The organism is Nocardiopsis lambiniae, assembly GCF_031845465.1.
Taxonomy (GTDB): domain Bacteria; phylum Actinomycetota; class Actinomycetes; order Streptosporangiales; family Streptosporangiaceae; genus Nocardiopsis; species Nocardiopsis lambiniae.
In genome coordinates, this window is the sequence record NZ_JAVREP010000008.1 from 1 (window position 1) to 115,343 (window position 115,343).

The window sequence follows — 115,343 nt, forward strand, 5'->3', positions numbered from 1 at the left end:
CCGTGTGGAAGGCAACGTGTGCCGGATCAAGGTGCTCAAGAGGGCCGGGTACGGCCGTGCCGGGTTCGAGCTGCTGCGCCGCCGCATCCTCGATGCGCCATGACAGAGCGTGGCGGCTTCACAGAGATTGGATCAGAGCCGTATCTACTGTCCGCTGTCAGTCCATTCATCTGGTGCACCCGTGAGGGTGCACCAGGGCGGCCAAGGTGGTGCACCCGGAGGATGGACGGGGCTCGGCAGAACCCAGGGCAACTGGGGGCAACGGGGTGACGGGCAGCGGCGCGGCCTGCGGATTCTCGGGTTCTCGCAGGTCGGCGGGCTGGCGCTGGGTGGTTCGAGTCCCGTCACTCACCCCAGTAGGGCAAGCCCCTGAACTGGCGAAACCCGAATCAACCGAGAAGGCCTCCGCGCCCGGGGCGCATCGGTGCCCCGGGCGAAGGCAGTCGTTCGCCCACGGGTTTCAGCGGTGCAGGGCCGCGCGGGCGAACGCCACGCCCCGCTTCGTGGGCGAGGAGCCCCGGCCGAACGAACCCCTCTTCCACCCTCCCAGGGTGTCCAACGCCGTCCACGCCTCGTAGGCGGCGTCACGAGCCGCCATGGGATCCACCGGCGCGCCATCGCCGACACGCCACCCCATCGCGGTCAGGATTTCCGCGGCCTCGCCGGGCACGTCCCGGCTCCCGGCGGCGGCGAGCAGGAACATCAACAGGCACCCCCACCGCTCGACCTCTGCGCGGGGCGCGGGCGGCATGCGCCCGGCGAGGTGGTCCCAGAGCGCCCGCGGGTCGTCGCGCACCGCCCGGCCCGCTCCGGTGAGCAGGAGCCGCCCCTTGGACTTGCGCAGCAGGCCCGCCCTCTGCGCGGATTCGCGCAGGTTCAGGACCGGGAGGGTCTGGCTCTCACGGTTGGCACTGCCGATCCACTTCCCCTCCAGCCCGAGGGCTTCTGCGGCTTCCCGCACGCTGTCGGGAGGCAGATAGCCGGCGCCGGTGAGCTTGATCCCGTCGTCACCGACGTGCCGCAGGAGCCAGGAGTAGGGGCCCACAGCCTCTTTCACGGTGGCTGGATCCGGATCGTCCCCACCCGGGGCGAGGGCCTTGGCCGCCAAGTCCAGCAGGCGTGTCCTCGACATCCGGTCGGTCACGGACTCCAGCAGGTCGGCGATCGGACCGGGAAGGTGCTCGGGAGGCGGCCCCAACACCGCGGCCAAAGCGGCGTTGACCTAGTCGATGTCGAACGGGACCGGCGCTCGGTCGGGGTCGGGGGCCTCGCCGTAAACCTCCCGGTACTCGGCGAGTGCCTCGGTGTGGTGCGGGTGTCCGGGATCGGTGGCGGCGCTGAGGAACTCGTACCCGGGCACACTTCCGCAGTCCTCGGGCGGAGCGGCCCGTTTGCCCGCGGTGCACCTCGCCCGTGGCGCCTCCTCTTCGCGGGGAAGGACGGCCTGGAGCGTGAGCAGGTGCTCCCAGCCGTCGCCGAAGTCGTACAGGTAGGACAGCCTGTCCCCCTCCTCGGCCAAGACCTCGTCCAGTCGCACCTGTTCCTCGGGAAGGCCGGGTTTGCCCTCCTGGGCCTCGAACGGGCACAGGTACAGTTCGGCCTCCCTGCTGTAGTAGGAGCCACCACTGGCGAACCCGTGCAAGTGGTAGTCCTCCCAGCCGAACGCGGCCTGGAGGATCGTGTGCACCTCGTTCAGGAACAGTTCCGAGTCAAGCTCCAGCCTGCGCCACACCGGTGGCTTCGTGCCCGTGATCTCCACCCGCACCCGGTAGGTCGCCGCCTCCTCCCGGCGGGGGCGGCGCCGGGACGGTCGCGGGTTCTCCTCGAAGTAGCCGAACCCGAACGGGGCGCCGTTTCCGACACCGGCGGCGGCAATGCGCGGCAGGTCCTCGAAGCCTTCCGGAAAGGGCGGGTCCCCGTGATCGCTCATGGTGGCAAACTACCGCCTCCCCGCACGCGGCGGGCCGCGAACGGGGCCGTCCTGGGACCGAGCGGTTCACCTCTCCAGTCCGGCCTCGTCCATACGGCGCTGGAGCCCGCTCTTGCGGCGGTGCCGTTCCCGTATATCCCGGAGAGGTCGTGTGAAGGAGTCCTGTTCGCCTTCCCGTTCAGCGAGGGCGTACAGGTCCGCCAGCAGTGACACGGCCCGGTCGTACTCTTCGGGGACCCTGGTGTTGATGCGGTCCTCGACCTCCTGCCACACCGATTCGCCTCTACCGGCCAGGTGGTCGAGGCGCGTCTCACGGGCCGCGGCGGCCTCCTCCCTGTTCCGCCGTTCCCGTTCGGCCTCCAGCGCGGCCTCCTCTCGCGCCCTCCTGGCCTTGAGCTCCCCGGCAGCGCTCCACAGCTCGCGAACGGTCCGTGTGCCCCCTGCGGCGGCCGGGCCTCCACCTGCTTCGGCTTGGAAGGACCGGAGCATGCGGGAACGCGCCCGGGCGGCCTCCCCTTCGAAGAGGAGCCCCAGAAGGCGGTTTTTCTCCTTCACGGGCAGGGCCTCGATCCATCCCCTCATCTCCCCTCGCCGGTCATCTCCGGTAGGCAGGGGCGGGGAGGCCTGGGCGGCCACCGCCAGCAGGTCCGAGTCGATGCGCAGGAATTCCGCCACCGCGCGCAAGGGGGCACTCAGGTCTCCCAGCCCGGCGGGGAGCGGGGGTTCCAGCTCCCCGTCGTCGAGTTCGTCGTCGGCCTGCACCGACAGCAGCCACGCGAGGTACAGCAGACGCCGATCTCCCCCCAGCAGCTCCGCTCGCACCGGGGCGATGCCCGCCAGGCCCGCCGGGTGCTCCACGAAATCGGCTTCCTCGTCCTGGGACGTCAGGGATATGACGGTACGGCCCTTCGCGGTCGTGAAATACGCGGCCTCGGTGAGCAGGTAGGGCTCGATGTCCGGGGGGCTGAGGAGCGTGCTGGGGGCGGAGACCATGATCCAGCGGGTCCCCCACTCGGCGAAGTAGGCGAACGCGTCGAAGTGGGTGCGCATCAGCCGTACCGGATCACCGCGGAAGTCACCCCAGTGGTACTCGTTGGTGAACGAGGTCGCCGTGATGCTCGCTCTGGTGGAAAGGTTCCGCAGCTCGGCACGCCGGCTCTCGTCCAGAGGCCGGTCCAGGGCGATGAATTCATAGTGCTGGTAGGCACCCATGGCAGGACGGTCCTTCCCCAAGGTCGGTATCGGTGCCCGCTCCTCCATCGGCGTACGGGCCGGGGAGGGTCCGCCTCTGCCCGGAGCCCTCTGCCGACCACCCCGGGCGTCGCGCTGTTCCCGGTCACGGTTCGACCGGGTCCCCGTGGACCTTCCCGGGGCACAGCACTCTCACCCGCCGGTGGACCTTCGTGCCTTCCCCGGCACCGTTGGCATGGGGGTACGGAAGCGGAGCACGCTGACATTGTTCCTCCTCCGATCCGGCCGTGGGTGCCGAATCCACCCGCTCCCGCTCGTTGCGGTGCACCCGCACGGGTGCACCGATCGGGCCGAATGCGTGCACCCGGAGGGTGCACACTCCCCCGCAGAACCCGGGGCAACAGGGCACAACCGGGTAAGCGGCACCGCCGCTGACTGCGGGTTCTCGGATCCGAGCAGGTCAGAGGGCTTGCGGACCCCAGTTCAAGTCCCGCCACTCACCCCAGAGGCTCAAGCCCCTGACCAGTGGAAACGCAATGTGGTCAGGGGCTTTCGCGTTCCCGGGGGTGCACCGGCGGGTGCACGGCCTCGAAGTGGCGGCCGTGACGGGGTTCGCCCCCGATTCGGGTGAGAGGCGCCTCAGCGGCCGTACTGACGGCACGCGCCGGTGAAGACGGTGGCGATCTCGGCGCGCAGGGCCGCCGTGGTCCGCGCGGTCTCCTCGGGGGCGCGGTACAGGGCGGCGCCCAGCCCCTCGGTGACGGCGGCCAGGCGGGCGGCGGCCAGGGCGGGGTCGGCGGCGGGGGCGACCTCTCCGCACTCGAACCCGTTGGTCACCGCGCGGGCGATCTCGGCGCGCAGGGCGGTGGAGCTCCGGGCGTCCACCTCGGCCAGGCGGGGGTTGTCCAGGGCGCGCCCGGCGAAGGTGCGGGTGACGCGGAACTCGGCACGGCGGCCCTCGTCCAGCGGCAGGTTCTCGGCGAGGGCCGCGGTGAGGACGTCGGCGATGGAGCGCTCGTGCCGGGCGCCCTCCTCGATGAGGCGGGCGACCCGCGCGGCGACGGTGGCGCCGACCCGCTCGAAGGCGTGCAGCAGCATGTCGTCCTTGGTCGGGAAGTAGTGCTGGACCAGGCCGACGGAGATGCCCGCGCGGGCGGCGGTGCGGGCGACGGTGACCGCTCCCAGGCCGTCCCGGGCGATGAGTTCGCACACGGCGTCGGCGATCTGGGCTCGGCGCTGATCGTGGTCTGCGGTTCGTGGCACGAGTTGACCGTATCAGGATACGGTTATAACAATATGTTCATACGGTTATCGAAGGGAACCCGATGCGCCTCCCACTCGCCCTGCTGCTCGCCCTCGCCCCTCCCCCGCCGGTCGACGCCATGGACGCCCACGCCGAAGCCCACGCGGCGGCGCTGGACGTCCCCGGCCTGGCCTACGCCGTGGTCGGCCCCGACGGTGTGGAGCACGCCTTCCGCACCGGGGTCGACGGCGCCGGGGACCCGGTGGACGCCGACACCGCCTTCCTGTGGGGGTCGGTGGCCAAGCCGGTCACCGCCACCGCCGCCGTCGTCCTGGCCGAGGAGGGCCGACTGGACCTCGACGCGCCGGTGGGCGATCACCTGCCCGCCTTCGCCGGGCGCGACATCACCGTCCGCCACCTGATGACGCACACCTCCGGGATCCCCGAGCGCGCCGCCTTCGCGGTGACCGACCGGTACGGGGAGGACGCGATGGACCTCGACGGGCGGGTCGCCCTGCTGGCCGACGTGCCGACCGGGGAACCCGGAACGCACGAGTACTCCAGCGCGAACCACGTGCTGCTCGGCGCCGTGATCGAGGACGTCACCGGGGACCCGCACGGCCACCTGCGGGAGTCGGTCCTGGAACCGGCGGGGATGGCAGGCGCGTTCACCGACGCCCGCGAGGCCCGGGCCGCCGGGCTCGCCCCCGGACACCGGTTCCTGTGGGGTCGGCCGGTCGCCGACGCCGACGGGGTGGACGATGAGGGCGTCACCTACGGCTACCTCGGCGGGACCCTCGACGACCTGGCCGCCTTCGCCCGCCTCCAGCTCGCCCCGGAGCCGCCGCTCCTGGACGCCGACACCCTGGCCGCCATGCGCGAGGGCGTGGTCCCGGTGCCGGGGTCGACACAGACCTACGGCCTGAGCTGGCGGGAGACCGTGCTGTCCGGCACGGAGGAGCCCGTCGTGTTCCACGGCGGCGCCACCCCCGGGCACGCCGCGATGGTGGTGGTGCTCCCCGAACGCGCGCGGGCGGTCGTGGTACTCCAGAACGCCTACGCGGTGGCCGCCGACGGGGACCTCCAGCGGATCGCCTTCGACCTGGCCCGGCTGCTCGTGGACGTCCCCGTGGAGGAACCCGCCGCCGGATGGATCGCCCCCGCCGTCGTGTGGGGCGCCACGGGGACCGCGCTGGCCCTGGGCGCGGCGGCCCTACGGCCGGGGCGGGGGCGCACCCGGTCCGCCCTGGGCGTTCTCGGGGTGCTCGCCGTGGTCGCGGCCGTCGGGACGCTGTCGTTCCTCGGGCCGCGGGCGTCCCTGCTGTGGTTCCCCGACGTCACCGTGGCCGTGACGGCCGGTGGGGTCCTGGGCGCGGTCGCGGCGGTACGGGGCCTGTCGCCCCTGGTCCGGCGCGGCCGTGTCGGCGCCCCGTAGGAGGCCGGGGCACGGAGCCCCGGCCTGGACGCCGCCGGGCGGACCGCCGCCGCGCGTGGAGGACGGGCGGGCCGCCGCGCGCCGGGGTCAGACCCGGTCGAGGAACCCGCCGTCGACGACGAGGTTCTGGCCGGTGACGAAGGTCGCCGCCGGGGAGGCCAGGAAGGCGACCGCGCGGGCGACCTCCTCCGGGCGACCGAGTCGGCCGGTGGGGACGCGCGAGCGGATGCCCTCGTAGAAGTCGGGGTCGTTCTCGCGGCGTCGGGCCCAGCCACCGCCCGGGAACTCGATCGGCCCCGGCGAGACGGTGTTGACCCGCACCCCCTCCGGCGCCCAGGCGCGCGCCAGGGAGGAGGCGTGGTGGTTCAGGGCCGCCTTGATCGCGCCGTAGGCGTGGGCGCCGGCGGGCCGGGTGACGTGCAGGGCCGAGGTGGTGGAGATCAGCACCACCGAACCGCCCAGGGCGGAGGCCTTGAGGTGGGGTTCGGCCGCCTCGGTCAGCCGCAGGAACGGGACCAGGTCGGTGGCGTGGGCGCGGTCCCACTGTTCGGGGGTGGGGGCGCTGCCGCCGGACACGTTGGAGACCAGGACGTCCAGACCGCCCAGGGCGGTGACCGCGTCGTCGACGAAGCCCGGCAGCGCGTCGTGGTCGGTGACGTCCAACGGACGGGCGAACACCGTGGCGCCCGTGGCGCCCAGCTCCTCGGCCGCCTCGGCCAGGGGCTCGGCCCCCCGGGCGCACAGGGCCAGGTCGGCGCCCTCGCGGGCGAACACTTCGGCGATGGCCCGGCCGATCCCCCGGCTTGCGCCCGTCACCATGACCCTGGCCCCCGACAGCCCCAGATCCATACCCCGTCCCTTCGCCGGCTTCGCGTCCGCGCGACCGACCCGAAGACGACGCGCGGCCGGCCCCGGGAAGGGGCCGACCGCGTCAACCTAGCAGTGTCGTCAGGCGCCGGTGGAGTGGAAACCGCCGTCGACGTGGACGACCTCACCGGTGGTGGCCGGGAACCAGTCCGACAGCAGGGCCACGACGGCCTTCGCGGCCGGCTCGGGGTCGGAGACGTCCCAGCCCAGGGGGGCGCGCTCGGGCCAGTGCTTGGCCAGCTCCTCGAAGCCGGGGATGCTGCGCGCGGCCATGGTGCTCAGCGGCCCGGCCGAGACCAGGTTCACCCGGATGTCCTGCTCGCCGACGTAGCGGGCCAGGTAACGGGCGGTGGAGGTGAGCGCGGACTTGGCCACGCCCATCCAGTCGTAGATGGGGTAGGAGACGCTGTTGTCGAAGTCCAACGCCACGACCGAGCCGCCGTTCTTCATGAGCGGCGTCAGCGAGGTGGTGAGCGACTTCAGCGAGAAGGTCGAGGTGTGCATGGCGGTGGCCACGTCCGACCACTCGGTGTTGAGGAAGTTGCCGCCCAGGGCGTCCTGCGGGGTGAAACCGATGGAGTGGACGATGCCGTCGAGGCCGTCGACGTGCTCGCTCACCCGCGCGGCCAGGGTCGAGAGCTGTTCGTCGTCGGTGACGTCCAGTTCCAGGACCGGGGGCGGCTCGGGCAGACGCTTGGCGATGCGCTCCACCAGGCTGAGCCGGCCGTAGCCGGTGAGTACGACCGTGGCGCCCTGTTCCTGGGCCAGGCGGGCCACGTGGAAGGCGATGGAGGAGTCGGTGAGCACCCCGGTGACGAGGATGCGCTTACCTTCGAGAAGTCCCATGGTGTCGGGTTGTCCGTCCTGTGTCTGCGCTGCTGGGAGAGGCGGTGGGAGGGGCCGGCTCAGTGGCCCATGCCCAGGCCGCCGTCGACGGGGATGACCGCGCCGCTGATGTAGGCGCCGCCGGGCCCGGCGAGGAAGGACACCGTGCGGGCGATGTCGTCCGTGGTGCCGTAGCGGCCCAGGGGGATGTTCTTCTTGATCTCGGTCTGTCGGTCCTCGGGCAGGGCCGCCGTCATGTCGGTCTCGATGAACCCGGGGGCCACCACGTTGACCGTGATGTTGCGCGAGCCCAGCTCACGGGCGAGGGAACGACCGAAGCCGACGAGACCGGCCTTGGAGGCGGCGTAGTTGGCCTGACCGCCGGAGCCGAGCAGGCCCACCACCGAGGAGATGAGGACGATACGGCCGGAGCGCTTGCGCATCATGCCGCGCACGGCGCGCTTGGCGACCCGGAAGGAGCCGGTGAGGTTGGTGTCCAGCACGGACGAGAAGTCGTCCTCGCTCATGAGGGCGAGCAGTTGGTCCTTGGTGATCCCGGCGTTGGCGACGAGGACCTCGACGGGCCCCTGCGCCTCCTCGACCTCCTTGAAGGCGGCGTCGACCTGGGCGGAGTCGGTGATGTCGCAGCGCACCCCGAGCAGGCCCTCCGGGGGCTCGCCGGACCGGTAGGTCACGGCCACGTCATCGCCGCCGGCCGCCAGTTCACGGGCGATGGCCAGGCCGATACCGCGGTTGCCGCCGGTGACCAGTACCGAGCGGGACATAAGGGCTCCTGTTCTACCCGCGGCCGCGCGTGAGCGGCCACGGCACGTGACGAGGTCGGGGATCGCATTGCAGCGTATCGAGGCCACCCGGGGTGGGCGCAATCGCGACCGGGTACAGGACTCCTCCCCGGCTTCCTGTGGGGTTCCGACATGAGCGTGTTCGTCCGGGTGACGGGGGTCACCCGGTCAGGCCCAGCCGGCGTCGTGGGCGAGGATGGCGGCCTGGACCCGGTTGGACATGCCCAGCTTGGCCAGGACACGGCTGACGTGGGCCTTGACGGTGGCCTCGCGCATGCCGAGGGCGCGGCCCGCCTCGGCGTTGGACATGCCCTGGGCGACGGCGATCAGCACGGCCCGTTCGCGCTCGCTCAACACCTCCAGGCGCCGTTCGGCGGTGGCCCGCCCCTCGGCCGAGTCGGCGGGGGCGGGCACGGCGAAGCGCTCCAGCATGCGTTTGGTGACGCTGGGCGAGAGCATGGCGTTGCCCTCGTGCACGGTGCGCACCGCCGAGATGAGGTCGCGCGGCGGGGTGTCCTTGAGCAGGAAGCCGACGGCTCCGGCGCGCAGCGCCGCGTGCACGTACTCGTCCAGGTCGAAGGTGGTCAGCAGCACCACGCGCGGCGGATCGGGCAGGGCGGACAGACGGCCGGCGGCGGTGAGGCCGTCCACACCGGGCATGCGGATGTCGAGCAGCACGACGTCCGGCGCGAGTTCCTCGGCGAGGCGGACCGCCTCGGCTCCGTCGCCGCCCTCGCCCACCACCTCGATGTCGGGGGCGGAGTCCAGGATCATCCGCAACCCCGATCGGACCAGTTGTTCGTCGTCGATCAGGACGGTACGGATCACGGGGCGGCCTCCTCGTCGCCTGCGGGTGTGTCGGTCGGCACGATAGCGCGCAACCGCCAGCCGCCGTCGGGGCACGCCCCGGCGGTGAGGTCGCCGCCCGCCAGCACGACCCGTTCGCGCAGACCGGTGAGGCCGAATCCGCTGCGCGGCGCGGGTGACCCGTCGGGGACCGGAGCCGGCCCGTTGGAGACCTCCACCTCCACGCGGTCCGGGGCCCGGTGCACGAGCACGGTGACCGGGGCGCCCTGGGCGTGCTTGGCGGCGTTGGTGAGCCCCTCCTGGACGATGCGGTAGGCGGTGCGCTGCACGGCCCCGGGCAGGGGACGCGCGTCACCGGTCTCGTGACGCTCGATGACCATCCCCGCCGCCCGCCACTCGGCCAGCAGCCGGTCCAGGTCGGACAGGACGGGTTGGGGAGCGGTGGGCGCGACCGCGCCGTCGTCGCGCAGGACGCCGAGGATGCCGCGCAGTTCGGCCAGGGCCTCGCGGCCGGTGGTGCGGATGAGCCCGGCGGTCTCGACGGTGCGGGGGTCGTCGGTGGAGACCTCCAGGCCGCCGGCGTGCAGCACCATGAGGCTGACCCGGTGGGCGACCACGTCGTGCATCTCCCGGGCGATGCGGGTGCGCTCGGCGGTGATGGCCTGGTCCGCCATCAGATGCTGCTCGCGTTCCAGGCGTTCGGCCCGCTCGTGGAGTCGGTCGATGAGCTGGCGCCGGGTGCCCACCCACAGTCCCAGCACCAACGGCATCACGAGGAACCCGATGATGAGGAAGAAGTGGCCGAGGAAGGTCGCCTGGTAGGCGGCGACCATGGCCAGGCTCTGGGCCGCGAGCCAGCCGACGAGGATCCTGCGGTTCGAGAAGTAGACGGCGTAGGAGTACAGGGCGATGGCCGCCGGGACGAAGTTGCCGAACAGCGCCAGGAGCCCGAACGCGGTGATCATCGGCCAGCGCGGGTCGACACGGCGCAGCAGCACCGTCGCCGCGGCCCAGAAGGCCGGGAGCACGTAGATCACGAAGGCGCCGATGAGGCCCGCCAGGACGTTCGTCGCGCCCAGCGCGGTCAGGGCCGTGGCGGGCAGTCCACGGAGGAGTCCCACCTCGTGGGAGGCGCCGGCGGCGAGCTGGAGGAGTCCGATGAAGGGCAGGGGGAGCACCGCGTAGAGCCAGTCGGCGATGACCAGTCTGCGTTCCCACCACCAACGGCCGTTGCGCGTCCACAGGGAGCCGAACGCCCGCCCTCGCTCGTCCAACCAGGTCCACATGGTGCGGAGTCTACGGCGGCCCCGGCTCCGCGCCGGTGCACCGACCGGCACCGGGGAGCCCTTCGACCTTCGTCGCCCTCGCAGGTCAACGCACACGCTCGGGGGCGTCCGCCACGTTCGGTACCGACCCGGACCCCGACGAAAGTAGGGGGGCACCCCTGACGAAGGAGTCGCCGGACCGCCCGGCCTCATTCCTTTGGACGAGGGTGGGAACCGTCCTGTGGGCCGAGGCGGAGGGGCTTTTCCGGACCTAGCGTGAAGGACATCGGTGACGAGGCCGGGCGTCGCGCCCGGATCGGCACCCGATCCTTCCGTGTTCCCGCACATCGTCTGGAGTCGTCCATCGTGAACGCACCCGCATCGGACCCCCGTTCCCCGGTCGCACCGCCGCCGGTGGTGGTGGCCCGGGGGCTGACCAAGATCTACGACACCGGGGGGACCCGGGTCCACGCCCTGGACGGGGTGGACGTGGAGTTCCACCGAGGGGCGTTCACCGCGATCATGGGCCCTTCCGGTTCGGGCAAGTCGACGCTCATGCACTGCCTGGCCGGGCTGGACGTGCCCTCCTCCGGGACCGTGCACCTCGGTCGGACGCAGATCACCGGTCTGCGCGACGCCGAGCTGACCCTGCTGCGCCGCGACCGCATCGGGTTCATCTTCCAGTCGTTCAACCTGCTGCCGATGCTCACCGCCGAACAGAACATCCTGCTGCCCTCCCAGATCGCCAAGCGCAAGGTGGACAGGGAGCGGTTCGACCGCGTCGTCGAGGTCGTGGGGCTGCGCGAGCGGCTGCACCACCTGCCCGCCAAGCTCTCCGGCGGCCAGCAGCAGCGCGTGGCCGTGGCCCGCGCCCTGCTCAGCGCCCCGGAGGTGGTCTACGCCGACGAACCCACCGGAAACCTGGACTCGCGGTCGGGCTCCGAGGTGCTGGAGTTCCTGCGCACCTCCGCCGAGGAGATGCACCAGACCATCGTCATGGTCACCCACGACCCGATCGCCGCCTCCTACGCCGACCGGGTGGTGTTCCTGCGCGACGGGCGTCTGGTGGACGAGGTCTCCGAGCCCACGGCGGAACTCGTCTCCGCCCGACTGCTCAAGCTGGAAGAGGCCTGAGATGTTGCGCACCACACTGGCCGGGCTGCGCCTGCACAAGTCCCGGTACGTCACCACCGTGCTCGCGATCATGCTCGGCGTCATGTTCACCACGGGCACCATGGTCTTCGCCGACACCCTCAAGGCGGGCTATGAGAAGACCGTCATGGGGTCGGCCACCAGCGTCGACGCCATCGCCGTCGACGGCCACACCGAACCCGAGGGCCTCGACGAGCCGTGGGAGACGGTCCCCCTCACCGAGGAACAGCTGACGGCGATCCGAGGGCTGCCCGAGGTCTCCGGTGCCAGCGGGATGGCCCAGGGCCAGGCGGTCCTGCTGGACGGCGAGGGGCGCGCCTTCGGCTTCGCCCCTCCGGCCGCGGTCTCCATCGAGGAGCACAGCCGGTTCTCCGCCGACGAGGGGCGCCTGCCCGTCGGCGACGGCGAGATCGCCCTGGCCACCTCCACCGCCGAACAGATCGGTTTCGAGATCGGTGACACCGTCACCGTGCTCGACCGGGAACAGGAGAAACGGGACTTCGAGCTCACCGGCCTGGTGGACTTCGGCGCCGACCGGACCTACAGCCAGCTCGGCACGGTCGTGTTCGACACCGCCACCCTGCGCGAGATGACCGGGGCGGAGGGCTACTCCGAGATCGACGTGATCGCTTCGGAGGGCCACACCGACGATCAGGTCGTCGAGGCGGTCTCCACCGTGCTCGGGCCGGACTTCGAGGTGTCGACCGGCGAGGAGTTCGGCCTGGCCATGGCCGAGGGGTCGGGCGCCGACACCGAGATGCTGCGGGTCGTCCTGCTGCTGTTCTCGTTCATCGCGATGTTCGTGGCCGGGATCGTCATCTACAACACCTTCGCGATCCTCATCGCCCAGCGTCAGCGCGAGCTGGCCCTGCTGCGGTGCGTGGGAGCCAAGCGTTCCCAGGTGTTCCGGTCGGTGCTGGCCGAGTCGGTGGTCGTGGGTCTGGTCGCGTCGGCGTTGGGCGTGTTGGCGGGCATCGGCATCGGACTGGCCGGAGCGACCTTCGGCGGCCCGCTGTTGGGCATGGAGGGCTCCACGCTGGTGATCACACCTCTGGCGGTGGCCGTCGGCCTGGTCCTGGGCACCACCGTGACCGTGTTCTCCGCGCTGGTACCCGCCACCCGGGCGACCCGGGTGGCCCCGCTGGCGGCGCTGCGCACCAGCGCGACCGCCGCCGGGCTGGAGGAGGGCACCGGCTGGATCCGCGTGGTCCTCGGTGTGGCCGCCTTCGCCGTCTCGGCCGCCCTGGTCGGCTTCAGCCAGGCCACCGGGCCCGACCAGCTCGGTCCGGTCGTCGTGACCGCCGCCGCGCTGGTCGCGTTCGTCGGTGTGGTGGTGCTGGGTCCGCTGCTGGTGCGCGGGATCGTGCGCGTGGTGGGCGCGCCCCTGCGCAGGGTGGGCGTGCCGAGCATGCTGGCGGTGGACAACTCCGTGCGCAGTCCGCGCCGGGCCGCCACCGCGATGATCGCCCTGACCGTGGGCGCCACGCTCATCACCGGCTACTCGGTGGTCAGCGCCTCCACCGAGGCGACCCTGACCGAGGAGCTCGAAGACCGGTTCCCGGTGGACTACCAGATCATGGCCCAGTACGGTGCCGAGGCCATCCCCGGCGAGGAGACCGAGGAGATCCCCGAGGACGGGGGCGCCGCCGAGGGGACCGAGGACGCCCTCGGCGAGGAGACCGGGACCGACGACGTCGAGGGCATGGCCTGGCCGTTGGACCCGGGCATCCCGACCGAGGTGCGCGCCCTGCTCCAAGAACAGGACGTGCTGGAGCGCGTCATGGCCGACCGCGGGGTGGCCCTGGCGACGGAGGGGGACGATCTCCTGCCGGTCACCACCTACGTCAACGGTCGGCTGGGCGTCGACCTGACGGCCGACACCGTCGAGGGCGAACTCACCGACCTGGGCCCCGGGAAGGTCGTGCTGTCGGAGGGCTACGCCGACGGCGCGAAGGTGGGGGACACCTTCAACGTGCCGGGCCTGTGGGACGGCCGCGACCTCGACCTGGAGGTCGTCGCGATCACCGAGGACGCGCAGAGGCTGCACGGCGCCGTCATCGACCCGGAGGACTTCGGCGCCGCGTTCCCTGAGATCACCGAGGACCGCGCGCTGTTCGTGATCGCGAAGGACGAGGCCGATCCGGCCCTGGTGCGCGAGACGGTCATGGGTGCCGTCGACGGGTACCCGACCCTCCAGGTCGTGTCGGTCGCCGAGATGAAGAACCAGTTCTCCGAGGTCCTGGACATCGCCTTCTACACGGTGGCGGCGATGCTGGGCCTGGCGATCATCATCGCGGTGTTCGGCATCTCCAACACCATGGCGCTGTCGGTCCTGGAGCGCACCCGTGAGTCCGCCCTGCTGCGGGCCCTGGGACTGACCAGGGCGCAGCTCCGGCGGATGCTCAGCGTCGAGGCGGTGCTGCTGTGCCTCATCGGCGCCGGTATCGGCACCGTGCTCGGCGTGGTGTTCGGCTGGGCCGCCGCGGACTCGGTCCTGCCGGGGATGGTGTTCTCCGCCCCGGTCGACCAGATCGCGGTGTTCATCGCCCTGGCGGTGCTGGCCGGGCTGATCGCGGCGGTGCTGCCCGCCCGCCGGGCCGCGGGCACCTCGATCACCGGGGCGCTGGCCAGCGAGTAGGCCCCTCCCGCCGAGCACCTCGACACACGGGACGGAACATGTGAGGACCCCCGCCGGAGCGGGGGTCCTCACCGTACGGTGGGGCGAGGAGGTGGGTCCGGTGAGCGATTCGACGTCGGTTCCGGTCGCGGCGGGGGGCGTGGCCTGGGGTTCGCCCGAGGCGAGGTGGATGCTGACCGCCACGGTGCTCGGTTCGGGGATGGCGTTCCTGGACTCGACCGTGGTGACGGTCGCGTTGCCGGCCATTCGGGAGGACCTGGACACCGGCCTGGCCGGGCTCCAGTGGATCGTCAACGGGTACATGGTGACGTTGTCCGCGCTCATCCTGCTCAGCGGCTCGTTGTCGGACCGGTTCGGTCGGGTGCGGCTGTTCATGTGGGGCGTGGCCGTGTTCGCTCTGGCGTCGGCGCTGTGCACGTTCGCGCCGACCCTGGAGTGGCTGGTGGCGGGCCGGGTCGCCCAGGGGGTGGGCGGGGCGCTGTTGACCCCCGGCAGCCTGGCGATCCTCCAGGCGGGTTTCCGGGAGGAGGACCGGGCGCGGGCCATCGGCGCCTGGTCGGGGCTGACCGGGGTGGCCTCGGCGATCGGCCCGTTCGTCGGCGGGTGGCTGGTCCAGATCGGCGACTGGCGGCTGATCTTCCTCATCAACGTGCCGTTGGCGCTCGCGGTGCTGGCCATCGCGTGGTTCAAGGTGCCCGAGTCGCGCGACCCCGAGGCGGCACGCCGGCTGGATCTTCCGGGAGCGCTGCTGGGCGTCACGGCCCTGGGCGGCATCACCTACGCCCTCATCCAGTGGGGTGCGGTCGGCGCCGCTCCGGCGGTGTGGGTCGGCACGGCCGTCGGCGTGCTCGCGCTGGTGCTGTTCCTGGTGGTGGAGACGCGGGTGGCCGATCCCATGCTCCCCCTGGGGATGTTCTCCTCCCGAGGGTTCGGCGTGACGAACGCGGCGACCGTGCTCATCTACGGTTCGCTGGGGACGCTGTTCTTCCTGCTGGTGATCTACCTCCAGGAAGTGGCGGGGTACTCCCCCGTCGCGGCCGGGGCGGCGTCGTTGCCGATCACCCTGCTCATGTTGGCGCTGTCGGCGCGGTCCGGGAGGTTGGCGTCCCGGATCGGTCCCCGGCCCCAGCTGATCGCGGGTCCGCTGTCGGTGGCGGCGGGGTTGTGGCTGTTGTCCCGGATCGGCCGTGAGGCGCCCTACCTCACCGAGGTCCTGCCGGGAGTGCTGCTGGTGGCGTTGGGGTTGGCCACCACGGTGGCGCCGTTGACCGCGACCGTGCTGGCGTCGGTCACGGAACGGCACGCGGGGGTGGCGTCGGGGGTGAACAACACCTTCGCCCGTGGCGCCCAGCTCATCGGGGTGGCGGCCATTCCGGCGCTGGCGGGGATCGTCGGGGGCGGAGAGACGGGGGGCGGCGTCGAGGCGGGTTCGCTGATCGCGGGGTTCGGCCCGGCGATGCTCGTTCTGGCGGGGATGTGCGCGGCGGCCTCCCTGTGCGCCCTCCTGCTCCCCCGGGGGCGGATGCCGGGGGCCGGCGAGGCCTCCGGGCGGGGCTCCCCTCCGCGGGAGGTCGGCGCGGTACCGCCGCGCGGCCGGGAACGGCCCCTGCGGTTCTGCGGGGTGTCGGGGCCGCCGCTGCGCTCCTGCCCGGGGTCGACCGCCGGGGACGTTCCCGGCGATCCCCGCTCGGGCCGGAACGGCTGACGGGCGGCGGCCCCGCCGCGCGGACCGCCGGATCAGACGTCCGGCGCCCCCGTGTCCCTGGGGTCCTCGGCGCCGGGAACGTACGCGTCGGGGTCCGGATCCCGGGTACGGTCGCTCCGTCCACGGGGCGCATCCGCCCGGTGGCCCCTCGTACGGCCCCGTCCCGGGTCGCGGACCGCGGCGTCCTCGGCGACCGAGCCGTCGCCCTCGACCCGCAGGGCCTCCTCCTCTGCGGAGGGGGCCTCCACGTCCCAGCTCTGGCGGGGAAGGACGTCACCGCGCTCGTCGGCCACGGCGCGATCGATCCCGCGTTCTCCGCGGCTGTCGTCGTCCTCGAAGGCGTAGCCTTCGATTCCGTGGTCGTTCTCGACCCACCGTTCGCGCTCCTCGATCAGGCTGCGCTCCGGATCGTCCCCCATGTCGGTGTCCACATCGTAGGGCTCGGTCATCGGGTCCCCCCGTCTCAGGCGTCATCCTCGTGGAGTGCGCCGGCCCGGGTACCCGGGCCGTCCGGGTCCCGCTCCCCGCGCTCCGGGACGGGGGCGTTCTCCTCCCGTGCCTCCTCGGGAACACCCGCCCGGTCCCGGTCCTCGTCGTCCTCGAACACGCGGCCCCGGACCGGGTCCGCGCGGATCCCGGTCCCGGCGATCGCGTTCTCCCGGGGGTCCTTCCCCGGGACGTCGGCGTCGTGGGACCGTTCGGTCACGACACCCCTCCCCTTCCCCGTCGTCCTCCGATCATCGCGGTTCGACGATGGTTTTCGCCGGGGGCGGCCCGGGACGGCGGTCAGCGGCGGAGGTTCTCGGCGCGGCGCAGGCGCAACGGACGCAGGGCCGCTTCGAGGGCGACGGCGCCGTCGAGTTTGCTCTGACCGATGACACGGTCCTCGAAGTGGATGGGGATCTCCATGATCTTCTGGCCGCGACGGAAGGCCCGGTAGTGCATCTCCACCTGGAAGGCGTACCCGGTGCTCTCGATGCTCGCCAGGTCCAGCACCTCCAGGGCGGAGGCCCGCCAGACCTTGAAGCCGGCCGTGACGTCGCGGACGGGGATCGACAGCACCGTCTTGACGTAGGTGTTGGCCCAGCCGCTGAGCAGTCGGCGTTTGAGACCCCACTGCTCGGACAGACTGCCGCCGGGCACGTACCGGCTGCCGATGACGACCCCCGCGCCGGTCGACAGCAGGGTGCCGAGCAGTTGGGGGACGTACCCGACCGGGTGGCTGAGGTCGGCGTCCATCTGCGCGACGTACTCCGCGCCGTCCTCCAGGGCCCGGGTCATGCCGGCCACGTAGGCGCGGCCCAGTCCGTCCTTGGTGGTGCGGTGCAGCACCGACACCCGTCCGGGGAACTCCACGGCGAGCTTGTCGGCGACCTCGCCGGTGCCGTCGGGGGAGTTGTCGTCGACGACCACGACCCTGAGACCGGACAGGTCCAGGGACATGAGCCGCCGGACCAGCACCGGCAGGTTCTCCGCCTCGTCGTAGGTGGGCACGACCACCGTCAGCCGCGCCGACGACCAGGGCTCGGGCAGTGCCACGGGCTCGGGGGTGACGCGCACCGGCGCGGACGGGGAGTGCTCCGGGGGCGTCGATGGAGAGGGCATGCTCGGCGGCTCCTGCCGGTGGATGAAGGGGTCGGGGTGCGGAGTGCGTTCGGGATCACCCATCGGGCTCTGACGGCACAAGGGGCGTGAACGGTAGGGTACGCGCTCTCAAGGGGCGAACGGGTGGAAACTCACTGCCCTCGCTCCTGCGCGACGACGGCGACGTGGACCAGGGCTCCGGTCTCCTCCAGGGTCATGAGGACCTCCGGGTCTGCGCTGCTGTCGGTGATGAGGTGGGCGATCTCCTCGGGCGGGACGGTGGCGACCATCGTGTCGGCGCCGATCTTGGTGTGGTCCGCCAGGACCACGGTCTCCTCGGCGCAGGCGGCCAGTGCGGCGTCCACACCGGCGACGGCGGGGTTGGGGGTGCTCAGTCCGCGTTCGGCGCTGACCCCGTTGCCCGAGAGGAAGGCGCGGGTGACGCGCAGGCCGGTGAGGCTCTGTTCGGCGGCGGCGCCGACCAGGGCACGGGCGGGCCCGTACAGGGTGCCGCCGGTGACCACCACTTCGACCCCGACGGCTGAGGCCAGGGCCTCGGCGACCCGCAGCGAGTTGGTGACGACGGTGATGTCGGTGCGCGCGGCCAGTTCCCTGGCCAGGGCCTCGGTGGTGGTGCCGGGACCGATGGTGACGGCATCGCCGGGCCGGACGAGGCGGGCGGCGGAGACGGCGATCGCGGCCTTCTCCGCGGCGCACTGTCCGCTGCGGCCGATGTAGCTCTGCTCGTGCCCGATCCGTCCGGGCAGGGCCACTCCCCCGCGACGGCGGTCGACGAGCCCCTCCGTCTCCAGGGCGCGCACGTCACGGCGGACGGTGACCTCGGAGGCGTGCACCTTGACGGCGATGTCCCGCAGGGACATGGTGCCGTTGGCGCGCACGAGTTCGAGAATGCGCTCTCGGCGTTCGGCGGCGAACGCCGGACGGTTCTCCTCGACCATGGATCTGACCTTCCGTACTCCGAGGGGGGCACGGGTGGGTCCCGCACCGCGTCTAGAGTACGGACCGGTCGATGACCGGGCGTTCCTCCTCCGGCTCCTCCGTGTCGAGGGCGTCGATGTGGTCGGGGTCCTCGGTCAGGAGGGTCACCAGGATGACCGCTGTGAGGGCCACCAGCCCGACGAGTGCTCCGGCTCCGAACAACATCACAACGGACATCTCCGGCCTCCCCAGGGGACGGGCTGACCTGTCCTTTACCGGATTCCCGATTCCGCGCCCTCTCACACCCCGATCGCGCCGCTACACGGTCCACAATTGAGAACATGACTCTCCCTCGCTTGACGCCCGAGGTCTGGTGGGCGCACACGTCCTCGGCCATGGATCGACTGTCGGACCTGTTGGACGAGCGGGAGCGGGCCCGAGGCGACCGGTTCCTGCACAAGGCCGACCGGGACCGCCATCTGTTGGGCCGGGCGATGGCCCGGTCGGTGCTGGCCGAACGCGTGGGATGCGATCCCCGGGAGGTGACCTTCGAGCTTCGGTGCCGTTCGTGCGACGACAAGGAGCTGGCCGGTGCCGAACGCGACTCCGAACCGCACGGCAAACCGCATCCGACGGGCGCGGCGGCGGGGTGGGAGATCTCGGTGAGCCACTCGGGCGACTGGGTGGTCCTGGTCCTCGCCGAGGGGGTCCCGGTGGGTGTGGACGTCGAACGGGTGGCGGAGTCGCGGGACCTTGAGGGACTGGCGGCCTACACCCTGTCCGACACCGAGCACGAGACGTGGAAGACGCTGTCATCGGACGCGCGGGTGGGCGCGTTCTTCGGTTACTGGGCGCGCAAGGAGGCCCTTCTCAAGGCCACGGGGCTCGGGCTCTCGGGAGGGCTGCGCCGGGTGACGGTGAGCCCGCCGCACGCCGACGCGCGGCTGGTGTCGTGGACCGGCGGGGGCGTCCCCGAGGCGTCCTGGCTGACGGATCTGGAACGGGGCGAGGGGTACCGGGCGGCGTTCGCGGCGCTGACCGACCGACCGGTGACCCCGGTGCTGCACCCCCCGTCGGCCACCCTGGACCTCTTGCGCCGCTGAGGTCCGGGGCGGCCCTCCCCGCGAGGAGGCCCCGGAGACCTCACGGTCGCCCGCCCGGTCGTGTGCGGCGGCCTCCCCGAACAGGCCGACGGATCCCGCGGAGGACAGCCGGTGGGCGTCGGGTCGGGCCGTGGGTCGGACCCGTCGGAGGAGCCACCGCGCATCCTCACGGTCAGGCCTGGGCGCCGCGGGCGAGATGGCGACTGATGACCAGGCGCTGGACCTGGTTGGTGCCCTCGACGATCTGGAGGACCTTGGCCTCGCGCATGTGGCGCTCGACCGGGAAGTCGCGCGTATAGCCGTAGCCGCCGAAGACCTGGACGGCGTCGGTGGTGACCCTCATGGCGGTGTCGGTGGCCATGAGCTTGGCCATGGCGGCCTGCCGGGAGAAGGGTCGACCGGCGTCGCGCAGGCGGGCGGCGGCCAGGTACAGCTCGCGGGAGGCGGCGATCTGGGTGGCCATGTCGGCGAGCATGAAGCCCACCCCTTGGAGGTCACCGATGGCCGAACCGAACTGCCGGCGCTCGCGGGAGTAGGCGAGGGCGGCGTCGAAGGCGGCCTGGGCGAGGCCGACGGCGCAGGCGGCGATACCGAGCCGGCCGGAGTCCAGGGCGGACAGGGCGATGCCGAACCCCTTGCCCTCCTCACCGATGAGGGCGTCGGCGTCGAGACGGACGTCGTCGAAGAGCACCCCGGCGGTGGTGGAGGAGCACATGCCCATCTTGCGTTCGGGCGGGGCCGCCGACAGGCCCGGGGCGTCGGCCGGGACGTGGAGGCAGCCGATCCCGTGCGCTCCGGAGTCGGGGCCGCCGGTGCGGGCGAACAGGGTGTAGTGGTCGGCCTCGCCCCCGTGGGTGATCCACGCCTTGGCGCCGTTGATCCGGTAGCCGTCGCCGTCGCGCTCGGCGCGGGTGGTGAGGGCGGCGGCGTCGGAGCCCGAGGCCGCCTCCGACAGGCAGTAGGCGCCCAGTCGGTCGCCGCCGAGCATGGCGGGGAGGTGCTCGGCCTTCTGGGCGTCGGAGCCGAAGGCCGCCATGGGGTAGCAGGACAGGGTGTGGACACTGACGCCGAGTCCGACCGCGAGCCAGCCCCGGGCGAGTTCCTCCACGACCTGGAGGTAGACCTCGTAGGGTTGGCCGCCCCCTCCGTACTCCTCGTCGTAGGGCAGGCCGAGCAGCCCGGCCGCGCCGAGGGTGCGGAACAGATCGCGGGGGAAGGCCCCCGCCTCCTCGTCCCGGGCCGCGCGCGGGGCGAGCTCCTTGTCCACGAGTTCGCGGGTCAGTTCCAAGAGCTGCTCCGCCTCGGGTGTGCGCAGCATGCGTTCGACCGCCATGAGTTCTCCCACCGGTTCCGCGCCACTCCCGCGGGATCGCCGCGAGAATGTAGTAGGACGTCCAACTATAAGGTGACGAAGGGCACTTTACCCCACACGGGACCGGGCGTCGGCGCGTGACCTCGACATCGGCGCCCGTTCGCCCCCGAGGGCTGTACGTCGCGTTCCCTCCCATCGCTTCGCCCAACACATCTGTACACCGACGCTCGGAGCGCCTAGATTCCACGCTGTGACCCCTCTCAGCGCTCCGAAGGAAGAATCCGACGACACGACTCCGCTCCCACGGAGGACGGCCTCCCCCGAGTGGTGTGCACGGGAGTCACATCCGCCCCACCGAACCGCGTTGTACAGTCGACAGGGGCCACCGGGCGCCCCCGGAGAGTGCCGTCCCCTGTCCGGTGACCGGCACAGGAGGATGTGATGGACCTCGAACTCCGCCATCTGCGCACCATCTGCCTCCTGGCCGACACCGGAAGCGTGACCAAGGCGGCCGCCGCGCTCTCCACGTCGCAGCCGGCCCTGACCACCCAGCTCCAACGGATCGAGCGGGAGGTGGGCGGTGCCCTGTTCCACCGCGGACGTTCGGGGGTGCGCCCGACGGAGCTGGGTGATTTCGTCCTGGTGCGCGCCCGCGCGGTCCTGCTGTCCATGGACGACCTGTTGCACGACATCACCGCGCGCGGGGCCTCGCCCACGACGCTGCGGGTGGGCGGGGTCGGACCGCTGGCGATAGAGCTGTCGGCGCGGCTGCCGGAGATCTTCCCCAACGTGCCGGTCCACGTGCGCACCGAGTACTCGCCCAAACTGGTCACGGACCTGGTCCGGGCGGGGCGGTTGGACCTGGGCACCACCATCGACTACGTGGACCGCGACCTGTCCACGGACGGACCGCTGTCCTGGGCGATGCTCGCGGTGGAACCGCTGCACGTGGCCCTGTGGGCCGACCATCCCCTGGCGGACAAACCGTCGGTCGCCCTGAGCGACCTGGCGGACTGCCCGTGGGCGCTGACCCCGCCCGACGGCACCGGCTGGCCGGAGTGCTTCTACCTGGCCTGCCAGCGGGCCGGGTTCACCCCCCAGGTGCCCTACCGGCTCTACGAGCGCTCGGAGATCCGTGACCTGATCGCCCGGCGTCGGGCGATCGCACCGTGCCAATCGGACTTCGACACCGGCGGTGAGGTGGTGATCCGCCGGCTGGAGGGCGAGCCGATACAGCTGCGGCACCTGCTGGTCTGGCGACGCGACAGCGCGGTCAACGGCTCCTCCGACGACCTCGCCCGCCTGGCCCGCGAGGTCCTGGGGCGGGTACCGCATCCGACCGGGCCCCGGACGTCCTTCACCGCGCCGCGGAACGAACACCCCCTCGGTTCGATAGAGGGATGACGGACCACAGGGCCAGCCCCGTCCCCGCCGCCAGGATCAGGGCGGTGACGACCCACTCGCCGGAACCGCCGGGGTCGACGACACGGGTCCCGACACCGATGTCGACCGCCGCCCTGACCGTGCCCGCGGTGCAGTCGTCACCGCCCCCGACCAGCGGCACCCCGGTGAGCCGGACCGAGCCGTCGTCCGCCGCGTAGTCGCCCAGGCAGGTACAGGAACTGTGGCCCAGGTGGCTGACGCAGTCGGAGGAGGTGACGGCGAAGCGACCGGGGGCACCGTCCGCGCGCGCCGCGCGGACGGCCTGGTCGAACCCGCTCGCCCCCACCGCGATCAGACACAGTGCGGCGAGCAGGATCACCACCTCGAAGGGCCCGAAACGACGACGTCTCACCTCACGCGCTCCGGTTCGTCCTCGTGATCGGCGCACCCGCAGGCCATGGCCGCGCGCTCGTCCGCGCGGGGTCTGCGGTGCAGCAGCATGGCCACCACCATGGGTGCGAAGACCAGGGCGTTGTAGAGCAGGTGCAACTCCACCCGCGGAACGAGCAACTGGACGAGGCTGGTCGGGGCATCGCCACCGCCGATGTTCATCCCCGACAGCGCTTGGAGGAGCAGGAGCAGGTGCTCGAAGTGGTGCCAGATCTGGATGCCCAGGGAGATCTTCCACCAGGTGCGGGAACGCCCGGTGAACCCCGGCAGCAGGAGCAGCAGGCCCACCAGCATGAGCAGCGCGTATCCGTAGTGCATCCACTCGGAGGTGACCAGCCAGGGGAAGGGCAGGCCCAGTACGCCCCGGGCCTCCGGGATCGGCCAGTTGAAGATGTAGATCTGGGCGGCCTGGGCCAGGTGCTCCGCCCAGTGGGCCACGACGATGACCATGAACAGGGCGAGCCCGCTCCGGTGACCACGGGTGTTGAGGAGGTCCAGGGATCGGGGGCGGTGGGTTCGGATCATGATCGTCCTTCCTGACGTGGAACGGCGGTGGGGCGGACCGGGAGGGGGAGCAGGAGGATCACACCGCGCAGCGCGCAGACGATCACCAGGGCGAAGAAGAGGCCGAAGACGATGTGCCAGGTGACCAGCAGCCCGTAGACGGCCGCCACGGCGACCCCGAAGATCACCTGGTTCCGGGGCCGCGTCGGGGTCGTGCCGGGGTCGGTGATCATGTAGTTGGTGAACAGGATGAACGCCAGACCGCTCATCGGCAGCAGGGCCGCGACCAGGGCGTGGTCCAGCACCAGCCACCGGATCACCGCCTGGCCGGCGAAGCCTCCGACCCAGCCGAGGATGAGCGGCCACCGGCCGCTCAACCGGATGTTGAGCATGGTCCCGGCCATGAGGACGCCGAGCGGCAGCAACCAGTCCAGCGCCCCCGAGATGTTGTTGGTGAAGTGGTAGGGCGGCGCGATGCCCACCCAGGGAAAGAGCAGAAGGGTGACGACGATCCCGAAGTTCGACGGGTTGAGCACGTGCCGGCGGCGACCGTTCACCGGGATGCGGATGAGGTGCTTGCCGACGACCGCGACGGTGACGGCGAACAGGTAGGGCCACAGCGACTCGTTGCCCCACAGGAGCATCGCGCAGGCCAGACCGGCGATGTGGGTGGGCAGCAGATAGGTGACCAGGGCGCCGGGTCCGCCGGCGTACCCGGGACGCCGGCCCTCGGCCCGGGCGCCCAGGGTCTCCATGAGCAGGTCCACGGCGTAGCCCACCAGCACGACCGCGATCGGGGTCACGGCGGACTGCTCGAAGCCGAGGAACAGGTGACCGAGCACGGTGAACGCGGTGATGCTGGTGGCGAACATGCGCAGGGCCTTGACCCTGGTGTCCGTCGCGGGCGGAGGCGGGGCGACCGGCTCCCCCGCCGGGGCGATGGTCTGCGGGCTCGAAGGTCTCGTCGTCGTCATCTCACCGTTCCGTCGTCGTCGAGGTGGAGGGTGCGGGTGCCCGGCGACAGGTCCAGGTCGACGGAGTGGAGGGTCCCCGTGGTGGACCGCCAGGTGACGGTGACCGGGAGCGATCCGGTCTCGGGCGCGGCCAGGTGCAGTTCCTCGGCGGAGACACCGGTGTGGCCGTTGGAGGGGAAGAGCTGACGGGTCTGGGCGGGAGAGCCGCCGTCGCGGACGGTCACCGTCGCGCCGATCGCGGGCCGCCAGCGGTCCTCGGCCGCCGTGGCCGGGACGAGGGGGCGCAGCACGATTCCCGGCGCCGTCTCGGTGGAGTCGTTGAGCAGAACCGCGGAATCCTCCCACTGGTTGGCGACGACGGCGTCGAGCAGGCCATCGCCGTTGACGTCGCCCAGGGCGATGGCACGGGAGACATCGGTGGTGTCCGGGCCCAACGGGGCGGCGAGGTCGGCGTAACGGCCGTCGGCACCGCGGACCCAGAAGGGGTTGTGCTCGTGCCCGGACAGGTCGTCACCCTCGCGGAAGACGGGCCAGGCCCACGGGTACCGCAGCAGTTCGTCGTTGCCCATGGCCAGTTCCTGGAGCTGGGGCCAGCGGTCGACGTCCCCCTTGAGGAAGCCGGTCGCCTGCATCAGCTCGTCGACACCGTCGTTGTCGAAGTCCCCGGCCTTGACGTCCCAGGCCCAACCGCCCCGGGACAGTCCCAGACTCTCGCTGTCCTGACGGTAGGGAACGCGCCCTTCCAGCAGATCGGCGCCGTCGCCGTCGGGAACGAACGCGAAGTTGCTCTCGTGCAGCGCGTAGGGGGTGGTGATGTTGCTGACCACGATGGTGGGCAGGGCGGCGCCGTCGGTGTAGGTGAAGGTCACCCCCATGCCCTTGTAGGAATCGTTGCCGAGCACGCCGGACTTGGGGGTGACGAGGTCGCGATCGCCTCGGACCACTTCCAACGACACGTCACCGGGGGTGGAGCGGTTGACCAGGAGGTGATCGTTGCCGAAGTCGTTGGCGATGTAGACGTCGGGCGACCCGTTCCCGGTCAGATCCTGAAGGCCGGTCGCCAGGGTCCACCCCGTGACCGCCTCCTCCGGCAGGGCGGTACCGGCGTCGATGATCCGCGGCGGGGTGTCCGGGGTGCCCGTGGGTTCGGTGAGCAGGAGCCGGTTGCGGCCCGCGTTGCTCGCCAGCCCCATGCCGTCCTGCATCTGCATGCGGGTCTCGTCGTCGGCCTCGGGGTCCAGGACACGGGCTCCGTCGGGGAAGTAGTTGCCGACCAGGAGGTCCAGATGACCGGACCCGTCGATGTCGGCCGCGTTGAGGGTGGTGGTGTTCCACACCTGCATCGGCTGCACGAGTTCGTGGGCGGTGAACCAGGAGGCGGTGGGCGCGGAACCGTCGCCCGGCCCCGCGGTGTTGAGGAACAGGACCGGCGACCGCCCCCAGTAGTGGACGATGAGGTCCATGTCGCCGTCCTCGTCGAGGTCGGCCGGGGTGCATCCCATGGGCGCCATCGTCCGGTCGTAGGGCAGGTCCACGGGCCGGAGTTCGACCGGCGGGTACTCCTCGGTGTCCGAGCCGGGGACGGCCCTGATGGTGACGCCGTCGTCGCGCGGATCCACCAGACAGGCGTCGGCGGACCGGCCGTTCCCGCGCAGGTCGGTGAGGGAGACCGCCGCGCCGACCGCCGATATCCATCCCGCGAAGTGCTCCAGGGCGGGTGCCACCTCACGGCGGTGCGCGGCGTCGGACGGCTCCTCGTTGAGGCTGAGCCGTGAGAAGGAGAACGCGGCGGCGCGGTCCGCGGCCTCCGCTTCGTCGGGGGTCGGCCGCAGTGTGAGGACGGCGAGGGTACCGAGGAGGACGAGGGCCACGACGACCCTCAGCGCGTGGAACGGTGACCGCATCGGCGCTCCTTTCGAGAACGGGCTCCGAACATCGCCCCATCGTGTGTCGTGGATGAGACCCCGTCCTCTTCCGTCTTGCTGTTCGATCGGGGTTGAGCACGAATGGAGAAGGGCGATCGAGGAGAAGGAGGAGAGCAACCCGGGAGAAGAGGCACCGGTCTAGGCTGGTGCGGCGGACAGCGAACGCGAGGTGGAGGGACGCCCATGGCGGAGCCGATCGACCGTTCCCGGAACGCGCCCCCCGACCTGCTGCGGGTCCGCGGCGCGCGCGTGCACAACCTGCGCGACCTGGACGTCGACCTGCCGCACCGCGCGTTGGTGGTGGTGACCGGGGTTTCGGGCTCGGGCAAGAGCTCGTTGGTCCACGGGACGGTGTACGCCGAGGCCCAGCGACGGCACCTGCAACCACTGTCGGCCTTCACCCGCCGGTTGGTGGGCGGCTCGATGCGCCCGGACGTGGACTCGATCGCGGGGGTGTGCGCCGCGGTCGCGGTCGCCCAGACGCGGGCGGCGACCAACCCGCGGTCGACGGTGGGGACCGCCACGAACACGCACGACCATCTGCGGTCGCTGTTCGCGGTGTCGGGCTCCCCGGACGGCTCGGCGGGTGTTCCGGAAATGACGGCCCGCGCGTTCTCGTTCAACTCGTCGGCGCACGCCTGCCCGACCTGTGAAGGGCTGGGCACCTCCCTTCACGGAGATCCCGCGCTGGTCGTGGACGATCCGTCCCGCTCCCTGCGGGACGGGGTCCTGCGACCCTGGCGGGACCGGCGGACGACGGTGGAACACGAACTGTCGCTGCGGTTCGCCGAGTCGTTGGGGGCGGATCCGGACCGCCCCTGGTCGTCGTTGGACCCCGGGGTACGACACCGGATGCTGCACGAGAAGGGCGCCGAACTGCGGGCGGAACTCACCATTCGCGGCCAGGCGCGTGTGCGCGACACCCGGTACGTGGGAGTGCTGCCGTGGTTGGCCCTGTCCCTGCGCGACGCCTCGGGCGAGGCCGCTCGGGCGCGCGCCACCGCGTTCATGAGCGTCTCGGTGTGCCCGGACTGCCGTGGCGGCCGTCTCTCGCCCGCGCAGTTGTCGGTGCTGGTGGCCGGCCGGAACATCGCCGACGTGTGCCGGATGGAGATCGCCGACGCGCTGGCGTGGACCGACGAGGTGGCGGCGGCGACGGCGGGAGACCCGCGCGCCGCGCTGGGCGTCGCCGAGATCCGCGGGCGACTGGACGACCTGGTACGGGTGGGCGTGGGGTACCTGACCCTGGACCGTCCCGTGCCGACCCTGTCCGGCGGCGAGGCCCAACGGGTACGGCTGGCCACCCATCTGGGCATGGAGATGTTCGGTCTCATGTACGTGTTCGACGAGCCCTCCGCGGGTCTGCACCCGCGCGACACCGGCCGCCTGTTGGACGCCCTGTGCTCCCTGCGGGACCAGGGCAACACCGTGCTGGTGGTGGAGCACGACCTGGACGTGATCGCCGCGGCGGACTGGGTGATCGAGATCGGCCCCGGTCCGGGCGTCCACGGGGGGAGGTTGATCCACTCGGGTCCGGCGGCGGAGTTGGCGTCGGTCGCGGAATCGGTGACGGCACCGTACCTGTCCGCCCCGAACGGCGCGGGAGCACGACCGCGGTCCACGGAGGATCCGGGGTGGACCTTCGCCGGGTTCACCGGGGCGGAGGGCAACAACCTGCGCTCGGTGTCGGTGCGTTTCCCCATGAACGCCATGACCTGTGTGACCGGGGTGTCGGGAGCCGGCAAGAGCTCGTTGGTGACCCACGTGCTGGAACCGGCGCTGGCCGCCGCCGCCGGCGCCGACGACCGGCCCGCGCCACGATGCTCCTCGGTGTCGGGCCTGGAGGGTGTGACCGGCCTGGTGACCGTCGGTCAGGCGCCCATCGGCAGGACCCCCCGTTCCAACGCGGTCACCTATCTGGGGGTGTTCGACCGGCTGCGGAAGATGTTCGCGGCGACCCCGGAGGCCGCCGAGGCCGGGCTCGGCCCGGGGGACTTCTCGTTCAACAACGCCGGGGGGCGTTGTCCCGCGTGCGAGGGGGCGGGGGTCGTGCAGGTGGAGATGTTCTTCCTGCCCGACGTGGAATTGCCCTGTGAGACCTGTGACGGGGCCCGGTTCTCACGGGAACCGCTGCGCGCCCGCGTGCGCGGGTTGGACATCTCCGAGGTGCTGGGGTTGACCGCCGAGCGCGCGGCCGAGGTGTTCTCCGACGTCAAGGGCGTGAGCGGACCGCTCCGGTCACTGGTCGACGTGGGTTTGGGCTATCTCCTGCTGGGCCAACCGGCCACGACCCTGTCCGGTGGGGAGGCGCAGCGGCTCAAACTCGCCCGGGAGTTGTCCGGTGACACGGTCCCCGGGACGGTCTACCTGCTGGACGAGCCCACCTACGGGTTGCACGCGGCCGACGTCGCCCGTCTGAACACCGTGCTGCGCAGGCTCGTGGAGCGCGGCGGGACGGTCGTGGCGGTCACCCATCACGCGGCCGTCATGGTCGCCGCCGACTGGATCGTGGAACTCGGTGACGAGGGCGGGGCCGGGGGCGGCAAGGTGGTCTCCCAGGGTGTGCCGGCCCGGGTCGCCCGCCAGGACACGCACACCGGCCGTGTCCTGGCCCGGTGGCTGTGACGTCTTCGACCCCCGGGCACGGCGTCGTCCCGCCCCCGGCGGTGGGGGGCGGGACGACGGCCGGCGGTCACACCGGTGACCTGCGTATGGAGCGCACACCGACGAAGAGCCCGAGGGCCGCCACGAGCACGGCCGCCACGACGCCCCATCCCACCTCGGCGGTGAGGATGTGCCCGGCGAACAGCGCCCGCTCCGCGTCGACCACGTAGGTGAGCGGGTTGAACGAGGCGACCGTCGCCAGCCAGCCGGGGCCGGCGTCGACCGGCAGCAGGATGCCGGAGAGGATGAGCACGGGGAACAGCAGGGTCTGCTGGATGCCCCAGAAGGCCCACTCCTGGTGGCGCACGGCGATGGCCAGCGCGTAGGACAGCGCGCCCAGGCCGATGCCGAGCACGCCGAGCAGGAGGACCCCCAGGACGGTGCCGAGCGGGTCGGACGAGAATCCGAACGGCATGGCCACCAGGACGATCACCAGGGCCTGGATCACCAGTGGCGCGAACTCCTTCAGGGCGCGGCCGATGAGCATGGATCCACGGGTCAACGGGGTGACCAGGAGGCGTTCGTGGGCACCGGTCTGGATCTCGGTGAGCAGGTTGGAGCCCATGGTCGAGGTGCCGACGAGGCTGATCATCACCATGATGCCGGGCACGAACCACTGGAGCGCGTTCCCGCCGCCGAAGGCGGACTCGTCGACGGCTCCGGCGAGCAGCGGGCCGAACAGGCCCAGGAACACCAACGGTTGGATGAGACTGACCACGAGGAAGAGCGGGCCGCGGATGATGGGGCGCAGCTCGCGGACCGTGACGGTCGCGATGTCGGAGAGGGATTTCATGGATCGGTCGCCTTCGGCCGTCACACCGTCACCTCCGGTTCGCCGTGGTACCGGTCGCCTTCGCGCAGGGAGCGGCCGGTCAGTTCGAGGAACACATCGTTGAGCGTGGGTTCGGTCAGGACGAGACGGCGCACGGTCGTCCCCTCGGCGTCCAGGGAGCGCAGCAACAAGGGGACGACGGTGTCGCCGCCGTCGACGCGCAGGTGCACGGTGGCGCCGTCGACGCCCACATCGCGGGCGGTCGTCGTGTCCTCGACGGTCTTGGCGGCGCGCACGGCCTCGTCGGCGGCGTCGAAGTCCAGGGTCACGCGGTGTCCGACGTGATCGCGCTTGAGGCGGGCCGCGGTGTCGTCGGCGATGACGCGTCCGTGGTCGATGACCAGGACCCGTTCGGCGTGCTCGTCGGCCTCCTCCAGGTAGTGGGTGGTGAGCAGGATCGTGGTGTTGAAGGTCCGGCGCAGGCCGTCGACGTGCTCCCAGAGGTGGGCGCGATGGTGGGGGTCCAGCCCTGTCGTGGGTTCGTCGAGGAAGAGCAGCGGCGGGCGCGGTACCAGGCCCAGGGCGATGTCGACCCGGCGGCGCTGACCGCCGGACAGTGAGCGGACGGGGCGGGTGAGGAGGTCGCCCAGTTCGAGGAGTTCCACCAGTTCGGCGACGTTGGCGCGGATGTCGGCCCGGGGCAGCCCGTAGGCGCGTCCCTGCGCGTGCAGTTCGTCGTCCACCCGCTGTTCGTGGGCCGCGCCGTTGCCCTGACCGACGAAACCGATCCTGCGGCGGACCCCCGTGGGGTCGGCGACCACGTCGATCCCGGCGACGGAGGCGCTGCCGGAGGTGGGTGGGACCAGCCCGGTCAGGACGCGCAGAGCGGTCGATTTACCCGCACCGTTGGGTCCGAGCAGGGCCACCAACTCCCCCTCCGCGACCGAGAAGGAGACGTCCTTCAGGGCGTCGACATGCTCGTTCCGGCGTACCCGGAACCGGCATCCCAGTTCCTTGACGCTGATCATGGTCCTCCAAACAATCGTGGGCGCGACACGTCGGTACCGCGCACGGCGGAAAGGTCAGGCTCGCTTGATGCGGTTGGCCGACCAACCGTCGTCGAGGGACACGCCGTAGACCGCCTTCCAGCCGACCTCGACCGCCTCGTCCATGACGATGGTCCTGTTGAGCTCCCGTTTCGTACCACCCTTGGGGTAGGAGAGCCAGACCACCGTCGTGTCGGGGACGTCGGGCAGCCGTTCGGTGAGGTTCTTGCGCAGTTCCTCCAAAGTGGTCGAGAAGAGGTGGAGCAGATCGGGTGCGGCCTCGGGCTCGTCGGTGACGGTCGCCGCGGCCGGTAGTTCACCCAGGATGTCGAGGTAGTCCTCCGGCGCGTTGTGCGCGACGACGACGAATCCCGGTTTGATCCCCAGTTTCGCGGCTCCGCTTTTCTCCGCCATGAATTCCTCCCATGTTTCGTTCCCCATATTGGTGCGCGAGTGCGCGCGATAAGGGGCGGCACCCGCACAGTACCCGGTGACCGACACGATACGCGGCGTACGTCTTCTCATGGATTGCTGACTTTCCTCCAAGCCTTTAGATAAGGCCCTGAGCAGGCTTTTCTTCACCTCCCCCAGCCCCGCAAGTTGAGAGAAGGAGCGTTCGACGACCCGGGCTTAATGTCAAGAAGAATCCCGGCTTGTCCCGAACGAGGCAGGGAAAGGAGCACCATGAGCGAGACGACCAGACCAGAAGTGGTGGACGGTATCCGGCGGTGGGTGAGGGAGGTCTTCAACGAGCACCGTGTCGATCGCGTCGAAACGTTGAAGGTCGCCGACTACGTCGACTGGAACCCCTACCCGGGGCAGGACGTCGCCCTGAACGGGTTCAAAGGCGTGCTGGAGGAATTCCTGGAGTCGTTCCCGGACTTCCGCTACGACGTCGACGAGGAGCTGTTCGAGGGCGACAGCGTGGTGTGCGTCGGCAAGTGGTACGGCACCATGCAGAACGAGTTCATGGGGCTGCCGGCCTCGGGCGAACTCATCACCGCGCGGCGCACCGACGCGGTACGGTTCCACGGCGACAAGATGACCGAGCGCTGGGGCGTGGGCAACGAGCTGCGGATGCTGCGCTTCCTCGGCGTCATCGGCACCGGCCCCGAGGTCACGGCGGTCGAGACCTTCGAGGAGACGGCGCGGGCGTACCTGGACGCCGTGCTGGGCCGGTTCGACCTGGCGGCCCTGGACGCCCTGGTGGACATCGACGCGGTGTCGGACGCGGCGGGCTCCCTGGTCCACCTGTGCGTCGTCGGCGCCTTGGACGGATACGCGGTCGACGTGGAGCGGCTGGGCATCGACGGCGACACGGCGACGGCCGAGGTGACCGTGCGCGGCACGTTCGCCAGGCCGATGTGGCGGACCGCGCCCACGGGCGCCGAGGTGGCGCTGCCGTTGACCGTCACGCTGCACGGTTCGGGCACGACCATCACATCCGTGACCCTGGCCTACGACCTGGAGGCGATGGCCTCGGCTCTGGGCGCTCCTGAGGGCGAGGGCGTCGTCGAGGTCACCACTCCGACCGGTACCACCGGTGACGGCAAGTTCGTGCTGCGCGCGTTCGTCAACGAGGTCCTCAACGGACGCGACGTGTCGGCGGTGGGGCGGTTGATCTCCCCGGAAGCCACCGACCTGCACCAGGAGACCGTCACCACGGCGGCGTTCCTGCACGCCTTCCCGGACTACCGGTTCAGCGTGGAGCGCGTGATCATCGACGGTGACCGGGCGTCGCTGCTGGCCGCCTTCGCCGGCACGCACCGGAGGGCCCTGATGGGTCACGACGCGACGGGCACCGCCGCGATCACCCGATCCATCGACGTCTTCACCGTCACCGACGGGCGCCTGTCGGACATCATCTACGGGTTCGACATGTACTCGTTGCTGACACGCCTGGAGATCTTCCCCGAGAAGGGCCGCTACCCCGGCGTCGCGGCCGGTTGACCCGACCAGGGGAACATGTGGACGCGAAGATCGCGGACGGCCGCAGGACGGCCCGGGAACCCCTCCTGGACCTGAACGAGATCCAGGGCAACATCCTGGTGCCGTTCGGCGGCCCCGTCCAACACCACCTCTACCTGCGGCTGACCGGGGACCCTCACCGGTGGCTGGCGCGTGTCGTCCCCCGGGTCACCTCCACCAGGGCCCTCATGGACCTGCGGGCGGGGGGCGGTGGGGGGACCGCCGTCGGAGTGTCGTTCTCCGCCTCCGGGCTGCGGATGTCGGGGCTGCGCCCCGACACCCTGTTGGACGTGCCCTTCCAGGACGGCCTGGCCGCTCGTTCGTCGTTGCTGGGCGACCCCGTGGACCCGGCCGACCCCGGACACGCGGGGAACTGGCCGGTGGGCGGACCCGGAACGACGGCGGACGCGCTCCTGGTGGTGCGCGCCGCCGACGACGGGGCCGCCGCCGCGCTGGCGGACCGGCTGACGGCCGGCCCGGGGGGACCGCGCGTCCTGCATCGGGACCGGTGCGCGTCCCTGACCGGCGAGGGGAACCGGTACGAACGGGAGCACTTCGGCTACCGGGACCCGGTGTCCCAGCCCGCCGTGCGGGGGGTGGCCGCAGACACGGGGGAACCGTTGTCGCCGGTCACCGACCCCGAGCGGCCCGAGGAGGCCCTGCCGGGACAGCGACGGTTGTGGCCGGGCGAGTTCGTCTTCGGACACCCCGGGCAGGATCCGCTGCTGTCGGACACGCCCGGACCGGTGGTCTCGGGAGGACCGGATTGGACCGTCAACGGTTCCCTGTTGGTGACGCGGCGCTACCGCCAGGACGTCGAATCCTTCCTCGCCTTCGCCGAGCGTGCCGCGGCCGAGCTGGCCCGCAGGGGATTCCCGGGGTGGTCGCCGGACGCGATCTCGTCCCGGTTGTTCGGACGCTGGCGCGACGGGACCCCGGTGAGCCTGCGGCCGAACGGCCCCGACCCGCGGGTGTCGTCCTGTCCGTTGTCGGACAACGACTTCGGGTTCACCGCCGAACGCGGCCCCGTGGACGACACCCGGGGCTGGCGCGTCCCGGTCGGCGCGCACATCCGCAAGGCCTACCCCCGTGACCACGAGACCGACCTGGAGACCACGGCCGCGATCGAGACGCACCGGCTGCTGCGCCGCGGCATGCCCTACGCCGATCGGGGGGAGCGGGGGATGGCGTTCGCCTGCTACCAGACATCGCTGGAACGGCAATTCGAGTTCGTCGTGCGCTCCTGGCTGAACAACCCCTACCAGCAGCACGAAGGCGACAACCACGACCCGATCGTCGGACGGCCCCACCGCCCCCTGGGCGATCGGGTCCCGCGCGAGTTCGTCCTGCGCATGCCCTCCGGGGACTCCGAGGGGACCCTGGTGCGCCTGCCGATGCCGGAGCCCTTCACCGCCCCCCGCGGCGGTGGCTACTTCTTCACCCCCTCGCTGTCCACCCTGCGGGCTCTGACCCGTTGACCCACCCAGGGAGAACACGATGACCGTCCCCCTGTCCCCCGTCTCCATGGACGTCGACGTCCCGGCCCGCACACTGACCCTCTCCTTCCCCTTCGACACGGCGCCGGAGCGGGTCTGGTCCGCGCTGACCGACCTCGCGTCGGTCGGTGCCTGGCTCGCCCCGGCCGTCGCCGAGGGGACCGACAGGTACGTCCTGACCTTCGACCACGAGGGGCACGTCCACGACAAGGTCTTCGAGGTGGCCGAGTGCGTCCCGGGACGGACGCTGACCGGTGTGCTGCACGATCCGGGCCACGCCGACTCGGTGCTGAGCGCCCGGATCGGGAAGGGAACGTTCACGCTCACCCACACCGACGTGTCCGAGGCCCTCGTCGAGGGGTACAGCGCCGGCTGGCCGTACTACCTGGGCAGGCTGGCGGGCCTCGTGGCGGAGGACGACGGGGCGACGGGATCCGCGTCGTGAGGGGCACCGCCGCGCGCACGGTCGTCATCCTGGGCCGCTCGCTGTACGCCGGCGCCCGGTGCCTGCCCCATCTGGTGCGTCGGCGCTCGTCCCCCGAGACCGCGGAACGCTCCGACGAACGGGTGGGGAGGCTGGTCTCCGACCTGTGCGCGGACCTGGGACCGGCGTTCGTGAAACTGGGTCAGCTGGTGTCGACCCGGGAGGACCTGCTCCCCCGGGGGCTGTGCCGCGTCATGCGCGACCGCCTGGCACTGGGATACGGGCTCGAAGGCGCCCGCCGCGGCGGGCCCCGGCGCTCGGGCAGCATCGCCGTGGTGGAACGACGCACCGGCCCTTCGGGGGACCTCGCCGTGAAGACCTGCCGTCCCGGCGTCCGCCAACGGCTGGAGACGGATCTGGCCGTGGTGGAGGCGACGGCGCGTGCCGTGGCACGGTTGCCCTTCTGCCGGGGGATGCCCGTGGTGGCCTTGACCGAGGACTTCTGCGCCGTGGTGCGTCGGCAGACCGACCTGGCGGCCGAGCGCGCGGCGCTGGAACGGTTCGCCTCCCTGGAGGACCGTTATCCGGTGGTCTTCCCCCGCCCCGTGGGCGTCCCCGGGGACCGCGACACCCTGCTCATGGAGTGGATCCCCGGGCAGGAGGAGGGGGGCCGGCACCACCCGGGGCCCCAGGGTGGCCGACTGCTGTTGACGCTGGTCTTCGAGATGCTCTTCACCACGGGCGAGATCCACTGCGACCTGCACCCCGGGAACTGGTGGTTCCTGGAGGACGGCCGGCTGGCCGTGGTCGACGGCGGTTTCACGTACACGCTGGACCGGGCGACCCAGGAGCACTTCACGGAGTTCTTCCTGGGCATGGCGGCGGGCAACGCCGAGGTCTGCGCCGACCACGCCCTGGCCGTGAGCATGGGACCGGTGTCGGCCGAGGACGAGAAGGGGTTCCGTCGTGAACTGGAGCGGCTCATCACGGAGGTCCACGGGATGACGGCCGGGGCGTTCAGTCTGACCGCGTTCATCGCCGACTTCTTCATGATCCAGCGCCGGTACAACGCCTACTCGCGCACCTCGTTCGTCTTCCCGCTGGTGGCCCTGCTCGCGGTGGAGGGACAGGTCAAACGGATGTGCCCGGACCTCAACTTCCAGGCGGTGGCGCACCCGGTCATCCTGCGCGGCCTCCTGGCCCGCAACCGCAAGCCCGTCTGGTGAGCGGCGGAGCGCACAGGTGGCGACCTCCCTTCGGACGGGCCCCGCACTCCAGGGCGGCGGCTCCCACACCGCCGACCTGGTGTTCCGTGAACGCGCCTCCGGCGAGCGCGCGTTCCGTCGCGTCCCCGCGCGCACCGAGTTCGACGTCGGCCCCCGGTACGTCCGCGTGCGCCCCGGACGGCGGTGGTCCCCCGGCGACGGCGACCGGCTCCTGGCCGCGCTGGCGTGGGCCGAACGGTGGCGCGCGCCGGTGGAGGTGGTCGGGGACGGTCTGCCCCTGGGCGGTGTCCTGGCCGCGGCCGTCGCCGAACGGCCGTGGCTCCGGGTGAGGGTGAGATCGAACGGTGACCGTCCGCACGGCCCGGTCGACACCACCTCCTGGGAGCCGGTCACGGCGCCCCGGTGGCGACCACCCGTTCCCGGGCCGGTGGTGATCACCGGTGGTCTGGGCGGCATCGGCCTGCGGTCGGCACGGGAGTTCGCGGTGCTCGGGCACCCGGTGGTCCTGGTGGACCGGACGGACGAGAGGGGACTGCCTCCGGAACGGGCCGAGGCCCTGGCCGCGGTGCGCGCGACGGCGCCCACGACGGTGGTGCGCGCGGATCTGGACGGGATCGACGCCCACGCCGTGCTGCGGACCCTGTCCGCGCCCGCCGTCCACCTGGTGCACGCGGCGGGTGAACTGGGGTTGCGACGGTGGGACCGATGGTCGGGAACGATGCTGGACCGGGCCGCCCGACGGCGTGGGGAACAGCTGGGACGGTGGGTGCGGGCGGCGGCCCGGGGTCCGCTGGCGAGCGTGCTCGTGCCGGGGTCCACGGAGAGTCGGGCGGCGCACCGGGGGTTCGGCGCCTACGCCCTGTCCCACGCCTGCTCTCGGGCTGCCGTCCGAGAGTTGGCGGAGGCTTTCCCCCGGGTGACGTTCACCGTGGCGGAGTGGACGCTGTGGAGCGAGGTGGGCATGGCCGCGGGTGTGGCCGGCCCCGGTCTTCGCGCCGCCGGTTTCGCGGTCGTCCCGCCGGCGTGGGGGGCGCGCACGCTCGTCCGACTCCTGGGGCGTCCGGGGACCGAGGGAGAGGCGGGGGTGTACGCGCTGGGCGGGCCGCGCCTGTCGAGGTCCTCGGGGGCGGTCGCGGTGGTGGGAGGTGTCGGGGGCGCGGCCAACCTCGACCCCGCGGACCCGGGGTCCACGCTGAACCGTGTGCTCCGGGGATGTCTTCCCGGCATCGGACACGCGCGGGTGGAGGCTCCGACCGGGCACGGCGGCCCTCGCACGGTGCGGGCCCTGGTCGGCCCGGATGGTGTGCGGCTGTGGTCGTCGGATCCGCAGGACTGGCGGCCCGACGGAGGGTACGAGGCCCTGGTGCCGTTCTAGGAACCGGTGGCGACGCGAGAGCGGAGAGGAGGTCGGTGTGGAGGCGATCGAACGCGCGGTGCCGATGCCCGCGCCCCCGGAGCGGTTGTGGCGGGCGATGAGCACCCCCGCCGCGGTCGGCGACTGGTTGGGCGGGCTGGGCCCGGACGGCGTGCCGCACGGGTCCGACGGCACGCACGGTACGTGGATTCTGACCACGCCCTCGGTGGAGTACGTCCGTCTCCGGATCCGTGAGGTCGGTCCGGGGCGGTCCATCACCCTGGACTGGTCCGAGTTCGGTGTCGAGGCCCCGAGTCGGATCCGGGTGGCGGTGGAGACGGGACCGGCCGGTTCGCTCCTGCGGATCAGGGAGGAGTTCCCCCATGCGCGTTCTGTGCCCCGTGTGGCACGGGAGGTCTTCTGGGACGACTGTGTCGAACGGCTCCGTTTCTACCTGGTCGCGGAGGAAGGAGGCCAGACGCCACCGGGAATCCGCTCCATCTCCCTCGGGGTGCGCGTTCCCGTGGGGACCTGGTTGCCCCTGCACCGGCGGAACCTCTTCCGATGGTTGCCCGTGAGCGGACCGGGCTATCCGCCGACGGCGTTCTACGTGGTCGATGACGCGGGCCCCTGGCGTTTCCCCATCCGCCGGGTCGAGGACTACTTCGACGAACGGCTCAGTCTGTTCGTCGACGTGGGCGACGGGGTGACGCGCGCCGTGGTGCGGACCCACCACGACGGCACCGGGGTGGTGTTGTCGATCCATCACTCTCGGTGGCCGATCGTATCGGGGGCCGAGAGTAGGATGACCCGGCTGCGCGACGTCTTCGAGATCACCTGGCGAGCGAGTCTGGAACAGGCCGTGAGAGCGGCCGGCTCTGAAGGAGGACGACATGGCCGCTGACGGGACCGGCAAGGACAACCCCGCCCAGCGCGAGGCGGTGCTGACGGCCGTGGGCGCCATCCGCGAGGACCCGGCCGCCCCGCACCTGCTGGCCGATCTCGCGTCCTCGGGTTTCTACAGTCAGTTCCACTTCCATCGGATCTTCGCCAGGCACACGGGGACCACCCCGGGACGTTTTCTGACGGCGTTGCGGATGCAGGAGGCCAAACGCCTGTTGGCGGAGACCTCCGAGACGGTGATGAGCATCAGCGATCGGATCGGTTACCAGAGCATCGGTTCCTTCACCACGCAGTTCACCCGCCTCGTGGGGGTCTCCCCGGGAAGGTTCCGGGAACTGGTGGACGTCCTGGCGGGATACCGCGTCACCGAGCCCGACCTGGAGCGGGCCAGGGCCACGGGGAGCCGCACGGTGGACTGCCGACTGACGCTGTCCGGCACGGCCGGGACGCCGCTCACCGATCGGATCTCGTTCGTGGGCCTGTTCGACTCGGGTCTGCCCCAGGGCGGGCTGTCGGGGTTCGGGATCGTGCAGGGGGCCGCGGGCACGCTGTTGGAACAGCGGCCGGCGGCGGGACGGTCGGAGATGTTCCTGATGTCGCTGTCCGCCCACTCCCCCCTGGTCGACCTGGCCGTGGGCGGCGATGAGGACATGCTGGTCAGCCGGGGACGCACGGCGGCCGGGAGCGGGACCGCCGCGCTGACCCTGAGAGCGCTCGACCCCTTGGACCCCCCGGTGGTGTCGGCCGCCCCGGCCGTCCACCTGCGCTCGTTCCTGGGCGGGCCCTCCCGTGGCCGGTGAACGAGGCGGGAACGGTCAGAACCCGTCCTGGATCTCCACGGTGGGCATGAGGGAGCGCAGCGTTCCCTCGGCGACCATCAGCGCGGACAGCGGGAACACGAACTCCGCCCGCGAATGCACGCCGTAGCGGGTCTGCAACTCGAAGATCCCGTTGCCGAACTCCGCCATGGTGAACACACCTCCGTCACCGCCGTGCGCCCGGACGTGGCGTTCCATCGCCTCGACGAACTCGCCCCGGCGCCGTTCGTCGGCGTCCGGCGCGCTGTCGAAGACGATCTCCCCGCAGGTACGCCCGTCGCCGATGGCGATGGCGCGGAAGAAGCGGTCCAGGTTCTCCCTGGTGTGCTCCGAGACCCGTACCGCGTACCCGGCGTCCAAGAGCACGACCCGGCCGTTCCCGTGGACGTAGAGGTTGCCCGGATGCAGGTCGCAGTGGACGAAACCGTCCTCGAACACCATGCGCCGCACGGCGCGCAGGGCACGGCGCGCCGCGACCGCCTGCGCGGTGGGCGGGACCCGGGCGCCCAGACCGGGGACGTACCGGGTGACCAGTACGCTCGATCCGCACAGATCCGGGTACAGGGCGGGGACGTCGACCCCGGGCAGGCGGGCCAGGTTCGCGGCCAGAACCCGGTGGTTCTCCGCCTCGGCGATGTAGTCGGTCTGGGCCATGATCACGTCGGCGACGTAGTCGACCAGGTCCGCCAGTGGCCGGCCACCGGTGCGGTCCCAACGGACCGCCAACGACGCGGCGGCCCGCAGCAGCCTCAGGTCGGCCGCCATGAGCCGGTCCACGCCCGGACGGCGCAGTTTGACCGCGACCCGTTCGGAGCCGACGGCCCCCCGGTAGACGCAACCGACGGTGCCCGAACCGAGCAGGATCCCGGTGACCTCGACGTCGGCCAGAGCCGGCACCTCGTCCCGCGCCCTCCGGAGGGCGACCGCGCGTTCGGCGGCGGACATGGGGCGGGCCCGATCGTGCAGCACGCCCAGGGCGTCCGCCCAGATCGGGCCGATCATGTCGCGCCGGGATCCGATGAGCTGCCCGGCCTTGGCCGCCGTCGGCCCCAAGCGCTGGAGGCCGACGGCCACGGAGGTCGCCACGCCGCGCCGGGCGCCCGCGGCGCCTCCACCCGGCAGACCGGCGACGGCCGCGACCGCGGCGGTGACGACCGTGCCCGCCCCGATCAGACCGAGCGCGCCCAGGCGGCGGGCCGTCTCGAAGCGCGTCGGGGCGGGGCGCGCGACGCGGCCGGGGGTCACCTGCTCCACGCGTGCGGTCCCGGTCCGTCGGTCCCCGATCCCGGCGCCTCACCCGGGGGGCCGCCCATCAGCAGGACCAGCCGTCCGAAGGCCGACGCCCAGAAGGCGGTGAGCAACGCCCGGTCCACCGGGGCCTCGGCGAGCTGCCCGAACCGTTCCCACCCGGAGTGGAACACCTGGAGGACGCTGCGTCCCAGGCCCGCCGGTTCGATCCACAGGTGCCCGTCGAGCGGGCCGGGCCACCCGAGGCGGTGGAGGGTGAACTCCAAGCGGGGCTGGAAGGAGGGGAAGCTCTGGTTGGCCTCGACGTGTCGGGTCACGGCCAGCGAGGCCGTACCGCTGGCGTCGCCGATGGTGAAGTCGACCCGGTCACCTTCGACGAGGGTGCCCGAACTGCGCCCGAGCCAGAACTGGAGGGCCGGTATCGAGGTCAGCGTCGACCAGGCCTCGAAGGTGCCGAGGGGCAGCTCGGTCTGGACGTAGGGTCCCATGCGCCGCCAGGGCCACCGCTGCCGGCGGCCGGTGCGCAGGTGTTCGGCGAGCTGGTCCAGGATGCCGGGCCAGCCCATGCCGTTCCAGGACCGCCAGTCCGAGGGCGGGTTGGTGGCGCGCTCGACGACGCGGACACGGACCACCCCGCCGGTCGGTTCGGAGAGTTCCCAGCGCACGGTGGTCGCGGGCCCCACCCCGACCCAGCGCCACAGGTGTTCCAACAGCGCACGGCCCTCGTGGGGGGGTTCGGCGGCGACGGTACGGCACCAGAAGAACTCGCCGTCGTTGAAGTCCAGCGCGCTCTCCCGCCCCGGGGCGGCCCAGAACTCGTCCGCGTCGGCGAACCACTGGGCGATGGCGTAGGGATCGGTGAGGGCGTTCCACACGTCGTCGAGGCCGTGGCCCCGGATGTGGATGTCGCTGACGAGTTCCTCCCAGCGGCGGTGGGCCACCGGGTGTCCCCCCGACGAGCCGAGGGGAGGGAATTCGAGGATCTCGTGGGCGAACTCGGGGCCGCCCGGCGGACCGGATTCCGGGCGGGGCCGCTCTTCGGGGGGTGCGACGGGTTCGACGGACACGGGGCTCTCCACTCTCGATGCGGGTCGGGGCGCGCGACGGTGGGTGGACGGGCCCCGCCCGTCCACCCACCGCGGTCGATCAGCTGAAGCGCTCGGGGGGCAGGTAGCCGCCCATGTTGAACTTCAGGCTGGTCAGGTAGGCCGTCGGCTCGTCCCAGGGGGTGCGGACGTCGTAGAGCGGGAGCATCCGGTAGATCTGCCCCTTGCCGGGGGCGCCGGCCGGTGGGATGGAACGGACGTCGTCGATGGTGAGGATGACGGGCTCGCGGTTGAACAACCGGGTGCCCAGTTTGGGGATGTCGAACATGCAGCCGACGGCCATCCGGCAGGCCTTGGCGGCCGGCCCCTCCCCCGCGTAGGGGTCGAAGGGGGTGCGGATCTGGCCGGCGGAGAGGTACTCGGGGTTGAGGGTGACCGTGATGGTGCCCAGCTCCTCGGAGACACCGGTCATGTGCATCTCGATGAGGTTGGTGTAGACCTCGGCGTCGGCCCACTCCTCGTCGGTGGCCGGGGAGCGCACGACGCGCACGTAACCGTCGAACTCGACGTCGAACTCACCGACGCCGGGGATCGCGAAGGTGTCCCACGAGTGCAGGCCCAGGTTGTCGATACCGGGCTCGGGCGCCTTCCACTTGACGACGGGGGATCCCTCGTACAGATTCGGCACCCCCTCGGTCTCCACCGGGCGGCCGAGCAGGGTCTTCTTTTCGGACATGGACTTTCCTCACCTTTCCTGTGCAGGGAACCCGAAGGGCCCGACGGGCCCCGCGGGGTTCGTCAGACGCGGCCGGGGCGGTGGTCGGAGCAGGTGCGACCGGGCTCGTCGGGGATGCCGTCCTGGTCGCTGTCGAGCTCACCGTCCACGGTGCTGTACACATCGCGGGAGTTGAGGTCGATCTTCCCGTCGCCGTCCCAGTCGTTGAGCTTCCCCTTGAAGGTGCCGAGGATGAACACGTTGGTCTTCGGCCCGACCTCGGGGTCGTGGAGGGTGGACAGGATTCCGTTGCCCGGGGCCAGCATCTCGGTGATGTCCTTGCCGACCATGTTCTCGACGTCGGTGTAGCCCCACCCCTGGAAGCGACCGCGGACGTAGCGGATGGCCGATTCCCCGCGCACCTGGATGTCGGGGTCGAGGAACCAGGTGCCGAAGCGGGCGAAACCGATGTCGGTCTGGCGGGTGCCCCGGCTCGGGTCCGCCGCGCGCCCCGAGTGGTAGAAGGTCCGGGGCACCTGGGACTCGAAGTAGAAGTTGCCCCGGTCGGCCCTGGTCCGGTCGGTGAACCCGCGGAACAGGTAGTTGTCCATGTGCCGGGTGCCGTCCTCGTACAGCCCGTCGATGGTCTTGGCCATCAGGAGCTGGCGTTCGCGCGTGGCGACGTTGGGGCAGGCGTGCGCCTGGCCGTAGACCCGGGCGAGGCCGCGCGGCCCGAGGGAGAGCTTGCCCCAGTGCCGGTTGGTGTCGTCCAGGCGGATGTACAGGTCGCAGTGGATGAGCAGGTAGATCGTCTCGTCGAAGGTGCGACCCTCGGTGAAGACGGCCTCACGCGCGTCGAAGGCCGGGTCTCCGGTCCGCAGTTCACTGAGGAAGAGCTTGGCCCACTCGGCGATCTCGGGGTCCGGGTCGTCCAGGAACCGGGACAGGGTGCTCATGGCGTGGGGGCCGCCGAGCTTCTCGATGGCCCACAGGGTGTCCCACCGGATCTCGCGGTCCTTCTCGGTGCGCACGACCTGTTCCAGCACCTCGAAGACGTCCGCGGGGTCGCGGTCGGCGTACTCGAAGACGGCCTGCTCACGGGCCACCGGGTCGGGGTGGGAGAGGGCGTCGCGGGCGAGTTCCTCGTCGGTGCGCGTGTCCAGGCGGACGGCGGCCTTGTTGAGGGCGTAGCCGAAGTCGCTCTGCCAGGCGGCGGGGTCGCCGGCGACGAGGCGGGGGTCCATGCTGAGCGTCGTGCGGTAGGAGAAGTTGAGCGCGTCGCGCTGCTCACTGGCCAACTCGGTCAGGGGCGGCTGACCGGCCAGGCCCGCCTGGAGTTCGGCGTCCGCGGGGTCCGGCGGCGGTTGTTTGTGCGCCAGGTCGATCGCCATCTGTTCTCTCCTTTAACCAGCTAATGGGCACCGGGATTATGTTCACCACGATAGGTTCACCGGCCAACGAATTCCTTCTCGTGCATTGCTGGCCGTCCCGATAACACAATCTTCAATTGGCCGCAACACCCGAACACCGATCAATGCCCCGAGAATGCGACCGCCAGGACCAAACCACTGGGCGTGACTAATGAAACACAGAGAAGAGTCACCCTCGGAGCGAGGAGACCCCAAACGCAACAAGAGACCCATGCGTACACACAAGAACAGTGGGAAGCACTCTGAACAGCGAGGAACCCAGAACCTCGCGCGGATGACGCCCCTCAGGGGCCGTTTTCGGACGTGACCCATCCGTGCGCACGACCCTCCCCATACCGGGGATTCAACGCTTGGTCACATTATCGCCGGCACCGAAAAGAGCAATACGGAAGACGTCGCCGGGTCAATCTTCGTACAAGATGATCGGATACACGGGAACATGCAGCACCCCGGTGAACACCACGACATCCCCACATGCCGTAGAGTCACGAGGAGCCATGGTGCGAGAATCGGTTTGTCAAGCAGTTTCTTTCATACACAGACGCTATGCCGAGCCGATCACCTTGGCCGATATCGCAGCCGAGGTCTTTGTAAGCCCCTTCCACTTCTCCAGGCTGTTCACCCAGGAGGTCGGGATCTCTCCGGGCAGGTACCTCGGCGCGGTCCGCATGTTCGAGGCCAAGAGACGCCTGGTCGCCTCCTCGATGAACATCTGCGACATCGTGCACAGCGTCGGCTACAACAGTGTGGGCACCTTCACCAGCAGGTTCACCCGTCTCGTGGGCATGTCGCCCAGGGAGTACCGCAAACCCGAGGTGGGGCGGTCGATGGTCGCGGTCTCCAAGGACTTCAACCGCATGCCCTCACCGGTCGAACTGGCCGGTTCCCCCGGGCCCGCGAGCCTCGACGGAGAACGGCACACCGGCAGCGTCCGCGGCATGATCGAACTGCCTCGCGCGATCCCCGACGGCCGGCTGCTGGTGGGCGTCTACGACACGATCGTGCCCCAGAACCGCCCCGTGGCCTACAGGTTCCTTCCCGCCACCGAGCGCGTCACCTTCACCCTCGGCAACGTCCCGGGCGGGGAGTGGAGCCTCATGGCCCTGGCCATGAGAACGGGCGCCCCGGCCAACGCCGACGTACTGGTCGGCACCCTCCCCCACCGGCTCACGGTACGGAGGGGGATGGACACCTGGACCCGGATGTCGATGCGCCGTTTGGCGTCGACCGACGTGCCCATGGCCATCACCCTCGCCGACACCTCCTCCGACCACGTCCACGTGACGGCCCCCCTGGCCTGCGGCCGATGATCGCTCCAGGAGTCCTCGTGCACACCACCCTCGGGACACTGCGCCGCCGCGTCCTCACGCCGAACACGACCCAGACCCTCGTCGAGACGCGCGGCTTCCACCAGGGGACCGCGACGGCCCGGGGCCTCGTCGAGACCGTCGGCCGGTTCTTCCTGGTGGGCTACGGACACGCGGCGGAGACCGGCAGCCCCGAGGACACCGACCGTCGGCTGGCGGACGTTCCCGTGCGCTTCCGCGGATTCGCCCACGAGGGGGCGGCGATGGCGTTCACCGTCCTGGACGCCCTGACCCCGCGCGGGCGACGCGCCGCGGAGTACATGGCGGGACCGGGAGATCCCCACCTGTACATGGCCCATGTCGGCGTCGGCTGGGCCCTGGCCCGGCTTCCCCGGCCGCTCTGGCCGTCCGCGCACACCCTCGATCCGCTGCTCCGCTGGCTGGTCCTGGACGGCTACGGTTTCCACCAGGCCTACTTCCACACGGACCGGTTCGTGCGCCGGAGGGAGCACGACACCCGGCCGGCGCACTGGTCCGGCGCCCCCGACTACGCCGCACGGGCCATGGACCAGGGGATCGGGCGGGCGCTGTGGTTCGTCGCCTGCGCCGACCCCGGGCGCGTCGCCGACCTGGTGGAGTCCTTCCCCGAGCGGCGCCGGGCCGACCTGTACAGCGGTGTGGGGCTGGCCGCCGTCTACGCCGGGGGCGCGGATCGCGAGGCTCTGGAACGTCTGCGCGACCGGGCCGGGGCCCATCGGCGTTGGCTGGCCCAGGGCGCGGCCTTCGCCGCGGAGGCACGACTGCGCGCCGACCTCTCCGTGCCGCACGTGGGAGTCGCCGTCACCGCGCTGTGCGGTGCCTCCCCGGAATCGGCGGCGTGGTCGGCCCGGGAGACCCGGCCCGCCGAGGGCCGGGGCCGCGCAGGCGTGCCGGGCTACGAGGTGTGGCGAACACGGTTGGCCGAACGGTGGGCCGTGTGAGCCCCAGACGCGCCGACCCCCGGACCCCGTCGGCCCTGGTCCACGCGGCCGCGCGAGTGCTCGCCTCCGAGGGCCCGTCGGCGCTGACCACCCGTCGACTCGCCCGGGAGGCCGGGTGTTCGACGATGGCCGTCTACACGAACTTCGACGGCATGACGGGGCTGGTCCGGGCGATGGTCCACGAGGGCTTCGCCCGGCTGTACGCGCGGTTCTCCCGTGTGCGGGCGACCGCGGACCCCGTGGCCGACCTGGCGCTGTACGGGCGGATCTACCGGGCGAGCGCGGTGGCCGACCCGCACCTGTACTCCGTGATGTTCGGTTCCTCCTCCTTGGCGGGGTTCTCCCTCTCGGACGACGATCGACAGCACGGCAGGTACACGATGGCCGGTGTGGTCGCCTGTACCGAACGGTGCATGCGGGCGGGGCGGTTCGACGACGGCGATCCGTTCCTGGTCGCCCACCACATGTGGACGACCGTGCACGGGGTGACCTCGCTGGAACTGGGCTCCTACCTGGTCGAACCCTATGGGGCCGACGACTGCTTCGAGTCCCTGTTGCCCGCCCTCATGGTGGGTGCCGGTGACGTCCGCGAGCGGGCCGTGGACTCGGTGGCGCTGTCGCGTTCCAGGTTCCAGCGGCCCGCCCCGGGCCCCCTCAGCTCGCCGTCCACGAAGAACAGGGGGGCGCTGTCGGCCCCCGCCGCGGCGGTGAGCACCCTCCCGACCACGATGGAGTGATCCCCGGCGTGATGGACGGCCTCCACCGCGCACTCCAGCCACCCCCGCGCACCCGACAGAAGCGGAGCGCCCGTACGGGTCCCGCGGTACCAGGCCCACCGGTCGAACTGGACGGCGCCCGTGGGGCGGGAGCCGTCGGCGAAGTACCGGGCCAGAGCCGTCTGGTCCGCCCCCAGCAGGGACACGCCGAACATCCCCCGGTCGTGGACCGTGGTGTGCAGACGCGCGCTGAGGGCGACGCAGCACAGGATCAGCGGGGGGTCCAGGGAGACCGACGTGAAGGCGTTGGCGGTCATCCCGTGCGGGGTGCCCCCTCCGGTCGTGAGCACGGTCACCCCGGTGGGGAAGCGCGCCATGACCGTGCGCAGGTCCACCATCAGACCACCGCCCGGGCCGGGGCGAAGGGCGCCAGGGCGGACCGCAGGACCTCGGGCACCCGGACCGGCACGACCGCGTCACCGTGACCGCGCATGCACACCACCCGCTGGTTCCCCCGGGCGACGGGGGTCTCCACGGCCCCGTTCACCCGCACGTAGTCGAAGGAGAAACCGATCTGCGTCTGCGTCAGCTCCTCCAGACGCATACGGACCGACAGGACGTCGAAGGCGGTGGTCTCGGCCAGGAAGTCGCAATCGACGCGGAGCGTGAAGAGCTTGAGGTCACCACGGAGGTCGTCCAGCACGGAAGGGGCGTGGTCGCGCAGGAACATCTCCCGGCAGCGCCCCTGCCAACGCAGGTAGTGCGCGTAGTACACGTTGCCGACCAGGTTGGTCTCCTCAAGGCTGACGATGTGCCGCATCTCGTAGTGGTCGGTCACGGGTTCGACTCCTTCGGCGAGGGGACTTCGGGGACACGGCCGATGGCGACCACCACGGGGGCCGCGCGGCCCGCCAGGGTGGTGACACCGGTGGCGATCGCGGTCGCACCCGAGGTGAACACGACCCATCCGTCGGGATGGACGCGGTCCAGAACCACGGCACGCGTCGCGGTTCCGAGTTTGCGCAGACATTCCAGGGCCGCCCAGAGGCGGGTGGCCGACGTGTCCGCGTCCTCACCCGTCTCGGTCACCAGCAGGTCGGCCACGGCCAGGGCGTCGGGGCCGAGCAGGTCGGCCCGAGCGGTGCGGTCCCGCCCGACCACCTCCTCGATGTCGCAGCCCACGGGTGCGTCCGCGGCCACGGCCAGGGTCACTCCGGCTCCGTGGGAGACGGAGACGTGCGCTCCGTCGACCTCGGGCCGACCGTCCGGCCGGTGGCGCACGCGCACGGGTCGATCGAGACAACGTCGCAGGGCCGCGGTGGTCGCCTCCCCCCGGTCGGGGCCGGCGTCGGGCTCGACGGCGATCGACACCCCCTCCCCCAGGAACCGGGAGGCGCATCGTTCCATGTGCGGGCCGAGCAGCGGCACGGGCCAGGGGCCGGCACCGCCGCGGGCGCGCACCGCCTTCAGGCGCAGACCCTCCCACCGTTCGACGACCCGGCCCTCCGGGTCCGACAGCTCCACGTCGTAGACGTGCGCGTCCCCGTCCCTGGACCGTTCCGACGCCGCCAGCACGAACGGGCCCTCGTCGTCGGTCCGGGCCGGCAGGAGGCGATCGACCCGCTCGGGCAGCAGGACCGCGTCGGGCACGCCGCTCTGGAGCGCGTGCATCGCGGTGTCGCGGACCCCGGGGTCCGCCAGGACCAGGTCCTGCGGCAGGTAGGGGGCGAACCACGGGACACCGGCGCCTCCGGAGACCTCGGCCACGGTGTGCCGCGCGCTCACGCGGCGATAGGCCGACAACCGTTGGAACCGCTTCCCCTGGAAGAGCAGGGAGCCGTAGAGTTCCGCGCCGGGGTCGATACGGACCCGTGGTGCGTCGGTACCGGGGACCAGGGGCCCCCGCTCGGGGCGATCGGCCGGGGACCACCGCAGGACCGACCGGAAGTGGTCGACGGCGAAGCCCGTGTCCTCGCTGCGCACGACCACGTCCACCGTGCGGGTGTCACGGACCAGGGCGGCCACACGGATCACGCATCTTCCGGAGGCGGACACGACGATCGGCCGTAGGAACTCCATGTCCTCGAAGACGGGGACACCGGTGTGTCCGCCGATCGCCGCTCCGACCTGGGCCATGGCCTCCATGCCGATGACCGCGGGCACCAGCGCGTCGCCGTCGAGCCGGTGATCGTCCAGATAGGGGTCGGTCGCGGTGGACGACTCCGTTTCGGTGACCAGTTCGGTGCCGGGGTGGTGGACCAGGATGCGCTCCAGGAAACGTCCCAGGGGGAGGGTCGCCGGGGCGGGCAGGGTCGGTGGGGCGCCCAGCCGTCCGCAGACCACGATGACCGGTCCGGCGGAGGTATCGGAGAGCAGATCGCGCAACACCTCCAACCCCTCGTCGACGGAAATCGGTGTCACCCCCTCACGGGCGAGGGATTCGACGACCCCCATGCGCTCGCCCATACCGGAACCGGACCACACCGACCACTCGATCGCCAGGACCCTGGTGCGCGGATGGAGACGTCCGTACTCCTCCGCCAGCGCGCTCATCCGGTCGTTGGCGGCGGCGTAGTGGGCCTCTCCGCGCAGCCCCACCCGTCCGATGACGCTGCCGAAGGTGACCAGGAGACGGAGCCGGCCGGGGTCGATCGCCGCGAGCGCCGCCCGCAACCCGTCGACCTTGGGCGCCGAGGCGGCGGCCAGGTCCTCGGGGGTGAGCGAGCCGATCGGGGCGGGCTCGTTGCGTCCGGCCCCGTGCAACAGGGCCGTGACGGTACCGAACGCGGCGGCGCGCTCGACCGCGGCGCGGACCTGGTCGGGGTCGGTCACGTCCGCGCGTTCGTAGCGGTGGCGGACACCGGCGGCGGCCATCCGGTCCAGGTTCGCGGCCAACTCGGGATCGGCCGCGGGGTCCGAACGCCCGAGCAGGAGCAGACCGGCCCCATGGCGCAGAGCCAGGTCACGCGCGCACTCCGCGGTGATGCCCTTCCCTCCTCCGGTGACCAGGACCACGTCGTCGAAGCCGAGGGGAGGACCGGCCTCGGGGCGTTCCCGTCCGGGAAGGAGGGGGATCAGGTCGGGGACGGTGCGCCCCTCCTGCGCGTACCGGACCTCGGTGTAGGCGGTGGTGGCGACCGTGTCGGCGAGCACCGTCGCCGTCAGGCGATCGTGTGCGCCGGAATCGGTCCCGTCCGTATCGGCTTCGATGACCGTGACCGGCACCCGTGCCTCCAGGTGCAGGGTGCGGGCCAGACCGGAGACGATCGGTCCGGGTTGGACCACGACCAACCGGACTCCACGACCGGCCGCCTCCTGGGCCGCCGCCAGCGAGGCGGCCGGGTGGTCGGGGTCGGGGACCAGGAGGACGCCCTCCCCCACGCCGGCCCCGGCCAACGCCGCGCGCAGGGTCTCGGCGATCCGGTGCCCGCCGGGCGCGTACGACGACCAGTGGGCCGTGGTGGTGGACCGGGGGACGGGGACGGGAGCGGGGTCGGGTGCGGTTCGCCGTCCGAGCCGGAAGGCCCGGACCCAGGGTCCGACGCCGGCCGCTTCGGACGTGGCTCCCGGATCGTCGCCCTTCCCCGTCGAGGCGTCGATGACGGCGGCCAGGTCCGCGAGGCTGGAGGTGGCGTGACCGCTGGTCGCCTCCAGCGGGGGTCGGCCCAGCATGCGGGCGACCTCGTTGGCGATCTGGCCGACGGTGATGGAACTCAGGTGGAGTTCGTCCAGCGGTCGGGTGTGCGCGGTGACGGTCTCCAGGGGCAGTTCGACCCGGGCCGCGACCTGCCGACGGAGCAACAGGAGGGTATCGACGTCCTCCGTCTCGGAAACGTCGAGGGCCGGTGCGGGTTCGGGGGTCCGGGACGGGGAGGTGCGCCCCGTCGAGCTGTCGGCCACCGTCTCACAAGGGTTGACGAGGAAATCGCGGGACTCGCGGAGAGGACGGATCAGGCGGCCTTCGAAGAGCCGACGGACGGCCAGCGGGGCGCCGAGGGCGAAGGCCGCGCCCAGGGCCTTCAACGTGGGCGAGAGCGTGGGGGCGTCGGTGTCCACCGTCAGGGCGGGGACGTCGGGGGCGATGCGCTCCGCCGTCCGGGCCAGCACCCGTCCCGGACCGACCTCCAGGAAGAGGTCGGTGTCCGGCGCGATACGCGCGACGGCCTCACCGAACAGGACCGGGCGGGTCACCTGCTCGGACAGCAGGTCCGGGAGCGAGGTGCCCGGCCGGAGGTCGGTACCGACCACGGTGGAGACCACGCGACGCGTCGGTGGGGTGAAGGGGATCCCGTCGAGCACGCTCCGCAGTCCGGGAACGGCCGGGGCGACCAGGGGGGAGTGGAAGGCGTGGGAGACCCGGAGGGGAGCGACGTCCAGGCCGCGGGCGCGGGCCCGGTCCCGTACGCGTCCGATGGCGGCGGCGGTGCCCGAGACCACGGTCTGCCCGGGTCCGTTGTGCGCGGCGACCACGGCTTCGGACTCCGGTTCGTCGGTCAGGAGGCGGGCCACCTGTTCGGTGTCCGCGGCGACGTGGAGCATGGCGCCGCCGGACCTCGCGGTCTCCGCCATGATCCGCCCCCGCGCGCGGGCCAGGGCCGACAGGCTCTCGGCGTCCATGGCACCCGCCCAGTACAGGGCGGTGAGTTCGCCCAGGCTGTGGCCGACCGCCGCCCGGGCGGTCACCCCGAGGTCCTCCATCAGCCCCAAGGCCGCCATCGAGCCGGCGACGATCCTGGGCTGGGCGATCTCCGTGGCGACCGGGTCCCCCTGGGGGAGCCGGGCCACGTCCAGCGTGTCCTCGACGCTCGGGAACCGACGGCACAGGGCCCCCTGGCTCCCGTCGCCCGATCCCTGACCCGGCATCAGGAAGGTGATCCGGGGCGGTCCGGTCCGCTGGGAGAGGAAGACGCCCTCCCCGGGGGAGACGACCTCCTCCTCGCCCGCGTCGATCCGGGAGATCAGTGCCGTCACGGCGCGGGCTGCCGCGTGCGGCTCGGCGGCGACGACGGCGCAGCGCACCGGACCGCCGCGGAGCCCGTCGGCGGCCTCGGCGGCCAGGTCGGTGAACTCCGCGTAGGAGAGGTGCGGGAGAAGGTCGGCCCAGGCGGTGAGTCGGGTGCGCAGGGCGGCCCGGTCCGGGGCGTCCGCGAGGAGCAGTTCGGCGTCCTGGCGGCCCGCCACCAGGGCGCGGGTCCGGGCGTCGGGGGCGCTCGGGGCGGGGTCTCCGACCGGGTCGGCGGCCTGGAGCGCGATGTGGGTGTTGATACCGCCGAACCCCATGGCGGAGACACCGGCGCGCAGCGGACGCCCTTGCGGCCAGGGTTCGGCCCGGACCGGCACGCGCAGGCGGGCGCCCTCCACGGTGAGCAGGGGATGCGGGGTGTGCTGGGCGGTACCGGGTGGGACGACCCGGTGGTGAACGGCCAGGGCAGCCTTGATGAGCCCGGCGACACCGGCGGCGGCCTTCGTGTGGCCGATGTTGGCCTTGACGCTGCCCAGGGCCGCCGGGGCTCCCGGGCCACGCGCCGCGGACAGGGCGGCGATCTCCGTGGCGTCGCCGAGCGCGGTGCCCGTGCCGTGACCTTCGAAGTAACCGACCGTGGCCGGGGGGTATCCGGCCCGCGCGTAGGCGCGTTCCAGGGCGACACGATGGCCCTCCTCCTCCGGCCGGGTGATACCCCCGGCCCCGTCGGAGGAGATCGCCCAACCGGTGATGAGGGCGTAGACACGGGCGTCGGCGGCGAGCGCGTCCTCCTCGCGCATCACCACGAGGACGCCCGCGCCCTCCCCCGGCCAGAAACCATTGGAGTCGCGGTCGTAGACGCGCATGTCGCCCGTGGCCAGGGCTCCGGTACGGGCGAAGCCCACCAGTTCGAAGGGGTCCAAGGACAGGTCGACCCCCCCGACGAGAGCCACGTCCAGGTCTCCGTCGGTCAGTGCCCGGGCGGCGGTGACGACCGACAGCAGGGAGGAGGCACAGGCACCGTCGACGGTATGGCCGCCGCCGCGGAGGTCGAAGTGGTTGCACACCCTTCCGGCGATGGTGTTGGACAGTCCACCGGCCAGGGTGTCCTCGTCCATCTCGGGGAAGGGCGCCTTGTAGGCCTCCTCCGCCTCGGTCAGCAGACGGGCCGTCTCGTCGTCGTCCCAGCCCCGTCGGCGAAGGACCTCGGCCAAGGTCCGGCGGACATAGGGCCAGCGCAGACGGAGGGAGTTGGCCCGGGAGAACTCACCGGTGAGGCTGTTGCCCAGGACGACTCCGGTGGTGCCCCGCGGCAGTCCTCGCCCTTCGGGGAACCCGGCGTCCGCCAGGGCACGGGCCGCGGTGTCCAAGGCGAGCCAATGGGTCATGTCCGTGGAACGGAAAGTGCTGCCCGCCACCCGGTAGGCGGCCCGGTCGAAATCGAATCCGCGCAGCAGGGCCGCCTTGTCGGAATGGAATCGATCGGAATCCGTCGGATCCGCGGACCGGTAATCCGCGAGGGAGAGCCGTTCGGGTGGGATGCGACGAAACGAGCGGCGCCCGGCCAGGACGTTCTCCCAGAGCTCGTCCGGGGTGTCGGCGTCCGGGTAACGGCAGGCCATACCGACGATGGCGATCCTGTCCATGCTGCCTCCGATGCATCGGGACGACTGTCACCCAGGATGACCAAAAGCGGAGAGGACATTCTTCTTTGTTTTTGCTCATGGCAATTTCATAACGCTGATATTTTTCACGGGAGTTTCCCGTGTCCCGCCTTCATGGAAGAGCGACGCCAACGGCCGGCCCGGCGCGGCCGGCCCGCCCTCCGAGGTGAAGACACCGGAGACGCCACGCGAGACCCCCGGCGAACACGAAGAGCCTTCGTTCGATGACCTTCGGCCACTGGGCCCCGTCGTTCATCCGGTGGCCGGCTGTGGACAGTGACAACATCACGAATTCACTCGAACACCATCCGCAACATTTTGCCCCCCTCCCGCTGGTGCGGGTCGGGCGCATGGTGTTTACTCGCTAGTAACGTACCGGCCAGTAGGTTTCTTTTCGATGCCCTGTCCGGTCGCGGCCCCCTACCCCACCGGGCCGTTCGCGCCCGCTCCGTGAAGGTCACAACGAAGTCCAGGACAGCATCATGCGACCACTGAGATCGATCGCCTCGGCACTGGCCGTCGCGGTACTCGTCACATCCTGCTCCAACGGAGGAGACACGGACCAGGCGGCGGAGGAACGAGCCGCCGACGTCCGGGGGGTCACCGCCGACGCCATCGTCATCGGCACGCACCAGCCGCTGACCGGTCCCGCCTCCCCCGGCTTCCGGCACGTGTCCACCGGTGCCAGGGCCGTGTTCAACTACATCAACGACAACGGCGGCATCCACGGGCGTCGGATCGAATACCAGGTCCAGGACGACGGCTTCGATCCGGCCCAGACCGTCGAGGTGACCCGCAGTCTGATCCACGATCAGGAGATCTTCGCGATGCTCGGCGGCCTGGGCACCCCCACCCACGAGGCCGTCATCGCCGAGATCAACGAGGCCGGCGTGCCCGACCTCTTCGTCTCCTCCGGCGCCCTGTCCTGGGACCAGCCGGACGTCTACCCCTACAGCTACGGCTTCCAGGTGGACTACTCCAAGGAGGCCAAGATCCAGGGGAGGTTCATCGCCGAGAACTTCCCCGACGACAAGGTCGGCCTCCTCTACCAGAACGACGACGTCGGCCCCTCCTCCCAGGCCGGGCTGGAGCAGTACCTCACCGACGAGATCGTCACCTGGGAGTCCTACGACCCCGGAGTCCCCGAACTCGCCGGCCAGGTGGCCTCGCTCAAGAAGCAGAACGCCGACGTCGTGGTGTGCCACTGCATCCCCGCGTTCCTGGGGATGGCCATCCTCGAAGCGACCGCGATCGGCTACACGCCGCAGTGGATCGCCCCCAGTTTCGGCGGCGACGTGGAGATCGTCACCGGACTCATCCAGGAGTACTCCGAGGGCACGGCGGCCGAGAACGTCCCGCCGGAGGCGTTCCTGGACGGTCTCATCGTCACCGCGTTCCTGCCGATGGCGGCCCAGCGCGACGATCCGTGGACCGAGTTCTTCCTGGAGATCCACGAGGAGTACAACGCCGACACCCCGTTCACCGACACCACCGTCTACGGCATGGTGCAGGCCGTCCTGCTCGCGCAGGTCCTCATGGAGACGGGCCCGGACCTGACCCGTTCGGGCCTGATCGAGACCCTCGGTTCGAGGGAGTGGACCGGACCGGGGCTGGTGCCCTTCGCCGCCACCGCGACCGACCACAGCGGTTACGGCGGCGTCATGGTGGTGCGGCATCACGCCGGTGAGAAGCCCGAGGTCCTCCAGGAGCCCATGGTCACCGACAGCGACGGCGGAGAGATCCTGCCGTTCGAGATGGAACGCCCCTCCCCCGACGAGGTGGCGATCTTCGGCGGCGGCGGGTCCTGACCCGACACGGCGGGCGGGGGGATCACTCCCCCTCCGCCCGCCGTCCGCCGGCGCGCCGGCGGGAACGGACCCACCACAGCAGGGCCGGCAGGGCCGCCAGTACGGCACCGGCCACCGCGACCGGCAACCCCAGGTCCGTCCCCCCGGCTCCCAGCAGCACCATCGCGCCGGTCGCCGGGACACCGCCCGCGAACGTGCCCAGGGCGAAGGGCGCGACCCGCATCCGGGTGAGACCGCACCCGTAGTTGACCGCCTGGTACGGGACGATCGGCAGCAGCCGCAGTTGCAGCACCGCGACGAACGCGTGCCGTTCGGCCACCGCGTCCAACCGCGACCGCACACCCTCGGGGAGCAGACGGGCCACCGTTCCCCCGGCCGCGTAGCGGGCGACGGCGAACTGGGCCAGCGCCGCACCCACCCCTCCCGTCAGCGCCAACGGCATCCCCGCGCCGAGTCCGAAGAGCAGCCCCGCGGCGAGGTTCAGCGCGGGCCGGGGTACGAGCGCGAACACCGCGATCACGTACAGGACCAGGTAGGCGACGGGGGCGGCCGGTCCGGCCGCCTCGATCCAGGCCCGCACCATCGCGAGGTCGGGCCCGTACAGCAGGGCGGCGATCAGCACCGCGGCCCACACCGCCACGACCGCCGCCCGCACCCACCCCGCTCGTTCGTTCACCGAGGCGGCCCAGGAACGGTACGGGCCGGCCGGACCCGCCCCGAACACGGGAAGGGCACCCTGTCGGGAATGACCGTCGACGACGCCGCGGACACCGGCCGACGCGTGAAGGGGCGGCCGGACGACGAGCGCGCCGAGGCCCCGACGACGCACCCGGTCCGGAAGTCTGCGGTCCGGTGGTCCTCCGACACCTCGCAGGGGGTCGTTCCCTCGTGTCGGGGCATCAGCCCTTCGCCCCGGGGTCGGCGGGGATCCGAAGAACGAACAGGGCGCCGCCGAGCAGATCGCTGTGCCCGGCGACGAGCGTGCCCCCGTAGGCCCGCACGATCTCCCGGGAGATGGGCAGGCCCAGGCCGCTGCCCCCCGGATCGAGTTCGCGCGATTCGCGCAATCGGGCGAACCGTTCGAAGACGCGCTCGCGATCGGCCTCGGGGATGCCCGACCCGTCGTCGTGCACCTCCACCACCGCGTCCTCCCCGTCGCGATCCACGACTATGTCGATCCGCGAGTGGGCGTGCCGCTCGGCGTTGGCGACCAGGTTGGTCAGCACCCGGGTCATCCGCAGCCGATCCACGCGCACCGGGGCCGCGCGCTGTGCGTGGACGTGCAGGTCGACGACCTCGTTGCGGTCGCCGAACTCCCTGCCCACGAGATCGGAGAGGTCGACGCGTTGACGCACGGCCGCGACGTCGCTGTCCAGCCGGGCGAGTTCGAGCAGGTCCGCGACGATGTTCTCCAGGCGCTCGGTGTCCGTGAGCAGACCGGTGAGCAGACGCTCACGGGCCCGGGGGTCGGGCTCGGGTTCGGAGAGCTCGACCTCCAGTTTGGCACGCATCCCGGCGATGGGGTTGCGCAGTTCGTGGGAGGCGTCGGAGATGAACCGCCGCTGCCGGGTGACGGCCTCTTCCAGTCGGTCGAGGCTGGCGTTGGCGGTACGCGCCAGATGGGCGATCTCGTCGTGGGTGCGGGGGACCCGGAGCCGGCGGTGCAGGTCGGTGACCGAGATCTGCTCCATCTCGTGACTGATCGTCTCCACGGGGCGCAGGGCGCGACCGACGCCGAACCAGATGACGAAACCGGTGAAGGAGAGCAGCGCGACGGAGGTCCCGAACATCACCGCCTCCAGGGTGCCGCTGGTCAGGATGTGGGGCGGGGGTGACGCCGCCAGCACCACGACGTCGCCATAGGCGGAATCGGCCATGGAGTACCCGACCACCAGGTAGCAGTCGTCGGGGCTCTCCCCCACGAAATCCGCGCAGGTGGTGGTGTCGAGGCGGAAGTCACCGCCCGCGGGGTGGTCACGGGACAGCGCCGGCAGGCCGCGCAGCGCGTCGCTGGCGGCGAGCACCTCGCCGGAGTACCAGTCGACGATCTGTAGGCGCAGGATGGGCTCGGTTGCCGGGATGTCGCCGGGGAAGCGTTCGTCGGTGATCTGATCGGCGATGTGGCGGGCGGCCATGGCCGTTCGATCGCGGGCCTGGGTGTCGATGAGATCGCGCAGTACGAGGATGGACGTGATCAGGACGGTGGCGACCACCAGCACGAGCACGACCATCGCCCCCGCGGTGACCCTTCCCCGGAGGGACCGGGGACGCGCGCGGTTCCACATCCGTCTGAGGCGACCGCTGCTGTCCGACACCCGCCCATTGTCACCCGGGCCGATCGTGAATCGCCGAATCCGGACCGGTGTGGCGTAGCGGAAGACACGCCGTGGCCTGGGCGTTCTCCGGAGCCCCCGGGGGCCCGAAGGAGGCCGGTGTGCTACTCGTAGGGGTCCGGCGGGTCGGTCACCTCTTCCATCTCGGTGACGCTGAGCCGGTGCTCGTTGACGTCGAACAGTTCGCCCTCGGGTTCGACCCAGGTCCCCTGGACGGTCCACCAGGTGTCCGTCTCGGGGGCGGGCACACCGGTGATGAGCACCTTGTTGACGACCGCGTCGGCGGCGCAGCAGGCCATCTGGAGGCGGGCCAGGTACCAGCCCTCCCCCTCGGAGGCGGGGACGGCGAACCCGGTGAGCTCCACGGTGCGCCCGGCCAGCAGACGGTCCTCGTCGACCCAGGCCCGCATGACGAACTGGCGGATGTCCATGGCGACGACCTCGTTCGGCCCGGACTCCTCCAGACCGTCGTCGAACCGCCCCGAGCGGCGGTCCTCCGGCGGTGGCCCGGAGGACTCCGAGGCGCTGTTCTGCACGGTGTAGGAACCGAGCGCGGGTGGGGCCACCACGAACACGGCGAAGACCGGGAGCAGGAGCAGCCAGGCCACCCGCGGCGCCCGCGAGTGATCGTGTCCGTGGTCGCCGTGGCCGTCCCCGTACGCGCCGAGGTCGTCGGCGGTGGCATCGGCGGCGCCGGCCTCGGCGTGCGCGTGGTCGTGCTCCTCCTCCGCCTCGCGGGCCTCACCCCGCAGTTCTGCGACGATGACCATCACCCCCAGCACCACCATGACCAGCCCTCCGGCGATGAGGAACGGCTGGAAGCCGGGCTTGACCCAGTTGAGGTAGAGGTTGGTGGGCACGGTCGCGGTGAGCGCCGCCGCGCCCAGCAGTACGAGGGTGAGTCCTTGGGCGATGCGGTTCACAGGATCAGAGCTCCGATCAGGAACGTGGCGGCCAGTCCGACGACCAGGCACAGGGGGACGAAGCGCGCCACGAACCGCCAGCCGAACACGCCCGCCTGCATGGCGATGAGTTTGAGGTCGACGATGGGACCGACGACCATGAAGGCGAGCTTGGCGGTGGGCGAGAAGTCGGTGAAGCTGAGCGCGACGAAGGCGTCGGCCTCGGAACAGATCGACAGCAGGATCGCCAGCAGCGCGAGCACGAGCACCGACACCACCGGCATCCCGGCCACGGTCAACAGCCATTCGCGGGGGACCATGACGTTGATGGTGGCGGCGGCCAGCCCGCCGACGACCAGGTAACCGCCGGCGTGCATCATGTCGTGCAGCATCGACTCGCGGAAGACCCGCCACTTGGACGCCCCCGGCGCGGACGGGCGGGAGGGCAGCCGCAGCCAGTCGGCACGGCCGAAGCGCACCCAGACCCAACCGATGACCACGGCCGCCAGCAGGGAGGCGACGAACCGGGCCAGGACCATCTCCGGTTGACCGGCGAAGGCCACCGCGGTGGCGATCATGACGACCGGGTTGATGGCGGGTGCCGCCAGCAGGAAGGTGAGCGCGGCGGCGGGGGCGACCCCGCCTCTGATCAGGCTCCCGGCGATGGGCACGGAGGCGCACTCGCACCCGGGCAGCAGTGCTCCGGACAGTCCGGCGACCGGTACCGCCCGGTTCGGCCTGCTGGGGATGAACCGCCGGTAGGCCGAGGTCGGCACGAACGCGGTGAGCGCCGCCGACAACGCCACTCCGAAGACGAGGAAGGGCAGCGCCTGGAAGCAGATCGCGGTGAAGATGGTCGCCCAGGTCAGGAACGCCGGACCGGTGAGCTGGTCGGAGAGCCAGGCGTTGCCGACGGCCATCGCGGTGATGATCACCGCGAACAGCCAGACCGTTCCGGTGCGCCGTCCCTTCCGTCGACGCCCCCAATCGTCGGGGGGCAGGACGTCGGTCCGGTCGTCCCAGCCCTGGGCGAGCGAGTCGCCGAGAGAGGACTCGGGGCCAGGGTTGTGCGAAGGTGTGGTCCGATCGGACACGGTGGTACTCCGTGATGGGTCGGGTGGGTCTCCGTGCATAGTACCGACAACGGTTTTCGTCCTGGACCCGCCGGGACCGCGCCTGTGGACGACGCCCTCCGGTCCCCGCCACGCCCCCGCCCTGGTCATCGCGGCTCGGAGGAAGGGACCTCCGGGGCCGGGTCACGGGGCGGGAGCGGTGCGTGGCGGGGTCGGGTCCCCACCGTCACGGGCGGCGTCGGGAGGACCGGATCCGGTCAGTCGTCACGGCGGCCCCCGTTGGAGTCCTCGTCGCCGGGGAACGGCGGCTCATCGTGCTCCGCCAGGGCCTCGGCCGGGTCGGACGGGGCCGTCCCGGTGCTGCGGTCCACGTTCTCGGGCAGGGCGCCACCGGGCTCGCCCCAGCACTGGACCCCCTTCAGATCGGGCATCTTCGAGAGGGTGAACTGCGGGTCGAGACCGTTGCGGAGCTGCCTACTGTAGTCGGCCAGCAGCCGGAAGGCGATCGCCGACAACGGTGCCAGCGCCAACAGGTTGACGGTCGCCATGACGCCCATGGAGATGTCGGCGAGGTTCCACACGACGGTGAGCGGGGCGACGCTGCCCAGGAAGACCGCCGCCAGCACCGCGTAGCGGAAGTAGGTCATGTGCCGCGGATCGCCGTCCAGGAACCGGATGTTGGACTCGCCGTAGTAGTAGTTGCCCAGGATCGAGGTGTAGGCCAGCAGGAACAGGATGATCGTGAGGGCGTGGAGGGACCATTCGCCCAGAGAGCCCTGCAACGCCACCTGGGTGACCTGCACCCCGGTCATCTCGCCGTACTCGGGACGGGACACCAGCACGATGAAGGCGGTCACCGAGCACACCACCCAGGTGTCGAAGTACACACCCAGGGCCTGTACCAGTCCCTGCTTGGCGGGGTGGGAGACGGACGCGGTGGCGCCGGCGTTGGGCGCCGATCCCAGACCGGCCTCGTTGGAGAACATGCCGCGGCGCATGCCCTGGAGGATCGCCAGCCCCACACCGCCGGAGACGAACTCGCGCACGCCGAAGGCCCCGGCGAAGATGTCGCCGATCACCCGGGGCAGTTCGCCGACGTTGAGGATGACGACGGCGGTGCCGAGCAGGATGTAGAGGATGGCCATCAGCGGCACCAGTGCCTGGGCGACGGTGGCGATACGGCGCACGCCGCCGAAGATGACCACGGCGGTCAGCGCGACCAGCAGCACGCCGACGATCACGTTCAGTACCCATCCCCCGGGGGTGCCCACGGTGTCGGCGGAGGTGGAGATGGCGCCGGCGATGCTGTTGGCCTGCACCGAGTTGAACACCAGGCTGAAGGTGACGGTGATGATGACCGCGAAGAGGACCCCCATCCACCGCGCCCGCAGCCCGTAGAGCATGTAGTAGGCGGGCCCGCCCCGGAACCCGGTCTCGGTGCGCACCTTGTACAGCTGGGCGAGGGTGGACTCGACGAACGCGGCGGCGCCCAGGACGCACGCCATCGCCCACATCCAGAAGATCGCGCCGGGGCCGCCGAGCATGATGGCCGTGGCCACACCGACGATGTTGCCGGTGCCGACCCGGGAGGCGGCGGAGATCGCGAAGGCCTGGAAGGGGGAGATCTCCCGGCCCCCGTCAGGGGCCAGCCCAGGGCTGCCGCGCAGAACACGGAACATCTCCGGGAGCAGACGTATCTGGACCGCTCCGGATCTCACCGTGAAGTAGAGGGCGAGGATCACCAGGAGAGGTATGAGGAAATAACTCCAGAAGACGTCGTTGACGGCGATGATGGCGTCGTTGAGGGCGTTCAAGCGTTCCCTTTCCACGAGGGTGGGGGTGGTCGAACCGATGGGGGCCGTTCGCGCCACTGTCCACGGAGGAGACCCCGACCACGGGGGAGGACACGCGAAAAGGCGGCAAAGAAAGGTAACAGATGCGCCACTGTGGGTGATAACCCATACGGGGCGGACCACCTATGGTGAAGGTGACCATGGTCACCTCACGTCGGGCTCTCTACCGTTCCGGACATGAGCGCGACCAACCCTGATCCCACGACCACCGAGGAGCGGACGCCCTTCGTCCGCGTGGTGACCGCCGGCCTGGTGGGAACCACCATCGAGTGGTACGACTTCTTCCTCTACGGCTCCGCCGCCGCCCTCGTCTTCAACCGGATCTTCTTCCCCGAGTCCGATCCGCTGGTGGGCACCATGTTGGCGTTCACCACCTACGCCGTCGGGTTCATCGCCCGGCCCCTGGGCGGTCTGGTCTTCGGTCACTTCGGCGACCGGATCGGCCGCAAGCGACTACTGGTCGTGAGCCTGCTGCTGATGGGCGGCGCGACGTTCGCGATCGGCCTGCTGCCGACCTACGCCGCCATCGGCGTGGCCGCACCGCTGTTGCTGACCCTGCTACGGGTCGTCCAGGGGTTCGCCCTGGGCGGCGAGTGGGGCGGCGCGGTCCTGCTCGTGGCCGAACACGGCAAGCCGGAACATCGCGGGTTCTGGGCGTCCTGGCCGCAGGCGGGCGCCCCGGGCGGCAACCTGCTGGCCACCGCCGTACTGGCGGTCCTCGCCGTGACCATGCCCGACGAGACCTTCCTGGACTGGGGCTGGCGCATCCCGTTCCTGCTGTCGGGGGTGCTGGTCCTCGTCGGCCTGTGGGTGCGTCTGGCGGTGAGCGAGTCTCCGGTGTTCCAGGAGGCGCGGGCCCGCGCCGAGGCCTCGGGGGTCCGTGAACAGGCCCCCATCATCGGCGTGCTGCGCGATCACTGGCGCGAGGCCCTCATCGCGATGGGCGTGCGGATGGCCGAGAACGTCTCCTACTACGTCGTCACCGCGTTCATCCTGGTGTACGCGACGCAACAGGCGCAGATGTCCAACGGCCCGGTGCTCAACGCGGTGCTCATCGCCTCGGCGGTGCACCTGCTGACCATTCCCCTGTGGGGCGCGCTCTCGGACCGGTGGGGGCGGCGCCCCGTGACGGCGATCGGCGCGGTCGGGGTCGCGCTGTGGAGCTTCGCGTTCTTCCCGTTGATCGACACCGGCGGTTTCTGGTCGATGACGCTGGCCGCGACGGTGGGCCTGGTGCTGCACGGCGCCATGTACGGTCCGCAGGCGGCGTTCTTCTCCGAGCTGTTCAGCACGCGAACGCGCTACTCAGGCGCGTCGGTGGGCTACCAGTTGGCGTCGATCGTGGCGGGCGGGCTGGCCCCGCTGATCGCGACGGCCCTGCTGGCGGCGTTCGGGACGAGTCTGCCCATCTCGGTGTACGTGGCGGCGATGGGGGCCATCACGCTGGTGGCCGTGACGGTGTCACGGGAGACGCGCGGCAGCGACCTGGACTGAGCCGTTTCGTCCGAGAGGAGTGGGTACCCCCGGTGAAGGGCCCGGGCCCGGCAGGTCGAAACCTGCCGGGCCCGGGTCGTGTCCGAGGGGTCGGACTCAGTACTGGCGTGCCGGGTCGCGGTGGCCGCCACCACGGGGGCCGCCACGGTAACCGCCCTCACGGCGCTCGCCGCCACGGTAACCGCCGCCACCCTCACCACGGGGACGGTCCCCGCCACGGTAGCCGCCCTCACGGCGATCGCCACCACGGAAACCACCATCGCGGTCACCACCGCGGAAACCGCCCTCACGGCGCTCGCCGCCACGGTAACCGCCGCCACCCTCACCACGGGGACGGTCGCCACCACGGAAACCACCATCGCGGTCACCACCACGGAAACCGCCCTCACGGCGCTCGCCGCCACGGTAACCGCCGCCACCCTCACCACGGGGACGGTCGCCACCACGGAAACCACCATCGCGGTCACCACCGCGGTAGCCGCCCTCACGGTCACCACCGCGGTAGCCGCCCTCGCGGTCACCCCGGTAGCCGCCGCCCTCACCACGGGGACGGTCGCCACCACGGTAGCCGCCCTCACGGCGGTCACCGCCGCGGTAGCCGCCCTCGCGGTCACCCCGGTAACCGCCGCGGTAGCCGCCACCACCACGGGGGCCGCCACGGCCGCGACGCTCGCGCACCGGCTCCGGCGGCTCGATCCACGGCTCCCAGGAGGGCTCACGGGCGCCGGTCACCTCGGTGAGCAGTTCGTCACCGGGGTTGACCAGGTGCTGCTGGGCGTCGACACCGGCGTCGCTGAGCAGACGCCGGGCCAGGCGGCGCTGGTTGGGCGCCACCAGGGACACGACGGAGCCGGACGAACCGGCGCGGGCGGTGCGACCGCCCCGGTGCAGGTAGTCCTTGTGCCCGGTGGGCAGGTCGACGTTGACGACCAGGTCGATGCCGTCGACGTGGATGCCGCGCGCGGCGACGTCGGTGGCGACCAGGGCCTGGATGCGCCCCTCACGGAAACTGGCCAGGGTGCGGGTGCGCACGCTCTGGGTCTTGCCGCCGTGCAGGGAGGCGCAGGGGACACCGGCCTCGGCCAGCTGCTCGCTGATCGTGTCGGCACGGTACTTGCTGCGCACGAACAGGATGGTGCGTCCCTCGCGCGCGGCGATCTGGGTGATGATCTTGTTCTTGTCCCGGGGCAGCACCTTGAGCAGGTGGTGCTCCATGGTGGTGACCTGGGAGACCGGCGGGTCCACGGAGTGGGTGCGCGGGTCGTTCATGTACTTGCGCACCAGCGTGTCGACGTCGCCGTCGAGCGTGGCCGAGAACAGCAGGGTCTGACCCTCGGGGTGCACCTGGTCGAGGAGTTCGCTGACCTGCGGCATGAAGCCCATGTCGCACATCTGGTCGGCCTCGTCCAGCACCGAGATCCGCACGTCGCTCAGGTCGCAGGCGCCCTGGTCGATGAGGTCGCTGAGACGACCGGGGGTGGCGACGAGGACGTCGACACCTCGACGCAGCTCGTTGATCTGGCGGGTGTAGGAGCTGCCTCCGACGACGTCGCCGACGCGCACGCCCACGATGCGGGCGTAGAGGCGCAGGGCGTCGCGGACCTGGTGGGCGAGTTCACGGGTGGGCACGAGGATCAGGGCCCGGGGCCGGTTGGCGCCGGCGCGCTGCTCGGCGGCGCGGACCAGGATCGGCAGGCCGAAGGCCAGGGTCTTGCCCGATCCGGTGCGACCGCAGCCGAGGACGTCGCGTCCGTCGATGGCGTCGGGGATCGTGGCGGCCTGGATCGGGAACGGGGTGGTCACACCGTTCTTGGCCAGCTCATCGACGATGTCCTGGGGAAGCCCGAGGCTGTCGAAGGCAGGCGTTACGGCAGTGTCCGTCAAGGTGACGTGTACCTTCCTCATCGGTTGGCGGCGTTTCGAGGAAGGCTCCACACGGACGGCCTAGCGGTCCCGGCGAAGAAATCACACAAACGCGCCTGATCACACGCGGATGTGGGCCCCGACATTCTTCGTGGGGCTCTATATCTCTTCGGGAAGAGTGGCGCCGACGTGATCGGCGCACGAGATCCGCGTCTTGAGCGGTCTCGGCGCGCCCTGATGCGCGCGGCATTGCGAACGACCGCTTGCAGCAGCGTACTAGAGATCGCCCCGGGGTGGGGACGGGATGGGGGTTTTTCACCGGTGATCCGGGTCTCCCCCACCCCCTCCCCCGGAAGGGGCCGGGTCTCAGCCCCCGGCGCCCATGGCCTTGGCCAGAGAGGTCAGCCGACCGACCTGGGCCTCGCGCTCGGCACGGGCCTGCTGTTCGAGCGTGTTGCCCGCGGCCTGCTGGAGCAGGGCCTTGGTGGCCACGGCGGCCTCGGGGTTGGTCGCGAGCAGGGCCGCGATGACGTCGTCGACGGCGCCGTCGAGTTCCTCGACCGGGACGACGAGCTCGGCCAGCCCGAGTTCGCGCGCTTCGGCGGCCTCGACCCGGCGGGCGGTCAGGCAGATCTCGACGGCCCGGTTGACACCGACGATGTCGACCAGCGGCTTGGTGCCGGTGAGGTCGGGGACCAGACCCAGGGCGGGTTCCTTCATGGTGAACTTGGCGTCCCCGGCGAGGATCCGGAGGTCGCAGGCCAGCGCCAACTGGAAGCCGGCTCCGATCGCGTGCCCCCGCACGGCGGCGATGCTGACGATCTCGGGCCTGCGCAACCACAGGAAGCCGGCCTGGAGTTCGGCGATGTAGGCCTCGACGTCGTCCGCGTCGGCGCTGCCGTCGAGGATGCCCGCGACGAGGGAGCGTTCGCCGTCGACGCCTTCGGGGGTGAACATGCCGAGGTCGATCCCGGCCGAGAAGATGTCGCCCTTGCCGGCGAGCACCACGATTCGGACATCCTCCGGCAGGGTCTGGCCGATGTGGGCCAGGGTCTTCCACGTACGCCCGGTCATCGCGTTGCGACGCTCGGGGCGGCTGATGGTGATGCGGGCGACGTGCCCCTCCACCTTCAGTTCGAGCCCGGCCCGGGAGAGTTCGTCCTCGGTGGGCCGCTCGGAGGCTCCGCTCGACGCCTGTGCCATGGGGGTTCCTTCCGTGGGTGTGCCGTGTCACCCCGAATATTACTCACGGGTAACCCAGGTGTGCGGTTCAGGCCTTGCGTGTCGGCCCGCCCCGACCGCGCAGTTCCACGCCCGCCTCCAGGAGGAGACGGTGCACGAAGCCGTACGAACGGCCGGTGGCGGCGGCCAGCTGCCGGATGCTCTCCCCGGCGTCGTAGCGGCCCTTGAGCCGAACGGCGAGCTCGGAACGGTCCTCACCGGCCACCCGCGTGCCCTTTCTCAGCGCGTTGTTCACAGGTCCATTCCTCCAGGGGTCGACGGTCGGGGATCCTCATGATGGGACATGGTGATCCCGTACCGCCACATTGACCGGCCGCCACGCCGGGCGCGCCGACCGCCCCCCGTTTTCGGCACGCCGCAAAACACGACCGAAAAGAGAAGGGGTGAACCTCCCGGATGCTCCGGGCGTCCACCCCCGCGTCCCGGACCGCCGGGAGGCCTCGGTCGGGACCTCAGGCGAGCGCGATGAGGTCCTCGAACTCGGGGTTCCACACGTCCTCGACCCCGTCCGGCAGCAGGATGACCCGCTCCGGCTGGAGCGCCTCCACCGCGCCCTCGTCGTGGGTGACCAGCACGATCGCGCCCTTGTAGTTGCGCAACGCGGCCAGGATCTCCTCCCGGCTGGCCGGGTCCAGGTTGTTGGTCGGCTCGTCCAGCAGCAGCACGTTGGCGCTGGAGACCACCAGGGTCGCCAGGGCCAGACGGGTCTTCTCGCCACCGGAGAGGACCCCGGCCGGCTTGTCGACGTCGTCGCCGGTGAACAGGAACGAGCCCAGCGTGCGCCGCGCCTCGACCTCCGGCAGGTCCGGGGCGGCGCTCATCATGTTCGCCAGGACGGTGCGGTCCACGTCGAGGGTCTCGTGCTCCTGGGCGTAATAGCCCATCTTGAGCCCGTGCCCGGGGACGACCGCCCCGGTGTCGGGCTTCTCGACGCCGGCGAGCAGCCGCAACAGGGTGGTCTTGCCCGCGCCGTTGAGACCCAGGATGACCACGCGGCTCCCCCGGTCGATGGCCAGGTCCACACCGGTGAAGATCTCCAGCGACCCGTAGGACTTGGACAGCCCCTCGGCCATGAGCGGGGTGCGTCCGCTCGGCGCGGGGTCGGGGAAGCGCAGCTTGGCGACGCGGTCGGACTGGCGCACCCCCGCGACGCCGCCCATGATGCGGTCGGCGCGGTTGAGCATCTGCTGGGCGGCGCGCGCCTTGGTCGCCTTGGAACGGAACCGGTCGGCCTGCTTGCGCAGGGTGTCGGCCTGCTTCTCGGCGTTGGCGAGTTCGCGTTTGCGGCGGCGCTCGTCGGCCTCGCGCTGGGCCTGGTACTGCTTCCAGCCCATGTTGTAGATGTCGATGACGCTGCGGTTGGCGTCCAGGTAGAAGACCTTGTTCACCACCTGGTCGACCAGTTCCACGTCGTGGCTGATCACGATGAGACCGCCCTGGTGGGACTTGAGGAAGTCGCGCAGCCAGACGATGGAGTCGGCGTCCAGGTGGTTGGTGGGCTCGTCCAGCAGCAGGGTGTCGGCGCCGCTGAACAGGATGCGCGCCAGCTCGATGCGGCGTCGCTGGCCACCGGAGAGGGTGCGCAGCGGCTGGCCGAGCACCTTGTCGGGAAGGCCCAGGCTGGAGGAGATCGCGGCGGCCTCGGACTCCGCGGCGTAGCCGCCGAGCACGTGCAGGCGCTCCTCCCAGCGGGAATAGGCGCGCACACCCTTGTTGCGGGTCTTGGTGTCGGTGCTGGTCATCTTCTTCTCGGCCTCGCGCATCCCGCGCAGGGCCTCGTCGATGCCTCGGGCCGACAGGATGCGGTCGCGGGCCAGCACTTCGAGGTCGCCGGTGCGCGGGTCCTGCGGCAGGTAGCCGATGCTCCCGGTGGAGGTGACCGTGCCGCCGGTCGGCAGGCCCTCCCCCGCCAGGACCTTGGTCATCGTGGTCTTGCCCGCGCCGTTGCGTCCCACCAGGCCGATGCGGTCCCCTGCGGCGACGCGAAAAGTGGTCGGCTCCAACAGGAGACGGGGACCGACGCGCAGTTCGAGGTCGGTGGCGATCAGCATGATGGGGCTTCCTACGAGGTGGAGACGGCGGGAGACGGCCCGGCACCGGTCCTCCGCGCGGTCGCGGCGGTGTGCGGGCGAAAGGGGCGGGCGGCGACGGGGCCGACCGACCCAGCCTAACGGCAGTGGTCGGGGATACCGCCAAGGGTTTCGTCCGTCACGGCGCGGACGGACGACGGCGCCCCCGTCCGGTCAACGGGGACGGGGGCGCCGAACATTCCCGACCTCAGTCGTCGGTGGATCCCTTCTCGCGACCCTCGTTGTCGGAGACCTTGAGCGAGGGCTCACCCGGGTAGGGAGCGGAGGAGCCGACGACCACCCGCTTCTTCGGATCCGGGTGATCGGGCCGAACGGTGACCTCCGTGCCGGCGTTCTCCTCCGGCGGGGCCGGGGGGCGGTCGCGCAGCAGGGCGGCGAGCACCGCGGCCACCGGGGTGGCCAGGAACATGCCGGGGATACCGCCGACGACGGCGCCGATGGAGATCGCGATGAGCACGATCGGCGAGGGCAGCTCCAGCGCCTGGCCGTAGATGAGCGGCGCGAAGACGTTGCTCTCCAGCTGCTGCACCAGGATGACCGCGCCGAGCACGACGAGTGCCCAGTACCACTCGTCCACGGTCACGAACGTCACCAGGACGGCGATGAGGCCGCTGAGGAACGCGCCGATGATGGGCAGGAACGCGCCGACGAAGGTCAGCACGATCAGCGGGATCGCCAGGTTGAGGTCGAGGATGAGCACCAGGGCGATGCCGATGCCGATGGCGTCGATGGCCCCGACCGCCGCCACACCGCGCACGTAGTTGCCCATCACCTTGTAGGCGACGTGCCCGGCGTGCTTCAGACCGGGGCGGGAGCGCCACGGCAGCAGCGTGAGCAGCCACTCCGTGAGCAGGTCTCCGGAGTGCACGAAGTACACGGTCAGGGCGATGATCAGGACGATGCCGATCAGGATCGACAGCACCGCGGCGCCGGCGGTCCAGGCTCCGCTGATGAGCTGGCTGCTGTTCTCCTCGATCAGGGCGGTGATCTGCCGGGTGGCGTCGGCGAGGGCATCGTCGAAGTCGAACAGGTCGGCGCTGAGCCCGAACGGCAGTTGCAGGTTCTGGAGTTCCTCGATGCCCTCGGTGATGCTCTCGACCAGGGCCTCCGACCCCTGGGCCGCGGGCATGATGATCATCGTGAGGACACCGCCGAAGACGATGAGCGCCACGAAGATGGAGATCGTCGTCGACGACCCCCGGCCCAGCCCCTTGCGGCGCAGCCAGTTGGCCAGCGGCATGAGCAGGGCGGTGATGAACACGGCGAGGATCACCGGGAGGGTGACCACGGACAGGTACACCAGCGCGTAGATCAGCAGACCGGCCACGACACCGATGAGCAGCATGCGCCAGGCGACGTCGCTGACGGTGCGCAACAGTTCCTTGTCGGTGGCGACGGGTTCGGTCTCGGCTTCTTCCTGTGCCTGCCGCCGGGTCTCCTCCGCCTCGCGCTCCTCCGCCTCCCGCACGGCCTGACGCTCCTCGCGCGCCCTGCGCGCGGCGAGCCACTTGTTCAGGAGCGCCCACACTCCCGGCCTTTGGGCTTGCACATGGACTCCATTCTCGGTCTGACACGTGCATCCCGTCCGGTGAGGAACGGACGCACGAGGGTTCTGGTGGGGGGATGCGCTCGGGGGACGACGGGTTCACACCCGTCGGCGGGAGAACGGTGTCAGAACTGCCAGGGTTCCCGCGCCCGGCCGCTCTCCACGATCTCGTTGCCGAAGGGCGCCAGGGCGACGGGGATCATCTTCAGCGACGCCCAGGCCATGGGGATGCCGATGACGGTGACGGCCAGGCCGACCGCCGTGGTGATGTGACCGATGGTGAGCCACCACCCCGCGACGATCACCCAGATGATGTTGAGAACGGTACTCCCACCGCTCGCCCCGGGCTTGCGCACGAGTTCGCGGCCGAAGGGCCACAGGGCGTACCCGGCCATACGGAAGGAGGCGACACCGAAGGGGATCGTCACGATGAGGACGCAGCAGATGATCCCGGCGATGGCGTAGCCCAACGCGAGCCAGAGACCGGCGACGAAGAGCCAGATGATGTTGAGAATGAGCCGGAGGAGGGCCACGGTGTCTCGTACTCCTTGATGACGGTGCGGGAGACGCGCCCCGAAGATCGGCCTCCGGGGCGTTCTGTTGTTCTATCGCGTGGGACGCCCGCGCACCACGACCCGTTCCCCTGCGCGCCCCGGGTCCTTCCCCTAGGGGTCGGGTCGGGATCCTCTGGGGCGGCGACGGAGGGTGAGCACATACGGCCCGTCCCAATCGCGAGGACGTGTCGAGTCCGCAATGTGATGGGCGCATCAGGGGGAGGCCCTAGGCAGGAGGGACATCGCCCCATACGATGTGCTGTGTCCTTCGCGAGACGGTCGTTCTTGCGATAAGCGACGAACTCGGACAAACAACCGGAGATCAGCCGTTCGGCATCAGTTTTCGGTAACGGTTGGGCGAGTAATTTTCCCACCCCCCGTGCATGATCGGGAGTGGGGATGGCATGATTACGTACCGGCTCGGACGGATGGCAGTCACCGCCTCCGAGAGCCGTTCGCGTGAGAGCACCCCGTAGTCGGCGTATCGACGCCGCAAGGTTCCGTGCTCCTCGTGGTCTCAGCCACACCGGGGAACATCGCCTGTACCGTTCGGCGTTTGCGTCGTGCGGGGTCACTCACGCCGCATGACCGACTTTTAGGTGACTGAGCTTTTTTCGACAGCTTACTAGTGATTTCAGTAGAGGTGGTTCAAGCATGTCTCAGGTACGTCGGCAGGCCGCGCTGCGCCCCCGCCCGAGCTGGGGGTGGCAGGATGCCGCCGCGTGCCGGGGCGAGGACCTTGTGCTCTTCTTCGGTCCGGACGGCGAACGCCAGCCGGAACGGGAGATCCGCGAGCGCAAGGCCAAGGAGATCTGTGCGGCCTGCCCGGTTCGAACCGACTGCCTGGACTATGCGATCTCGCGTCCGGAGAAGTACGGCACCTGGGGCGGTCTGAACGAGGACGAGCGCGCCTCCGAGCGCCGTCGTCGTATGCGCCGCGCCAACGCCGCCTGACCCGGGTATCGCGTACTCGCCCCGGTGGATCTCTCCTCGGCGGCCCCGGCCCCGTGCGAAACCCGCGTCGTCCTCGACATGATGTCGAGGACGACGCGGGTTCTTCGTTTTCGGAAGGTCCTTCAGCGGGACCGTCCCGGCAGGTGCCGATCGAACCAGTCCAGGGTCTCCACCGCCACCTGACGCCATTCCTGCGCGCCTTGGAGCAATTGCTCGGCACCCGACATCACCTTGAGATCGGTGGGGCCGCCCAATCGGCCCCGCGCCCATTCCCCCAGTTCGCGCACGAACGAGTCCCGGCTCTCCAGCAGCACCAGGACCGGGGCCCGCACCTCCGGCAGGGCCGGCTCCGCCAGGTCGATCCGGCCGCCGTGCACCACCACGGCGGACACGTCCCCGGGGCGGTGCGCCGCGGTGACCAGGGCGGCCGGGGCCGCTGCGCCCGAGCCGAGCACCCCCACCGGCTCGCTGGCCGCGTCGGTGGCCCGGCGCAGCCAGGTGACCGCCGAGCTCAGCCGCTCCCCCAGCACGTCCGTCGCCGCACCGCCGCCCACCGAGGAACGCTCGTCCCCGATGAGCAGGTCGAGCATCAGCGTCGCGTACCCGGCGCGTTGCAGCATCGAGGCGATCGCCCGCCAGCGCGGATCGCCCCGTGCCTCCCCGAACGCCAGTACCACCGCGCCCCGCAGGGCCGCGGGCATGGTGAGGTCACCGTCGAGGTAGACGTCTCCGGCCCGGATCCGCACCCCCCGGGCCGTACCCGGGTGGGTGTGGTCGCGACCCAGTTCCGACATGATGGCGGTGACGTGTCCGTCGGAGAGTTGATCGAAGTCGCGGTACCACTCCCCCACCGCGCGGAAGTTCTCCGGGACGCCGAGCACCACCACCGCGTCGGCCTCCTCGCGGAGCATCGCGATCGCCTCCCGGGAGGCCACCGGAACGGCCAGCACCAACTGGGACGGGCCTGCCTGACGCACCATCCGCAGGGCGGCGCGGGCGGTACCGCCGGTGGCGACACCGTCGTCGACGACCACGCAGTCGCGGCCGGCGATGCGCGGAGCGGGACGCTCCCCCCGGTAGACCCGACGGCGGCGTTCGAGTTCGACGCGCTCGGCGTCCACGGTCCCCGCCAGGGCCTGGCGGGGTACCCGCATCCGGGCCAGGGCCCGGTCGTCGTAGAGGACGTGGCCGTCCTCGGAGATGGCGCCCACGCCGAGTTCGGGGCGACCGGGCAGACCGATCTTGCGCACCACGAGAACGTCGAAATCGGCGTCGAGGCGCCGGGCCAACTCCGCGCCGACCGGGACGCCGCCTCTGGGCAGGGCCAGGACCAAGGGATCCTCGACCGCGAAGGGTCGGACCCGCTCGGCGAGGCGGCGGCCCGCCTCGGACCGATCGGCGAAGGGCAGGGAAACGGGTACCGGATTCATGTCCTCACCGGCGCCGGTTCGGCGCCGCTCCTCTCGCCGTCTCGCTGGGGGCCGTTGGAAAAGTGGTACCGGACATACCCCGGGACACGGAGGTTGCAACCCCGGGGCCGGGCAAAAACCGGGTGGGTCAGGAACCGCAGAACCCGTTCTCCAGCACCGCCATCAGCAGGGCGTCGTGGCGCCGGCCCTCCCACAGCAGGGAATCGCGCAGTCGCCCCTCGACGGAGAAACCGCAGGAACGGTACACGGCGATGGCCCGCATGTTGAAGGCGTAGACGTGCAGCCACACCCGGTGCAGGCCCACGTGTTCGAACGCGTACTCCAGCACCATCCGGGTGGCCTCACGGCCCAGTCCCCGCCCCGTGAACTCCAGTGCGGACAGGGCGATGCGGTATCCGGCGCTCTCGTTCTCCGGTGCCACCGCGTACAGGGACAACTCCCCGAGATAACGGCCGTCATCGGCGGCGATGATGGCCAGGTCCAGTCGGTCGGTGCTCCGTTCACGGGTGCGGCACCACTCCTTGGCCTCCCCGTAGGTGAGGTGGTGGTGGGTGCCGGTGAGTCTGCGGATCTCCTCGTCGAGTCCCGCCGCGAAATAGGCGTCCGTGTGCTCGGGCCCCAAGGGCACCAGGCGTACCCGTTTCCCGATGAGGGTGGGCTTATCGCGCAGCGCTCTCGTATTGATCATGAGGCCTTCCGGTTCCGCCCGGTCGGCGCGGGACGACGACCGGGACGAGGGAGTCGGCGGACGGGGGCCGGGTGCCCTGCGCGGGAGCGGGCCGCGAGGCCGGCGGGATCGGTGGACCGGGGGTCCACGGTGACGGAGAGTGGACGACGACGGCCGTGGGGGTGCTCGTCGGTGACGGGCCGGAATCCCTATGTAAATCGGGACGCTGACGGATGGCAAGTCCGGAACGGGGGCGACCCGGCGGAAAAGGGAGAATCCCGTGGCCGGGGGGCGAACGGAATCGATAACATCCGCAGGCACCGAGCCGTCACCCGTGGGAGCCCCATGAACAGGCAGATCGACCGGACCGCCCCTCCGACACCACAGGTCCGCAGGGCGCGGGGCGCGGTCTCCACCCTCTTCTTCGTCAACGGCTTCACCTACACCAACGCGGTTCCCTGGCTGCCCGCGCTCAAGTCCGGGCTGGGGCTGAGCAACGCCGAACTGGGGCTGGCGATCGCGGCGATGCCGACGGGCGCGATCCTGACGGGGATGCTCGCCGGGCCGTTGATCCACCGGTTCGGCAGCGGTCCCACGGCGGTCGGGACCAGTCTGGTCTCCCTGGGAGCCCTTCCGTTCATCGCGCTGGCCCAGAGCTGGTGGGCGCTGGCGGGCGCGCTGTTCGTCCTGGGGTGCGCGGACGCCTGGACGGACTCGGCCCAGAACTCGCACGGATTGCGGGTGCAGCGCCGGTACGGACGGACCATCATCAACACGTTCCACGCGGTGTGGAGCCTGGCCGCGGTCTGCGGCGGTCTGCTCGGCGCGGTGATGGCCGGGTCCGGGGTACCGATCCTGTGGCACCTGGGCGGGACGGCCCTGGTCCTGGTGGTGGTGAATCTGACGGTGAGCCGGATGCTGCTGCCGGGCCCGGAGAACAGCGAGCGGACGGACGGGACCGGCGACGTCGGTGGACGTCGGCCGCGCCTGCCCGGGCGCGGAGTACTGCTGCTGATCATGCTGGGCGTGCTGCTGATGCTGGCCGGGGGCATCGAGGACTCGGCGGCGTCCTGGGGCGCGGTGTACATGTCGGACGCGTTGGCCGCCCCGCTCTTCCTGGCGGCGATGCCGTTCGTGGCCTGTCAGGCGATGATGGTGGTGGGCCGCCTGCTGGGCGACCGGGTGACCGACCGGTTCGGCCCCGCGACGGTGGGCCGGGCCTGTGGGCTGTTGGCGGCGGGCGGGATCGCGTTCGCGTTGGCCCTGCCCCACCCGGTGACGACGATCATCGGGTTCGGGGTGATGGGCCTGGGGGTGTCCACGCTGTTCCCGTTGACGTTGGCGGCGGCCGGGAACGTGCCCGGGGTGCGCACCGGTGACGGGGTGACCGTCGTCGGCTGGCTGGGGCGCGCCGGTTTCCTGGCGTTCCCGCCGGCGGTGGGCCTGCTCGCCGACGCGGTGGACCTGGGCACCGCGTTGTGGGTGATCGCCGGGGCCGGGGTGGGCGCGTTCCTGTTGGCGTCGGCGCTGCGTCCGCGCGCCTGAGCATTTGGACGGAGAAACGTACGGGCCCCCGAACGCCGGAGCGTTCGGGGGCCCTCGCACATGTCCGCGCCCCGGGGGTCACGGTCGATGGAGTGTGCTACTCCGCCGAGACCGGACGACGCGCGCCCGCCCAGAGGGCGAGGACGCCGATACCGGTCACGACCGCGCCACCGAGGACGAAGCCCTCCATGTCGACACCGGTGGTGGGGAGGGTCGGGGTGGACTGGCCACCGCTGCCCGCCGTCACCGGAGAGGTGCTGCCCGGGGTCTTGGTGCCGGGAGTCTGGCTCTCGTCACCGGGGTTGCCGCCTTCACCGGGGTCGGGGGTACCGGGCTGGCCCGGGTCGCCCGGGTCACCGGGGTCACCCGGGTCACCGGGGTCGCCCGGGTCGGGGTCCGGCCCAGGATCGGGGTCGGGACCCGGGTCAGGGTCCGGCCCGGGGTCGGGGTCAGGCCCGGGGTCGGGGTCAGGCCCAGGATCGGGGTCGGGACCCGGGTCGGGGTCAGGACCGGGGTCGGGGTCCGGCCCAGGGCCCGGGTCGCCACCGTCACCCGGGTCGCCACCGTTGTCGCCACCGGGGTCGGGCTCGGTGGGGGGCGGGGTCGAGCCCTCGTCACCGCCACCGGGAGGGGTGGTGGGACCGGTCTCCAGGTCGAGCGTGACGATGGGAGCCACGACCGGAACCTGGATCTCGGGGAGAGCCTGAGGTTCGGCCTTCTCCTCGACGACGTCGGACGTGACCTCGGTGGTCTCATCCGTGCCTTCGGCGAAGGCGGGGCTCACGGAGAACCCGGCCATGAACAGGCCGGCCGCGGTCACGGTCAGTGCCCGCTTCTTGGGGGACATCCCACTCCTTTCTTCTTTTGTGTAGGGGGTCATTACCTAGAGGGGATGGCATAGAGGTGGTCCTCGTGGACCACGATGGCGTTGCCGCCGAGCAGACCGACCGGTTGGGTCGACGCCGGGTCCGACTCCTGGACCTCGCCGGCGGCGTCGACCGCCACCGAGGTCCCGTCGAGCTGGCCGAAGACGTCGGTGCCCACCGCGATCTGCGGTTCGAAGCCCGGAACGACCGCCGTGGCGCCGCTCTCGGGGTCCATCACGACCGGACCGTAGGAGACGACCTCGGTCCCGATGGGGCCGGAACGGTGTCGAACGCCCTCCAGGTCGGCGGGGTCGATCTCGGCCGTGCCGATGACGGAGCCGTCGCGGGAATCGTGGAAGGCCAGGATCGCCCCGTCACCGCGCAGCGGGTTCCAGCGGATGATCACGTACTCGCGCAGGGCCGTGACCACCGAGTCCATCTCACCGGCGCCCTCCGGACGGCGGGCGGTGACCTCGGTGACCTCACCGGCGGGGTCGGTCCACGTCCACGGGCCGGTGCGGACGGCCATGAGCACATCGGTGCCCTCGGCGAGCATCGGGGCGGATCCGTCGGGGACGTCGACCGGCACCAGTTCGTCTCCGACCGGGACCAGGGCGTCGTCACCGCCGCGGACCAGTGCGGAGAAGCCCACGTACTGGGTGGAGGCGTCCTCGGGCAGGGAGAGGCTGGTGTGGGCGCCGCCCGCGACCGGCCAGAACCACAGGGTTCCGGTGGTCTCCATGACCACGGCCTCCTCGCCGTCGTATTCGACGAACCGGGGAGGGCCCAGGAACTCGGCGGAGGCGGCCGGCAGGGCGGCCGACCACAGACGCGTACCGGAGGCGTCGAACAGGTTGAGGCGTTCGTCCGGACCCATGAAGGCCATCAACTCACCGTCGCGCGAGACACCGGGCTGGCCGGCGGTCGCGAGTTCCTCGGAGAACTCCACGTTGTCGGCGTACCCGGGCGGGGCCGGGTGGCCCAGGACCTGCGTCTCCGACGCGGTGGGCCGCGGCGCGGGTTCGGTGCCCGGGATCATCCGCCACGTGGCGACCCCGGCGCCGCCCAAGAGCACCAGGGCGAGCACCACGGCACCCGCGATGACCGGTCCGCGCCTCTTTCCGCGCTCGGGTCCGGTGACGGTCGGTGGTCGGGGCGCGGCGGGCGCGGGGCTCGCGGGCAGCCGGTCGGCGGCCTGTACGACACCGTCGGGTGTGGCGACCAGGTTCCAGTAACCGTTGCTGTCGCGTGCGTCGATGAGCACCGGCTGGCCGATTCTGGCGGCGTAGCCGGTGGCGACGTCCAGCGCGGCGCGTCGGGTCTCCTTGGGCACGCTGCCGGTGACGACCTGGCGCTGTCCCTCGATGAGGATCTCGGCACTGCGCTCGTCGGGGGCGATGGCGATGACGGCGGTGGGCCGGGGGTGCCCCGGACGGGACGCCCGGCTCATGGTGCCTCCGAAGGCATGGGAAGGGTGGACCTGTTCGTGTGCGGGTGGCGGGGAACCTCGGTCGGTCGCGTCGAGGGGGCCGCGCCCGGGATGCCACCGAACGACGGGGGCGACGTACGCGATGTCGATGCTGAACGCGATGATACTGATCGTGTCGGACACGGCACACCCGGGCAAGGGCGGCCGGTGACGGACACGGTGCGCACGGCGATCAACGGCGTTTCCGCTCCCCCTTCTCTGACCTGGCACGACCGGGTCTCCGGAACGGGGGCTCGAACCGCCTTTCCGGAACCACGTTCTTATGGACACGCGGATGTGTCGATGAGTTCACACCGAAAATGGCCGAATCCGGCCATCAGACCCCATCGGTCACCCTGTGTCCCGAACCCCCCGTCGCCCTCTCGACGTGCGGGACCGGCCGGGGAACGCGGCCGGGTGACATACCCGGCGGTCCGCTTCCGACCGTGAAGTGCACGATACCGCCCGGACGGACCGTAAAGGTGTGCGGGGTGGACGGACGGGTCCGCACAGGGTGATCCCGCCGCACGGCGGACGGTCTTCGGGAACGGGTCGGGGGCTCGTCCGTCATGGCGTGGGGGTGGACGGTCCCGCCCCGGACGGCGACGAGGAGGAGCGGGCCCTGCGCACCACGACGGCCCGGACCCGAGACGCCCACCTCGGGTCCGGACCGTCGTGCCTTCGCGCCCTCGGGTACCGGTCGCCGCAGACCGTCCGTGGGGACCCGGCGCACCGGCCGGGACGGGCGCGCCGCCAGGACCCGCACACGGTCCTCCGGGGTGAGGTGTCCGGAACCGGCGGTCAGCGACCGTTGGCCTCGCCGATGCTGTCGAGGACCGCCTGCTCGCGGCGGCGCACCAGGCGGCCGGCGCGCTCCAGGCGGCGGGTGGCGATCTCGGCGCGGGCTGCGGCGGTGCGCACCGTCGGCCACATGGCGTCGATCTCGGCGTTGAACGTCGACCCCGCCAGGATCGCGATCGCCATCACGAACAGCCAGGCCAGGATCGCGATCGGGGCCGCCAGGGAGCCGTAGATGCTCACCTGTCCCAGGGAGGCGTCCAGGTAGGAGCGGAGCACGATCGAGCCGATGACGAGCACCGTCGTCGCCAGCAGGGCGCCGGGCAGGTGCCGCCACAGCGGGGTGCGCACCGGGATGCTCAGGGCGTAGAGCATGGTCACGGCGGTGGTGGCCAGCACCGAGACGGTCGGCCAGTACAGCAGGTTGAGCCGGCCCACGGTGATCGGCAACAACCCGTGGACCAGGTCGGGACCGGCCACCAGGATCGGCAGCACCAGCAGTGCGAAGGTCAGTGCGCCCAGGTAGGCGACGAACGCCAGGACCCGCTGGGCGAACCAGCCGCGCAGTTCCTCCAGGCCGTAGGAGATGGTGATGGAGCGGATGAACACGTTCATCGCCCGCGATCCCGACCACAGTGACACCAGGAAGGTCACCGACAGCACCCCGCCCTGGACGCCTTGGAGGAGGTCGTCGATCAGGGGGGCCACGACGCTGTCGACCGTGTCCGGGGTGAGGATCTGCGCGGTGCTGTCCAGGATCAGCCGCCTGATCTCCTCGACGGTCTCCTCTCCCAGGAACGAGGTCATCGGGACCAGGGCGCCGAGCAGGCCGAGCAGCAGCGCGGGCAGGGAGATGAGGGTGAAGAACGCCGATTCGGCGGCCAGTCCGACCACCCGGGCGCGGGAGAAGGCCCGGCTCGTGCGCAGCACGAGGAGCAACCCGCCGCGCACCACGGGGCGCCTTCTCAGCCAGGCGTCGGTGATGCGCCAGAGCCCTTCCCAGAAACCCACCACGGGGAGAACGTTAGCGCGGTATCGGGAGCGCCCCCGTCCGGGCGAGTGACGTGACTCACTCCTGGGGCCTTCCGGCTCTCCTGGACAAAGGCCCGGCGCACATGACATTCTCATTTCATGATCGCTGCCCTGGACCCCATGCTCTGCGTGCGTCGCCACGTGGACTTCCTTCGGGTCCGCAGTGCCATCTGTTGCAGCGTCGGTTAATCTCGCCGCCTTTTTGACGCACCCCAGGGGTGCGCGCGGCACCGGCGCTCTCCCCTCTCTCTTCGATCCCACACACGCGGAATCCGACCCGAGGCCCCAGCACGACGAAGTGCGGAGCCGGCGGGTGGCAGTGGTGCGGGCGCCGGGGTCGCACGGACCCCGTGACCCCATCGGAGACACCCGCGATGCCTCCCTCTTCCGCGCAGAACGGTCGGACGGCGACGGCGGCCAAGCCGCGTCGCCGCCGCGGTGAAGGCCAATGGGCCCTCGGTTACCGCGAGCCGCTGAACAAGAACGAGGAGAACAAGAAGAACGACGACGGGCTCAACGTCCGCGATCGGATCATCAACATCTACTCCAAGCGCGGTTTCGACTCGATCGACCCCGCCGACCTGCGCGGACGCTTCCGGTGGTTCGGGCTGTACACCCAGCGCGCCCCGGGCATCGACGGCGGTAAGACCGCCATCCTGGAGCCGGAGGAGCTGGACGACCGCTACTTCATGCTGCGGGCGCGCATCGACGGCGGCCAGCTGTCGGTGGCACAGTTGCGCGCGATCGCCGGGATCTCCCGCGACTTCGGTCGCGACACCGCCGACATCACCGACCGGCAGAACGTCCAGTACCACTGGATCCGGGTCGAGGACGTGCCGGAGATCTGGGAGCGGCTGGAGGCGGTGGGCCTGTCCACCACCGAGGCCTGTGGCGACACCCCCCGCGTCATCCTGGGCTGTCCGCTGGCCGGTGTGGCCGAGGACGAGGTGCTGGACGCGAGCCCGGAGGTCTTCCAGGTCTACGACGACCACATCGGCAGCCCGCTGTACTCCAACCTGCCCCGCAAGTTCAAGACGTCCATCTCGGGCTGCTCGGTGTACTGCACCAACCACGAGATCAACGACGTCGCGTTCGTGGGCGTGCGGGACGAGAACGGTGAGGCCGGGTACGACCTGTTCGTCGGCGGCGGCCTGTCCACCAACCCGATGTTCGCGCTGCGGCTCGGCACCTTCGTCCGCCCCGACCAGGTGAGCGAGGTGTGGGCGGGGGTCTGCGCGATCTTCCGCGACTACGGTTACCGGCGGCTGCGCACCCGCGCCCGGATCAAGTTCCTCATCAAGGACTGGGGCGCGGAGAAGTTCCGCCAGGTGCTGGAGGAGAAGTACCTCGGGTACGCGCTGCCCGACGGCCCCGCCCCCGACCTGGACCCGGGGCTGCGCCGCGACCACGTGGGCGTGCACCGCCAGAGCGACGGCAGGTACTACGTGGGCTTCGCGCCGAAGGTGGGCCGGGTCTCGGGGACCTCGCTGGCCAGGATCGCCGACATCGCCGAGGCGCACGGGTCGGACCGCGTCCGTACCACCGCCGACCAGAAGCTCGTCATCCTCGACATCGAGGAGGACCGGGTCGAGTCCATCACCGCCGCGCTGGAGGCCGAGGACTTCCAGGTGCGGCCCAGCACGTTCCGCCGCCAGACGATGGCCTGCACCGGCATCGAGTTCTGCAAGCTGGCGATCGTGGAGACCAAGGGGCGCGCGGTGACCCTCATCGACGAGCTGGAGAAGCGTCTCCCCGACTTCGAGGAGCCGCTGACCATCAACGTCAACGGGTGCCCGAACTCGTGCGCGCGCATCCAGGTCGCCGACATCGGCCTCAAGGGCCAGTTGGTGATGAACGAGCACGGTGAGCAGGTGGAGGGATACCAGATCCACCTGGGCGGCGGCATGGGGCTGGACGCGGCCTTCGGAAAGAAGATCCGCGGGCTCAAGAGCACGGCCGACGAACTGCCCGACTACGTCGAGCGGGTGCTGCGCCGGTTCCAGGACCAGAAGAAGGACGGGGAGTCGTTCGCGGCCTGGGTGGGCCGGGCCGCCGACGACGACCTGAAGTAGCCGCCGGAGGGGGCCGGTCGTCCGCGACCGGCCCCCTCCCACCATCCGCGACATCCCCGATTCGAGGAGGTGCGTCGTGTCCGAGAGGGCCGCACCCTACTACTGCCCCTACTGCGGAGACGAGGACCTGGTGCCCGAGGAGGGCGCCGCGGTCAAGGGCGAGGGCTACCCCTGGGCCTGCCTGTCCTGCGCCCGTGTGTTCCGCGTGAAGTACGTGGGCCTGCGCTCCGCCTCCTTCGGCGACGCACCCTCCAGACCGACGGAAGGGTAGGAATGAACGCCACCATCACCCCTGTGGGCGGTCCCGAGCTCGCCGCGAACGCTTCGCGCGAGCTGGAGGAGGCCACCGCCCAGGAGATCATCGCGTGGGCCGCCGAGACGTTCGGCGACGGCCTGTGCATGACCTCCTCCATGGCCGACGCCCTCATGGTGGACCTCGCCTCCAAGGTGGTCCCCGGCATCGACGTGATCTTCCTGGACACCGGCTACCACTTTCCCGAGACCATCGGCACCCGCGACGCCGTGGCCTCGATCTACGACATCACCCTCGTCAACGTGGAGCCGACCCGCACGGTCGCCGAACAGGACCTGGCGCTGGGGCCGCGCCTGCACGGGCGCGACCCGGCGATCTGCTGCCACCTGCGCAAGGTGGAGCCGTTGCAGAGGGCCCTGGCCCCCTACGCCGCGTGGCTGACGGGGCTGCGCCGCGCGGACGCGGTGACCCGCCGCGACACACCGATCGTGCAGTGGGACCGGCGCAAGCGGATGACGAAGGTCAACCCGATCGCCCGGTGGACGCAGGAGGACGTGGACGCCTACATCGAGACGAACGGTGTGATCGTCAACCCGCTCCAGTACGACGGGTACCCCTCCATCGGGTGCGAGCCGTGCACGCGTCGGGTCGAGCCGGGAGAGGACCCGCGCAGCGGCCGATGGGCGGGCAGCGGCAAGACCGAGTGCGGGATCCACCTGTGAGCGGGCGGGGACGGGCGCCGGGACGGCGCTCGTCGGTGCCGTTGCTGGCGGTGGCGCACGGGAGCCGGGACCCCCGGTCGGCGGCGGCCGTGGAGGCCCTGTTCGACCGGGTGCGGGCGCTGCGGCCCGACACGGACGTGCGGGTGTCCTACCTGGACCACACGGCGCCGTCGGCGCAGGACGCCCTGGCGTCCCTGGCCGCCGAGGGCGCGGGCGAGGTGGTGGTGCTACCGACGTTGTTGACCGCGGCCTACCACAGCAAGGTGGACCTGCCGGAGGTGCTGGAACGGTCGCGGACGGACGAGCCGTGGGTGCGGGTGCGCTACGCCGGCACGTTGGGGCCGCACGAGGGACTCCTCGCGGCGGTGGAGCGGCGGTCGGCCGAGGCCGGCGCGGTCGCGGACGGCGACACCGCCCTGGTGGTGGCGTCGGCGGGGTCGAGCGACCCGGAGGCCAACGCGACGGTGACGGCCGTGGCCGGGGAACTGGCGGCGCGCGGGCCGTGGCGGGAGGCGACGGCGGCGTTCGCGTCGGCGGCGCGTCCCACCCCGGGCGAGGCGGTCGCGGCGGCGTACGCCCGGGGGGCGCGGCGGGTGGTGGTGGCCACCTACCTGTTGGCCCCGGGTTTCTTCGCCGACCGGGTCCGCGCGCAGGCGCTGGCGGCGGGCGCGACGGTGGTCTCGGAGGCGCTGGGGGCGGCCCCGGAGCTGGCCGGGATCGTGTGGGAGCGCTACGACGCGGCCCTGGCCGCTCGGCACGCCCTGGTGTGAACCGTGCGCGGGGGCGGGGCCCGGCGGGCCCCGCCCCCGCGCGTCACCGGCCGGGGACGTCCAGGGAGGCGTCCACCAGGGCCGCCGCGGCCCCGGTGTAACCGGCGGGGTCGCACAGGGCCTTGAGTTCGGCGGCCGGCACGTCCCGAAGCTCGCTCTCCTCCGCCAGGACGCAGTCCAGGGGGCGGCCCTCCCGGGCGGCGACGGCGGAGCACCGGTCGAGCAGGCGTCGCGCCGGGGCGCGGCCCAGACGCGGGGTGAGGTGGGCGACGATCCGTTCCGCCGAGACGGCCGAGCCGGTCGCCCCGAGGTTGCGGTCCGCTCGCGCGGCGTCGATGGTCATCCCCTCGGCCAACTCGACCAGGGTGTGCGCCGCTCCCCCCGTGAGGCGCAGACACTCGCGCAGCAGGGACCACTCGGCGTGCCACGCCCCGGCCGAGCGCTCGTCCTCGGCGAGCAGGCATCCGGTCAACCCCGACGCCAGGGCGGGCACCTGGAGGGCGGCGCTGCGGATCATGGTGGCCAGGACCGGATTGCGCTTGTGCGGCATGGCCGAGGAGGCTCCCCGTCCGGGGGGCCCGGGCTCGGCGACCTCCGCGACCTCGGTACGGGACAGGTTGATCACGTCGACCGCGATCTTGCCCAGGGCACCGGTCGTGAACGCCGTGACGGCGGCGAGGTCGGCGATCGGGGTGCGCAGCGCGTGCCAGGGCAGGACGGGGGCCGCCAGCCCCGTCTCACGGGCGAACTCGCGGACCAGGGCGGCGGTATGGGCCCCGGGGTCCTCCCGGTCCCGGTCGGAGGCGTACTCCAGGTATCCGGCGAGGGTGCCCGCCGCCCCGCCGAGGGAGACCGGCAGTCCGCCGTCGAGCAGGCGCGCCACCCTCGCCTCGGCGTCCACGACGAGCCGGTGCCAGCCCGCGACCCGCAGCCCCAGGGTGGTGGGCACGGCGTGCAGGGCCAGGGTCCGGGCGACGGCGGGGTCGTCGCGGTGCCGCCGGGCCAGGGCGGCCAGGTGGGCGGCGGCGGCGCGCAGGTCCTCACCGACGACGGTCAGGGCGCGGGCCGCGACCAGCATCGCCCCGGTGTCGAACACGTCCTGACTGGTGGAGCCCCGGTGCACGTACCCGGCGGCGTCGGGAGCGCGTTCGGCGACGATCCTGGTCAGTTCCCGGACCAGTGCCACGACCGGGTTGGCGTTCTCCCTGGCGGAGACCGCGAGGGCGCAAGGGTCCAGGTGTTCGGCGCGGGCCGCCCGGGTGATCGCCTCGGCGGCGGCGGGGGGCACCGTGCCCAGGGTCGCCTGGGCACGGGACAGAGCGGCTTCGGCGTCCAGCATGGCCTGGAGCCAGGCCTGGTCGGAGACGAGGGATTCGACGGGGGTGCCGGCCCGGACGGGGGACAGCAGACCGGCGTCGGTGAGCGGGTTCAAACGATCACTCCGGTCAGGTGGTCGGCGGTTCCGGCCCGCGCGGTGGCGGCGGGGGCCAGGTCCAGTACGGCGCGGGCGATCGCGTCGGAGTCGCCGAGCGTCACCGAGTCCACCCCGGGGCGGGTGCCCGCCGCGGTGACCCAGTGGACCGCCTCGGTGGGCACCCCGTAGGCGAACCTGCGGGGGTGGGCCCTCCCCCGCCCGTCGATGGTCCGGTAGGGGCGGCCGGTGACCGCCAGGCCGCCGGTTTCGAGCGGGGGACCACCGTTGACGGCGATCCGGTGGGCGGAGATCTGGTCGCTGTCCAACAGGTGGCGCAGCAGGGGGTCCGCGGTGCGGCGCAGATCGGGTTCGGGCAGCCGGGCCTCGATGAGCACCTTCGAGCGCACGGGGGTTCCGGGCACGCGGGTGGAGTGCGCGACGAAGTCCGGGGCCTCGGTGTCCAGGCGCACCTGGGTGCCCGGGCCGAGGATCTCCACGACGCCAGCCTCGATGAGGGCGACCAGTTCACGGACCCGGGAGACGGGCGGGCCGATGGAGAGGTAGGCGTTGAGCGGGGTGTACCAGCCGTCCAGTTCGTCGCGGTGGGAGATGCCCTCCAACCCTCCGTGGTCCACCGCGAGCCGGACCTCGTTGCGCAGGTCGCGCAGCACGTCCAGGGCCGCCTTGGTGGGGTCCTCGACGTTCCCCCGCCGGGCCATCCGGATGTCCTCGCGCAGGTGCTCCAGCAGCCAGGTGCGAAAAGCCGTGCGGTCGTCGAAGTCCCGGCCCGCGCAGGGGCGGGCGACACGGTCCCAGTCCCAGTGGTCCCGGGGGTCGATCCGGTACGCGCGCAGGAGGGCGTCGGGTTCCCCGGCGGTGAGGTAGCGGGAGACGAACTCCTCCTCCTCGTCCGCCCGGCCCTGAGAACGCAGCAGGGTCCCGTAGTAGACGGATTCCACCTCGCGGGCGATGAAGGGCCACAGGTCCCGCCTCAGGCCCAGCCCTCCGGCCGCCTTGGCGCGCATGCGCTCGACGCGGGCGACGGTGAGCAGGCGCGGCAGGTACCGTCCGGAGGCGCCCTTCTGGTTCTCGCCGCGCGCGTGGTAGGGCACGCCCCTCCGGGAGAAGGCGTACAGCACCGGCTCGTCGCCGCTCGGTACGTAGACCAGGTGTCCGTCCCGTTCGTGGTAGGCGCCTCCCCGCCCCTCGGTGAACAGGGCCATGTGGTCGAAGAAGTTCAGCCCCAGCCCTCGGAGCAGGACCGGCGCCCCGGCCGGGACGCGGGTCGTGTCCACGTCGGCCGGGTTGGCGGGGGTGAGATAGGTGAGGTGGTGGATCCTGGCCAGGCTGGCGGTACGCGCCTCGCCGGGACCGACCCTCGCCGGCAGGTGTCCCAGGGCCAGCACGATCGCGTCGAGGTGGTCCAGGCGCACACCGTTCTCCAGCCGCAGCCCTTGGGGGCCGTCGGGGAAGCCGCGGGTGTCGGCCATGGCGACCGCCTTGGAGCGGTGCACCCGGATCTCGACGTGGGCGGGCGCCTTCTCCGTGATCCTGTCGAGGCAGGCCTTGAGGTAGTGGCCGTAGAACGCCCGTGTGGGGTAGGAGTCGGGGCCGAGGCGGCGGGCCTCGGCCACGGTCTGCTCGTCGTGCCCGCCGAAGAGCGCCACCTCGCGGGCCCATTCCGCCAGTGTGGGTCCGGGTTCGATGGGCCCGTCGATGTTCACGCTCTCGTCGGTGTGGACGGTCACCTGTGAGGCGACCGTGTTCATGAGCAGCACACGGGACTGGTCCGTGCGCCACACCGCCCCGGCCCCGGCCGGGTGGGGGTCGATGAGGTGGATCGTGACGTGCGCGCGGGAGGGGCGGACCCGCTCGTTGGCGCAGAGCCGTTCGACCACCGACAGCCCCCGCGGCCCCGCCCCGACGACGCCGACCTCCAGCCGGTCCGCGCCGGGTTCACGCCGGTTCGGGGCCCCGTGGGTACCACCGGTCATGTTCCCTCCTCGTTTCACCCGGCGCCGTGCCCCGCTTTGAGCAGTGCGACCAGTTCGCGCCGCTTGATCTTGGTGGTGGCGGTCTGTGGCAGGTCCTCCAGTCGCCAGTGCAGCGGCGGTTCCATGGCGGGCAGGTCCGCGGTGGCCGCCCGCCAGGCGCTCTCGTCCAGAGGGGCGTCGTCGCGGGTGCACACGACGGGCACCGGCCGCCCTTCCGGAGAGGGGACGATGATGACCTCGACGAGTTCGGGGATGCGGCCGAACAACCGGTCCTCGATCTCCAGGGTGCTGTCGATACCGGGGATCTCGTCGATCTCGCGGTCCAGCAGGTGCAGGCAGCCCCACTTGCTGAGGTAGCCGACGTCGCCCATGCGCCACCAGCCGCCGTTGACCTGCTTGCGCCAGCGCTCGTGCTCGCCCATGTAGGTGACGATGCGGCCGTCGCTGCGCACCTCGATGTGTCCGGGCGAGGACCTGCTGGGCGTCCGGCCGTCCCGGGAGACCACGCGGACATCGGTCATGCCGGGGAAGGGGCGGCCCACGCAGCGGCCGTCGGCGTCTTCGCCACGGGCCCGGGTGTAGGTGCGGGCGGCGATCGGGCCCACCTCGCTCTGACCGTAGGCCTGGGCGAACAGCGGCAGGTCGCGCCGGGAGGCGCCGAGCATCCGCTGGACGGTGCGCGGGTGGATGGCGTCGAAGGTGCTGCTGAAGTACTTGACGTTGGCCAGCGGCTCGCGGGGGTCGTCGGCGAGCGGCTCCCAGCGCAGGAAGGTGTTGGGGTGCGCCTCGATGAAGCCGGGACGGACCCGCGCGAAGAGGGCGGCCACGTTCTCCTCGTCGTCGTCCCGCAGGATCACCAGGGGGTGGCCTTGGAGGACCGAGATCGGCATCGCGGTGTACATCCGCGAGTGCACGAAGGAGACGTGGACGGCGATGGGCTCGCGGCGGCGGACCGCCGCGCCCACCACCAGGCTCTGGGGCCGGTAGCGGGCCTGGAAGGTGCGCCCGGTGTGCATGGCGAGTTTGGGCAGGCCGGTGGTGCCGGAGGTGTGGGTGACCATCGTGGGGTGGTCGGGGGGCATGGTGACGGGTCGGACCCGCGTGACGCCGGCCAGCGAGGCCAGGGACACCGCCCCCTCGTACTCCCCCGCGGCGAGCAGGACGCCCTCACTGAGGTCGAACACCTCCGCGGGCAGCTCCTTCTCCAGCTTGGCCTGGTCGGTGAGGAGGTAGGGCCGGTCGACCCGGCGCAGCAGGGCGGCGACGGTGGCTCCGTCGAGCTTGGGGGACAGCATCACCGGGATGGCGCCGATCCGGACGACCGCGCACGCCAGAAGGGAGATGTCGAAGGCGTCGGACTTGTGCACGACGACGTGGTCGCCGGGGCGCACCCGCAGGGACCACAGGCGCGAGGCGAAGTCGTCCACCAGGTCGGCGATCTCGGTGAGGGTGAAGCGACGCCCCCGTTCGGGTGCGATGTCCAGTTCGTGGTCGAGGATGACGGGGTTGGCCGGGTAGCGGGCCGCCGCTCGGTCGAAGAGGGTGCCCAGTCGAATACCCCGGTTGGCTACGCGCTGAAGGAACACGGCTCGTCCGTTCTGTCGGTCTGGGGGGAGGGGGGTCAGCTCTCTTCGATCACGCGCTTGATCCGGGCCAGCGTGACGTCGAGGTCCTGTTCGAGCTTGGCGGTCCACTCGGTGATGAAGCGCTTGCGCTCCTCCTCGTCCAGGTTCGCGGTGATCGTGTGGATCCCGGCCGTGGCCCGGTTCATCCGGAAGTGGTGCACCAGGACGGAGCCGCCGTCGTCGGTCGGCTCGATGTCGAAGCCCCAGACGCTCTCCTGGTCCGCTCCGGCGTGGGAGAGCATCATCCAGCGGAAGGTGCGGCCGGGGTCGGCCGCGGTGACGCGGGCCTCGGTGTGCCACACGCCGCGGATCAGGGGTGCCCAGCCGACGACGTCGTCGGCGCGCAGGTTCTCGCCCCGGAAGACCGATCCGACCCGCCGGGGCTCTCCGGAGATCCATTCACCGCCGCGGCACTCGGGGCTCCATTCGGAGCTGCGCGGCAGGTCGCTGACGACCTCGTACACCTGCTCTGGTGAGGCGGACACCGGAAGGCTCGCCCGCAGTTCGAAGAGGGGGGTGGTGTCGATGATGGATGCGCTCATGGTTGGAAGGTTCGCAAGGCCCGGTGAGGTGGCGCCAAGCATCGGCGCAGAGTTGGTCAAGTTCGTCCCGTGATCGGGACCCCGACCCACGGCGATCACGATCCGGCGCCCGCGGGCCAGTCCTCCCTCGACGGCCCGGTGGGCCCGTCCGGTGTGCTCCAGGGACACGAGGTCGCAGCGGCGCGGGCGCAGGACGCCGTCCGCGGCGAGCCGGCCCACCCGTGCGGCGGCCTCGGCGAGTTCGTCGACGGTGGCCTGGGAGATGGCGAATCCGAGGACGGAGCGGTCCAGGAGGTAGAGGGATCCCACCGGCAGGACGGGGCGCGAACGCATCCCGGCGAGCAGGACGAGGCGACCGCGCCGGGCCAGGCCGGCCAGCGCCGGTTCGACCTCGTTACGGCCGGCGGCGTCGACGTGCAGGTCCACCCCGTCGGGGTGCAGGCGGGCGATCCGCTCGTACAGATCGGGATCACGACGGTCGAGCACGGCGTGCGCGCCCGAGGCCCGGCAGTGATCCGCGTCGGTCGGGGAGGCGACGGCGGTGACCCGCGCCCCGGCGTGGGAGGCCATGGCGACCAGGGCGCCACCGACGTTGCCGCCCGCGCCCACGACGACCACGCTCTCCCCCGCCCGCAGCCGGCCGTGGGTGGACAGGGCGAGGTGGGCGGTGGCGGCGGGGTGGGCCAGGGCGACGAGTTCGGCGGGGTCGGCGCCCTCCGGTACCCGGTACAGGCGGTCGGCGGGGACGGCGACCCGTTCGGCGGCGGCTCCCTGTCTGCCGTCGTACCCCATGCTCAGCGACCACACGCGCTCCCCCGGGGCGAAGCGGTCCGAGACGTCGGGGGCGGCGCGGACCACCGTGCCCACCAGGTCGCGGCCCACCACGAAGGGGAAGGTGAGGGGCGTGCGCCAGGCGCCGGATCGGACGAAGGTGTCCACGTGGTTGACGGTGGCGAAATCCACCTCGACGAGGATCTCGCCGGGCTCGGGCTCGGGGTCCGGGAGCGGGCCGTAGCGGATCAGTTCGGGCCCGCCGAGCCGGTCGATGTATGCGGCGTACATGGCCCCGAGTCTGAACGCGTCGGGCGGGAGAGCCGGAAAGTGGGCTCGGCCTGTGTCATCTCGCGACACCGGTTCGCATATCGCCCAGAGGTTCACATGAAGCACACAACAGAAGCGGAAGGCGCATCGGAACCTCCCGAAGATCGCGTCCCCAGGTGGAACCGGCGAACACGAGACCTTTCGCCAAAGGCTTTCACAGAGACCGGATGGGTGTCTGGAATTGAAGCTCAGAGGATTTACAAAAATTCGGCAGAGCGTGAAAGCAGCAGCTCCCGGTGGTGCCAGGGAAGATCATCCCCCTTTCGACGACCACCCCGGATCGCGCACCCTCCGTGTTCACACGGAACAGAGAAAACCTGAGCACCCGTCCCTGAAAGAACGCGGTACCGTTCCACTTGGGTCACCTGAAGCACATAGACAACACCAGTCACACAAACAACACGACCAACATGACACAAACAAAAATCTTGCAGTGAGCGAAACCCCTCGCCACAAAGATCGAAAATCACTCCGGCCTAAATGGCACTTGCCTCGACGCGTTACCGGCAACTAACATTCGAACAGGGCGTCTCCACCAGCGATGCGATCACCCAAAGTGACCAGCGAATTATTACCATCCGTGAATGCAAAGGGACAATGACCGCTCGAATCTCTGTCATCTATTATTCCTCTACCGGAAACGTGCACGCCATCGCCGAGGCGATCACCGAGGGTGCCTCCGAGGCCGGGGCCGAGGTCCGTCTGCGTCGCGTCGCCGAGCACGCGCCGGACGAGGCCATCGCGTCCAACCCGGAATGGCGGGCCCACCTGGACGCCACCGAGAACGTTCCCGTCGCCACGCTGGACGACCTCGCCTGGGCCGACGGCTTCGCCTTCGGCACCCCGACCCGGTTCGGCAACGTCAGCTCGCAGCTGAAGCAGTTCATCGACAGCGCGGGCGGGCTCTGGGAGGCGGGTGAGCTCGCCAACAAGCCGGCGACCGGGTTCACCAGCAGTTACGAGCTCCACGGCGGACAGGAGTCCACCCTGCTGTCCCTCTACAACGTGATGCACCACTGGGGCTGCCTCATCATTCCCACCGGCTACGTGGACTATGACCTCGTTCACGAGGCCGGGGGCAACCCCTACGGCCTGTCCAGCCCCTCCTGCCAGGGAGCACCCTCCAAGTCCGTTCTCAAGGCCGCCCGCTTCCAGGGCGAGCGGATGGCGCGCATCTCCACTCTGGTCCGTCCGCTGCGCACCGTGTAGTCGTACACGTGCCCGGCCTCGGAAGGAGGCCGGGCACGTGTCGCTCGCAGGACCGGACACCGAGCCGCCGGACGAAGGATCCCGGCCGGCGCCCCGGCCCAGAGGCACCACCGGACGCCTCGGCGGGGCCGCCGTTCCCTGGGCGATGCCACGTCGAAGAGCGGCGAACGAGAAAGCAGGTCGAAAATGCTTGTCCCGTCACAGAGTGTTGCAGATCCCTCACCCTTCGAACCGCGCCCCTTCACGCCCTGGAACCACTTCCCCACCCCGCTCATCGGTCGCGAGGGCGAACTGGAGGCCCTCAGAAGACGACTGACCGATCCGAGCGCCCGCATCGTCACCGTCACCGGGCCGGTGGGGGTGGGCAAGAGCAGACTCGCCGCGACCGCGTTCAACGACGTCCTGCCGACGTTCGCCGGGGCCCGTTCCCTGGATCTGGACTCCCTGCGCTCCGACACGGAGTTGGAGCGGGCCCTGCACGACGTCCTGGAGACGAACACGGCGGGGCCCGGGCCGTCGGAGGGACGACGGTTCCTGTTGGCCCTGGACGGGTGCGACCGTTTCATGGAACGGCTCCCCTCCCTGCTGACCCGCCTGTTGGCCACCCACCATCATCTGTCGCTCCTGGTGGTCGCCCCGTGGTCGTTGGGGGTGTACGAGGAACAGATCCTGCGCCTGGCCCCGCTGGAGACGCCCTGCGTGAAGGGGACCGACGGACTGGCCCAGCTGCGCAGGCTCCCGTCCGTGCAGCTGTTCGTGCGGCGCACGCGGACCGTGCGCCCGGAGTTCGAGCTGACCCCGGAGAACCACGACGCGGTCGCACGCCTGTGCGCCATGACCGACGGTCTGCCCCTGGCCATCGAGCTGGCGGCAGCCCAGATGAAGCTGTGCTCCCCGCAGGTCGTGCTGTCGGAACTGGTCCGGGACATGGACGTGCTCTCGGCGGACGGCGGGGGAACGCTGTCCGCGCACACCGGCATGCGCTCGGCCATCTCCATGGCCCTGAACCGGCTGCAAGGCCTCGACCGGGAGTTCCTGGGGCAGGTGGCGGCGTTCCACGAGGGCTTCGACCTGCCCTCCGCGGTGGCGGTGACCGGACTCTCCCCGGCCGAGGTCCAGCACCTGCTGGAACGGCTGGTCGATATGAACGTGCTGTACACGGGCGAGTGCAACGACGGCGATGTGACGTTCCGCCTGTCGTCCCTGACCCGTCGCCACGTCCTGGACCGGCTGCGCGAGATCGGCGGGCTGGAGCGGGTACTGCGCTCGCACGCGGCGTACTTCCTCCGCCTCACCGATTCCCTGCACGGCCCCCCGGCCTCCGGCGAGCGCGAGCGGCTGCTGCCGCGGCTGCGCCAGTGGTCGACGGACACGCGCTCCGCGATGGGCTTCCTGTTGGACGACGGCGACCACGCGGGCGCGATCCGGTTGGCCTTCGCGCTGCGCGGCTACTGGCACGGCAACGGCCGGGTCCGCGGGATCACCGAGATGCTGGATCGGGTGCTGTCCGACCCGGGCATCCCCGAGCGCGTGTCCGTCGAGGGTCGGGGCATCCTCGGTGAGCTGCTGGTGTGGGTGGGCGAGTACGACCGGGCGGAGGAGCACCTGCGCGCTTCCCTGAACGCGTACGAGACCGCGTCGGACCAGCGGGGGGCGGCCACGGGACGGCGGCGCCTGGGATCGCTGGCGATGTACCGCGGCGAGGTGGGGGACGCCGAGCGGTTGCTGGAGAAGTCCTCGTGGGAACTGGCGTCGGTGAGCGAGGAGTACGAGCAGGCGCTGGCCCTGCGCGACCTGGCCCTGTGCCGGATGATGTCCGGCGATCACGCGGCAGCGGAGGCCACGGCGCAGCAGGCGCGGCGGGAGTTCGCGCGTTGGGGTGACGAACGCGAGGAGGCGATGACCGACTGCGTTCTGGCCGAGACGTTCTGGGCGCGGGAGGGCGCCGAGCGGGCGCTGCCCCGCTACCGCGCCGCGCTGGAGGCGGTCCACGCCTCCGGTGACCGGGCCGCGTGCGCCACCGGCGTCGAGCGGGCGGCCGTGCTGATGGCCCGTGAGCAGACCCTCACCGACGAGGGATGGCGTACGGTCGCGCGCGCCCTGGGCGCCGCGGTCGCCATGCGCTCGGGTACGGACTGCCTGCCCCCGGCCTGTCTGGGCGGGGCGGTGTCCGACACCGTCGATCAGGCCCGTCTGCGGCTGGGCGTCAGGGTGTTCAACGAGTGCTGGGGCCGGGGGCTGGCCTTGACGCCCGAGGAGGTGATCGGCGAGGTGCTGGACCCCTCCGGTCTGGCGGCACCGCCCGAGGAGGCCGCCTACCCGGAGGACGGCCCGCTGACCAAGCGGGAATTCCAGGTGGCCGAACTCGTCGCCCGCGGCATGACCAACCGGGAGGTGGCCCGCAACCTGGGCATCTCGGAGTGGACCGCCGTCAACCACCTGCGGCGGATCATGCGCAAACTCGATTGTTCCTCCCGGGTCCAGGTCGCCGGATGGTTCACCCGGCGGGGACGGCCGGTCAGGTCGGGGGGGACACCGACCTGACCGGACCTGTCGGGTCCGGCTCTCCTCACAGGAAGAGGTACAGCAGGTTGAACGCGATCATGCAGGCGACCACGGTCCGAAAGGTCGTGATGCCCCGGCTGCGGGCGACCAGCGGGTCGCCGGTGCGGAGGAAACCCGTGTACTGCCGGATCCGCAGGACCGCGAACGGGGCGAGGACGAGCGCGAACCACCAGGGGGCCGCGCCGGTGAGCGGTGGCACGACCACGAGCAGGAGGTTGACCGCGGTCAGGGCGCCGAGGAACACCCGATTGCCGCGCGCGGAGGTGAGCACGGCCACCGTGCGACGCCCTGCGGCGGCGTCACCGGGGATGTCGTTGGTGTTGGAGTAGCCCGCGATGAGGACCTGGCCGAACCCGAACAGCAGCCCTTGGACCAGGACCACGATCGGCAGTCCTCCCGTGGCCAGGCCGTAGGGGACCAGCAGGAACGCCGTGGCCGAGAACAGCAGCACCGCCTCGCCCAGCCCGTGGTAGCTGAACTTGAGCCCCCAGGAGTACTGGACGCTCAGGAACAGGAGCAGCGCGGCCAGGACCGCCACCCCGAGGGTGGGATGCGGGGTGACCACGAGGGCCAGGGTCCACCACACCACGCCCCACACCAGGCTGAGGTGGCCGAACCGCCGGGCCTGGGCGACGGTCAGCTCCCCGGTGAGCAGGGGTTTGCGTTCGAGGGGCCGCAACGCGGTGTCCTCGACCTCGACGTAGTTGGCGGTGTCGCTGCCGTCCTCCGCCCCGGTGACGTCGTCCAGGGTCATGACGGCGGACAGGACGCCGATCATGCCGAGGGCGAAGAACAGCAGGGTGAGCGGGACCCCGTCGGCGGTGAGGCCGTCCACCCCCAGGATGGTGGCGACGATGACGAGGGTGAGCAGGAAGTCGATGACGAACTTGTACTTGACCAGCCGGGCGTAACGTCCGGCGGTGGCCAGGAGGCCCTCCCCGGAGGGGGTGCGCGCGTCGATGCTCATGTCTCTTCCGTGGTTCGTGGAGTCGGGGAACGTGCGGTGGTCAGCCGGCGACGGCGACGGTGGGCTCCCCCGGCCCGACCCCCGCCTCACCCATCTCCTCGGCGATGCGCATCGCCTCCTCGATCAACGTCTCCACGATCTTGGACTCGGGCACCGTCTTGATCACCTCGCCCTTGACGAAGATCTGCCCCTTACCGTTACCCGAGGCCACACCCAGATCCGCCTCACGCGCCTCACCCGGACCGTTGACCACACACCCCATCACCGCCACCCGCAACGGCACCTCCAACCCCTCCAGACCCGCGCTCACCTCCTCCGCCAACGTGTACACGTCCACCTGCGCCCGCCCACAACTGGGACAGGACACGATCTCCAACCCCCGCTCGCGCAACCCCAACGACTCCAGGATCTGCGCACCCACCTTGACCTCCTCCACCGGCGGCGCCGACAACGACACCCGGATCGTGTCCCCGATCCCCTCCGAGAGCAACGCCCCGAACGCCACCGCCGACTTGATCGTCCCCTGGAACGCCGGCCCCGCCTCGGTCACCCCCAGATGCAACGGGTAATCGCACGCCGACGCCAACTGCCGATAGGCGTTGACCATCACCACCGGATCGTTGTGCTTGACCGAGATCTTGATGTCACCGAACCCGTGCTCCTCGAACAACGAGCACTCCCACAACGCCGACTCCACCAACGCCTCCGGCGTGGCCTTGCCGTACTTGGCCAACAAACGCCGGTCCAGGGAACCGGCGTTGACCCCGATCCGGATCGGGGTCCCCGCCTCACCCGCGGCCTTGGCGATCTCGGCGACCTTGTCGTCGAACCTCTTGATGTTGCCCGGGTTCACCCGCACCGCCGCACACCCGGCGTCGATGGCCTGGAACACGTACTTGGGCTGGAAGTGGATATCGGCGATCACCGGGATCTGCGACTTTTTCGCGATCACCGCCAACGCGTCGGCGTCCTCGTTGGTGGGCACCGCCACCCGCACGATCTGACAACCCGACGCGGTCAACTCCGCGATCTGCTGCAAGGTCGCGTTGACGTCGGAGGTACGGGTGGTGGTCATGGACTGCACGGACACCGGCGCGTCCCCGCCCACGGGCACGTTCCCGACCATGATCTGCCGGGTCTTGCGCCGCGTCGCCAACGGGCGCGGCGGAGTGGCGGGAATGCCGAGATCGACGGTGGTCATACCTTCCCCTCGGTGTCGGAACGAACGGTGGAGGCCGATGCGCCGCCGGTGAGGCCGCGCAGACCGGCCGCGAACTCCGGGTCCCTTTCGCGGCCGTCCAGCACGGCCATGTCCTCGGCCGCCGCCATCGAGATGTCCTCGATGGTCAGCCCGCACAGGGAGAGCACGTCGGCGCGGCCTCCGTGGTCCAGGAACCGGCGGGGGATGCCGAACTCGCGCAGCGGTGTGGTGACATCGGCGTCGCGCAGCGCCTGGGCGATGGTGGAACCCACCCCGCCCACCCGGCTGTTGTCCTCCACGGTGACCACCAGGCGGTGACGGCGGGCCATGTCGCACAGACCGGGGGCGACCGGCGAGACCCAGCGCGGGTCCACGACCGTCACGCCGTGGCCCAGGTCGGTGAGGCGGTCGGCGACGCCCAGGGCCACGCGCGCCAGCGCGCCGATCGACACCACCAGGACGTCCAGGGCGCCCTGGCGGTAGAGGACGTCCATCCCGGCGAACACGGTCTCGGTGGGGATGTCGGGTCCGGTGGCCCCCTTGGGGAAGCGCACCAGGGTGGGCCCCTCCTCCCAAGAGACGGCCTCGTCCAGGAGTTCGGCCAGCCTGGCCCCGTCGCGGGGGGCGCAGATGCGCAGGCCCGGCACCACCTGGAGGACGGACATGTCCCACATGCCGTTGTGGCTGGGCCCGTCGTCACCGGTGACCCCCGACCTGTCCAGGACGAAGGTGACGGCCCGACGGTGCAGGGCCACGTCCATGAGGAGCTGGTCCAGGGCGCGGTTGACGAAGGTGGAGTAGATGGCCACCACCGGGTGGACGCCGCCCATGGACAGCCCGGCCGCCATCGTCACCGCGTGCTGTTCCGCTATGCCGACGTCGATGACGCGTTCGGGGAAGCGCTCGCGCAACGGCAGCAGGCCGGTGGGCTCGGTCATCGCCGCGGTGACGGCCACCACGTCGGGGCGCTCGGCCGCGATACGGGTGACGCACTCGCCGAACACCGCACTGAAGGAGGGGCCGGAGGACGTGGACAGGGCTCGTCCGGTCCGACGGTCCATGGGGCGGATGGCGTGCCCCCGGTCCAGGTCGTTCTCCTCCGTGGGGGCGAAACCCCGCCCCTTCTCGGTGACGGCGTGCACGATCACCGGACCGGTCGTCCGCCTGGCCCGGGTGAGCGCCTCCCGCAGGGCGGGGATGTCATGGCCGTCCACCGGCCCCAGGTAGGTCAGCCCCAGCTGCTCGAACACGCTGAGGTCGGCGTCGCCGCCGCGCAGGCGCGCGCAATGGTCGGCGAAGCCGCCGAGGGTGGGGTCGTAGGAGCGCTCGTTGTCGTTGAGCACGATGACCAGGGGGCGGTCGGGGCCGCCGCCGATGTTGTTGAGCGCCTCCCAGGCCATCCCTCCGGTCATGGCCCCGTCGCCGATGACGGCGACCACCGCCCGGTCCGTGGTCCCGGTGAGGGCGTCGGCGCGGGCCAGACCGTCGGCGTAGGACAGCGCGGTCGAGGCGTGGGAGTTCTCCACCAGGTCGTGCTCGGACTCGGCGCGTGAGGGGTAGCCGGACAGGCCGCCCGCCTTGCGGAGCCGGTCGAACCCGGCCCGGCGCCCCGTGATCAGCTTGTGGACGTAGGACTGGTGCCCGGTGTCCCAGAGCAGCCGGTCCTTCGGGGAGTCGAAGACCGTGTGCAGGGCGATGGTCAGTTCCACCACCCCCAGGTTGGGGCCCAGGTGACCACCGGAGGCGGTGACCCGGTCGATGAGGAATTCGCGGATCTCCCCGGCGAGTTCCCGGAGCCGTTCGTCGGAGAGCCCGCGCAAGGACGCGGGTCCTTCGATCGTGTCCAACAGGGCCATGTGATCACTCCTCGGGACCGCCTCGGGGCGGTCCGGGTTACGGCGGTGGGCGGCACCCGTTCAGCGGTTGCGGTAGGCGACCTCGTGCGCCATGGCGGCGAGTTCGTCACGCCACCCGGAGTCCAGGGACGGGTGGCCCAGCGCGTTGACGGCGTCGGCGACCAGTTCGCCGATGCGCTCCTCGATGACGTCGCCGATGCCCAGGGCGTCGAGCCGGTCGCGCAGTCGGGGCACGTCCCATTCGGGCTGCTCCACCAGCGCCCGCACCTCGGCGTCGCGCCGCACGGCCAGGGCCAGGAGCAGGGTCATCTTGTGGGTCTCCAGGTCGAGGCCGACCGGTTTCCCGGTGTGGTCGCTGTCCCCGAACAGGTCGATGAGGTCGTCCCGGAGCTGGAACGCCTCGCCCAGGGACTCCCCGTACCTCTCGAAGACCGGTGCCAGGTCGGAGCGCCCGGCCAGGGCGGCGCCCAGCAGCAGGGGGCGGTGGATGCTGTACCGGCCCGACTTGCAGACGGCGATCCACCGGGACAGCTCGGGATCGACGACCGAGCGGGCCGCCACGGCGACGTCCAGTTGCTGGCCGATGACGATCTCGGTGAGGAAGGCGTTCCAGATCGTGCGCACCTCGGGCGGCAGCTCGGTGGTGAGCCGGTCGGCCAGGATGTCGGCGAAGTCCCCGGAGAGCACGGCCACCCCCTCGCCGTAGCGGCGGGCCTCGCCCCTCCACTGGTGGTGGAGGTGGTCGCGGAGGTGGCGCACGTGGGCGGTGGAACGCCCCCGCCGCAGGTCGGAGTCGTCCAGGACGTCGTCGTGCAGGAGCGCACCGACGTGGACGAGTTCGACGGCGGCGGCGCAGTCGACGGCCCGACGGTCGTCGGGGTCCCCGCCCGCGGCCAGGTGGCCGCTGAGCAGGAAGGCGGGGCGCAGGCGCTTGCCGCCCGCGGCGACCAGGGCGGCCACGTCGTCCACCGGCACACAGGCGCGGGGGTCGACCCTCGCCCACCGTTCGCGTTCGGTGCGCAGCAGGGTGTCGAGCCGGTCCTCGACCCGGTCCAGCAGTCGGGCGCGCAGGTCCCGGACGTCATCGACGGTGGGTGTCGTCATGGAGTCCCCTTCGCGGATGCGGGCCGGTCGTCGCCGGACCCGGTGCGGGCGAGTCTCGTCGGCGGGGAGAAGACGATGTCCTCCCGGGCGACGCTCTCCAGTTCGGTGTCGCGGAAGCCGTGGTCGGCGAGGAGGTCGAGCAGTTCCTCGACCAGGACGTCGGGGGCGCTGGCCCCGGCGCTCACCCCCACCGTCGAGACCCCGGTGAGCCACTCCGCGGAGAATTCGCCCACGTCGGGTACCAGGTGGGAGGCGGTTCCGGAACGCCTGGCCACCTCGACCATGCGCACGGAGTTGCTGGAGTTGCGCGAGCCCACCACCAGGACGAGATCGCTGCGGGGGGCGATGGCCTTGATCGCGTCCTGGCGGTTCTGGCTGGCGTAGCAGATGTCATCGGTGCCCGGCCCGGTGAGGTCGTGGAACCGATCGCGGAGCACCTCGACGATCTCTCGGGTCTCGTCGACCGACAGGGTGGTCTGGGTGAGATAGGCCAGCGGGGTGTCGGCCGGCAGGTCCAGGGCCCGGGCGTCCTCCACCGTCTCCACGATCACGGTCCGGTCGGGGGCGTGCCCGTGGGTGCCCTCGACCTCCTCGTGCCCGGAGTGTCCGATGAGCAGGATCGTCCGGTCCGCCTTGGCGACGCGCAGGGCCTGCTGGTGGACCTTGGACACCAGGGGGCAGGTGGCGTCGATGACGTCCAGCCGTCGCCTCCCGGCGTTGCGGCGCACCTCGGGCGAGACGCCGTGCGCGGAGAAGACGCAGACCTCTCCCTCGGGGATCTCGTCCTCCGAATCCACGAAGATCGCGCCGCGCTCGCGCAGCACGCGCACCACGTAGTGGTTGTGGACGATCTCCTTGCGCACGTAGACCGGTGGGCCGTACCGCTCCAAGGCGATCTCGATGATGGATATCGCTCGCCGGACACCTGCGCAAAAACCTCGCGGCTCGGCAAGGATCACTTTCTTTCGCTGCACCTCAACGCCACCTCCAGTGACCCGGCTCCGGCGTTTCCGGACACCGGGAGGGTCGCCCTCCGGTGTTATCCATGACTTCGTTCGCGCTCCCCCGACTCTGCAACCGGAGCCGGCGCCGGGTCAACACGGGAGCAGGAGAAATAGCAGGAATCAGCTACATGTGACCAGGACCTGCTGGACAGGCCATTGTCAGTGGCTTGTCATTCACAAAACGACGAATCCGTTCTTAGTGTGAGAGCCACCTCAGAAATAAATCTGAAAACACACTAGCCCCCGTGTGGGCCGAGCGAAGTGCACCGGAGCGGAGAATCCGCGTGAATACCGTGATCAAACCCGTGGAGAACGAGATCCCGTCACCGTCCGCCGCCCCGCCGCCCGCAGTGGCGGACGACGACCCGTTGCTGAACGACCTGGTCGACGAGTTGTTCTTTTCCCTGACCCGCAGCGACCAACGCCGTAAAGGGATGGACTACCTGCGCGGACTGTTGAGCACCCCCGGCCGCAAGTCGGTCCGGAACATGGCGGCCGCCCTCGGCGGCGCCGGGACGGGGCAGAGCCTGCACCACTTCGTGTGCAGTTCCACCTGGGAGTGGTCGCCGGTGCGCCGGGCCCTGGCCCGGTACACGATGCGCGAGTCGCCGCCGCAGGCGTGGGTGGTACGCCCCCTGGTCATCCCGAAGGTCGGGCGCCACTCGGTGGGCGTGAGCCGGTACTTCTCCGCGGACCTGGGACAGGTCGTGAACGCCCAGCGCGCCGTGGGGGTGTGGCTGGCCTCCGATCACCTGAGCGTGCCGGTGGAGTGGCGGCTGCACCTTCCCGGCCGGTGGCGGGGCTCGCTGGACTGCGGCACCCCCACTCCGGCGATGGCCCAGTCGGAGACCCTGGTGGGGTGCGCCGCGGAGGCGAGCCTCGCCATGATCGAGAGCTGGGGGCTGCCCCCTCGCCCGGTGATCCTGGACCTGGACGACACCGACCCGTTGCCCGCGTTCCGTCGCCTGTGCGCGGCCGGGCTGCGCCCGGCCGCGCGGATCCGACCGGAGCTGCCGCTGCGGGTGACCGACCCCGCCCTCATCGGCCACCGGGGGCGGACACTCCCCGCCGAGCTGGTGATGCGGGCCGGCCAGGAGCTGCGCCGACCGGTACCGGACCCCGCGGACCCCGCCCGGCGGGCCCGATTGGTCGCGGCGGTGCGGGTGACCCGCCCCTCGACCGCACCGTCGGCGACCGGGACCGCTCCCGAGGAGGAGTTGTTGCTGGTCGGGATCGGCCGGGGCGGACGCCCCTGGCCCCAGGAACTGTGGCTGATCCGGCCACCGGAGTCCCACGCGGGCCCCGCCGCCCTGTGGGCGAGCGGGCTGGTGGACCGGGTCGAGCGCTCCTTCGCGCGGTTCGGCGACCCGGTGGGCATGCGCGACTACGCGGGCCGGTCGTTCAACGGGTGGCACCGCCACATCACCCTCGCCTCGGTCGCGCACACCTTCCGCGCCCTGTCGCCGGCCGCGGAGGCGCGGGCACGGCCCACGACCGTCCCCGCCGCGACATGACGAAGTACAGCAGACTTCCCATGGCCGAGCCCGAGACCTCGGCACACTCGAACGGTCCGCGGCAACGCGAGCGACCCTCTCGTGCCGCACCGACGCACCCGGATCATGGAGCAGCCGTGAAGACCGAGTCGCCCGACCTGCGCCGACGAACCGCGCTCCAGCAGCCCGACTGGGCCGACGACCCCCGGTTGCCCGAGGTCCGCGAACGGCTCCGGGCCCGGCCCGGACTGGTGCGGATCGAGGACGTGGACCGGTTGAGCGGCCTGCTGGCGCGGGTCGCGGCGGGCGAGGCCCGTGTGGTCATCGCCGGCGACTGCGCCGAGGACCCGGAGCGGTGCGGCCCCGAGGCTGTCGGCGCGCAGGAGTTCCTGGTGGGCGCCCTGGCCGAGGTGCTGGAGGCGACGACGGGTCGGCCGGTGGTACGGGTGGGCCGGATCGCCGGACAGTTCGCCAAACCGCGCTCGCGGCCCACCGAGATCGTCGAGGGGCGCGAACTGCCGGTGTACCGGGGCCACCTGGTCAACGGCCCGGAACCGACCCCGGCCGGGCGCGCGCACGACCCCGAGCGGCTGTTGGCGTGCCACGACGCGGCGCGCACCGTGCTGGAGCACCTGGGCCGGCGGTCCGGTTCCACCGGCCCGGCCCGGACGCCGTCGCTGTGGACGGCGCACGAGGCCCTGGTGCTCGACTACGAGGTCCCCGCGCTGCGCCGCACCCCGGACGGGCGCACCCTGCTGACCTCCACGCACTGGCCGTGGGTGGGAGACCGCACCCGCCACCCCGAGGGGGCGCACATCGCCCTGTTGTCCGGTGTCGCCAACCCGGTGGCCTGCAAGGTCGGCCCCTCGGCGACCGTCGAGGAGTTGCTGGAGGTGTGCGACCGGCTGGACCCCGAGCGGCGGCCGGGGCGGCTCACCCTCATCTCCCGACAGGGGGTGGGCGGAACGGAGGCGCTGCGCCGCCTGGTCGCGGCCGTGCGCGCCGCGGGCCACCCGGCGATCTGGATGAGCGACCCGATGCACGGCAACACCGTCAGAACGCCCTCGGGCCTGAAGACCCGCTACGTGTCGGCGATCGTCCGGGAGGTGCGGGAGTTCCAGGCGGCGGTGCGCGCGGCCGGGGGCATCGCCGGGGGCCTGCACCTGGAGGCCACCCACGAGCCGGTCACCGAGTGCGTGTCCGACGCCTCCCGGGTCGACCGGGTGGCCGACCGGTACACCAGCCTGTGCGATCCCCGGCTCAACCCGGCCCAGGCGGTCGCGGTGGCGTCGGCGTGGACCGCGTGAGGACCCCCATGGAACGAGAGGAGTCCGCGATGGAGCGGAAGGTGGCCCTGGTGACCGGGGCCGCGAGCGGTATCGGGGCGGCCGTGGCACGCGCTCTGGGCGAGCGGGGCGCGATGGTGGCCCTGGTGGACCGGGACCGCCCCGGCCTGGAGCGGGTCACCGCCGGGCTCGCGGACGACGGGGTGCGGGCGGTGGCGATCACGGCGGACGTGGCCGCCGCCGGGGAGGCCGAGCGGGTGGTCGCCGAGGCCGAGGACCTGCTGGGACCGCTGGACCACCTGGTCAACGCCGCCGGGGTGCTGAGAATGGGCGGGGCCTGGGAGCTCGACGACCGGCAGTGGAACGAGAGCCTGGAGGTGAACGCCACCGGCGTCTTCGCCATGTCCCGGGCTGCGGCGCGCACGATGGTGACGCGTTCGACCGGGGCCATCGTCACCGTGGCCTCCAACGCGGCGGGCACGGCGCGTGCCGGCATGGCCGCCTACGCCGCCTCCAAGGCCGCGGCCGTGGCGTTCACCCGCTGCCTGGGGCTGGAGCTGGCCGGCCATGGCGTGCGCTGCAACGTCGTGGCCCCGGGCTCCACCGACACCCCGATGCTGCGGTCGATGTGGAAGGACGCGGCCGGCCCCCGGGCCACCCTCGACGGCGACCCCGACGCCTACCGGGTGGGCATACCCCTGCGTCGGATCGCCGAGCCCGACGACGTCGCCGACGCGGTCGTCTTCCTACTGTCCGACCGGGCCCGGCACATCACCATGCAGACGCTCACCGTGGACGGTGGGGCCACCCTGGGCGCGTGAACCCGCCCGCGCCGGGGCCCGCACCGGACGACCAGCAGGAGGAGGACGACCATGCCAGGCATCCCGCCCATCCGGAACTACCCCATGCCGACCGCCGACGAACTGCCCGACAACGTCGCGCGGTGGAACCTCGATCCCGACCGAGCGGTCCTGCTCGTCCATGACATGCAGCGGTTCTTCCTCCGGCCCTTCGCCACCACCGAGGAGCCGTACGGAACGCTGCTGAAGAACTGCGCCCTGTTGCGCGAGCACGCCGTGCGGGCGGGCGCGCGGGTCGCGTACACCGCCCAGCCGGGCCGGATGACCCCCGGCGAACGCGGCCTGCTCCGCGATTTCTGGGGGCCGGGCATGACCACTTCCGTCGAGGACCGCGAGGTGGTGGAACCGCTCACCCCGGGACCGGACGACTGGATGTTCACCAAGTGGCGTTACAGCGCCTTCCACCGGTCCGACCTGCTGGAGCGCATGCGCGCCGAGGGGCGCGACCAGTTGGTGCTCTGTGGCGTGTACGCGCACGTGGGCGTGCTGATGACGGGGGTGGACGCGTTCAGCCACGACATCCGCGTGTTCCTGGCGGCCGACGCGGTCGCCGACTTCGACGCCGAACACCACCGTCTCGCGCTGGAGTACGCCGCGACGCGGTGCGCCGTGGTGGCGCCCACCGAGAGACTGCTCGACCGCATGACCGTCCCCGGGGCCGACCGGAGCCCGGTCGAAGTGGAGGAGGAACGATGACCGCACACCCCCACGACACGGATTCCGGGGACCTGCTCGACCGGATCGTCGCCGGCGCGGTGCCCGCGTTCGCACTGGTGCACCGTCCCGAGTCCGGCCCGGGGGCGATCGAGGTGCTGACGGGGACGGTGTCCCTGCACGACTCCCTCGCCGACATCCCGCTGGAGGAGGGTGGCGACGCACCCGGTCCCCCCGGGTGGGACGTACTGGTGGCCGTACCGTACCGGCAGATCTCGGAGCGGGGGTTCGAGAGCGTCGACGACGACGCGCCGATCATCTCGCTGAAGGTCTCCGAGTGCCGCGAGGAGACCGTGGAGCGGGTGTTGGAGCGGGTCCCCGACACCGGGCTGACGGTGAACGGCGGCGACTTCGACATCGACGACGACACCTATTCCGACACCGTGCGGCGGGTCATCACCGAGGAGATCGGCCGCGGCGAGGGCTCCAACTTCGTGCTGCGCCGTTCGTTCACCGCGCGGATCGAGGGGTTCGGCCCCGGCAGCGCCCTGAGCCTGTTCCGTCGCCTCCTGGAGCAGGAGTCGGGGACCTACTGGACGTTCGTGCTGTTCACCCCCGAGTACACCCTGGTGGGCGCCACCCCCGAGCGGCACGTCAGCCTCGAAGGCGGGACGGCGGTGATGAACCCCATCAGCGGCACCTACCGGTACCCGGCGGGAGGCCCCACCCTGAACGGGATGGTGGACTTCCTGGCCGACCGCAAGGAGGCCGACGAGCTGTACATGGTGGTGGACGAGGAACTGAAGATGATGGCCCGGATCTGCGACTCCGGGCTGCGCGTGGTGGGTCCCCGGCTCAAGGAGATGGCCCGGCTGGCGCACACCGAGTACCTGATCCAGGGGGAATGCGACCGGGACCCGCGCGAGATCCTGCGCGAGACGATGTTCGCGCCCACCGTCACCGGCAGCCCACTGGAGAACGCCTGCCGGGTGATCGCGCGTTACGAGACCCTGGGGCGGGGCCACTACAGCGGGGCGCTGGCGCTCATCGGCCGCGACGCCCGCGGGGCCGCCGCCCTGGATTCGGCGATCCTCATCCGCACCGCGGAGATCGACCGGGAGGGTCATCTGCGCCTGTCGGTGGGGGCGACCCTGGTCCGCCACTCCGTCCCGGAGTCGGAGGTGGTGGAGACCCGGGCGAAGGCGGCCGGGCTGCTGAGCGCGCTGAACGCCGACCGTTCGAAGGCCCTGGCCGGCGACCCCACGGTGCTGGACGCGCTGGCCGCGCGCAACGAGCGCCTGTCGGGTTTCTGGCTGGGCCGGCCCTGCCCCACCCCCCAGGTGACCCTGGACGGGATGGACATCCTGGTCGTCGACGCCGAGGACACGTTCACCGCCATGCTCGCCCACCAGCTGCGCTCGTGCGGGGCGTCGGTGCGGGTGCGCGGGTTCGCCGAGGAGTTCGCCCCGGACGGGCACGACCTGGTGATCATGGGGCCGGGCCCGGGTGATCCGCGCGACCTGGACCACCCCAAGATCGCCCGGGTCCGGGCGGGTGTGCGGACCCTGCTGGCACGGCGGTCGCCGTTCCTCGCCGTGTGCCTGAGCCATCAGGCCCTCAGCCTGGAACTGGGTCTGCCGGTACTGCGCCGGGAGCACCCCAACCAGGGGGCGCAGCACCTGATCGACCTGTTCGGCCATCAGGAACTGGTGGGCTTCTACAACACCTTCTCGACCCACTGCGAGGAGGACAAGATCCACTGCGAGGGCCTGGGAGCGGTCGAGGTGAGCCGCGACCCCGGCACCGGGGAGGTGCACGCGCTGCGCGGACCGTGGTTCGCCTCGGTGCAGTTCCACACCGAGTCGGTGCTCACCCGCGACGGGGTGGGGGTCATCACCCGACTGATCACCGAGGTGGCGGGGCGCTGAGGCCCGCCGGGGCCGCCGCGGCCGTCTTCACGGGCGCAGCGCCCCGGTGGTGAGCGCGGCCAGCAGGGTGCGGGCCTGGACGTCCAGGTAGTGGCCGTGACGGGCCAGCGCCACGAGCTGGTCGGGGGTGGCCCACAGGTAGCCCGGGGGCTCGGACGCCCCGGCGGGGCGGGGGTCCTCGACCACCAGGCAACGGGTGCGGGCGTGCAGGAACCGACCGCCCTCCTCGGAGTGGACGGCACGGTAGCGCACCAGTTCGGGCGAGGCGGACAGCACCGTGTCCAGGAAGGGCGGCCGTAGCCCCGGGGGCGCGGTCGCCTCGTCGTGGGTGCACTGCACGGTCGGCCCCAGCTCGACCGTGTCCAGGAAGCCCGGCTCGACCCGGGCGTGGACGAGCAGGTGCGGGACCCCGGCCACCCGACGGGTGAGGAAGGCCGCCACGCCCGGTCCGTGCGGGGCCAGCAGGGGCTGGGACCAGGAGGCGACCTCGCGGGCCCGGGCCCGGACCGCCACGGCCACCACGTCGAAGTCGCGGTCCTGTTCGTGGTGCAGTCGGTCGGGGGTGCGCACCCAGCCGGGCAGGGAGCCCAGGGGGACCCGTTCGGCGCTCAGGGTCCTCGACGCGCGTTGCTCGGTGAACCACGACAGGAGTCCGGTGTCGGAGTGGGCGGAGGCGTCGGCGCCGAAGGACACCGGGGCGCAGGCCAGAACCGTGCGGGTGTCCATGTTGACGGTCTCGTCGACGTGCATCAACGCGCCGAGGGTGCCCAGCGTGACCCAGCGGAAGTCCTCGTGGGGCTCGACCTCGCGGTCGGTCTCCACGATCATGTTCCGGTTGCTCTTGTGGTGGAACCACCAGCCGTGCTCGGACTGGAGGACGTCGGTGAGCACACGGCCCCGGCCCGACCCGACGAAGTGCTCGATGTGGCGCACCGGGCGGCCCCGGTGCGCGCGGGTGTAGTTGCTGCGGGTGGCCTGGACGGTCGGGGAGAGCTGGACGATGCCCGGGTTGCCGGGCTCCATCTTGGCCTGCACCAGGAAGTGCAGGACCCCGTCGAACTCCTTCGCGAGCAGGCCCAGGACGCCCACCTCGGGCTGGTGGATGACGGGCTGGTGGCGGAGGGTGCCGGGATCGCCGTCCACGACGCTGCGCAGGCCGGTGATGGAGAAGAACCGTCCGCTGTCGTGGACGAGGTCGCCGGTGTCGGGGCGAAAGCCCCAGGAGTCCATCTCGGCGAAGGGCACCCGGGTGACGGAGAACCCGCCGGCGGCGGCGCGTTCGGCGGCCCAGGCGACGACGTCGGCCGGGCCGTCGGAGGTGGGGGCGCCGTCGGGGCCCCGCACCGACGGCACGTCGGCGGAGAGCGCCAGCCGCTCGGCGTCGTGTCGACCGGAGGGGTCAGGCCGCGAGGGGTTTCCACCAGCCGGGGTTGTCGCGGTACCAGGCGACCGTGTCGCGCAGGCCTCGGGCGAAGGGGACGCGGGGTTCATACCCCAACTCCTCACGGATCGTGGTGTCGTCGATGCAGTAGCGCAGATCGTGCCCGAGCCGGTCGGGGACCCGTTCGATGGCCGTCTCGTCGGCGCCGCACAGCTCCAGCAGGCGCCGGGTCATCTCCAGGTTGGTCAGACCGTCGCCGCCGCCGACGTTGTAGACCCCGCCCGCCCGGCCCCGGGTCAGCACCAGGTGGACGGCCCGGCAGTGGTCCTCCACGTGCAGCCACTCGCGGACGTTGCGGCCGTCGCCGTAGAGGGGGACGCGACCGCCCGACACCAGGGCGGTGACGAACCTGGGGATGAGCTTCTCGGGGTGCTGGCGCGGCCCGTAGTTGTTGGAGCACCGGGTGACGGAGACGTCGAGGCCGTGGGTGCGCCAGTAGGCGCGGGCGATGAGGTCCGACCCCGCCTTGGAGGCCGCGTACGGGGAGTTGGGGGCGAGCGGGTGGTCCTCGCGCGCCGCACCCCGTTCCAGGGAACCGTAGACCTCGTCGGTGGACACGTGCACGACCCGTTCGACACCGGCCGCCACCGCCGCCGCCAACAGGGTCTGGGTGCCGACGACGTTGGTGCGGACGAACACCGACCCGTCGGCGACGGAGCGGTCCACGTGGCTCTCGGCCGCGAAGTGCACCACGGCGTCGTGTCCGGGGAGCACGTCGGCCAGGGCCCGGGCGTCGCAGACGTCGGCCCGGACGAACTCCATGCGCGGGTGGGAGGTCGGCAGGTTGTCCCGGTTGCCCGCGTAGGTGAGCAGGTCCAGGGCGGTGACCCGGGGCGCGTCGGCGTCCGCCAGCAGGGACCGGACGTAGTGCGATCCGATGAATCCGGCGGCGCCGGTGACCAGGATCCTCATATCCGGACCTCCGCCCGGCCGTGGTCGCCGATCACGAGGCTGGGGCCGAGGGCGGAGGTGTCCGTGGGCCGGACCGAGGCGGATCTGCCGATGATGGAACTGTGCAGGCCGGGCACTCCGACCAGTTCGGCGTCGTCCAGGACGATGGAGTCGGCGATCCCGGACCGTCGGATGACGCAGTCCCTGCCCACGGAGGTGTGCGGTCCCACGTGGCCGTCCTCGATGACGGTGCGGGCGCCCACGATCACCGGACCGTCGATGCGCGAACGCACGATCCGCGCTCCGGGCTCCACCACCACGGGACCGTTCAGCACGCTGGACTCGTCCACCCACCCCCGGATCTCTCTCCGCGTCCCGTCCAGGGCCCAGCGGTTGCAGCGCAGGACGCCCGGGATGTCCCCCGCGTCCTGCCAGAACCCGGTGTGCTCCACGGCCCGGACCGGGCGTCCGGCCGAGACCAGCCACTGGATGGCGTCGGTGATCTCCAGTTCCCCGCGCGGGCTCGGCCGGATGGCGGCCACGGCCTCGTGGATGGCGGAGGTGAAGAAGTAGGCGCCCATGACGGCCAGGTCACCGGGCGGGTCCTGGGGTTTCTCCTCCATTCGGAGCACGGTGCCGTCATCGCCGACCACCGCCACCCCGAACTCGCGGGGGTCGGGGACCCGGTGCACGGCCAGCTGCACGTCGGGGCGGTCGGCGGCGAAGGCGCGCGCCATCCCCGCGACCCCGTCGGAGAGGATGTTGTCGCCCAGATACATGAGGAAGTCGTCGTCGCCGAGGAAGTCCCGGGCGAGCAGGACGCAGTGGGCCAGTCCCAACGGCGCGTCCTGACGCAGGTAGGTCAGACGCAACCCCAACCGGGACCCGTCGCCGACCGCCCGCTCGATCTCCTCCGCGTGGTCACCGACCACGACACCGACATCGACCGCGCCGGCCCGACGGACGTCGTCAAGGACGTGTTCCACGACGGGGCGGTTGGCGATGGGCATCAGTTGTTTGGGCATGGAGTGGGTGAAAGGACGGAGTCGGGTTCCCATCCCTCCGGACAGAACCAGAGCCTTCATCGTCGTTATCCCTTCGGAGCCGATCCACGCTGATCCCGCGACCAAGGACACCGGAAGCATCGTGCGTTCGCGGGTGCCGGGCAACGGCGATCGCGGAAATCTGTCAGGTCAGACGACTTGACACAGTGCCGACGGTCGGTGCCGGGACGGCGTCGGGGTCGCGCATGATCGGTGTGCACGGACCGCCGAGAAGAAGGGCCGACCATGCTCGGGGCACGCAGGAGGGCACGCCGCTACGCGCGTCTGCGCGAGATCGAGGCCATGGACGTCGAGCGGGACCACAGCGGGATCTGGCTGCTCGACATGGCCTACGAGTTCCCCTGGGACATGCAGGTCGGCGGAAGCGTGGGCTTCTACCACAGCCTGGCCCCGCCCCGGATGGCCCGGCTGCTGGCGCGTACCGGCGAACTCACCGACAACACGCAGCGCCGGTTGGACGACACCAACATCCTCATGTGGGAGATGTTCCGGAACGGGTTCGCCGGGCACCGGGGCCGGGAGGCGGTCCGCCAGATGAACCGCATCCACCGCAACGCGGTGCGGCACGTCAACGGGCTCGACGGTGAGGGCCGGTGGTCGATCACGAACGAGGAGTACATGTTCGTGCTGGCCGCCGTCATGGTCAACATGGTCCGGGCGGTGGACCGGCACGGGTGGCGGCCCTTCGGGGACGCCGAGCGCCGGGCGGCCTACCTGCACTTCCGTTCGATGGGCGAGCACATGGGGATCAAGGACCTCCCCGACACCTACGAGGGGTTCGAGCGCTTCCACGACGAGTACGTGCGCGCCGAGTTCGCCTACTCCCCCGAGGGCGCGGCGCTGTGGCGGGCCACCCGGGGGTTGTTCGTGGAGGTGCTGGTGGGCTGGTTGCCGCCGCGTCTGCACGGGGTGGCGGGCCGCGCCGTGGGTCCGATCCTGCCCGCGCTGCTGGGCCCCGACCTGTGCCGGGCCTTCGGGCTGCGGCCGGCGTCACCGCTGCTGACCCGGGCCGTGCGGTCGGCCCTGCGCGCCCGTTCGGTCTACGTGCGCTGGTCGCCGCCGCGCCGGGAGTCGGCGATGCCCGACCGGATGCCGACCGAGCGCTTCCCCGAGGGCGACTACGAGTTCCCCCAGGTGGGGCCGGATCACAGCACGGGCTGACCGGCGGGGGCCGGACGGAGCGCGTACCAGCGTCGGGCGCGCTCCACCGTCTCCTCCAGCGGCTCCCGGGCACCGCGCTCCCATCCACGGGCGAACGCCTCCTCCCCCAGCGCGGTCACCGACGCCACCCGCACCCGCTCGATGTCCCAGCGCTCGGCGGGCGGCAGAGGCGTGTGCACCGAGGCGCGCGCGGCCGAGGCCGCGCCCAGCAGGCGGGCGGCCCGCAGCGGCAGCCCGGCCAGGGCCCAGGCGCCGGCCAGGCCCTCCAGGGCCAAGGCGATCTTGCGGGGGCTGCCGGTGGTGAACGCCGCGGTGAGACCCTCGTCGTGCAGGCGCAGCGCGGTGTCGGCGTCGCCGCGCTGCTCGGCGACGAACCCGAGTTCGGCCAGCACGGTGGCCCCCGCCGCCGGGGCGTTGATCCCCCGGACCCGGTCCAGCCAACCCGACAGGTACCGTTCGGCCCGGTCGAGCCTGCCCTCGCGGCGGGCGCCCAGACCCAGGCCGAACTCGGCGAAGCGCTCGCCGAACCGGTCGCCCTGCTCCACCGCCAGGCGGCGGGCGCGTTCGTGGAAGTCCTCGGCCTGGCGGTGCTCGCCGCGCAGCAGGGCGTTGCGGCCCAGCTCGGAGAGCCGGTAGGACACCTCCGACCACAGTCCGAGGTCCTCCGCCAGACGCAGACCCTCCCGGTGCAGCCGGGCCGCCTCCGGGTAGTCGCCGTCGATCTCGGCGCGGCTGCCCAGGGCCGGCATGGCCTGCAACCGGCCCCAGCGGTCCCCGATCTCACCGAAGAGCTCCAGGGAGAGCCTGCCGTCGGCCTCGAACCCGGCCATCCGGCCCCGGGCCTTGAGCAGCCACGCGCGGGTGCACAGGGCTGCCGCGGTCCCCCAGCGGTCGTCCTCGCGGCGGAACACGGCGAGGGAGCGCTCGACGAGGTCGCCGCTCACCTGGAGCTCGCCGAAGTCCAGCAGGGCGGTGCCCAGGAACCACTCCACCCTGGCCCACTCGCGTTCGGGGACCTGGTCCGCGCGGTCCGCCAGGGCGGCCCGGACCAGCGCCACCGGATCCTCGGGTTCGTTGACCATCAGGGCCATGCCCACCCGCCATGCCCCGGCGACGGCGCGCAGGGCGGGGGTGCCGCCCGGCAGGTCCAGTGCCCGGGACAGGGAGCGGTGCGCCTCGCCGGGGCGGCCCCGCAGGTAGCGGTACCAGACCAGGTCCAAGGCCAGTCTCAGGGAGGTGTCGGCGTCACCGGCGCGGGCCGCGGTGTCCTCGGCCGCGCGCAGGTCGGCGTTCTCCTCGTCCAGGCGGCGCAGCCAGAGGTGCTGCCGGCGATCGCGCAGGAGGGGATCGGCCGTGGCGGCCAGCGACGCCAGGTGGCGCAGGTGGCGCAGGCGCACCGTGTCGGCCTCGCCCGCCGCCTCCAGGTGTTCCCGGGCGTAGGCGGCGATGGTCTCCAGCAGTCGGTAACGGATCCCGTCGGGGCCCTCGACCGCGATGGCCAGGGAGCGCTCCACCAGCCGCGCGAGGATCTCCACGACCTCGTCGGGGTCGATGCCGTCACCGCCCACCACCGCCTCGGCGCCCTCGGGGGTGCATCCCTCGGCGTGTACGGACAGGCGGCGCAGCACGGTCCGCTCGGGCTCGCCGAGCAGCTCCCAGCTCCAGTCGATGACGGCGCGCAGGGTGCGCTGACGCCCCGGGGCGCCCCGACTGCCCACCGCCAGCAACCGGAACCGGTCGTCCAGGCCGTCGGCGAGGCGGCGCACGCCCAGGGCGCGCACCCGGTTGGCGGCCAGTTCCAGGGCCAGCGGCAGGCCGTCGAGGCGACGGCAGATCGACGCCACGGTCGAGGCGGTGTCCTCCCCCAGGGTGAACCCGGGGGCGCCCGCCGAGGCGCGGGAGGCGAACAGGCGCACCGCGGGATAGGACCGAGCGTCGGCGGGGTCGGCCGGTCCGGGGAAGCCGAGCGGGCGGACCTCGTACAGGTGCTCGCCGTCGATCCCCAGGGGTTCACGGCTGGTCACCAGCAGGCGCAGGTGCGGTGCGGCGCGCAGCAGCTCCCGGGCCAGGGCGGCCACGGACTCGACGACGTGCTCGCAGTTGTCCAGGATCAGGAGGGTGCGGGTGGCGCTCAACGCCTGGACGAGATCGCGGGCGCCGGTGACGGCCACGACCGCTTCGGCGACCCGGGCGGCGGCACCCGGGTCCTCCCCCTGTTCCGGGGGGACCGTGCCCAGCTCCACGAACCACAGCCCGTCGGGGTGGCGGTCGTCCAGGCCCGCGGCCACCTCCAGGGAGAGCCGGGTCTTGCCGACACCGCCCGCGCCGGTGAGGGTGATCAGGCGGGCGCGCTCCATGAGGGCGCGGATCCGCTCGACGTCCGCCTCGCGGCCGATGGTGTCGTCCACCGGGGCCGGGAGGTTGGTGCGCGGGCGCAGGACCGCCCGGAGCGGACCGGGGTCCGCCGGGTCCAGGGTGGTGTCCTGACGCAGGATCCGGGCGTGCAGCTCGGCGGTCTCGGGGCCCGGCGAGGCCCCGAGCTCCTCTTTGAGGCGGTGGCGCAGTCGGTCGAAGACGCCCAGCGCCTCGGCCTGGCGGCCGGAGCGGTACAGCGCCCTCATGTAGGCGGCGCACAGGCGCTCGCGGAGCGGGTGCAGGTCGACCAGCTCGCCGAGTTCCTCCACCCACAGGTGGTGTTCGCCCAGGTCCAAGCGGGCCAGGGCGAGTTCCTCGAACGCCGACAGGCGTTCCTCGTCCAGGCGGAGCGCGGCGCGGGCGATCCGGGGGGTGTCGGTGAGGCCCGCGAGGGCGTCCCCGCGCCACAGGGCCAGCCCGTCGTTGAGGGCGACCGCCGCCGCGCGCCGGTCGTCGGTGCCGCGCGCCCGCTCGACCAGGGCGCGGAACCGGGTGGAGTCCACCTCGTCGGGTTCCACCCGCAGCCGGTAGCCGCCGGGGGTGCGCAGCACCCGGTCGCGGGCTCCGGGTTCGGCCTTGTCCAGGACGCCCCGGAGCTGGGACAGCTTGGCGCGCAGGACGCGCGTGGGGTGGGCGGGCAGGTGCTCGCCCCACAGGTCGTCGATGAGGGTGTCGGCGGTGACCGGCCGTCCCTCGTCCAGGAGCAGTGCGGCCAGGAGCACGCGCACCTTGGCTTCGGGGACGCGGACCGGTTCGCCGTCGCCCCACACCTCCAGCGGGCCGAGAATCCCGAAGCGCATGGGATCACCGTAGTGCAAGGGGAGGGTCCGGAGCGTGGTCGGATCACGATCGGAGCCTTTTCGGAACGCCGGGGGGCGATGGTGGTGGTCGAGTCATGCCCGAGTCACGGCACAACGACCCTGGAAGGACGGACACCACCCATGTCCCCGGACGAAACGACCTCCGCCCCCGCCGCGAAGGCGGGGCTGCGCGAATGGCTCGGACTGGCCGTCCTGGCACTGCCGACCATTCTGCTCGCCCTGGACTTCACGGTCCTGCACCTGGCGTTGCCGCACCTGGCCGCGGACCTGGCGCCCACCAGCGCGCAGCAACTGTGGATCCTGGACATCTACGGCTTCATGATCGCCGGTTTCCTCATCACGATGGGCACGCTGGGGGACCGCATCGGCCGACGCCGGCTGCTGATGATCGGCGCCGTGGCCTTCGGCGGGGCCTCCCTGCTGGCGGCCTACTCCACCAGCGCCGAGATGCTCATCGCCTCCCGCGCCCTGCTGGGTGTGGCGGGCGCCACGCTGATGCCCTCCACCCTGTCGCTGATCACCAACATGTTCCACGACCCCAAGCAGCGGGGTGTGGCGGTCGCGGTGTGGCTGAGCTGCTTCTCCGCGGGCGGGGCCATCGGTCCGATGGTCGGCGGCGTCATGCTCCAGTGGTTCTGGTGGGGTTCGGTGTTCCTGATGGGCGTGCCGGTGATGGTGGTGCTGCTGGTCGCCGCGCCGTTGCTCCTGCCCGAGTTCCGCGACCCCACCCCCGGGCGGCTGGACCTGTTCAGCGTCGCCCTGTCCCTGGCGGCCATCCTTCCGGTCGTCTACGCGATCAAGGAGGCCGCGGCCGAGGGATGGAACCCGGTCGTGATCGCCATGCTCGTCGCCGGCGTGGTCTTCGGTTGGCTGTTCGTGCGACGCCAGCGCAGGCTGGAGAGCCCGCTGATGGACCTGGCCCTGTTCCGGCTGCCGCCGTTCACGGTGGGGCTGGGCGGGCTGCTGCTGGGCACGGTGGTGCTGGGCGCGTTCGTCCTGCTGTTCGCCCAGTACCTCCAGCTGGTCCTGGAGCTGTCGCCGGCCGCCGCCGGCCTGTGGATGGTCCCCTACGCGGTGGCCAACATCGCCGGCGCGATGCTCGCCCCGCTGGTCGCCGCGCGGCTCCGGGCGGCCAACACGATCGCCCTGGGTCTGCTGGTGGCCGCGGTGGGCCTGATCGTGTTCACCCTGAGCGGGACGGAATCGGGCCCGCTCCCGGCGGTGCTGGGCAGCATGCTCGTCACCTTCGGGCTGAGCCCGCTGATGGTGCTGGTCATCGACCTGGTCATCGCCTCCGCGCCCAAGGAGAAGAGCGGTTCGGCCTCGTCCATGTCCGAGACGTGCAGCGAGATCGGCATGGCCATGGGCATCGCCACCCTGGGTGCGCTGGGGACCGCCGTCTACCGCTTCCTGATGGTCGACGCGGTGCCCACCGGGGTCCCCTCCGATGAGGCCGCCGCGGTCCGCGACAGCCTGCCCGGCGCCATGGCGGCGACCGAGGACATGGAGCCGTCCCTGGCGGCGCAGGTGTCGGAGGCCGCGGAGCAGGCGTTCATGAGCGGCCTGTCCGTGGTGGGCTACACCGGGGTGGCCATCGTGCTCGGCGTCGCCGTCATCACCTTCCTGTTCCTGCGCGACGTTCCCGAGGCTGCCGAGGAGGAGCAGCGGGAGGAGCAGCCGCAGGAGAGCTGACGACAATATCCTGCTATTCATCGGGACGCCGATGAAAAATAAAATGGGAAGGGCGGGGAAATCTCCGCCCTTCCCATTCTTTTCGGAGGCCTGACGCATGCCGGAGCACACGAGGATCGCCGTTATCGGCGGAGGAATGGCGGGCTGCGCCGCCGCCAGAGAACTGACCGCGGCGGGGAAGGAGGTCGTGCTCTTCGAGTCGGCCGACGGCCTGGGAGGGCGGGCCCGCTCCTGGCGTCGGCCCGAGATCGAGCCCGAGGTCGGGATCAACCTGATGTGCGCCAGCATGTACTCCACCATGTGGGGCATGATCCGCGAGTACGGCCTGGAGGGGGAGCTGGAGAAGATCTCCAGCAACCTGCTGGTCTCCGACGGCACCGTCGTGGCCCCGCTGCCCTCCGACTCCATTCCGGCGCTCCTGCGCTACCGGCACGTGCGGCTGCGCGACCGACTGGCGTTCCTGTACTCCTCGATGCGGGAGATGATGGTGAACGGGCGCACGGGCCGGATCGACCTGTTCGACCCCGAGCGTCTGGCCGACTTCGACGACGGCACCACGGCCACGGAGTACGGCCGGAGCCTGATGTCGCACCGGGGCTTCGACTACATGCTGCGATCGCAGATCGAGGGGTTCTGGAACTTCGACTGCGACGGGGTCTCCGTCTCGCACGCCCGGGCGATGCTCGCGACGATGGGCGGGGCCGAGTTCTTCGTGTTCCGGGAGGGCATGCAGGTCCTGGCCGAGCGCAACGCCGCGGACGCCCGGGTGCTGCTGCGCCACGAGGTCTCGGAGGTGCGCCTGGAGCACGGCCGGGTGGTCGTCTCCGCCCAGGGGGAGGGGGGAGAGGCCGGCGGGGAGTTCGACGCCGTGGTGGTGGCGGTGCCCGCGCCGATCGCGGCCAAGGTCGTCGCGTCGCTGCCCCGCGAGGCGGTGGGCGACCGGAT

92 protein-coding genes and 1 pseudogene (1 of these 93 running past the window's edge) are annotated in these 115,343 nt (G+C 71.5%); 35 read left to right on the top strand and 58 right to left on the bottom strand.

Translation table 11 applies throughout. The features are described from left to right. Positions 1–460: 460 nt before the first annotated feature. From RM479_RS13540 to RM479_RS13555, 4 genes are all read right to left on the bottom strand, one after another. The gene (locus RM479_RS13540; protein ID WP_311512090.1) at positions 461–1,210 is read right to left on the bottom strand and encodes a hypothetical protein; all 750 of its coding nucleotides are present in this window, start codon (positions 1,208–1,210) and stop codon (positions 461–463) included. A 12-nt stretch (positions 1,211–1,222) separates the two neighbouring features. Continuing rightward, complete coding sequence (locus tag RM479_RS13545) at positions 1,223–1,930, bottom strand: plasmid pRiA4b ORF-3 family protein (RefSeq protein WP_311512091.1); 708 nt, start codon at positions 1,928–1,930, stop codon at positions 1,223–1,225. 66 nt (positions 1,931–1,996) lie between these two features. Continuing rightward, positions 1,997–3,142 (bottom strand): hypothetical protein, encoded by a 1,146-nt coding sequence (locus tag RM479_RS13550; protein WP_311512092.1) that lies wholly within the window; start codon positions 3,140–3,142, stop codon positions 1,997–1,999. Between the two features lie 618 nt (positions 3,143–3,760). After that, positions 3,761–4,384 carry a TetR/AcrR family transcriptional regulator gene (locus RM479_RS13555; protein WP_311512093.1) on the bottom strand — a complete coding sequence of 208 codons (624 nt, stop codon included), beginning with the start codon at positions 4,382–4,384 and terminating at the stop codon, positions 3,761–3,763. Positions 4,385–4,446: 62 nt separating this feature from the next. On the opposite strand from RM479_RS13555, the gene RM479_RS13560 reads away from it, so the two are divergent. Then, on the top strand, positions 4,447–5,799 hold the full coding sequence (locus RM479_RS13560) for a serine hydrolase domain-containing protein (RefSeq protein ID WP_311512094.1): 1,353 nt from the start codon (positions 4,447–4,449) through the stop codon (positions 5,797–5,799). 87 nt (positions 5,800–5,886) lie between these two features. On the opposite strand, the gene RM479_RS13565 is transcribed toward RM479_RS13560, so the two are convergent. From RM479_RS13565 to RM479_RS13585, 5 genes are all read right to left on the bottom strand, one after another. Beyond that, on the bottom strand, positions 5,887–6,648 hold the full coding sequence (locus tag RM479_RS13565) for an SDR family NAD(P)-dependent oxidoreductase (protein WP_311512095.1): 762 nt from the start codon (positions 6,646–6,648) through the stop codon (positions 5,887–5,889). Between the two features lie 99 nt (positions 6,649–6,747). Continuing rightward, on the bottom strand, positions 6,748–7,512 hold the full coding sequence (gene fabI, locus RM479_RS13570) for an enoyl-ACP reductase FabI (protein ID WP_311512096.1): 765 nt from the start codon (positions 7,510–7,512) through the stop codon (positions 6,748–6,750). A 59-nt stretch (positions 7,513–7,571) separates the two neighbouring features. Then, complete coding sequence (gene fabG / locus RM479_RS13575) at positions 7,572–8,276, bottom strand: beta-ketoacyl-ACP reductase (protein WP_311512097.1); 705 nt, start codon at positions 8,274–8,276, stop codon at positions 7,572–7,574. Positions 8,277–8,462: 186 nt separating this feature from the next. Then, a complete protein-coding gene (locus RM479_RS13580) occupies positions 8,463–9,122 on the bottom strand; it encodes a response regulator transcription factor (protein ID WP_311512098.1) in 660 nt (219 codons plus the stop codon). Further along, complete coding sequence (locus RM479_RS13585) at positions 9,119–10,387, bottom strand: sensor histidine kinase (protein WP_311512099.1); 1,269 nt, start codon at positions 10,385–10,387, stop codon at positions 9,119–9,121. The genes RM479_RS13580 and RM479_RS13585 overlap by 4 nt, the downstream gene beginning before the upstream one ends. A gap of 345 nt (positions 10,388–10,732) precedes the next feature. On the opposite strand from RM479_RS13585, the gene RM479_RS13590 reads away from it, so the two are divergent. From RM479_RS13590 to RM479_RS13600, 3 genes are all read left to right on the top strand, one after another. Beyond that, a complete protein-coding gene (locus RM479_RS13590) occupies positions 10,733–11,500 on the top strand; it encodes an ABC transporter ATP-binding protein (protein ID WP_274810909.1) in 768 nt (255 codons plus the stop codon). Position 11,501: 1 nt separating this feature from the next. Continuing rightward, a complete protein-coding gene (locus tag RM479_RS13595) occupies positions 11,502–14,156 on the top strand; it encodes an ABC transporter permease (RefSeq protein ID WP_311512100.1) in 2,655 nt (884 codons plus the stop codon). Positions 14,157–14,256: 100 nt separating this feature from the next. Continuing rightward, entirely contained in the window at positions 14,257–15,861 is a 1,605-nt protein-coding gene (locus tag RM479_RS13600) for an MFS transporter (protein WP_311512101.1), read from the top strand. A 32-nt stretch (positions 15,862–15,893) separates the two neighbouring features. On the opposite strand, the gene RM479_RS13605 is transcribed toward RM479_RS13600, so the two are convergent. The 5 genes from RM479_RS13605 to RM479_RS13625 all read right to left on the bottom strand — a co-directional run bounded on the left by RM479_RS13605 (position 15,894) and on the right by RM479_RS13625 (position 18,621). Beyond that, positions 15,894–16,310, bottom strand: coding sequence for a hypothetical protein (locus RM479_RS13605; protein WP_311512102.1), 417 nt, complete (start codon positions 16,308–16,310; stop codon positions 15,894–15,896). Between the two features lie 14 nt (positions 16,311–16,324). After that, positions 16,325–16,567: a hypothetical protein gene (locus tag RM479_RS13610; protein WP_311512103.1), complete on the bottom strand. Its 243-nt coding sequence runs from the start codon at positions 16,565–16,567 to the stop codon at positions 16,325–16,327. A gap of 80 nt (positions 16,568–16,647) precedes the next feature. Continuing rightward, the gene (locus RM479_RS13615) at positions 16,648–17,466 is read right to left on the bottom strand and encodes a polyprenol monophosphomannose synthase (RefSeq protein ID WP_311512104.1); all 819 of its coding nucleotides are present in this window, start codon (positions 17,464–17,466) and stop codon (positions 16,648–16,650) included. Between the two features lie 131 nt (positions 17,467–17,597). After that, the gene (locus RM479_RS13620) at positions 17,598–18,404 is read right to left on the bottom strand and encodes a DeoR/GlpR family DNA-binding transcription regulator (RefSeq protein WP_274810902.1); all 807 of its coding nucleotides are present in this window, start codon (positions 18,402–18,404) and stop codon (positions 17,598–17,600) included. A 52-nt stretch (positions 18,405–18,456) separates the two neighbouring features. Next, positions 18,457–18,621, bottom strand: a complete 165-nt coding sequence (locus tag RM479_RS13625) for a hypothetical protein (RefSeq protein WP_311512105.1) — start codon at positions 18,619–18,621, stop codon at positions 18,457–18,459. A gap of 104 nt (positions 18,622–18,725) precedes the next feature. Between RM479_RS13625 and RM479_RS13630 the strand changes: the two genes are divergently transcribed. Continuing rightward, a complete protein-coding gene (locus tag RM479_RS13630) occupies positions 18,726–19,487 on the top strand; it encodes a 4'-phosphopantetheinyl transferase family protein (protein ID WP_311512106.1) in 762 nt (253 codons plus the stop codon). Between the two features lie 172 nt (positions 19,488–19,659). Here RM479_RS13630 and RM479_RS13635 read toward each other — a convergent pair whose 3' ends face one another. Further along, a complete protein-coding gene (locus tag RM479_RS13635; RefSeq protein ID WP_311512107.1) occupies positions 19,660–20,820 on the bottom strand; it encodes an acyl-CoA dehydrogenase family protein in 1,161 nt (386 codons plus the stop codon). Between the two features lie 420 nt (positions 20,821–21,240). On the opposite strand from RM479_RS13635, the gene RM479_RS13640 reads away from it, so the two are divergent. Further along, positions 21,241–22,203 (top strand): LysR family transcriptional regulator, encoded by a 963-nt coding sequence (locus RM479_RS13640; RefSeq protein ID WP_311512108.1) that lies wholly within the window; start codon positions 21,241–21,243, stop codon positions 22,201–22,203. On the opposite strand, the gene RM479_RS13645 is transcribed toward RM479_RS13640, so the two are convergent. From RM479_RS13645 to RM479_RS13660, 4 genes are read right to left on the bottom strand one after another with little or no spacing between them, the layout of a single operon-like run. Next, positions 22,157–22,594, bottom strand: coding sequence for a hypothetical protein (locus RM479_RS13645; protein ID WP_311512109.1), 438 nt, complete (start codon positions 22,592–22,594; stop codon positions 22,157–22,159). The genes RM479_RS13640 and RM479_RS13645 overlap by 47 nt on opposite strands. Continuing rightward, on the bottom strand, positions 22,591–23,157 hold the full coding sequence (locus RM479_RS13650) for a hypothetical protein (RefSeq protein WP_311512110.1): 567 nt from the start codon (positions 23,155–23,157) through the stop codon (positions 22,591–22,593). The genes RM479_RS13645 and RM479_RS13650 overlap by 4 nt, the downstream gene beginning before the upstream one ends. Continuing rightward, the gene (locus RM479_RS13655; protein WP_311512111.1) at positions 23,154–24,110 is read right to left on the bottom strand and encodes an enediyne biosynthesis protein UnbU; all 957 of its coding nucleotides are present in this window, start codon (positions 24,108–24,110) and stop codon (positions 23,154–23,156) included. Before RM479_RS13655 ends, RM479_RS13650 begins: the two co-directional genes overlap by 4 nt. Next, positions 24,107–26,014 carry an FG-GAP repeat domain-containing protein gene (locus RM479_RS13660; RefSeq protein WP_311512112.1) on the bottom strand — a complete coding sequence of 636 codons (1,908 nt, stop codon included), beginning with the start codon at positions 26,012–26,014 and terminating at the stop codon, positions 24,107–24,109. Before RM479_RS13660 ends, RM479_RS13655 begins: the two co-directional genes overlap by 4 nt. 204 nt (positions 26,015–26,218) lie before the next feature. On the opposite strand from RM479_RS13660, the gene RM479_RS13665 reads away from it, so the two are divergent. Further along, positions 26,219–28,660 (top strand): excinuclease ABC subunit UvrA, encoded by a 2,442-nt coding sequence (locus RM479_RS13665; RefSeq protein ID WP_311512113.1) that lies wholly within the window; start codon positions 26,219–26,221, stop codon positions 28,658–28,660. A gap of 67 nt (positions 28,661–28,727) precedes the next feature. Here RM479_RS13665 and RM479_RS13670 read toward each other — a convergent pair whose 3' ends face one another. Genes RM479_RS13670 through RM479_RS13680 form a run of 3 tightly spaced genes read right to left on the bottom strand, consistent with a single transcriptional unit; the run spans position 28,728 to position 30,931 of the window. Continuing rightward, positions 28,728–29,492 (bottom strand): ABC transporter permease, encoded by a 765-nt coding sequence (locus tag RM479_RS13670; protein ID WP_311512114.1) that lies wholly within the window; start codon positions 29,490–29,492, stop codon positions 28,728–28,730. 20 nt (positions 29,493–29,512) lie between these two features. Beyond that, positions 29,513–30,499, bottom strand: coding sequence for an ATP-binding cassette domain-containing protein (locus RM479_RS13675; RefSeq protein ID WP_311512115.1), 987 nt, complete (start codon positions 30,497–30,499; stop codon positions 29,513–29,515). A gap of 54 nt (positions 30,500–30,553) precedes the next feature. After that, the gene (locus RM479_RS13680; protein WP_274810887.1) at positions 30,554–30,931 is read right to left on the bottom strand and encodes a hypothetical protein; all 378 of its coding nucleotides are present in this window, start codon (positions 30,929–30,931) and stop codon (positions 30,554–30,556) included. A gap of 270 nt (positions 30,932–31,201) precedes the next feature. On the opposite strand from RM479_RS13680, the gene RM479_RS13685 reads away from it, so the two are divergent. The 7 genes from RM479_RS13685 to RM479_RS13715 are packed head-to-tail and all read left to right on the top strand — an operon-like array spanning position 31,202 to position 38,688. Continuing rightward, positions 31,202–32,467: an ester cyclase gene (locus tag RM479_RS13685; protein ID WP_311512116.1), complete on the top strand. Its 1,266-nt coding sequence runs from the start codon at positions 31,202–31,204 to the stop codon at positions 32,465–32,467. A gap of 17 nt (positions 32,468–32,484) precedes the next feature. Then, positions 32,485–33,963, top strand: a complete 1,479-nt coding sequence (locus RM479_RS13690) for a Dyp-type peroxidase (RefSeq protein WP_311512117.1) — start codon at positions 32,485–32,487, stop codon at positions 33,961–33,963. Between the two features lie 19 nt (positions 33,964–33,982). Beyond that, positions 33,983–34,426, top strand: coding sequence for an SRPBCC domain-containing protein (locus RM479_RS13695; protein WP_311512118.1), 444 nt, complete (start codon positions 33,983–33,985; stop codon positions 34,424–34,426). Further along, entirely contained in the window at positions 34,423–35,631 is a 1,209-nt protein-coding gene (locus RM479_RS13700; protein WP_311512119.1) for an AarF/UbiB family protein, read from the top strand. The genes RM479_RS13695 and RM479_RS13700 overlap by 4 nt, the downstream gene beginning before the upstream one ends. Positions 35,632–35,647: 16 nt before the next feature. Beyond that, a complete protein-coding gene (locus RM479_RS13705; RefSeq protein WP_311512120.1) occupies positions 35,648–37,006 on the top strand; it encodes a hypothetical protein in 1,359 nt (452 codons plus the stop codon). Between the two features lie 37 nt (positions 37,007–37,043). Continuing rightward, positions 37,044–37,889, top strand: a complete 846-nt coding sequence (locus RM479_RS13710; RefSeq protein WP_311512121.1) for an SRPBCC family protein — start codon at positions 37,044–37,046, stop codon at positions 37,887–37,889. Further along, positions 37,879–38,688 (top strand): AraC family transcriptional regulator, encoded by an 810-nt coding sequence (locus tag RM479_RS13715; protein WP_311512122.1) that lies wholly within the window; start codon positions 37,879–37,881, stop codon positions 38,686–38,688. Before RM479_RS13710 ends, RM479_RS13715 begins: the two co-directional genes overlap by 11 nt. 15 nt (positions 38,689–38,703) lie before the next feature. On the opposite strand, the gene RM479_RS13720 is transcribed toward RM479_RS13715, so the two are convergent. From RM479_RS13720 to RM479_RS13735, 4 genes are all read right to left on the bottom strand, one after another. Continuing rightward, on the bottom strand, positions 38,704–39,960 hold the full coding sequence (locus RM479_RS13720) for an ABC1 kinase family protein (RefSeq protein ID WP_311512123.1): 1,257 nt from the start codon (positions 39,958–39,960) through the stop codon (positions 38,704–38,706). Continuing rightward, on the bottom strand, positions 39,948–41,021 hold the full coding sequence (locus RM479_RS13725) for an SRPBCC domain-containing protein (RefSeq protein WP_311512124.1): 1,074 nt from the start codon (positions 41,019–41,021) through the stop codon (positions 39,948–39,950). The genes RM479_RS13720 and RM479_RS13725 overlap by 13 nt, the downstream gene beginning before the upstream one ends. 79 nt (positions 41,022–41,100) lie before the next feature. Next, positions 41,101–41,736, bottom strand: a complete 636-nt coding sequence (locus tag RM479_RS13730; protein ID WP_274810872.1) for a DUF6073 family protein — start codon at positions 41,734–41,736, stop codon at positions 41,101–41,103. Positions 41,737–41,798: 62 nt separating this feature from the next. Further along, positions 41,799–43,106, bottom strand: coding sequence for a HEAT repeat domain-containing protein (locus RM479_RS13735; RefSeq protein WP_274810871.1), 1,308 nt, complete (start codon positions 43,104–43,106; stop codon positions 41,799–41,801). A gap of 536 nt (positions 43,107–43,642) precedes the next feature. Between RM479_RS13735 and RM479_RS13740 the strand changes: the two genes are divergently transcribed. Genes RM479_RS13740 through RM479_RS13750 form a run of 3 tightly spaced genes read left to right on the top strand, consistent with a single transcriptional unit; the run spans position 43,643 to position 46,169 of the window. Beyond that, a complete protein-coding gene (locus tag RM479_RS13740; RefSeq protein WP_311512125.1) occupies positions 43,643–44,455 on the top strand; it encodes a helix-turn-helix transcriptional regulator in 813 nt (270 codons plus the stop codon). 17 nt (positions 44,456–44,472) lie between these two features. Continuing rightward, complete coding sequence (locus tag RM479_RS13745; RefSeq protein WP_311512126.1) at positions 44,473–45,432, top strand: DUF1702 family protein; 960 nt, start codon at positions 44,473–44,475, stop codon at positions 45,430–45,432. Next, positions 45,429–46,169 (top strand): TetR/AcrR family transcriptional regulator, encoded by a 741-nt coding sequence (locus tag RM479_RS13750; RefSeq protein ID WP_311512127.1) that lies wholly within the window; start codon positions 45,429–45,431, stop codon positions 46,167–46,169. Before RM479_RS13745 ends, RM479_RS13750 begins: the two co-directional genes overlap by 4 nt. Here RM479_RS13750 and RM479_RS13755 read toward each other — a convergent pair. The 3 genes and pseudogenes from RM479_RS13755 to RM479_RS13765 all read right to left on the bottom strand — a co-directional run. Continuing rightward, a pseudogene (locus RM479_RS13755) lies at positions 46,145–46,546 on the bottom strand (flavin reductase family protein); the annotation flags it as partial. The gene RM479_RS13750 and the pseudogene RM479_RS13755 sit on opposite strands and share 25 nt — an antisense overlap. Beyond that, positions 46,546–46,986, bottom strand: coding sequence for an acyl-CoA thioesterase (locus RM479_RS13760; RefSeq protein ID WP_311512128.1), 441 nt, complete (start codon positions 46,984–46,986; stop codon positions 46,546–46,548). The pseudogene RM479_RS13755 and the gene RM479_RS13760, both read right to left, overlap by 1 nt. Beyond that, the gene (locus RM479_RS13765; protein ID WP_311512129.1) at positions 46,983–52,757 is read right to left on the bottom strand and encodes a type I polyketide synthase; all 5,775 of its coding nucleotides are present in this window, start codon (positions 52,755–52,757) and stop codon (positions 46,983–46,985) included. Before RM479_RS13765 ends, RM479_RS13760 begins: the two co-directional genes overlap by 4 nt. 500 nt (positions 52,758–53,257) lie before the next feature. Here RM479_RS13765 and RM479_RS13770 point away from each other — a divergent pair, with 500 nt between their 5' ends. Then, positions 53,258–54,583 (top strand): ABC transporter substrate-binding protein, encoded by a 1,326-nt coding sequence (locus tag RM479_RS13770; protein WP_311512130.1) that lies wholly within the window; start codon positions 53,258–53,260, stop codon positions 54,581–54,583. A gap of 22 nt (positions 54,584–54,605) precedes the next feature. Here the strand turns inward: RM479_RS13770 and RM479_RS13775 are convergent, their stop codons facing one another. From RM479_RS13775 to RM479_RS13795, 5 genes are all read right to left on the bottom strand, one after another. Beyond that, positions 54,606–55,259 (bottom strand): TVP38/TMEM64 family protein, encoded by a 654-nt coding sequence (locus RM479_RS13775; protein ID WP_311512131.1) that lies wholly within the window; start codon positions 55,257–55,259, stop codon positions 54,606–54,608. A 223-nt stretch (positions 55,260–55,482) separates the two neighbouring features. After that, complete coding sequence (locus RM479_RS13780; protein ID WP_311512292.1) at positions 55,483–56,868, bottom strand: sensor histidine kinase; 1,386 nt, start codon at positions 56,866–56,868, stop codon at positions 55,483–55,485. Between the two features lie 152 nt (positions 56,869–57,020). Continuing rightward, positions 57,021–57,839 (bottom strand): TIGR03943 family putative permease subunit, encoded by an 819-nt coding sequence (locus RM479_RS13785; protein ID WP_311512132.1) that lies wholly within the window; start codon positions 57,837–57,839, stop codon positions 57,021–57,023. After that, the gene (locus tag RM479_RS13790; RefSeq protein WP_311512133.1) at positions 57,836–58,912 is read right to left on the bottom strand and encodes a permease; all 1,077 of its coding nucleotides are present in this window, start codon (positions 58,910–58,912) and stop codon (positions 57,836–57,838) included. Before RM479_RS13790 ends, RM479_RS13785 begins: the two co-directional genes overlap by 4 nt. A gap of 236 nt (positions 58,913–59,148) precedes the next feature. Continuing rightward, positions 59,149–60,705 carry an alanine/glycine:cation symporter family protein gene (locus RM479_RS13795; protein ID WP_311512134.1) on the bottom strand — a complete coding sequence of 519 codons (1,557 nt, stop codon included), beginning with the start codon at positions 60,703–60,705 and terminating at the stop codon, positions 59,149–59,151. A gap of 216 nt (positions 60,706–60,921) precedes the next feature. On the opposite strand from RM479_RS13795, the gene RM479_RS13800 reads away from it, so the two are divergent. Beyond that, entirely contained in the window at positions 60,922–62,238 is a 1,317-nt protein-coding gene (locus tag RM479_RS13800) for an MFS transporter (RefSeq protein WP_311512135.1), read from the top strand. A 96-nt stretch (positions 62,239–62,334) separates the two neighbouring features. On the opposite strand, the gene RM479_RS13805 is transcribed toward RM479_RS13800, so the two are convergent. The 6 genes from RM479_RS13805 to RM479_RS13830 all read right to left on the bottom strand — a co-directional run bounded on the left by RM479_RS13805 (position 62,335) and on the right by RM479_RS13830 (position 69,512). Then, a complete protein-coding gene (locus tag RM479_RS13805; protein WP_311512136.1) occupies positions 62,335–64,122 on the bottom strand; it encodes a DEAD/DEAH box helicase in 1,788 nt (595 codons plus the stop codon). Positions 64,123–64,467: 345 nt separating this feature from the next. Beyond that, positions 64,468–65,304, bottom strand: coding sequence for an enoyl-CoA hydratase/isomerase family protein (locus tag RM479_RS13810; RefSeq protein ID WP_311512137.1), 837 nt, complete (start codon positions 65,302–65,304; stop codon positions 64,468–64,470). Between the two features lie 67 nt (positions 65,305–65,371). Beyond that, positions 65,372–65,578 (bottom strand): helix-turn-helix domain-containing protein, encoded by a 207-nt coding sequence (locus RM479_RS13815; protein ID WP_311512138.1) that lies wholly within the window; start codon positions 65,576–65,578, stop codon positions 65,372–65,374. 217 nt (positions 65,579–65,795) lie between these two features. Beyond that, a complete protein-coding gene (locus tag RM479_RS13820; RefSeq protein WP_274810850.1) occupies positions 65,796–67,394 on the bottom strand; it encodes an ABC-F family ATP-binding cassette domain-containing protein in 1,599 nt (532 codons plus the stop codon). A gap of 226 nt (positions 67,395–67,620) precedes the next feature. Then, complete coding sequence (locus tag RM479_RS13825; RefSeq protein WP_311512139.1) at positions 67,621–68,982, bottom strand: AI-2E family transporter; 1,362 nt, start codon at positions 68,980–68,982, stop codon at positions 67,621–67,623. Positions 68,983–69,104: 122 nt separating this feature from the next. After that, entirely contained in the window at positions 69,105–69,512 is a 408-nt protein-coding gene (locus RM479_RS13830; protein WP_311512140.1) for a YccF domain-containing protein, read from the bottom strand. Positions 69,513–70,187: 675 nt separating this feature from the next. Here RM479_RS13830 and RM479_RS13835 point away from each other — a divergent pair. Then, positions 70,188–70,487: a WhiB family transcriptional regulator gene (locus RM479_RS13835; protein WP_017588640.1), complete on the top strand. Its 300-nt coding sequence runs from the start codon at positions 70,188–70,190 to the stop codon at positions 70,485–70,487. A gap of 122 nt (positions 70,488–70,609) precedes the next feature. On the opposite strand, the gene RM479_RS13840 is transcribed toward RM479_RS13835, so the two are convergent. Then, positions 70,610–71,917, bottom strand: coding sequence for a phosphoribosyltransferase family protein (locus RM479_RS13840; RefSeq protein ID WP_311512141.1), 1,308 nt, complete (start codon positions 71,915–71,917; stop codon positions 70,610–70,612). Positions 71,918–72,044: 127 nt separating this feature from the next. Continuing rightward, positions 72,045–72,605 (bottom strand): GNAT family N-acetyltransferase, encoded by a 561-nt coding sequence (locus tag RM479_RS13845; RefSeq protein ID WP_311512142.1) that lies wholly within the window; start codon positions 72,603–72,605, stop codon positions 72,045–72,047. Between the two features lie 324 nt (positions 72,606–72,929). Between RM479_RS13845 and RM479_RS13850 the strand changes: the two genes are divergently transcribed. Beyond that, positions 72,930–74,129 (top strand): MFS transporter, encoded by a 1,200-nt coding sequence (locus tag RM479_RS13850; protein ID WP_311512143.1) that lies wholly within the window; start codon positions 72,930–72,932, stop codon positions 74,127–74,129. Between the two features lie 97 nt (positions 74,130–74,226). Here the strand turns inward: RM479_RS13850 and RM479_RS13855 are convergent, their stop codons facing one another. The 3 genes from RM479_RS13855 to RM479_RS13865 form a co-directional block, all read right to left on the bottom strand. Next, on the bottom strand, positions 74,227–74,976 hold the full coding sequence (locus RM479_RS13855) for a hypothetical protein (protein ID WP_311512144.1): 750 nt from the start codon (positions 74,974–74,976) through the stop codon (positions 74,227–74,229). 32 nt (positions 74,977–75,008) lie between these two features. Further along, on the bottom strand, positions 75,009–76,445 hold the full coding sequence (locus RM479_RS13860; RefSeq protein ID WP_311512145.1) for a hypothetical protein: 1,437 nt from the start codon (positions 76,443–76,445) through the stop codon (positions 75,009–75,011). An 819-nt stretch (positions 76,446–77,264) separates the two neighbouring features. Further along, entirely contained in the window at positions 77,265–78,275 is a 1,011-nt protein-coding gene (locus RM479_RS13865) for a YihY/virulence factor BrkB family protein (protein WP_311512146.1), read from the bottom strand. A gap of 392 nt (positions 78,276–78,667) precedes the next feature. Here RM479_RS13865 and RM479_RS13870 point away from each other — a divergent pair, with 392 nt between their 5' ends. The 4 genes from RM479_RS13870 (at position 78,668) to RM479_RS13885 (ending at position 82,110) form a co-directional block, all read left to right on the top strand. Further along, positions 78,668–80,365, top strand: a complete 1,698-nt coding sequence (locus RM479_RS13870) for a nitrite/sulfite reductase (protein ID WP_311512147.1) — start codon at positions 78,668–78,670, stop codon at positions 80,363–80,365. Positions 80,366–80,441: 76 nt separating this feature from the next. Then, positions 80,442–80,636 (top strand): hypothetical protein, encoded by a 195-nt coding sequence (locus RM479_RS13875; protein WP_274810833.1) that lies wholly within the window; start codon positions 80,442–80,444, stop codon positions 80,634–80,636. A 2-nt stretch (positions 80,637–80,638) separates the two neighbouring features. Further along, positions 80,639–81,340, top strand: coding sequence for a phosphoadenylyl-sulfate reductase (locus RM479_RS13880; RefSeq protein WP_311512148.1), 702 nt, complete (start codon positions 80,639–80,641; stop codon positions 81,338–81,340). After that, positions 81,298–82,110, top strand: coding sequence for a sirohydrochlorin chelatase (locus RM479_RS13885; RefSeq protein ID WP_397222131.1), 813 nt, complete (start codon positions 81,298–81,300; stop codon positions 82,108–82,110). Before RM479_RS13880 ends, RM479_RS13885 begins: the two co-directional genes overlap by 43 nt. A 43-nt stretch (positions 82,111–82,153) precedes the next feature. On the opposite strand, the gene RM479_RS13890 is transcribed toward RM479_RS13885, so the two are convergent. The 4 genes from RM479_RS13890 to RM479_RS13905 are packed head-to-tail and all read right to left on the bottom strand — an operon-like array spanning position 82,154 to position 88,747. Continuing rightward, positions 82,154–83,542: a lyase family protein gene (locus tag RM479_RS13890; protein WP_311512150.1), complete on the bottom strand. Its 1,389-nt coding sequence runs from the start codon at positions 83,540–83,542 to the stop codon at positions 82,154–82,156. Then, positions 83,539–85,518: an FAD/NAD(P)-binding protein gene (locus RM479_RS13895; RefSeq protein ID WP_311512151.1), complete on the bottom strand. Its 1,980-nt coding sequence runs from the start codon at positions 85,516–85,518 to the stop codon at positions 83,539–83,541. The genes RM479_RS13890 and RM479_RS13895 overlap by 4 nt, the downstream gene beginning before the upstream one ends. A 14-nt stretch (positions 85,519–85,532) precedes the next feature. After that, on the bottom strand, positions 85,533–87,104 hold the full coding sequence (locus tag RM479_RS13900; protein ID WP_311512152.1) for a class I adenylate-forming enzyme family protein: 1,572 nt from the start codon (positions 87,102–87,104) through the stop codon (positions 85,533–85,535). 35 nt (positions 87,105–87,139) lie between these two features. Beyond that, a complete protein-coding gene (locus tag RM479_RS13905; RefSeq protein ID WP_311512153.1) occupies positions 87,140–88,747 on the bottom strand; it encodes a zinc-binding dehydrogenase in 1,608 nt (535 codons plus the stop codon). Between the two features lie 636 nt (positions 88,748–89,383). Here RM479_RS13905 and wrbA point away from each other — a divergent pair. Both wrbA and RM479_RS13915 read left to right on the top strand, forming a co-directional pair. Next, positions 89,384–89,995, top strand: coding sequence for an NAD(P)H:quinone oxidoreductase (gene wrbA, locus RM479_RS13910; protein ID WP_311512154.1), 612 nt, complete (start codon positions 89,384–89,386; stop codon positions 89,993–89,995). A 186-nt stretch (positions 89,996–90,181) separates the two neighbouring features. Beyond that, positions 90,182–92,539, top strand: coding sequence for a LuxR C-terminal-related transcriptional regulator (locus tag RM479_RS13915; RefSeq protein ID WP_311512155.1), 2,358 nt, complete (start codon positions 90,182–90,184; stop codon positions 92,537–92,539). A gap of 25 nt (positions 92,540–92,564) precedes the next feature. Here RM479_RS13915 and RM479_RS13920 read toward each other — a convergent pair whose 3' ends face one another. From RM479_RS13920 to RM479_RS13940, 5 genes are read right to left on the bottom strand one after another with little or no spacing between them, the layout of a single operon-like run. After that, the gene (locus tag RM479_RS13920; protein WP_274810821.1) at positions 92,565–93,527 is read right to left on the bottom strand and encodes a UbiA family prenyltransferase; all 963 of its coding nucleotides are present in this window, start codon (positions 93,525–93,527) and stop codon (positions 92,565–92,567) included. 40 nt (positions 93,528–93,567) lie between these two features. Next, complete coding sequence (gene ispG, locus RM479_RS13925) at positions 93,568–94,728, bottom strand: flavodoxin-dependent (E)-4-hydroxy-3-methylbut-2-enyl-diphosphate synthase (RefSeq protein WP_311512156.1); 1,161 nt, start codon at positions 94,726–94,728, stop codon at positions 93,568–93,570. Then, positions 94,725–96,584, bottom strand: coding sequence for a 1-deoxy-D-xylulose-5-phosphate synthase (locus RM479_RS13930; protein WP_311512157.1), 1,860 nt, complete (start codon positions 96,582–96,584; stop codon positions 94,725–94,727). Before RM479_RS13930 ends, ispG begins: the two co-directional genes overlap by 4 nt. A 60-nt stretch (positions 96,585–96,644) precedes the next feature. Continuing rightward, positions 96,645–97,688: a polyprenyl synthetase family protein gene (locus RM479_RS13935; protein WP_311512158.1), complete on the bottom strand. Its 1,044-nt coding sequence runs from the start codon at positions 97,686–97,688 to the stop codon at positions 96,645–96,647. After that, positions 97,685–98,662, bottom strand: a complete 978-nt coding sequence (locus tag RM479_RS13940) for a 4-hydroxy-3-methylbut-2-enyl diphosphate reductase (RefSeq protein ID WP_311512159.1) — start codon at positions 98,660–98,662, stop codon at positions 97,685–97,687. Before RM479_RS13940 ends, RM479_RS13935 begins: the two co-directional genes overlap by 4 nt. Positions 98,663–98,976: 314 nt before the next feature. Here RM479_RS13940 and RM479_RS13945 point away from each other — a divergent pair, with 314 nt between their 5' ends. The 5 genes from RM479_RS13945 to RM479_RS13965 all read left to right on the top strand — a co-directional run bounded on the left by RM479_RS13945 (position 98,977) and on the right by RM479_RS13965 (position 104,913). Continuing rightward, positions 98,977–100,206, top strand: a complete 1,230-nt coding sequence (locus RM479_RS13945) for an IS701 family transposase (RefSeq protein WP_311512160.1) — start codon at positions 98,977–98,979, stop codon at positions 100,204–100,206. Positions 100,207–100,322: 116 nt separating this feature from the next. Further along, the gene (locus tag RM479_RS13950; RefSeq protein WP_311512161.1) at positions 100,323–101,492 is read left to right on the top strand and encodes a 3-deoxy-7-phosphoheptulonate synthase; all 1,170 of its coding nucleotides are present in this window, start codon (positions 100,323–100,325) and stop codon (positions 101,490–101,492) included. A 29-nt stretch (positions 101,493–101,521) separates the two neighbouring features. Further along, a complete protein-coding gene (locus RM479_RS13955) occupies positions 101,522–102,292 on the top strand; it encodes a 2,3-dihydro-2,3-dihydroxybenzoate dehydrogenase (RefSeq protein WP_311512162.1) in 771 nt (256 codons plus the stop codon). Positions 102,293–102,343: 51 nt separating this feature from the next. After that, positions 102,344–103,027 carry an isochorismatase family protein gene (locus RM479_RS13960; protein WP_311512163.1) on the top strand — a complete coding sequence of 228 codons (684 nt, stop codon included), beginning with the start codon at positions 102,344–102,346 and terminating at the stop codon, positions 103,025–103,027. After that, complete coding sequence (locus tag RM479_RS13965) at positions 103,024–104,913, top strand: anthranilate synthase family protein (protein WP_311512164.1); 1,890 nt, start codon at positions 103,024–103,026, stop codon at positions 104,911–104,913. The genes RM479_RS13960 and RM479_RS13965 overlap by 4 nt, the downstream gene beginning before the upstream one ends. A 27-nt stretch (positions 104,914–104,940) precedes the next feature. Here the strand turns inward: RM479_RS13965 and RM479_RS13970 are convergent, their stop codons facing one another. The 3 genes from RM479_RS13970 to RM479_RS13980 are packed head-to-tail and all read right to left on the bottom strand — an operon-like array spanning position 104,941 to position 108,390. Then, a complete protein-coding gene (locus RM479_RS13970; RefSeq protein ID WP_311512165.1) occupies positions 104,941–106,257 on the bottom strand; it encodes an NDP-hexose 2,3-dehydratase family protein in 1,317 nt (438 codons plus the stop codon). Between the two features lie 55 nt (positions 106,258–106,312). Then, complete coding sequence (gene rfbB / locus RM479_RS13975) at positions 106,313–107,266, bottom strand: dTDP-glucose 4,6-dehydratase (protein ID WP_311512166.1); 954 nt, start codon at positions 107,264–107,266, stop codon at positions 106,313–106,315. After that, positions 107,263–108,390 (bottom strand): glucose-1-phosphate thymidylyltransferase, encoded by a 1,128-nt coding sequence (locus RM479_RS13980; RefSeq protein ID WP_311512167.1) that lies wholly within the window; start codon positions 108,388–108,390, stop codon positions 107,263–107,265. Before RM479_RS13980 ends, rfbB begins: the two co-directional genes overlap by 4 nt. Before the next feature lie 144 nt (positions 108,391–108,534). Between RM479_RS13980 and RM479_RS13985 the strand changes: the two genes are divergently transcribed. After that, a complete protein-coding gene (locus RM479_RS13985; RefSeq protein WP_311512168.1) occupies positions 108,535–109,470 on the top strand; it encodes an oxygenase MpaB family protein in 936 nt (311 codons plus the stop codon). On the opposite strand, the gene RM479_RS13990 is transcribed toward RM479_RS13985, so the two are convergent. Next, positions 109,455–112,685, bottom strand: coding sequence for a BTAD domain-containing putative transcriptional regulator (locus tag RM479_RS13990; protein ID WP_311512169.1), 3,231 nt, complete (start codon positions 112,683–112,685; stop codon positions 109,455–109,457). The two genes, RM479_RS13985 and RM479_RS13990, sit on opposite strands and share 16 nt — an antisense overlap. A gap of 141 nt (positions 112,686–112,826) precedes the next feature. On the opposite strand from RM479_RS13990, the gene RM479_RS13995 reads away from it, so the two are divergent. Both RM479_RS13995 and RM479_RS14000 read left to right on the top strand, forming a co-directional pair. Further along, complete coding sequence (locus RM479_RS13995) at positions 112,827–114,398, top strand: MFS transporter (protein ID WP_311512170.1); 1,572 nt, start codon at positions 112,827–112,829, stop codon at positions 114,396–114,398. Positions 114,399–114,495: 97 nt separating this feature from the next. Next, positions 114,496–115,343, top strand: partial view of an FAD-dependent oxidoreductase gene (locus tag RM479_RS14000; protein WP_311512171.1) — the 5' portion only. Its footprint extends 502 nt past the window's final position; 848 of the gene's 1,350 nt are visible here — the first part of the coding sequence; it begins with the start codon at positions 114,496–114,498; the stop codon falls past the right edge of the window.

Coding starts and splice junctions, on each gene's coding strand:
- RM479_RS13545 (WP_311512091.1), bottom strand. CDS start 1,930: ATGAGCGATCACGGGGACCCGCCCTTTCCGGAAGGCTTCGAGGACCTG.
- RM479_RS13550 (WP_311512092.1), bottom strand. CDS start 3,142: ATGGGTGCCTACCAGCACTATGAATTCATCGCCCTGGACCGGCCTCTG.
- RM479_RS13560 (WP_311512094.1), top strand. CDS start 4,447: ATGCGCCTCCCACTCGCCCTGCTGCTCGCCCTCGCCCCTCCCCCGCCG.
- RM479_RS13565 (WP_311512095.1), bottom strand. CDS start 6,648: ATGGATCTGGGGCTGTCGGGGGCCAGGGTCATGGTGACGGGCGCAAGC.
- fabI (WP_311512096.1), bottom strand. CDS start 7,512: ATGGGACTTCTCGAAGGTAAGCGCATCCTCGTCACCGGGGTGCTCACC.
- fabG (WP_311512097.1), bottom strand. CDS start 8,276: ATGTCCCGCTCGGTACTGGTCACCGGCGGCAACCGCGGTATCGGCCTG.
- RM479_RS13585 (WP_311512099.1), bottom strand. CDS start 10,387: ATGTGGACCTGGTTGGACGAGCGAGGGCGGGCGTTCGGCTCCCTGTGG.
- RM479_RS13595 (WP_311512100.1), top strand. CDS start 11,502: ATGTTGCGCACCACACTGGCCGGGCTGCGCCTGCACAAGTCCCGGTAC.
- RM479_RS13605 (WP_311512102.1), bottom strand. CDS start 16,310: ATGACCGAGCCCTACGATGTGGACACCGACATGGGGGACGATCCGGAG.
- RM479_RS13615 (WP_311512104.1), bottom strand. CDS start 17,466: ATGCCCTCTCCATCGACGCCCCCGGAGCACTCCCCGTCCGCGCCGGTG.
- RM479_RS13620 (WP_274810902.1), bottom strand. CDS start 18,404: ATGGTCGAGGAGAACCGTCCGGCGTTCGCCGCCGAACGCCGAGAGCGC.
- RM479_RS13625 (WP_311512105.1), bottom strand. CDS start 18,621: ATGTCCGTTGTGATGTTGTTCGGAGCCGGAGCACTCGTCGGGCTGGTG.
- RM479_RS13630 (WP_311512106.1), top strand. CDS start 18,726: ATGACTCTCCCTCGCTTGACGCCCGAGGTCTGGTGGGCGCACACGTCC.
- RM479_RS13635 (WP_311512107.1), bottom strand. CDS start 20,820: ATGGCGGTCGAACGCATGCTGCGCACACCCGAGGCGGAGCAGCTCTTG.
- RM479_RS13640 (WP_311512108.1), top strand. CDS start 21,241: ATGGACCTCGAACTCCGCCATCTGCGCACCATCTGCCTCCTGGCCGAC.
- RM479_RS13650 (WP_311512110.1), bottom strand. CDS start 23,157: ATGATCCGAACCCACCGCCCCCGATCCCTGGACCTCCTCAACACCCGT.
- RM479_RS13655 (WP_311512111.1), bottom strand. CDS start 24,110: ATGACGACGACGAGACCTTCGAGCCCGCAGACCATCGCCCCGGCGGGG.
- RM479_RS13660 (WP_311512112.1), bottom strand. CDS start 26,014: ATGCGGTCACCGTTCCACGCGCTGAGGGTCGTCGTGGCCCTCGTCCTC.
- RM479_RS13665 (WP_311512113.1), top strand. CDS start 26,219: ATGGCGGAGCCGATCGACCGTTCCCGGAACGCGCCCCCCGACCTGCTG.
- RM479_RS13670 (WP_311512114.1), bottom strand. CDS start 29,492: ATGAAATCCCTCTCCGACATCGCGACCGTCACGGTCCGCGAGCTGCGC.
- RM479_RS13675 (WP_311512115.1), bottom strand. CDS start 30,499: ATGATCAGCGTCAAGGAACTGGGATGCCGGTTCCGGGTACGCCGGAAC.
- RM479_RS13680 (WP_274810887.1), bottom strand. CDS start 30,931: ATGGCGGAGAAAAGCGGAGCCGCGAAACTGGGGATCAAACCGGGATTC.
- RM479_RS13685 (WP_311512116.1), top strand. CDS start 31,202: ATGAGCGAGACGACCAGACCAGAAGTGGTGGACGGTATCCGGCGGTGG.
- RM479_RS13695 (WP_311512118.1), top strand. CDS start 33,983: ATGACCGTCCCCCTGTCCCCCGTCTCCATGGACGTCGACGTCCCGGCC.
- RM479_RS13715 (WP_311512122.1), top strand. CDS start 37,879: ATGGCCGCTGACGGGACCGGCAAGGACAACCCCGCCCAGCGCGAGGCG.
- RM479_RS13730 (WP_274810872.1), bottom strand. CDS start 41,736: ATGTCCGAAAAGAAGACCCTGCTCGGCCGCCCGGTGGAGACCGAGGGG.
- RM479_RS13735 (WP_274810871.1), bottom strand. CDS start 43,106: ATGGCGATCGACCTGGCGCACAAACAACCGCCGCCGGACCCCGCGGAC.
- RM479_RS13740 (WP_311512125.1), top strand. CDS start 43,643: ATGGTGCGAGAATCGGTTTGTCAAGCAGTTTCTTTCATACACAGACGC.
- RM479_RS13765 (WP_311512129.1), bottom strand. CDS start 52,757: ATGGACAGGATCGCCATCGTCGGTATGGCCTGCCGTTACCCGGACGCC.
- RM479_RS13770 (WP_311512130.1), top strand. CDS start 53,258: ATGCGACCACTGAGATCGATCGCCTCGGCACTGGCCGTCGCGGTACTC.
- RM479_RS13780 (WP_311512292.1), bottom strand. CDS start 56,868: ATGTGGAACCGCGCGCGTCCCCGGTCCCTCCGGGGAAGGGTCACCGCG.
- RM479_RS13800 (WP_311512135.1), top strand. CDS start 60,922: ATGAGCGCGACCAACCCTGATCCCACGACCACCGAGGAGCGGACGCCC.
- RM479_RS13810 (WP_311512137.1), bottom strand. CDS start 65,304: ATGGCACAGGCGTCGAGCGGAGCCTCCGAGCGGCCCACCGAGGACGAA.
- RM479_RS13820 (WP_274810850.1), bottom strand. CDS start 67,394: ATGCTGATCGCCACCGACCTCGAACTGCGCGTCGGTCCCCGTCTCCTG.
- RM479_RS13835 (WP_017588640.1), top strand. CDS start 70,188: ATGTCTCAGGTACGTCGGCAGGCCGCGCTGCGCCCCCGCCCGAGCTGG.
- RM479_RS13840 (WP_311512141.1), bottom strand. CDS start 71,917: ATGAATCCGGTACCCGTTTCCCTGCCCTTCGCCGATCGGTCCGAGGCG.
- RM479_RS13845 (WP_311512142.1), bottom strand. CDS start 72,605: ATGATCAATACGAGAGCGCTGCGCGATAAGCCCACCCTCATCGGGAAA.
- RM479_RS13850 (WP_311512143.1), top strand. CDS start 72,930: ATGAACAGGCAGATCGACCGGACCGCCCCTCCGACACCACAGGTCCGC.
- RM479_RS13855 (WP_311512144.1), bottom strand. CDS start 74,976: ATGTCCCCCAAGAAGCGGGCACTGACCGTGACCGCGGCCGGCCTGTTC.
- RM479_RS13860 (WP_311512145.1), bottom strand. CDS start 76,445: ATGAGCCGGGCGTCCCGTCCGGGGCACCCCCGGCCCACCGCCGTCATC.
- RM479_RS13870 (WP_311512147.1), top strand. CDS start 78,668: ATGCCTCCCTCTTCCGCGCAGAACGGTCGGACGGCGACGGCGGCCAAG.
- RM479_RS13880 (WP_311512148.1), top strand. CDS start 80,639: ATGAACGCCACCATCACCCCTGTGGGCGGTCCCGAGCTCGCCGCGAAC.
- RM479_RS13885 (WP_397222131.1), top strand. CDS start 81,298: ATGGGCGGGCAGCGGCAAGACCGAGTGCGGGATCCACCTGTGAGCGGG.
- RM479_RS13895 (WP_311512151.1), bottom strand. CDS start 85,518: ATGACCGGTGGTACCCACGGGGCCCCGAACCGGCGTGAACCCGGCGCG.
- RM479_RS13905 (WP_311512153.1), bottom strand. CDS start 88,747: ATGTACGCCGCATACATCGACCGGCTCGGCGGGCCCGAACTGATCCGC.
- wrbA (WP_311512154.1), top strand. CDS start 89,384: ATGACCGCTCGAATCTCTGTCATCTATTATTCCTCTACCGGAAACGTG.
- RM479_RS13915 (WP_311512155.1), top strand. CDS start 90,182: ATGCTTGTCCCGTCACAGAGTGTTGCAGATCCCTCACCCTTCGAACCG.
- RM479_RS13920 (WP_274810821.1), bottom strand. CDS start 93,527: ATGAGCATCGACGCGCGCACCCCCTCCGGGGAGGGCCTCCTGGCCACC.
- ispG (WP_311512156.1), bottom strand. CDS start 94,728: ATGACCACCGTCGATCTCGGCATTCCCGCCACTCCGCCGCGCCCGTTG.
- RM479_RS13930 (WP_311512157.1), bottom strand. CDS start 96,584: ATGGCCCTGTTGGACACGATCGAAGGACCCGCGTCCTTGCGCGGGCTC.
- RM479_RS13935 (WP_311512158.1), bottom strand. CDS start 97,688: ATGACGACACCCACCGTCGATGACGTCCGGGACCTGCGCGCCCGACTG.
- RM479_RS13955 (WP_311512162.1), top strand. CDS start 101,522: ATGGAGCGGAAGGTGGCCCTGGTGACCGGGGCCGCGAGCGGTATCGGG.
- RM479_RS13960 (WP_311512163.1), top strand. CDS start 102,344: ATGCCAGGCATCCCGCCCATCCGGAACTACCCCATGCCGACCGCCGAC.
- RM479_RS13965 (WP_311512164.1), top strand. CDS start 103,024: ATGACCGCACACCCCCACGACACGGATTCCGGGGACCTGCTCGACCGG.
- rfbB (WP_311512166.1), bottom strand. CDS start 107,266: ATGAGGATCCTGGTCACCGGCGCCGCCGGATTCATCGGATCGCACTAC.
- RM479_RS13980 (WP_311512167.1), bottom strand. CDS start 108,390: ATGCTTCCGGTGTCCTTGGTCGCGGGATCAGCGTGGATCGGCTCCGAA.
- RM479_RS13985 (WP_311512168.1), top strand. CDS start 108,535: ATGCTCGGGGCACGCAGGAGGGCACGCCGCTACGCGCGTCTGCGCGAG.
- RM479_RS13990 (WP_311512169.1), bottom strand. CDS start 112,685: ATGCGCTTCGGGATTCTCGGCCCGCTGGAGGTGTGGGGCGACGGCGAA.
- RM479_RS13995 (WP_311512170.1), top strand. CDS start 112,827: ATGTCCCCGGACGAAACGACCTCCGCCCCCGCCGCGAAGGCGGGGCTG.